This window comes from Albimonas marina (genome assembly GCF_029223255.1).
GTDB lineage: Bacteria > Pseudomonadota > Alphaproteobacteria > Rhodobacterales > Rhodobacteraceae > Albimonas.
In genome coordinates, this window is sequence record NZ_JARHUC010000002.1 from 54,971 (window position 1) to 168,081 (window position 113,111).

Consider the following 113,111-nt stretch of genomic DNA (forward strand, 5'->3'; position numbering starts at 1 on the left):
GCACGGACCTGTCGCTGATCCGCACCCGCCGCCGCGACGGGCGCGGGAGCGAGATCCTCGACGGCGTGCTGGCGGGGCCGGACGGGGCGCGCCGGGCGATCGACGGGCGCGGGCTGTCCCTGACGCCCACGGCGCGCTGGCAGGCGCCCGGAGGCGGGCGGACCTACGCGCTCGGCTACCGGATCGAGGGGTCGGGGCTGGCGCTGGAGGTCTCGCCCGTGCTCGAAGACCAGCGGCGGGATTTCGCGCAGCCGGTCTGGACGGGGCTGGTGCGCGTGAGGGGAACGAACGGGGGCGTGGCGGTCGAGGGGCTCGGCAGCCTCGCGACCGAGGGAGAGGAGAGCCGGTGAACGCGCGCAGGAACCGCACGGGCCGTCTCGTCGCGCTGGCCGCGGCCGCGCTGCTGGGCGGCTGCGACGACGACCAGGGAGGCGAGGCGCAGGGCCGCTATCGCTCGCCGCTCGGCGACGTGACGGCGGCCGAGCAGCCGCCGGGCGACCCCGCGGCGGGGTACCGGGCGCTGGTGAACGCGCCCTACGTCTCCTGCGGGATCCCCTACGATGCCTGGCGCCGGCTGGCGCCCGCCGTCGATCCCGCGGACACGATCCCGGGGCGGGAGGGGCGCAACGCCGAGCTGCCCTACGACCTGACCGCCCATGTGAACGCCGACGGGGTGGAGGTCGTCTCCTCCAACTGCCTGACCTGCCATGCGCAGCGCATCGACGGCGAGGTGGTCGTGGGGCTGGGGAACGCCTTCGCCGACTTCACCCGCGACCCCCGCCGCCTGGTCCTGCAGGCCGGCGCCTACGTGCAGGGCGAGGCCGAGACCCGCGCCTGGGCGCATTGGGCCGAGCGGATCGAGGGCATCGCCCCCTACATCCGCACCCGCACCATCGGCGCGAACCCGGCCACCAACCTGACCTGGGCGCTGATGGCGCATCGCGATCCCGAGACGCTCGCCTGGTCCGAGACGCCCCTGATCGAGCCCCCGCAGGAGGAGCCGCTGCCGATCAGCGTGCCGCCCTGGTGGGGGATGAAGAAGAAGGGCGCGATGTTCTACACCACCATCGGGCGGGGGGATCACTCGCGCTTCATGCTGCTCGCCTCGATGCTGTGCATCGACGACCGGGAGGAGCTGGAGGGGGTGATGGACTACGCCGCCGACGTGCGCGCCTGGATCGCCTCGCTCGACGCGCCGGCCTGGCCGTGGGAGATCGACGCGGCGAAGGCGGAGACGGGGCGCGAGGTCTACGGGCGCGAATGCCGGCGCTGCCACGGGGACGAGGAGAGCTATCCCGACCGGGTCTACGGGCTGGACGAGGTGGGGACGGACCCCGCCTATGCACGGGCGGCGACGGACGGCTCGCGCGACCGGTTCTATGAATGGCTCGCCCGTTCGCCCTACGGCGACGCCGACAGCGCGGGGCCGGCGCCGGGCTACGTGGCGCCCCCGCTCGACGGGGTGTGGGCGACGGCGCCCTACCTGCACAACGGCTCGGTCCCCACGCTGGCGGCCCTTCTCGACAGCGGCGCGCGCCCGGCCTTCTGGCGGATCGAGACCGACCCGCCGCGCTACGACCGCGAGGCGGTGGGCTGGGCCTACGAGAGGCTGGAGGCGGGACAGGAGGCCGAGACCGACCCCGACGCCCGCAGCCGGATCTACGACGCCACCCTGCCCGGCTACGGCGCGGGCGGCCACGCCTATGGCGACGCGCTGGGCGAGGCGGAGCGGGCGGCCCTGCTGGAGTATCTCAAGACGCTCTAGGCGCTTGCGGCGCCGGACCGGGAGAGGGGGTGGCGCCGGATCGGGGTTCCGGCGCATGCTCGCCCCCACGATGCCGGAGCAACCGGCCCGATCCGAGGAAACGCCATGGCCCAGACCTACGAACACCTCTCCGTCGAGCGGAGCGGGCGCGTCGCGACCGTCACCATTTCCAATCCGCCGATCAACCTCATCACGCTGGCGCTGATGGCGGAGCTGGACGCGCTCTCGAAGGAGCTCGCCGCCGATCCGGACCTGCTGGTGGTGGTGCTGCGCAGCGCGGACCCGGAGTTCTTCCTCGCCCATTTCGACGTCGCCGCGATCCTCGAGCGGCCGACCGCGGGGCCCGCGCGCCGCGTCTCCCAGACCAAGCCGTTCCACGTGATCTGCGAGCGGTTCCGGCACATGGACAAGGCCACCATCGCCCAGATCGAGGGGCGCGTGGGCGGCGGGGGCGCCGAGCTCGCGGCCGCCTGCGACATGCGCTTCGGGGTGCGCGGGCGCACGAAGATCAACCAGATGGAGGTGCCGCTGGGCATCCTGCCGGGCGGTGGCGGCACCCAGCGCCTGCCCCGGATGATCGGGCGCGGCCGGGCGCTGGAGCTGATCCTGTCGGGCGACGACCTCGACGCCGCGACGGCCGAGCGCTGGGGCTGGCTGAACCGCCTCTACGAGGCCGAGGAGATCGGCCCGGCGGTGGACCGGCTGGCCGCGCGCATCGCCTCCTTCCCGCCGGACGCGGTGCGGCTGGCGAAGGAGAGCGTGGACGCCGCCCAGATGCCCCTGCTCGAAGGGCTCGCCGAGGAGGCCTACCTGTTCGAGCGGCTGCTGCGCACCGAGGGCGCGAAGACCAACATGGCGAAGTTCCTCGAGATCGGCGGCCAGACCCGCGAGGGGGAGCTGCGCATGGGCGAGCTCGCCGCGGAGCTGGGCCAGGACTGAGGCCCCCCGCCCGGCCCCGCCCGGCCCTGCGCGGGTCGGGCGGCGCTCGGGCCGCGCGTCAGCCGGCGGTCGGCGGCAGGGGCGCGCCGCTGGACAGCGAGCGGCGGGTGAACTCGGCGTAGTGGTCCGAGAGCCATCCCGCCCCGTGCTCCCCCCACAACGCGGTCAGGCGGGGCAGCATCAGGGGGGCGCTGACGATCCAGCTGACCGCGGCGCTGGCGTCCTCGACCTCGATGCTGCCGTCCTCGACCCCCGCCTTCACCAGCCGGATCAGCCGGCGGCCGAAGCGGCGCTGGCGGGCGCGCACCTCGTCGAGGTCGTCGGGATGAAGCGAGGTCAGGTCGGTCAGCACCGCGCAGGCGCCGAGGTCCGAGGTGATCCCCTGCACGTAGAGCCGTGTGAAGGAGACCACGCGCTCCAGCGCCGATCCCGCCTCCGCTTCCGCCTGCTCCAGCGCGGTCTCGGCGAGCTCGAAGCCGATCTCCACGCAGCTGCGCAGCACGTGGTTCTTGTCGCGGAAGTAGTAGTAGAAGACCGTCTTGGTGATCCCCAGGCGCGCCGCCACCTCGTCGAGCGAGACGTTGTGATAGCCGCGGTCGTTGAAGGCCTGGGCGGCCTCGCGCAGGATCAGGCGCCGCTTCTCGGCGTGCTGCTCCTCGGGCGCGGCGAACTTGCCGTTCCACTTGGCGCGCGGTTTGGCGGTTCGGCTCATCGTCGTCGCCCTTCGCGGGGGCCGCATCCTCCGCAAGGGCGGTCGGCGGACAGGTGGGGTCGAGAGCTACCGGGCGGGGGGCGGCGTGTCCAGTTCGGCGCCCCGCCGCCCGGCGGCGGCAGGCTCAGGCGGGGTCCATCAGGGCCACGACCTGGCCTTCCTCCACCAGGTCGTCGACGGCCACCTTCAGCTCGCGCAGGCGGCCGGCGCGGGGGGCGGCGACGGCGATCTCCATCTTCATCGACTCGAGCACCACGATCGGGTCGTCCTCGGCCAGCGCCTGGCCGGGGGTCGCGGCGATCTCGAGCACGCGGCCGGCGATCTCGCTTTTCGCTTCCATGGGGCGGGTCCTTCCGGGGTCAGAGGCTGGTGGGCCAGGTCGACAGGCGATGGGCGCCGATCTCGCCCGTGGGGCGGCGGCGCATGATCGCGAGCATCCGCGAGAGCCAGGCCCGCGTCTCTCCGGGCCGGATCACGGCGTGGGCGGCGAACATGCCCGCGAGCTCCCACGGCGAGTTCGACACCACCATGTCCTGCATCAGCGCGCCGTAGTCCTCGCCGTCGCCCGGCCGGCGGTTGTGCACGACCGAGACGGCGACCGCGGGATCGACGAAGCCGACCTCGCCCGTCGTCATCACCGCCAGCGCGTCGGCGATCCCGCCGCCCATGTTGAGATAGGCCTGCCCGTAGCTCTTGCGCACCACGACCGCGAGCTTGGGGACGGTGGCGAGCGTCACCGCGCGGATGTTGTTCATGATCTCGCCCGCCACCCCGGCGCGCTCGGCCTCCAGCCCCACCAGGAAGCCCGGCGTGTCGGCGAGCAGGATCAGGGGGATGTTGAAGCTGTCGCAGAGCACCGTGAACTCGGTCATCTTGCGGCAGGAGGGGCCGTCGATCGCGCCGCCCTTGCGCATCGGGTTCGAGGCGACCAGCCCCACCACCTGGCCGTCGATCCGCGCCAGCGCGGTCTCCAGCGTGCGCCCGAAGCGGGGCCGGAAGGACATGACCGAGCCGTCGTCGGCCAGCAGCTCCACCAGCTTGCGCCCGTCATAGATCTTCTGGCGCTGGGGCGGGATCAGCGCCTCGACCGCCTCGGGCGCGCCGCCGGGGCGGGACTCGGCGCGCGGCGGCGCCTCGGCGGCGTTGGAGGGGAGGTAGGACAGGAAGCGGCGCAGGGCCGCGATCGCCTCCTCGTCGGTGTCGGTCACCAGGTCGACCTGGCCGGTGGTCTCGGCATGAAGGTCCGATCCGCCCAGCTCCTGGGGCGTCACCTCCTGGCTCATCGCGACCGAGGTGACCTTGGGGCTGGAGACGGAGAAGGTCGCGTCCTTCCGCATCACCGCGAAATCCGACATCACCGCGTACCAGGTGCCCATGCCGTAGCAGGGGCCGAGCACGGCGGAGACCCAGGGCGTGTCCCGCTCGCGCGACATCGACGACAGCTGGCCGATCCGCCCCATCCCCACCGCGCCCTGGATGTCGGGCATCCGGGCGCCGGCGCTCTCGATCAGGAAGGCGCAGGGGATGCCGGCGGCGGAGGCGCGCTTCTTGAGGAAGTCGAGCTTGCGGATGTTGGTGACGGAGGACGAGGCGCCCAGCACCGTGAGGTCGAAGGAGGCGACGGCGACCTCGCGCCCCTCGACCTGGCCGAAGCCGGTGACGATGCCTTCGGCGGCGGTGCGGTGGCGGTCCTCCTCCCGCGCCGACCAGGCGAATTCGCCGATCTCGAGGAAGGTGCCGGGATCGCAGAGCAGGTCGATCCGCTCGCGCGCGTTGAGGATGCCCGCCTCGCGGCGCGCGGCGAGCTTCGCCTCGCCCCCCATGGCGTGGACCTGGGCGCGGCGGGCCTCGAACTCCTCGGCGGAGACGGCGAAGGAGGGGGGGCGCGGGCGGGCGTCGTCTTTCATGGAGCCTCCGGTCGCCCGGAGGGCCGGGCGGGGACTGCGGATGGGATGGGGGCCGGCCCGCGGTCGCGCGCGGGCCGGACGGGGTCAGGAGCCGGTGGGTACCAGCTTCTCGCGCTTGAGGACGATGCCGGCCTTCTCCCGGTCCCACGTGTCGGGGGTGACGCCCTCGGCCCGCAGCAGGTGCTTCTGCACCTTTTCGGTGGGCGTGCGCGGCAGATCGCCGACGATGCGGAAGAAGCGCGGGACCATGAAATGCGCGAGGCGCGGGCGCAGGAACTCGACCAGCTCCGGCAGGTCGATGGTCCGGCCGGGGGCTGCGCTCATCACCGCCATCACCTCGTCCTCGGAATGCTCCGAGGGGACGGCGACCACGGCGCAGTCGCGCACGGCGGGGTGGGCGGCGACCTCCTTCTCCACCTCGAAGGAGGAGATGTTCTCGCCCCGCCTTCGGATCGCGTCCTTCATGCGGTCGACGAAGTAGAAGTTGCCGTCGGCGTCCATGCGGAAGCCGTCGCCGGTGTGGAACCAGCCGTTGCGCCAGGCCTTCGCGGTGGCCTCGGGGTTCTTGTGATAGCCGCCGTTCAGCGCGAAGGGCATGTCGGCGCGCACGATCAGCTCGCCGATCTCGCCGGGGGGCAGCTCGCAGTCGTTCTCGTCGACCACGCGGCATTCCACCCCCGGACGCGGCCGGCCCGCCGTGCCCCGCGCGGCGGGCGCGGGGCCCACGAAGAGGGGCGAGGACGTCTCGGTCATGTTGAAGGAGGTGTAGACCTCCACCCCGAAGCGCTCGGTGAACTCGGCGTGCTGGTCCGAGAGCGGGATCATCGAGACGCGGCGCAGCGGGTGGTCGCGGTCGCCGGGGCCCGGCGGCTCCTTCAGCAGGAACGGGGTCATCGCGCCCAGCAGGATGGTGTGCTGGACCCCGAAGCGGCGCACCACGTCCCAGAACTCGGAGGTGCGGAAGCTCTCGACCAGCGCGAAGGAGCCGCCGCGCATCAGCGTGGCCCAGATCGGCCCCGCGCCCCCGACATGGAACATCGGCAGGTTCACCAGGCCCCGCTGCTCCATGCGGGTGGTGTCGTTGGGAATGAAGGTCGCCCACATCTGAAGCTGGGAGATCAGCACCCCCTTCGACGGCCCCGTGGTGCCCGAGGTGTAGATGATCGAGAAGGCGTCCCAGGGCTCGATCGGCCGCTCGGGCTCCGGCAGCGCGTCCGCGTCGCCGTCGAGCGCGGCGGCCGGCAGCAGGGTCAGCCCCGGGACCGGGGCCGCCTCGCCGCCCAGCACGACCACCTCGCGCAGCTCGGCCACGTTCGCGCCGGCGAGGCGTTCGACCAGCGGCGCCTGGGCGATCATCAGGCGCGCGCCGGCGTTGTCGATCACATGCTCCATCAACCCGCCGCGGTAGCCGGTGTTGATGGGCACGTAGACCGCGCCCAGGTAGTTCAGCGCCAGCATCACCCGCAGGCAGTCCTTGCCGTTGGGCAGCCAGACCAGCACGAAGTCGCCCTGCCCCACGCCCAGCCGGCTCAACCCCTCGGCGCAGCCCCGCACCTTCCGGCGCAGGGCTTCGTAGGTCCATTCCTCGCCGTCGTCGAAGACGGCGAAGACCTTGTCGGGCTGGCCGGCCGCGTGGCGGTCGATCACCTCGCGGATCACGCAGTCCTCGCGCGGCGGCATCCTGGGGTCCAGCATCGCGGTTCCTCCTGCCATCGCCTCAGCTCGTCGCCGGGGCGACATGCTCGTAGCGGGGCCGCCCGAGCAGGTTGGGCCGCCAGCCGGTGAAGCGGTCGGAGACGCCGACGATGTAGACCTCGAACAGGAGCGGCACGAACACCGCCTGCTCCAGCGCGATGCGCTGCACCTGGCTCAGCGCCTGCTTGCGCGCCTCCTGCGTGGTCCCCACGCGGGAGGCGGCGATGGCGTCGTCCATGCCCGGGATCGCCTGGCGCCCGCCGTTGTAGGAGCTGTCCTTGCCGAAGATGATGTTGGGCACCATCGAGGGGTCGGGCCGCGCGGTGATCGCGGCGAAGAAGCTGTTCACCGACTTCTCGAAGAAGAACTTCTGCGAGCCTTCGGCGACGGTCGTGGTGGTCACCTTCGCCTTGATCCCCACCTTGTCCCACATCGACATCAGCACCTCGCGCCGCTGGATCGCGGCCTGGTCCTGGTAGGCGACGGCGGTGAACTCGACCTCGCTGACGCCGGTCTCCTTGATCAGGGCGCGGGCGCGGTCGGGATCGTAGGCGAGGATGTCCTCGAGCCCCTCGTCATGGGCCCAGTAGGCCTTGGGGTAGAGCGTGGTCGAGGGCTCCCCCAGCCCGCCCATCGCGGCCTTCACGAAGGTCTCGCGGTCGATGGCGAGGTTCATCGCCCGCCGCACCCGGACGTCGTCGAAGGGGGGCTTCGAGAAGTCCATGTAGATCATGTGGAGGTAGAGCGAGGGCTCGGCGTAGACCGTCACGTCGGGCGCGCGGTCGAGCAGGACCTTCTGCACCGGGGGCACGGTCACCACGACGTCGTTCTGCCCCGCCATGACCGAGCGCACGCCCGTCGTCACCTCGGGGATGATCGACATGGTCATGCGGTCGACCTTGGGCAGGCCCTCCTCCCAGAAGTCCTCGAACCGCTCGTAGGCGACGACCTGCATGTCCTGCCATTCGACGTACTTGAACGCGCCCGCCCCCACGGGCCTGCGGTCGACCGAGCCGCCGTTGGCCTCGACCGCGGTGGGCGAGACGACCATGCCCGCGCGGTCCGTCAGGATCAGCGGCAGGGAGCGGTCGGCCGCGGCGAGCTTCAGCGTCACCGTGGTCGCGTCCGTCGCCTCGACCTCGACGACCGAGGAGAGGTCGACCTTGATGTTGGAGGTCTCGGCCGAGCGGGCGCGGTCGAGATGCGCCTTCACCGCGGCCGCGTCCAGCGGCGTGCCGTCGTGGAAGGTCAGCCCCTCGCGCAGCTCCAGCACCAGGGTCAGGTCGTCGGGATAGGACCAGGCCTTGGCGAGGCCGGGGATCGGCTCCAGCGTCTCGGGCTTCCAGCGCACGAGCGTGTCGTAGAGCGGGTAGAGGAACTGGTGGTCGCCGCCGCTGCGCCCGGTCACGGGATCGAGCGTCGAGGGGTTCACGTTGGCCGCGACCCGCAGCTCCGTCCCCTCCTGGGCGTGCGCGCCGCGCAGGCCTGCGGTCATCGCCAGCCCCCCGGCCGCGAGGCCGGCGGCCAGCAGGTGGCGGCGGTGGATTTCAAGCGCCTTGCCGTCGAGCTTCATCTTCTCTCTCCTCCCCGGGGCCGGCTTTTCGCGTCCGGTTTCCCCTTGTTTCCAACCGGCCGCAGGGCCGGTCGGCGATGCGCGGACCCGCGGCTCTCAGATCGGCGAGATGTCGCGATGCTTGGGCGGGCGGGCGCGGCCCTGCCGGCGCGAGGCGAGACGCGAGAGCGCCTCGACCAGCACCGGGCGGGTGTCGCGCGGGTCGATCAGGTCGTCGACGCCGAAGCCCTCGGCGGCCTCCAGCGGGCCGACGCGCGCGCGGAAGCCGGCGATCAGCTCGGCGCGGCGGGCGTCGGGGTCGGGGGCGGCGGCGATCTCGCGCCCGTAGGCCACTTCGGTGGCGCCCTCGATCGACATCGCGCAGATCTCGGCGCCGGGCCAGGCGACGGTCAGGTCGGCGCCGAAGCTACGCCCGCCGTTCATGGCGATGAAGCCGAGCCCGTAGCCCTTGCGCAGCACCACCGACAGGCGCGGCACGGTGGCCTTGCCGAGTTCATGGATGATGCGGGCCGAGCGGCGCACCAGCGCCGAGCGCTCGGCCGGGCTGCCCACCAGGAAGCCGGGGATGTCGACGAAGAACACCAGCGGCAGGCCGAAGGCGTCGCAGAGCGCGATGAAATGCGCGGTCTTCTCGCAGGCCGGCGCGTCGAGCGTGCCGGCGAGGTGCAGGGGCTGGTTCGCCACGATCCCCACCGGCCGCCCGCCCAGCCGCGCGAGCGTGGTGACCACGTTGCGCGCGTAGCCGGGCTTCAGCTCGAAGAGGCTGCCCTGGTCGGCCACCGCCGCCAGCACCTTGCGCACGTCGTAGGCGCGGCGCGTGTTGGCGGGGACCAGATCCAGCAGCGCCTCCTCCCGCCGGTCGGCGGGGTCGTCGCAGGGCAGGACCGGCGCGGGCTCGCCTGCGTTCGAGGGGAAGTAGGACAGGAACCGGCGGATCGCGTCGAGGGCCGCGGCGTCGTCCTCGACCGCGAGGTCGGCGATGCCGTTGCGGTCGGCCTGGGTCGCGGCGCCGCCCAGCGTCTCCTTGTCGACGTCCTCGCCGGTGGCGGCCTTCACCAGAGCGGGCCCGGCGATGCCCATGGTGGCGCCCTTCACCATCACCACGAAATCCGCCAGCGCCGACATGTTGGAGGGCCCTGCGAAGCCCGAGCCCATCATCGCCGCGCAGATCGGCGCCCAGCCCGAGAGGTCCACGAGCTGCTGGAAGTTGGTGGAGACGGCGGCGAAGTGGCGGCTGTCGAGCCCCTCCTGGATCCGGTGGCCGCCGCCGTCGAGCAGGGAGACGTAGGGGATGCCGTGATCGAGCGAGAGCTGGGTCTGGCGCAGGGTCTTCCGCGCCCCCGCCTCGCCGCTGGAGCCGCCCATCACCGAGAAGTCGTTGGCCACGATCGAGACGGGCCGGCCGTCGATGCGCCCCGTGCCCACCACCACGCCGTCGCCCGGCGCGTCCGGCTGGTCGCGGGGGCGCACGAGGCCGCCGGCCTCGACGAAGCTGCCCGCGTCGGCCAGCGCCGCCACCCGCTCGCGCGCCGTCATCTTGCCGCGGGCGCGCTGGCGGGCCAGCGCCTCGGCCCGCGCCTCGTCGCCGACGGCGCGGTGGGCGGCCTGCATCGTCGCGAGGCGGGCGCGCAGGTCGTCGCCCTGCCCGGCCGGCGCCGCGGGACGGGCGCACGGATCGAGGGCGGCGTCGGTCATGCCGGGGCCCCGTCGGAGCAAGGGGCGCGCGCGGCTGGAACGGCGCGCGGGGCGCGCTGCGATGGCGTCATGTCGGTTCCTCCCGGCGGCGCCCTTTCGCGGGCGCTCTGCACGTCGCCGACAGGTTTTATACGCCGGCGTAAGTTTTGTGACGCCAATGTATCGAGCCGCCTTCGGCTGTCAATCCGCTTCGCGTCCGGCGCGAGAGAAACTGCTCCGCCCGGCGGCGCCGGCCCCCTGCGGACCGCGGACGGGAGGGGGCCGCCCAAACGAAAACGGCCGGCGTCGCGATGGGCGACGCCGGCCGGGGATTCGCAAGGGAGGGAGGGCGGCGGCGCGCCCCGCGGCTCAGGGAGCGACGAGGGCGGCGTAGGTCAGCGCCCGCATCTCCTTGCGCAGCGGCCAGGTCGAGGAGGGGACGAGCTGGGTGAGGAAGATCGTGGTCATCTCGCGCTTCGGATCCACCCAGAACACGGTCGAGGCCATGCCGCCCCAGCCGTAGTCCCCCACGTTCCCAGCGGTCTTCGCCAGCCCCGGGTCCAGCGTCACCGACACGCCCAGCCCGAAGCCGATGCCGTCGTAGGAGACCTCGGAGAACACCGGTTGGCCGTTCGCCGCCAGGTCCCCGCGCAGGGCGTTGGTGGTCATCAGGTCCACGGTCGTGGGCGCCAGCAGGCGCACGTCGCCCAGCGCGCCGCGCCCGCGCAGCATCTCGGCGAAGCGCAGGTAGTCGTCGATGGTCGAGACCAGCCCGCCCCCGCCCGAGGCCTGCCGCACGCCCCCCTCGGCATAGGCGGTCTCCGCCCCGCGCTCGAGCAGCTTCATGTCCAGCTCGGGGGTCTTCACGTAGCAGCTCGCCATGCGGTCGAGCCTGTCCTTCGGCACGGCGAAGAAGGTGTCGTCCATGCCCAGCGGCTCGAAGATCCGCTCGCGGAAGAACTGCGCGAGGGGGACGCCGGAGACGACCTCCACCACCCGGCCCAGCACGTCGGTCGACACGCCGTAGTTCCAGCGCGCGCCGGGATCAAAGTTCAGCGGCAGCTCGGCGAGACGGCGCACGGTCGTCTCCAGCGCCTCCTCCTTGGCGGAGAAGTCGAGCTTGCGGTCGCGCATCGCCTCGGCCACCGGCCCCTCGTTGAAGCCGTAGGTGAGGCCGGAGGTGTGGGTCAGCAGGTGGTGGACGGTCAGGCGCGCGGCCGGGGCCTGCACCTCGTCCAGCGCCGTGGCGCCGGGGGCGAGGACGCGCACGTCCCGGAACTCGGGCAGGATCTCGTCGAGCGGCGTGTCGAGATGAACCTTCGCCTCCTCGAACAGCATCAGGAAGGCGACCGAGGTGACGGGCTTAGTCATCGAGTAGATGCGCACCAGCGTGTCGCGGGTCCAGGGGACGCCGCCCTCGACGTCGCGCAGCCCGGCGAGGGCGTGGTGCACGACGCGGCCGCGGCGCGCGATCAGCACCTGGGCGCCCGGCAGGCGGCCGCTGTCGACCCAACCCTGCATCCATGGCTGGAACCGCGCCAGCCGCGCCGGATCGAAGCCCAGCGTCTGCGGGTCGCTCGCCTGGTCGAACATCGTGCTCTCCTCCCCTTCCTTGCCCGGTCCCGGGGCCGCGGGGCGACTCGCGGGCCGGCGCGCCGACCGTGCGGGATCGGCGCGCGCTCCGCAATCGGCGGGCGCGCGCCCATGCGGCAGGAGCGCCGTTGCCCTCGCCCCGGCTTCGGGGGAGGGTGGGCCGGACGACGGGACGAAGGGGGGACGAGGGGCGACGATGAGCAAATGTTTCGTGGAGCGGTTCGAGCTGGCCGGCGCGGCGGAGGGGCCGCTCGCCGGGCTGAGCTTCGCGGCCAAGGACCTGTTCGACGTGGCGGGGCGCGTCACCGGCGCCGGCAATCCCGACTGGGCCGCCAGCCACCCGCCCGCCGAGGCGAACGCCGCCGCGATCCAGCGCCTGCTCGACGCCGGCGCGCGGCTGGTGGGCAAGACCATCACCGACGAGATCTCTCTGGGCCTGCTGGGGATCAACGCCTTCGACGGCACGCCCCTCAACCCGCGCGCGCCGGACCGGGTGCCGGGGGGCTCCTCCTCCGGCTCCGCCTCCGCCGTGGCGCAGGGGCTGTGCGACGCGGCGCTGGGGACCGACACCGGCGGCAGCGTGCGGGTGCCGTCGAGCTTCTGCGGCCTCTTCGGGATGCGGCCCACCCATGGGCGGGTCCCGACGGCCGGGATGCTGCCCCAGGCGCCGGGCTCGGACACCGCGGGCTGGTTCGCGCGCGAGGGCGAGGTCTTCGCGCGCGTCGGCGCCGTGCTGATCGACGAGGCGCCCGCGGCGCCGCCCGCCTCCCTGACCGTCGCCGCCGACGCCTTCGCCTTCGCGGGTCCGGGCGTGGCCGAGGCGCTGGCCCCGGCGCTCGCGCGGCTGGAGGCGATGACGGCGCCCGGGCGGGAGGATCTGCTGGCCCCGCCGGGCTTCGCGACCTGGGCGAAGGCGCAGCGCACGCTGCAGCTCGCCGAGGCCTGGGCGACCTTCGGGCCCTGGGTCGAGGCGCAGGTGCCGCGCTTCTCCTACCTGGTGGCGCGCACGCTGATGGCGGGGGCGGCGACGCCGGCCGCCGACCTGCCCCCCGCGCGCCTGGTGCGCGACGAGGCGCGGGGGCGGCTGGCGCATCTGACCCGCGGGGGCGGCTGCATCGCCCTGCCCGCCACCCCGGACCCCGCGCCGCCGCGCGACCTGCCGCTGGCGGAGATGGACCGGGCGCGGGACCGCATCAACGCGATCTGCGCCCTGGGCGGGCTGACCGGCCATCCGGTCCTGGTCCTGCCCGCGGGCGAGGTGGAGGGCGCGCCGGTGGGGCTCGCCGTGATCGGGGCGCGGGGGGCGGACGCCTCGCTGCTCGCGCTCGCCAGGGACTGGGAGACCGCATGACCGACCGAACGCCGAACATCCCCGAGGTGGTCGAGGAGATCCGCGAGCTGTTCGAGCGCTACGAGACGGCGCTGGAGACCAAGGACGTGGACGTGCTGGACGCCACCTTCTGGCGCTCTCCCCACACGATCCGCTACGCGCTGCACGAGAACGGCTACGGATTCGACGAGATCCACGCCCACCGCGTCCGCCGCCCCCCGGGGCCCGGCATCAAGGAGAAGCGGATCCGGCTCGAGATCCTGACGCTCGGCCGCGACTTCGCCACCACGAACCTGGAGTTCAAGGTGCGCGGCAAGGACCTGATCGGCCGCCAGAGCCAGACTTTCGTGCGCTTCGACGACGTCGGCTGGAAGGTGGTGGCGGCCCATGTCTCGACGGTGAACGCCGAGCCGCTGTGGTGAGCGGCCCCCGCGGGCGCGGCCGCCGGGCGGCGTCCGCGGGGCGGCTCATGTCCGCGCTGGGCATCGGCGGCGGGGCGGCGTAGGCTCCGGCTTCTCCTGGGACAGCTTGCCGTCGGGATGCGTCATGGACCTGCTCAGCCTCGAGAACCCCGTCTTCGTCGTCTACGTCGTCGCCGCCGCGCTGACGGTGCTCAAGGTCATGGGCCAGGGCTGGATGACGGTGCACCGGATGGTCAAGACCAACGCGGGGCTGGTCAGTCCCGAAGATCTGCTGCCCGGGCCGCTGAACAAGGCCCCCGACCCGAGCCAGCTCGCGGTGGACGAATACGTCGACCGCTCGCGCCGGATGCATCGCAACGACCTCGAGAACATCCCCGCCTTCTGGGCGGCGGGGCTCTTGTTCGTGGCGGTCGATCCTCCGCTGTGGCTGGCGCAGGGGCTGATGGGGGGCTTCGTCCTGGCGCGGGCGGCGCATTTCTGGGCCTACGCGACGAAGCGGCGGCACGAGGTGCGGGCGACCTTCTACACGATCGGCTCCCTGATCGTGATCTACATGGCCGTCCACGCCCTGTGGGTCGCGCTGGGCTGAGGCGCCCTCAGCCCTTCAGCGTCGGCCCCGCCTCGTCCACCACCGCCCGGCGGTAGAGCCGCCAGGTCGCGTGGCCCAGCACCGGCAGCACCGCGATCAGGCCGATCATCAGCGTGGCGAAGCCGAGCGCGAGGCCCACGGCCACGATCAGCCCCCAGGTCGCCACCACCCGCGGATTGCGCTGCGTGACGCGCAGCGAGGTGACCACCGCCGTCGGCAGCCCCACCGAGCGGTCGAGCAGCATCGGGAAGGACACCACGCTGACCGCCAGCGCCAGCGCGGCGAAGACGAAGCCCACCCCGCAGCCCAGCACGATCATCGCCCAGCCGCCGGGCGTGGTCAGGACCTGCTGGGCGAAGACGAGGGCCGAGTCCGGCGTCTCGGGCCCCATGGTCAGCGCGTGGATCGTGCGGGCGGCGACCAGCCACACGAAGAACAGCCCCAGCAGCGCCAGCCCCAGCGCCAGGATCGCGCCGAAGGACGGGGCGCGGATCACGCCGAAGGCGGTCGCCCAGCCGACGCGGGCGCCGGCCTCGCGCCTGCGGCTCATCTCGTAGACGCCCACGGCCGCCACCGGGCCCAGCAGGGCGAAGCCGGCCATCATCGGGAAGATCAGCGGGATCAGCCCGTTGCCGAAGGCGAACCAGGCCATGACGAAGCCCAGCACGGGCCACAGAACGCACAACGCCGCCACGTCGGTGCGGCAGGCGCGGAAATCCGCGTAGCCCATGCGCAGCGCGTCGCGCAGGTCGTCCTGCGTGAGGGTGCGGATGCGGTAGTGCCGCGCCTCGTCGAGGCTGCCGCGGCCGCCGACGGTCGATATCGCGTCGCCCAGGTGATGGGACACCTCGACCGAGGTCTCCACCGCCCACTGGGCCGGGTTCCGGATGGTCTGCGTCATGGACGCCTCCCTGCGCTCGAGCCTGCGGGGCGCGGTCGTGAGGGGGGCGTCCGGGAGCCGGTGGGGCGAGACGCCGTGAGTCGACCGTCGCCACGCCCCCACTCTAGCGCAAAATGTCGCAGGCGCTCGCGGAATATCTGCGCCCCCGCTTCACGATCCGGGGACCGCGGAGCGCGCGGCGGGCGGTCCGGTCAGCCCATCGAGGTGTCGCCCGTCGAGTGGCGCCGCTTGGCGGGATCGAGCCGCCAGGTGATCGCGCAGGCCGAGACCCAGGCGGCGACGTAGACCACGCCGCCGAAGATCATCACCTCGCCCGGCACCGGCCCCACCGCGGCGCGCGCCCAGATGTCGGCCAGCGCCGTGGGCGGCTCGGGATGGACCACGATCTTGCCGGCGTAGGCGGCCGACTGGATCAGCAGGATCCAGATGTAGTTGCGCCGCATCCGCCGACCCACCGCGATCCACAGCGCCACGTGGTAGCGCGGGCGCCAGTAGTCGTTGGCCAGCACCTCCTGCCAGCCGGTCTCGGTGTGCAGGTCGCCCTCGTGCAGCATCGGGGCGTAGAAATGCGTCTCCATCCACCGCGCCCGGGCCCGCCAGACGTTGAAGTAGCGGTAGCGCCGCGCTTCGAGCATCAGGAAGAACAGGACCAGCACCCCCACCAGCACCAGCGGCAGGGGCGAGGCCTGGGTGGAGGAGAAAGTGATCGACAGCGCCACCCCCAGCGTCACCACCGACCAGTTGGTGGTGGTGTCGAGCCGGGTACGCCAGACGGTCGAGCGGTAGACCTCCCCGCGGTAGAGATGCGCGAGCGCGCCGATCTCGGCGGCGCTGAAGGCGCGGGTCGGGCCTTCCTCGGGCCCCTTCGTGCCGGACATGGCGACTCCCCCCTTGGCCGTTTCGTCTCGTTTTTCCGCAGCCTACACGAAATGCCGGGCCGCCGCCCGCCCTGCCTCGCGGGGATCGGGCTCGGCCGCGGAAAACGGAGCAGATCCACGACGAACTGGAATTCTTCGGAGGTCCGCTGTAGTTTGTTAACCAATTCCGGGGAGGCGCACGCATGATGCGCGCTGCATGTCTGCTGGCCGCAGGGCTGGCGTGGGGCCTGATGGTCGGCTCGTCTTCGGCGTTCGCGGGGGAGGCGCCGGCGATGGACCTGATCGTGCTGGACCCTGCCGTCTCCGGCCGTCCCGCGACCGCGGCGGCCGACGTGGCCGACCCTGCCCTGCGGGCCTTCGTCGAGGCGCTGAGCGAACGGCTGGCCCGGCGGCTCGAGGCGCGCGGCGCGCGGCCCGGCGCCTCCCGGCTGACCGTGCTTCGCATCCCCCTCGTCACCTCCGGCGACGCCCCCTTCCCCCTGCCGCCCGCGCCGGCCGAGGCCGGGGAGGCCGACTGCCGCGCGGTCTCGCCCTGGGCGGAGGCCGCGGTGCGCCGCGACGGCTCCGGCCCGGCGGTGGAGCTGTTCGCGACGTGGAACGAACGGCGGATCCTGCGCGACCAGGCCGAGGCCGCCGCGATGGATGCGGGCGCCGCGCCCCTGCCGCCCGCGCCCGAGCCCCTGCTTCCGCTGAGCCGCACCGCCTTCGCGGACCTCGCCGACGCCTATGCGCGCGAGGTCCTGATGGGCGAGGCCCCCGCCGCCGGCGACCCGCCGCTGGCCGAGCGCCTGCCCCCCGACCTCGCCTGGCTGTTCGAGCGCGCGCCGCAATCCACGCGCGGCCCGTTCGACCTGGGCGCGGAAGCCGACCTGGCGGAGCGCCTGCCGCGTTTCGCCGACGACTACGCCGCGCTGATCGACGCCCTGGTCGACCGCTGTCTCGCCCCCGGCGGGACCGGCGGCCGGTTCGACGGCCTGCGCGACGCAAGGGCCCTTGCGGGCCCGGAGTTCGCGACCCCCGACCGGTAGCCGGGCGCGGGGCCTCGAACTCGATACGCGCGCCCGATCAACGGGCCGCAAGTGGGGAGAGAAACGATGGCCTTTGCATCCATCAAGAACAAGACGACGTTCACCGGCTTCAGCGCCGCGGACAAGACCAAGATCCTCGACGCGATGAAGACGGGCTACGACGGCTCGGCCACCGCGAAAAAGATGTTCGACGACTGGATTGCGGCGGGCAAGGACATCGACGTCGTCTTCGCCGCCGGCAAGTTCCAGGCCCGCGTCAACGCCGGCAAGATCGAGATCGACCTCGCCTATCTCGACAAGGCCAACTACATCGACAACAACGGCAAGGCGGTGATCGACACGCCCGTCACCGCGATCCTGCACGAATTCGTCCACGCCCTGACCGGCAAGCGCGACAACTGGGACGGCGTCACCGAGTATCGCGGCGACACCGTCAAGATGTCGAACAAGATGTACAAGGAGCTCGGGATCCCCGAGCAGAACTCCTACATCGCCTACGACAGCTCCGGGAACATCCTGACGCGGGATCGGGAGTACACCGCGGGCGCCGAGATCGACCGCTCCGAGTCCGGCAACCGCGACTGGAACTCCTCGGCCGCCGGCGTCTCGAAGGACCTGCTGATCGGCGGCGCGGGCGCCAACAACCTGCAGTCGGGCCGCGGCGCGGACGTGCTGTTCGGCGCGGGCGGCGACGACCAGCTCAACGGCGGCGACGGCGACGACGTGGCCCTGCTGACCGGCAAGCCCACCGACTACGACGTGCGGGTGAACCCCGACGGCACCTGGACCTCGCGCCACGTGCGCGGCGACGCGAACGAGGGGACGGACACCTTCTCCAACATCGAGAAGGTGCGCTTCACCGGGGACGAGACCTTCAGCCTGTCGAAGGGCGGCCTGACCTTCCAGACCGACTTCGCCTTCGTGGTCGACACCACCGGCTCGATGTCCGACGACATCGGCGCGGTGCAGGCGGCGGCGACGGGCGTGATCGACGCGCTGTTCAACGACGATTCCATCGACGCGCGGGTGGGCGTCGTCTCCTACAAGGACAACGACAACGGCGAGCCGACGCAGGTCCTGCTGCAGTTCACCGACGACGACGACTTCGCCGCGCGCAAGGCGGCGGCGCAGGCGGCGATCAACTCGCTGTCGGCGAGCGGCGGGGGCGACTTCCCCGAGTCCGCCTTCGACGGCCTGCTCAAGGCGCTCGACGGGTCGATGGGCGACTGGCGCGCCGGCGCGGGGACCAAGCGCATCGCGCTGTTCACCGACGCCACCGCCAACGACGCGCACCTGCTGCCGGCGGTTCTGAGCTTCGCGCTGAACATCGGGGCGGTGATCTCCTCGCGCAGCACGACCGAGCTCAGCTCCTTCGCCACGGTCGACACGTTCGAGTTCAGCTTCGGCGACGGGCTCGCCGGGCGCGATCCGGGCTCGGAAGGGGACAAGTTCCCCGCCTTCGTGCCCACGGACGATCCCGTCGCGCCGCTGTCGGGCACCGCCTCGGTCCAGATCACCACGATCCAGATCGGCGATCCCTCCTCGGTCGACGCGGACCTGCTGGACGCGGTCGACCAGACCGGGGGCGCGGTGGTGGGCGCGGCCGATCCCGCCGCGGTGGTCGAGCAGCTGCTGACCCTGATCAACACGCCCAACTACTCGATCGCCGCCGACCTCTCGACCGTCGAGGAAGGCGACGAGGGATCGACCCGCGTGACCTTCACCATCTCCCGCGACCGGGCCGACAACGCCGCGGTGGTGACGCTGGGCACGACCGGCGACGCGGGCCCCGAGGACGTGACGGGCGTGAACGGCAGCGTGGCGCTCGACGTCGGCGAGACCTCGGTCAGCTTCAAGGTCCGGGTGATCGGCGACCTGGAGAACGAGGGCGACGAGACCTTCGGCATGACCATCGACTCGATCGACGAGACCGCGACCGTGGGCATCGCCGAGGCCGGCTTCACCATCCTCGACGACGACGCCACGCAGATCGGCACCGGCGACGACGACGTGCTGCTGGGCACCAACCGGCAGGACCGCCTCGAGGGCCGGGGCGGCGACGACCTGATGCGCGGATTCAAGGCGGCGGACGTGCTGCTGGGCGGCGGCGGCGACGACCGCGGCTTCGCCGGCAAGGGCGGCGACGTGCTGCGGGGCAACCGCGGCGACGACCTGCTGCAGGGGCGCCAGGGAGGCGACAAGGTCCACGGCGGCTTCGGCAAGGACGTGGTGCGCGGCGGCGCGGGCGACGACGTGATCGACGGCGGCCGCGGCATCGACAAGCTGGTGGGCGGCTCCGAGGCCGACGTCTTCGTGCTGGTCGCCGGCGTGCGCGCCTTCGACCGGGTGAAGGACTTCGAGGACGGGATCGACAGCTTCCGGGTGCTGGGGGCGGACGGGCTCGGCGCCGACGACCTCGTGTTCCGGGCCGGCGACGGCCGCGCCCGGGTGTTCCTGGGCGACGACCTGCTGGCGGTGGTGCAGGGGGATTTCGCGGCGCTCGACCCCACCGACTTCGCCTTCGCCTGACGGCGTCGCGCGGGGGCGGCCCGGACGGCCGCCCCCGCGCCCGCGCGCCCCTCAGGGCGTGAGGTCCATCGCCTCGACGACGCGGTCGTAGGGCAGGCCCGCGGCGTCGTTCAGCGCGCGGACCCGGTCGGCCGAGTCGCTCTCGAACAGGCACATGCAGCGGCCGTCGCTGGGGGCGAAGGTGCTGCGGATGTAGCGGATCTCCTCCCCCCGGCCGCGCATGTCGCCGGCGGCGGCGATGGCCGCGCTCTGGGCGGCGGCGAGATCCTCCATGCTGATGCCCTTCAGGCTGCGCTCGACCATGTAGACCGACATCTCGGACCCTCCCTTCTTCGGTGACGAGGCCCCGATGACAGCACGGGTTTCCCTTGCGGAATACGGGCCCGGCGTCATCGTTCGATAACGCCGGGTTGGGATCGGTTCGCGCTATCATCGGACCCGCGCAGCAGAAGGCTTCAGGGGGAGGACTCGCGATGGAGATGGCCCAGGTCCGCTACGTGCTCGCCGCCGCGCGACGGCTGAACTTCACCCGCGCGGCCGAGGACTGCGGCGTCTCGCAGCCCGCGCTGACCAAGGGCGTGAAGGCGCTGGAGGCGGAGCTGGGCGCGCCGATCTTCCTGCGCGAGGGGCGGCGGATCCTGCTGACCGACTTCGGCCGCTCGATGCTCTCCCATCTCCAGCAGATCGCCGACGAGGCCGAGGCCGCGCGACGCCTGGCCAGCAGCTTCCGCCTGCTGGAGCGCGCGCCGGTGCGGCTGGGGGTAATGTCGACGGTGGGGCACGTGCGCCTCGCGCGGTTCCTCGCCCACTTCGAGCAGCGCCATCCCGGCGTCGAGCTCTCGGTCGAGGAGGCCTCGGTCCCCGAGCTGGCCGAGCGGCTGGCCGACGCGCAGCTCGACGTGGCGGTGGCGACCCGCACCGAGGCGCTGACCGAAAGCTTCCGGGCGATGGAGCTCTACGCCGAGCGCTACGTGGTCGCCCTGCCCCCGGACCACCGGCTGCGCGAGGTCAACGCCGTGCCGCTGTCGGAGCTCGCGGGGGAGCCCTACGTCGACCGCCTGTCGTGCGAGATGCGCGAAATGGTGATGGGCGCCTGCCGCAAGGGGGGCGTCGAGCTCTACGCCCGCTTCCGCTCGACGCGGGAGGACTGGGTGCAGGCGATGGTGCTGGCGGGGATCGGCTTCGCCTTCATGCCGGAATACTCCGTCACCCTGCCCGGCCTGATGCAGCGCCCGCTGATCGAGCCGGCGGTGGAGCGGCGGATCTGCGCCTTCACCGCCCCGGGGCGGAAGCATTCGCCTGGCGTCGAGGCGCTGATGCGCGCCGCGCGCGGCTTCGCCTGGCCGGGCTGAGCGGCGGCGGCGGCGGGCGAAGCCGCTTCCATCATCGCACCGGGATGTATAAGGATGACGTAACGTGATGGCATTCAGGAGCGCCGCATGACCCCTGTCGCGACGCTCGCCGCCGCCATCGCCGCCGTCTGCGCCCTCGCCGCGCCCGCCCGGGCGCTGATCGTCATGTACGACGACAAGGCCGCCTTCGACGCCGCCGCGCGCACGCTGGTGCTGACCGACTTCGAGGGACTGGTCGGCGATCGCGAGCATCTGCTGCCCCTGGACGAGCCGCTGGTCGTCGACGGCTTCAGGTACGGCCCCCGCCTCAACGCGATGGTCTGCGGCGCGCTGCGCTGCGACGGGCAGCCCTTCGACTCGGCGGTCCTGACCAAGGCCTCGATCAGCGACGGGCCGTCCTCCGACCCCAACTACGCCTATGGCGGTCTGGCCATCGAGCTGTGGAGCGGGTCGCTCGGCCAGCCCGTCACCGCCTTCGGCGGGACCTTCGGCCACCTGGTGACCGGTCCCACCGCCGGCGTCATCCAGGTGTTCACCGGCGACGGAGGCCAGACCCTCTACGACGTGGTCGTCTCGGGCATGGGCGCCGGCGTTCCGAAGACCTTCTTCGGCTTCACCGTGGACGAGGGCGAGAGCCTCGTGCGGGTCAGCCTTGTGATCCCCTTCTCGCTTCCGGCCATGGACGACCTGCAGATCGGCGTCGTGAAGACCCCCGCGCCCGCCCCCGCCGCGCTGCTGGCCGCGGGGATCGCCGCGCTGGGGCTGGGCGGCCTGCGGCGGCGACGCGCGGGCTGAGGCGAGCGGGCGGCGCAGGCGGTCCGACGCCCGGGCGGCGTCCCGGCGACGGCGCCGGCCTGCCGGGCGGTTTGGATCAACATCGGGTCGGATCGCCTTGAGGGGACGTGATTTTCCACCCCAGGGCGACGGTGCGCCGCGTGCGGCGCCCAGTTCTCCGGCGCCGGGTGACGCCGGGACGGCTGTTGACAGTGCACGTAAGCGAAGGGAGGTTGCGGCTCAGCCGGTTGCACGTCCTGCCTGCGGCTCGCTCCTGGGGAGAGGGGCGGCGGGGCCGCGCAACCGGTCGAACAGGTCGCGCACAACGACCGAAACAGGGAACCATTCCAATGAATCTCATCGCCAAGGCGGCCGCCGCCATCTTCGCCGCGAGCCTCGCCGCAGGGGCGGCCCAGGCCAAGACCCTCGTCTACTGCTCCGAGGGCTCGCCCGAGGGCTTCGACCCGGCGCTCTACACCGCCGGCACCACCTTCGACGCCTCCTCCCATCCGGTCTACAACCAGCTGGTCGAGTTCGTGACGGGCTCGACCGAGATCCAGCCCGGCCTGGCCGAGCGCTGGGAGGTCTCCGAGGACGGGCTGGAGTACACCTTCCACCTGCGCCAGGGCGTCAAGTTCCACTCGAACGACCAGTTCACGCCGACCCGCGACTTCAACGCCGACGACGTGATCTTCACGTTCGAGCGGCAGTGGAAGGCCGAGAACCCGATGCACACCGCCTCGGGCGGCACCTGGGAGTACTTCCAGGGCATGTCGATGCCCGACCTGCTGAAGTCGATCGAGAAGGTCGACGACTACACGGTCAAGTTCGTGCTCAACCGGCCCGAGGCGCCGATGATCGCGAACCTGGCGATGGACTTCGCCTCGATCGTCTCGAAGGAATACGCCGACGCCATGCTCGCGGCCGGCACGCCCGAGATGCTCAACCAGGCGCCCATCGGCACCGGCCCGTTCAAGTTCGTGGGCTACCAGAAGGACGCGGTGATCCGCTACACGGCCAACGCCGAGTACTGGAACACGCCCGCGGCCATCGACAACCTGGTCTTCGCCATCACCCCCGACGCTTCGGTGCGCTACCAGAAGCTGAAGGCGGGCGAGTGCCACGTGATGCCCTATCCGAACCCCGCCGACATCGAGGCGATGAAGTCGGACGCGGACGTCAACCTGCTCAGCCAGCAGGGCCTGAACGTGGGCTACCTCGCCTACTCGACCCAGGTCGCGCCCTTCGACAACCCGAAGGTGCGTAAAGCGCTGAACATGGCGATGGACAAGCAAGCCATCATCGACGTCGTGTTCCAGGGCGCGGGCGAGATCGCCAAGAACCCGATCCCGCCGACCATCTGGTCCTACAACGACGCCGTCGTGGACGACGCCTACGATCCCGAGGCGGCGAAGAAGATGCTCGAGGAAGCGGGCGTCACCGACCTGTCCATGAAGATCTGGGCGATGCCGGTGCAGCGTCCCTACAACCCCAACGCCCGCCGCATGGCCGAGCTGATCCAGGCGGACTTCGCCAAGGTCGGCGTCAACGTCGAGATCGTCTCCTACGAGTGGGGCGAGTACCTGCAGCGCTCCAAGGAAGTGGATCGCGACGGCGCGGTGCTGCTGGGCTGGACCGGCGACAACGGCGACCCGGACAACTTCCTGGCGGTGCTGCTGGGCTGCGACGGCGTCGGCGGCTCGAACCGCGCGCAGTGGTGCGACCAGGAGTTCGAGGCCCTGATCCAGAAGGCCAAGGTCGTCTCCGACCCGGCCGAGCGCACCCGCCTCTACGAGGAGGCGCAGGTCCGCTTCAAGGACCAGGCCCCCTGGGCGACCATCGCGCACTCGACCGTGTTCATGCCGGTGCGTCCCGAGGTCCAGGGCTACAAGGTCCACCCGCTGGGCGGCCACATCTTCTACGGCGTCGACCTCGCCGAGTGATCCGACACGGGCGGGCGGCGGACGTCGCCGCCCGCTCCGCACGGCCCGCGACCGGATGACCTCCGCTCGCGGGCCGGTTGCATTCCGGGCCGCCCGAGGGTAGGGGCTCGCCCCGGTTTACGCGCGCGTCGGGTCTGGGCCCGGCCGCGCCCCCCGCCGCGCGAGCGGCCGTTCGCCCGAGCCGACGCCAGAAGCGAGCCGACATGACCCTGGACCTCTCCGAGCTTCGCGCCCTCGCGCGCGCCCTCGACGTCGACGCCGTGGCCCTGGTGCCCGGCCCCAACTTCTCCCGCTCGATCGGCGGGAATTTCCACACCTCTGAACGCCCGACCGTCGTGCTGGTGCCGCCCCGCGGCGCGCCGGCGGCGATCGTGCCGAACCTGGAACTGGGCAGCTTCGCGCAGCTGGGCTTCGAGGGCGCGGTCCACGACTGGCGCGACCAGGACGGCTACATGGGCGCGTTCGAGGCGCTGGCCGACGCGATGCCCCTGCGCCGCATCGCGGTCGAGGGCCAGGTGATGCGCGTCTTCGTGCACCACGCCTTCCGCACCGCCTGCCCCCAGATCGAGATCCGCGACGCCGAGCGCGAGATCTCGGCCCTGCGCCTGTGCAAGACCGAGGGCGAGATCGCCGCGCTGGAGGAGGCGATCCGCATCTCGGAGGCGGCGCTGGGCGAGGTGCTGGACGGCGTGCGCCCCGGCCAGACCGAGAAGGAGGTCGAGCGTCGGCTGATCGCCGCCCTCTTCGCCCACGGGGCCGAGGGGCTGGCCTTCGGGCCCATCGTGGCCGCCGGCGCCAACGCGGCCCTGCCCCACGCCCATGCCGGCGATCACGAGATCCGGCCCGGCGAGGCGCTGCTGTTCGACTTCGGCGCCGTCTGGGGCGGCCTGAACGCCGACGTGACCCGCACGGTCTTCGTGGGCCACGCCTCGGACGAGGACGCGGCGATCTACGAGACCGTCCTGGCGGCGAACGAGGCGGCGCTGGCCGCCACCCGCCCCGGCGCCACCGCGCATGACGTCGACGACGCCGCGACCTCAGTGCTCGAGGCCTCTCCCTACGCCGAGTTCATCCTCACCAAGACCGGCCACGGGCTGGGGCGGGAGGTGCACGAGGCGCCCTACATCCTGCGCGGCTCCGACCAGGTCCTGGCGCCGGGCATGGTGTTCACCGACGAGCCGGGGCTCTACCTGCCCGGGCGGCTCGGCGTGCGGATCGAGGACGACGTGCTGGTGACGCAGACCGGCCACCGCGTCCTGACCGCCTTCCCGAAAACCCTGACGGTGGTCGGCTGATGCTGAAGTTCCTTCTCTCCCGCCTGGTCACCTTCCTGCCGACCTTCTTCGGCGTGACCCTGATCTCCTTCGCCTTCATCCGCGCCCTGCCCGGCGACCCGATCATCGTGATGGCCGGCGAGCGCGGCATCACCGAGGAGCGCCACGCCGAGCTGGTCAAGCAGTTCGGCTTCGACCGCCCGATCTGGGAGCAGTACCTCGACTATCTGTGGGGCGTGCTGCACGGCGACCTGGGCCAGAGCTTCGTGACCAAGAAGCCGGTCTGGGACGAGTTCTTCGCCCTGTTCCCCGCGACGCTCGAGCTGTCGATCTGCGCGATGATCTTCGCCGTCGCGCTGGGCTTGCCCGCGGGCGTGATCGCGGCCGTGAACCGCGGCAAGTTCTTCGACCGGGCGCTGATGTCCACGGCGCTGGTCGGCTACTCGATGCCGATCTTCTGGTGGGCGCTGCTGCTGATCATCGTGGTCTCGGGCTGGCTGCAGTGGACGCCGGTCTCGGGGCGCATCAGCCTGATGTTCTTCTTCCCCCAGCCCACCGGCTTCATGCTGATCGACAGCCTGCTTTCGGGGGAGAAGGGGGCCTTCGGCTCGGCCGTCTCCCACCTGGTGCTGCCGACCATCGTGCTGGGCACCATCCCGCTGGCGGTGATCGCGCGCCAGACCCGCTCGGCCATGCTCGAGGTGCTGTCGGAGGACTACATCCGCACCGCCCGCGCCAAGGGGCTGAGCCCGCTGGGCGTGAACGGGCTGCACGCGCTGCGCAACGCGCTGATCCCGGTGGTCACCGTCATCGGCCTGTCGGTCGGCACGCTTCTGGCGGGCGCGATCCTGACCGAGACGATCTTCTCCTGGCCCGGCATCGGCAAGTGGATGGTCGACAGCATCTTCCGGCGCGACTACCCGGCCGTGCAGGGGGGCCTGCTGATGATCGCCGTGATCGTGATGATCGTGAACCTGACCGTGGACGTGCTCTACGGCTTCATCAACCCGCGCATCCGGAAGGGCTGAGGACATGGTCGACGCCTCCAACCTCCCCGTCTCCGCCGCCCAGAAGCGCCCCGGCCAGCTCGCCGAGTTCTGGCGCTATTTCAAGGAGAACCGCGGCGCCGTCATCGGCCTGTGGGTCTTCGCGGCCTTCGTGCTGGTCGCGGCGCTGGCCGACGTGATCGCGCCGCACGACCCGATCCTGCAGTACCGCGACCACCTCCTCCAGCCGCCCTTCTGGATGGAGGGCGGCAGCCTCGAGTTCCCGCTGGGCACCGACGCGGTGGGGCGCGACATGCTCTCGCGCCTGCTGCATGGCGCGCGGTTCTCGTTCTACGTGGGCGTCGTCGTGGTCGTCGTCGCCGCCTCGGGCGGGATCGTGATCGGCCTGCTGGCGGGCTTCGCGCCCCGGTGGGTCGACACGCTGATCATGCGGGTGATGGACATCATCCTCGCCTTCCCCTCGCTGCTGCTGGCGCTGGTGCTGGTGGCGATCCTGGGGCCGAGCCTGACCAACGCGATGATCGCCATCGCCATCGTGCTGCAACCCCATTACGTGCGCCTGACCCGCGCCTCGGCCCTGTCGGAACGCTCGAAGGACTACGTCACCGCCGCGCGGGTGGCGGGCGCCTCGAAGGCCCGGCTGATGTTCATCACGGTGCTGCCGAACTGCCTGTCGCCGATCATCGTGCAGGCGGCGCTGTCCTTCTCGACCGCGATCCTCGACGCCGCCGCGCTGGGCTTCCTCGGGATGGGCGCGCAGCCGCCGACGCCGGAGTGGGGCACCATGCTGGCCGAGGCGCGGGAGTTCATCCTGCGCGCCTGGTGGGTGGTCACCTTCCCCGGCCTCGCGATCCTGGTGACGGTGCTGGCGATCAACCTGATGGGCGACGGGCTGCGCGACGCGCTGGACCCGAAGCTGAAGCGGAGCTGAGACCATGGCGCTTCTCGAAATCCGCAACCTGAGCGTCGAGTTCGCCACCGCCGGCGGCGCCTTCCGGGCCGTGGACGGGGTGGACGTGACGGTCGACCAGGGCGAGCTGCTGGCCATCGTGGGCGAGAGCGGCTCGGGCAAGTCGGTCTCGATGCTCGCGATGATGGGCCTTCTGCCCTGGACCGCGAAGATCACCGCCGAGGCGATGCGCTTCGACGGGCACGACCTGCTGGGCATGTCCGCCAAGGCGCGCCGGCGGATCATCGGCCGCGACATGTCGATGATCTTCCAGGAGCCGATGAGCTCGCTGAACCCCTGCTTCACCGCGGGCTTCCAGATCAAGGAGGCGCTGCGCCTGCACACCGGCCTCGACCGCAAGGCGCGGCACCGGCGGGCGGTGGAGCTCTTCGATCTCGTCGGCATCCCCGACCCCGAGGCGCGGCTGCGCGCCTTCCCCCACCAGCTTTCGGGCGGCATGAGCCAGCGGGTGATGATCGCCATGGCGCTCGCCTGCGACCCCAAGCTGCTGATCGCCGACGAGCCGACCACCGCGCTCGACGTCACCATCCAGGCCCAGATCCTCGAGCTGCTGACCAGCCTGCAGCGGGAGAAGGGGATGGGCCTGATCCTGATCACCCACGACATGGGCGTGGTGGCCGAGACGGCGGAGCGGGTGCAGGTGCAGTATGCGGGCCAGAAGGTGGAGGAGCAGGCGGCGATCCCCCTCTTCACCACCCCGCGCCACCCCTACACCGCGGCCCTGCTAGCCGCCCTGCCCGAGCGCGCGACCGAGCGGCGCCTGCCCACCATCCCCGGCGTGGTCCCCGGCCAGTTCGACCGGCCCGACGGGTGCCTCTTCGCGCCGCGCTGCCGCTTCGCGGACGAGCGCTGCCGCACCGTGCCGCCCGTCCCCGCCTCGGCGGAGCTGGGCTGCGCGCGCTGCCACTATCCCCTGACCCAGACCGCGGAGGTCGAGGCATGAGCGTCCAGTCCCAGGCCCAGGCCCAGGCCCCGGCCGCAGTCGAGGCCGTCCCCGCGCTCGTCGCGCGCAACCTCTCGCGCTGGTACGAGGTGAAGGGCGGCTTCCTGGGCAAGCCGCGCACGGTGAAGGCGCTGTCCGAGGCCTCCTTCACCCTCCACGCCGGCGAGACGCTGGCGGTGGTGGGCGAGAGCGGCTGCGGCAAGTCCACCCTCGCGCGCCTTGTCGCGATGATCGAGCCGCCCACCGGCGGCGAGTTCGAGATCGGCGGCGTGAAGGCCGAGGGCGCGGCGCTCAAGCGCCTGCGCACCGACGTGCAGATCGTCTTCCAGGACCCCTACGGCTCGCTCAACCCGCGCCAGCGCATCGGCTCGATCCTCGAGGAGCCGCTGCTGATCAACCGCCCCGACATGCCCAAGGCCGAGCGGGAGCGGCGCGCGCGCGAGGTGCTGGCCCTGACCGGCCTGCGCCCGGAGCACTACGACCGCTATCCGCACATGTTCTCCGGCGGCCAGCGCCAGCGCATCGCGGTGGCCCGCGCGCTGATGCTGGATCCGAAGGTGCTGGTGCTGGACGAGCCGGTCTCGGCCCTCGACCTCTCGGTGCAGAGCCAGATCCTCAACCTGCTGATCGACCTGCAGGAGCGGCTGGACCTCGCCTACCTGTTCATCAGCCACGACCTGTCGGTGGTGAAGCACATGGCCGACAAGGTGGCGGTGATGTACCTGGGCCGGCCGGTGGAGATCGGGACGCGGGACGACGTCTTCGCCGCCCCGCGCCACCCCTACACCCGCGCCCTGCTGTCCGCCACGCCCAAGGCCGACCCGCGCGAGAAGCGCAACCGGATCAAGCTGGAGGGGGAGCTGCCCTCGCCGCTCGCGGTCCCCGACGGCTGCCCCTTCGCGCCGCGCTGCTGGAAGGTGCAGGACATCTGCCGGAAGGAGCGGCCGGAACTTTCCGGCGCCCCCACCCACGCCGCCTGCCACTTCCCCGAGGCCTGAGGGGGGCGGCGCCTCGCCCGCCCGCGGCGCACCTCGGGCTCGACCCGGGGGCTTGCCCGCCCGCGGCGCCCCGGGCCTGACCCGGGGCCTCGCGCGGCCCGCCCTCGCCCCGCCGGGCGCCGCTTCCGGGCGCGCCCGGCGGCCTGCGCCGGTCCGGCCAGGCCCCCCTTCGCCGCGTTTGACACCCGGCGGGAAAAAGTGATCCCTGTCCCTTATCAAGGCGGCCCCCCGAGAGGCCGCCCGACACGGGAGGAGATCATGCTCAAGGCAACAGGGCGCCGCACGGCCGGCCGCCTGGCGATGCGCGCCCGGACCGCGGAGGGCGCGCGATGAGCGTCGAAGACCCCGCCGCCCTGCTCGACCTGCTGACCCGCGACGGGGAGATCATCCTCGACAAGCTCGACCAGGCGGCCGCGGCTCATCCCGACAAGGTGTTCCTCCACTACGGCGAGGACGGCACGCAGGTGACCTACGGCGAGGCCGCGCGGCGCGCCTCGCGCATGGCCGCGGGGCTCGCCCACGCGGGCGTGCGGCCCGGCGACCGGGTGGCGGTGCTGACGCGCAACGCGCTGGTCACCGCGCTCTCGATGTTCGCGATCTGGCGGGCGGGGGCGATCTTCGCGCCGGTGAACTTCAACCTCACGGGCGCGCTCCTCTCCTACCAGCTGACCGACGCCGACCCCCGCCTCCTGATCACCGACGCGAGCTTCCTCGAGACGCTGGAGGCGATCGCGGGCGACTGGCGGGCGGAGCGGACGGTGCTGCACATCCCCGGCCCCGGCGCCCATGGCGAGATCGAGGGCCAGGCGGAGACGGTCGCCCGCCTCGCCCCGGCCGACGCCATCCGCCTCGACGCGCTGGAGCGGGACGAGGCGCCGCCGCAGGTCGAGCGCGGCCCGCACGATCCCTGCTCGATCATCTACACCTCGGGCACCACGGGGCCGGCGAAGGGGGTGCTGCAGACCTATCGCTGGATCAACCAGTACACCCAGATGTTCCGCGGCTTCGACGCGCCCGAGGACGTGATCTACTGCGACCTGCCGCTCTATCATGTGGGCGGGGCCTATTTCATGCTCGGCCGGGCGGTGTGGAACGGCAACACCGTGGGCCTGTGGGACCGCTTCAGCCCCGCCCGCTTCTGGGACCGGGTGCACGAGGTGGGGGCGACCGCGGGCATCCTGCTCGACGTCATGGTGCCGCGCCTGATGGCCCAGCCGCCCACGGACGACGACCGCGCCCACACCCTGCGCAAGATCCACATCCAGCCCTACAGCGCCCAGCACCACGCCTTCGCCGAGCGCTTCGGGATCGACTTCATGACCGTGGGCTTCGGCCAGACCGAGGCGGGGCACGTGTTCTCGGCCCTGATCGACGAGTTTCCCGACGCGGAGGCGAAGCCCGAGGAATGGCGCCGGGGCCTGACGAAGGCCGAGGTCCGCGCCCGGGCGGCCGAGACGGGGCGCATCCTCTACGACGGGCGCGAGGATCTGCCCAAGGGGATCATGGGCAGTCCCTCCCCCCTCTACGAGGTCGCGGTGCTGGACGAGGACGACCGGCCGGTGGCGGCGGGCCAGGTGGGGCAGCTGTGCCTGCGCCCGAAGGTTCCGGGGATCCTGCCGGTGGGCTACCTCAACAAGCCCGAGGCGACGCTGAAGGTGCTGAAGAACTGCTGGTTCCACACCGGCGACGCGGTGAAGCTGGTGGACCCGGCGCGCAACGGGCACGTCTTCATCGACCGGATGGGCGGCTTCTTCCGGGTGCGGGGGGAGAACGTGTCGTCCTTCGAGGTCGAGACCTCGATGGCCCGCCACCCCGAGGTTCGTGCTTGCGCGGCGGTGCCGATCCCCGCGCAGGAGGGCGACGAGGACGACATCGCCGTCTTCATCGAGCCCCATGACGGCGCCCGTCCCGACGAGGCGAGCCTGCGCGCGCACGCCGAGGCGGTGATGCCCCGCTACATGCGCCCGCGCCACATCCGCATCGTCGAGGCGCTGCCCGTCACCCCCACCAGCAAGGTCGAGAAATACAAGCTCAAGACCGCGCTGCTGGCGGAGCTGGCCGAGGGGGCGGGCTGATCCGCCCCCGGCCGCGGGGCCGCATCCCCGCGGCCAAGCCCCGGTCGATTAACGCGAATCCGGGCCAGACCGTCCGTGACCCCTCCGCCTCGCGGCGCTACGCTGACCCAAGGTAAGCGTCTTTGGGGGAGGGGGCGGCGTCCAGGCGTCCGGCCCGGAGAGCATGGTCGAACCGTCAGCAGCAGCCCGCGCCGATCCGCGCCCGGTGATCGAACCGGTCGCCCCCGACGACCGCGCCGCGCTGGAGGCGAGCGCGCGGTGCCTGGCCGAGGCGTTCTCGAGCGGCCTGTGGCGCAGCGCGCCGATGCCGCTGGGAACGGCGGACGATCCCCACTCCGCCCGCGGCGTGGTGGCGGGGCTGGGCCCGGGGATCGTGGCGCTGGCCGCGCGGGAGGGGGACGGCGGCCCGGTGCTGGGCTGCGTCGTCGGCGCGGCGCTGGATGCGGGCATGATCGAGGGCTACGGCCTCGCGACCCACGGGGCGCAGGCGGGCGACGGGCTGCTGGCCTACATCGGCATCGTGCCGCGCGCGCAGGGGCTGCGGCTGGCCTGCGGGGCGGGGCCGCGGGCCTCGCTGGCGCGGCGGCTGGTGGAGGACTGGCTCGCCCTGCCCGCCATCGCGGCCTGCCCCGCCGTCTACGTGCGCACGCGCCGCCGCATCGGCCCGGTCCTGCACCTGGGCCGGACCCTGGGGTTCGAGCGGGTGGGCGAGTTCGGGCTGGAGTTCCGGGGCGAGCCTCAGCACCGCATCGTCCTGCGCCGCCCGGGCCGGGGCGCGGAGGGTCCGGCGCGATGAGCGCGGCCCTCGTGCGCAATCCCGCCCATGTCGTCGTGACCACCCGCGACGCGGTGCTCTTCGCCGCCCCCGACGCGCCGCTCCGCACGATCCGGACCGAGGCGCCGGAGGCCTGGTCCGCCTGGCTCCAGCGCCTCTGCGCCCCGACGCCCGCCGCGGGCCTCGCGGACGCGTCCGACGCGCCGCCCGAGCTCGACGCCGCGATGGTCGAGCGGCTGGTCGCCGAGGGCCACCTGCTGCGCGCGGACGCGGCGGCGCTGGAGCGGCGCCTCTGCGAGACGATGGAGCGGAGCCCCGCCTTCAGCTTCGCGCCCCGCGCCCGCGCCTGCGAGGGGCTGCTGGTGGGCTGCTGCGGCAGCGTGGTGGCGGGGCTGGTCCCCCAGACCCTGCTCAGCCTGCGCTACGCGGGGTTCCAGGGGCGGCTCGACGCGATCCTGACCGCCTCGGCCCGGCGCTTCCTCGCCCCCGACCTGCTGGAGGCCTACGGCATCCGCACCTTCACCGACGCCTTCGAGCGGCGCGACGAGATTCGCGTGCCCCACGTGGACCTGCCCCGCGGGGCGGACGCGATCGTGGTGCTGCCGGCGACCGCGAACGCGATGGCGCGCATCGCGCAGGGCGCCTGCTCGGACCTGCTGTCGCTGTGCGTGGCGGCGGCCTCGGCCCCCACGCTGCTGATCCCGGCGATGAACCAGACGATGTGGGAGGATCCCGCGATCCGGCGCAACGCCGCCCGCCTGCGCGCCGACGGCCGCGCGATCGTGGAGCCGACCTTCATCTTCGGCGCCGCCGACTTCGCCCGCGGCGCGCCGCGCATGTACGGCGGCCACGGCACCTTGTGGAGCGGCCCGCGCGGCGTGATGGCGGCCGTCGAGGCGGTGCTGGCCCGCCTGCGCCCGGCCCGGTCCCCGGCCTGAAGCGCGACGCTGCGGAAGCTTTGCGCGCTCCGAACGCCCCTCCCGCGGCCGAAGGCTACGGGGGATGAACGGCCTGTGCGCAGCCGCCGGAAGTTCATTGACGAAACCGCACGCGCCGGGCGAAGCTGACGATCGTCAGGACGCGCCGCAAGCGAGTTCCGGCCCGGGCCCGCGAAACCGCGGGTCCGCGATCGAACGACAAGATGGCGGCCCTCGAAGGTCGTCCAGGGAGGAGATAACGTCATGAACCGCCTCGCGCCCCGCGCAGGCGCCGCCACGCTGCTGGCGGCCGCCGCCCTTCTCGCCTTCGGCGCGCCCGCGTCGTCCCAGGACTACGAATGGCCCCGCCTGCTGGTGATCGGCACGCCCGGCACCTCGAGCGGCAGCTTCGCCTCGACCAACGGCTGGGCGCCGATCCTGCAGAAGGAGAAGGGCCCCACCGTGCGCGTGGTGCCCGAGGACAACGAGCCGATGCGCTACCGCCGGCTGACCGACCGCAAGGACATCGCGATCACCTCGGTCTCGGCCGCGGAGATGCGCTTCCAGATCCAGGGGATCGGCGGCTACGCGGCCACGCCCCCGGCCGCCCAGCGGCTGCTGTGGCACCACAACGACACGCCCTGGGGCTACGTCACCGCGGGGGATTCCTCGATCCAGAGCCTCGCCGACCTCAAGAAGGGCGGCGTGCGGGTGACCGAGGGCATGTTCTCGCCCCCGATGTCGCTGACCGTGACCAAGGCCCTGCCCGCCTTCCTGGGCATGTCGCCCGAGGAGGCGGCGGAGACGATCTCCTTCGTGCCCGCCTCGAGCTACGCCGAGAACTGCCGCTCGGTGGTCGAGGGCAAGTCGGACGTGGCCTATTGCGCGCCGATCTCCTCGGTCCTGTCGGAGATGGAGGGGGCGCCCGGTTCGATCCGCTGGCTGCCGATGCCGCTCGACGACAAGGAGGGCTGGGCCGGCTACCTCGCGCATCGCCCGATGCTGGTGCCGTCCAAGATCACCATGGGGGTGAAGACCGCCCACGGGATTGACGGCGTGACCTCGAACTTCGTCTACTCGGTGGCGGCGGACGCGGATGCGGACTTCGTCTACAACATGGCGAAGTTCTTCCATGAATCCTTCGACGCCTATTCCGGCACGCACCCGCTGGCGGCGCGCATGTCGCTGGAGCTGTTCCGCGGCTACCTCGACCGCTCGCCCCTGCCCGTGCACGAGGGGACGGTGCGCTACCTGCGCGAGATTGGCCAGTGGACCGACGCCGACGACGTCTGGAACCAGGCCGCCGCCGAGAAGATGGACGCCTGGATCGCGGCCCGGAAGGCCGCCATGGCCGAGGCGCAGGAGAAGGGAATCCGGGCCGATTTCCAGGACGAGGCCTTCCTGGGGATCATCGAGAAGCACACCGAGGGGCTCGAGGGCTTCCGCTCGCGGCTCTGAGGCCGGCCGGTCCGGGCGGACGGCCGCGCGCCGCCGCCCGGGCCTCCGCGCCCTCCCGCCGCGCCGCCTGCGGCGCGTCCGCGCCGCAGGTTTCCCCTGCGCCTTCCCCTTCGACCGGACCCTCGCCATGACCGACGCCGCCGCCGTTCCTCCGCCCGAGGAGTCGCTGCCCCCTTCCGAGATCACGCGCCTGGGCGAGCTGTTCTCGCCCGTCTCCATCCTCTTCGTGGTCCTGTGCCTCGCGGGGCTGGGGACGGGGCTCGCCTACGTCTTCGGCATCCCCATCGCCGGGGGGCGGCTGCTGGAGGGGCAGTACTACTGGATCTTCATCGGCCTGTTCACCGCCGCGGCCTTCGTGGCCCTGCCCGCGCACGCGGGCCAGAAGAAGATGCCGATTTACGACATGGTCGCGGCCGTCGCGGCCCTCGCCGTCAGCTTCTGGTTCGCGACCCACGCCTGGGACATCCTGCAGGCGGGCTGGACCAACATCCCTGCGGGCGTGGTGATGTGGCTGCTGATGCTCGAGGTCGCGCGCCGCTCGGGCGGGCTGCCGTTCCTGGCGGTGGTGGTGCTGCTGGGCCTCTACCCGCTGGTCGCCGACCGCTTCCCGGGCCTGCTGATGGGCATCCCCTACAGCTTCGAGCGGATGATCGAGGCGCATGTCTTCCGCGCCGAGGGCATGATGGGGATCACCACCAAGATCGTGGCCGAGATCATCCTAGGCTTCCTGGTCTTCGCGGGCGTGCTGCTGGCCACCGGAGCGGGACAGTTCTTCATCGACCTCGCCAACGCCGGCTTCGGGCGCTTCCGGGGCGGGCCCGCCAAGGTCTCGATCGTGGCCTCGGGCTTCTTCGGCTCGCTCTCGGGCTCGATCTTCTCGAACATTGCGGGCACCGGGTCGATCACCATCCCCACGATGAAGAAGGTGGGCTATCCCGCCCATTACGCCGCCGCGATCGAGGCCTGCGCCTCCACCGGCGGCGTGGTGATGCCCCCCGTCATGGGGGCCATCGCCTTCGTCATGGCGATCACCATCGGGGTGGACTACGCGACCGTGATGATCGCGGCGATCCTGCCCTCGCTGCTGTTCTACTTCGGTCTGATGCTGCAGGTGGACGCCTACGCCGCGCGCACGGGCATGAAGGGCGAGGCGGTCAACCGCGGCCCCGCCCTGCGCCAGGTCCTGGTGCGGGGGTGGCCGTACCTGTCGGTGCTGGCCTTCCTGATCTGGGGCCTGCTCTACATGCGGTGGGAGTATTACGCGCCCTGGTACGCCTGCGTGCTGATGATCGCGCTGTCGTTCCTCAACCGCGAGACGATGATGACCCCGCGCCGCCTGTTCGAGACGGCGCGCCAGATCGGCGTCCTGGTCACCCAGACCGCGGCGATCATCCTGCCCATCGCCTTCGTGGTCTCGGCGCTGACGATCACCGGGGTGACGGGCTCGCTGACCTCCGGCCTCGTGGCGATGGGGGGCGGCAACATCTACATGATCGTCTTCTTCGGGGTGCTGGCCTGCTTCGTGATGGGCATGGCGGGCCTTGCGATCGTGGCCTACATCTTCCTCGCCGTGACGCTCGCGCCCGCGATCATCGAGGTGGGCGGGCTCGACCGGATCGCGGTGCATTTCTTCATCGTCTACTACGCCATGCTCTCGGTCATCACGCCGCCGGTGGGGGCCGCGGCGTTCCTTGCTGCGACCATCGCGGGGGCGAAGCCGATGAAGACCTCCTTCACCGCGATGCGGCTGGGGGTGGTGATCTACTTCGTGCCGCTGTTCTTCCTGTTCCAGCCGGCGCTGGTGCTGCAGGGGGACCTGACGCCGCTGATCTGGGTGCTGCCCTCGATCATCGTGGGCATCATCGTGCTGTCGGGCGGGCTCGAGGGCTGGCTGCTGGGCGTGGGCCGGGTGAGGCCCGTGCTGCGGCTGCCGCTGGCGGCGGCGGGCTTCGCCTTCTGCTTCCCGGGCCTGGCCACCACGCTGGCGGGGGGCGCGGTCTCGATCGCGCTCGCCGCCTGGATCTGGCACGACAACCGACGCGTGCGGCTCGCCGCCTCCTGACCGGCTGGCCGATGCGCCCCGGGCCGCCGCACCCCACGCGGCGGCCCGGTTTTCCCCGCCCGCAGGCGCGGTCGGGAGCGGAGGGGATGGGATGCGCGCGCTCAGGCGCCATGCCGAGCTGGAGGGCAAGGACTTCCTGGTCTGCGTGGGGGCGATGCGCGCGGGCACCAGCTGGCTCTACGCCCAGCTGCGCGAGGCGCCGCAGGTCGCGGTCTCGCCCCTCAAGGAAGTGCACTTCTTCGACGCTCGTTTCCCGGCGCAGGCGATCATGGACGTGGACGAGCTGGCGCTGCGCCGGCTCGCCTGGCATCTCGACCAGCCGGGCGACCCGGTCGAGAACCTGCGCCGCCGCCCGGCCTTCCGCGCCAGCCTGGACCGGGCGCGGATGGTCTACGACGACGACGCCTATTTCGCGCATTTCGCGGCCCTCGTGCGGCCCGGGACCCGGGCGCTGGCCGACCTGACGCCCGCCTACGCCGCCATCGGCGCCGCGGGCTTCGCCGAGATCCGCCGCTTCTGCGAGAGCCAGGGCCTGCGCCCGCGCCTGCTGTTCGTGATGCGCGATCCGGTGGAGCGGCTGTGGTCGCACCTGCGCCTGCTGCCGCAGCTGGGGCGGGACGTCGATCCGCGCGTCGACTGGCCGTCGCTGCTGGAGGAACCCGCGGTGATGGCGCGCGCCGACTACCGCGGCGTGATCGAGGCGCTGGAGGAGGTCTTCGCGCCCGAGGACCGCCTGCTCCTGTTCCATGAGACGCTGACCGGCGAGGGCGTCGCGCGGCTGTTCCGGTGGCTGGAGATCCCCTCGCCCGCGATCGACGCGCAGACGCGCTGGAACGAGGCGAAGCTGAAGGCCCCCCTGCCCGAGGCCGCGGCCCGGGCCTTCCGCCGGGCGCTGGCCGGGCAATACGCGTACTGCGAGGCGCGGTTCGGCGCGGAGCTGCCCGCCGCCTGGCGGCGCTGGGACGCGCTCGCCTGAAATCTTCCCGCCCCGCCGGCCGGCGGGACGGGCGAAGCCGGCCGCGGCGGCCGGCGCGAGGTCGTCTCAGAACAGGCCGTCGTCGTCCCCGCGGACGTCGTAGCCGAAGTCGTCCGGGGGCGAGTCGCCGCCGTCGTCCGACGGGGCGGACCGCGACCGTCCGATCCCAAGCTGCGAGATCGTCACCTGCACGGCGTCGTCGATGTCGCCGCCGGAGTCGAGCGCCCTCTGGACCGCCGTCTTGATGTAGAACCCCGGCCTGAGTTCCTCGCTCATCACGCACCCTCCCAACACACGCCCATCCCGTCGATGGGCCCGGTCAGGATGCGCCCTCGCCGCAGGGTGCGTCAACGTAAAGTGACCTTGCGTCAGCTTGATGAACAGGGAGCCGCCGGGGGGCCTGCGGGGTTCACGCGAAGCGCTTCGCGCCCGCCACGCACAGGACCACCGCGCCGGTCACCGCCCAGATGCCGGGGCCGACCGGCTCGCCCAGCAGGGCCGCGGCGAGCATCAGGCCGAAGAAGGGCTGCAGGAGCTGGAGCTGCCCCACCCCCGCGATCCCTCCGCGGGCGAGGCCGCGATACCAGAACACGAAGCCCACCAGCATGCTGAACACCGAGACGTAGGCGAGGCCCAGCCACTGCGGCCCCTCGACCTGCGCGAAGCCCGCGGGCCAGGCGGCGAGCATCACCGCCGCCATCGCCGGGGCCGAGAGCGCCAGCGCCCAGGAGATCACCTGCCAGCCCCCCAGCCGCCGCGACAGCCGCGCGCCCTCGGCATAGCCCAGGCCGCAGACCGCGACGGCGGCGAGCATCAGGAGGTCCCCCACGGCGCCCCCCGGCGCGCTGCGCATCCAGGCGAAACCCGCCACCGTCGCGGCCCCCGCGCCCGAGAACAGCCAGAACACGGGCGAGGGCCGCTCCCCGCCCCGGAACACGGCGAAGAGCGCGGTCGCCAGCGGCAGCAGCCCGATGAACACGATGGAGCGCGCCGAGGTCATGTGCTGGAGCGCCAGCGCGGTCAGCAGCGGGAAGCCCACCACCACGCCCCCCGCCACGATCGCGAGCGGCCCCAGGTCCGCGCGCGCCGGCCGCGCCTGGCGCAGCGCCGCCAGCAGCAGCGCCCCCAGCGCCGCCGCGATCACCGCGCGCGCCGAGGTGAGGAACAGGGGCGAGAAGCCCCCCACCGCCACCCGCGTCGCCGGCAGCGAGCCGGAGAAGATCAGCACCCCGACCAGCCCGCTGCCCCATCCCTCGCCCATCCGCATCGCCTGCCGCTCCCGTCCCGTCGCCACGCTCGGTTCTCAGCGGCCGGCATAGCCCTCGCCCTCTGGCGCGCACAGGGACGGAGCGGTACGATCGCACCGAACTGTATGGGTGCGCAGAGGGGTACGGATCGAGATGGCGGGCGGCGCGCGCACCACCGAGGCGATGCAGGCGATCCGCCGTCGGATCGACAGCCGCGCCCTCGCCCCGGGGGAGCGCCTGCCCTCGATCCGGCGTTTCGCGCAGAGCATGGGCCTGTCGCCCTCGACGGTGGTCGAGGCCTACGACCGGCTGGCGGCCGAGGGGCTGATCCGCTCGCGCCCCGGTTCGGGCTTCTACGTCTGCGGGACCGCCCCCTCGCTCGACCTGCGCGCGCCCGAGCCGCCGCGGATGCGGGAGCTGGACCCGTTCTGGGTCTCGCGCCAGTCGCTCGACGCGGGGCCGGAGGCGGCCAAGCCCGGCTGCGGCTGGCTGCCGGCGGACTGGATGCCCCAGGCTTCCCTGCGCCGCGCGCTGCGCGAGCTGGCGCGGGGCCCCGACGCGCTGCTGGCCGACTACGGCGCCGCCGCCGGCCCGGTGGAGCTGCGCCGGATGCTGGCGCGGCAGGCGGCGGAGGAGGGGCTGGACGTGGGGCCGGAGGCCTTCGTGCTGACCGCCTCGGGCTCGCAGTCGCTGGATCTCGTGTGCCGCTGCCTGCTGCGCCCGGGCGACGCGGTGCTGGTGGACGATCCGTGCTACTTCAACTTCCAGGCGTTGCTGCGGGTCTGCCGGGCGCGGGTCGTCTCGGTCCCGATGACGCCGACCGGGCCGGACCTGGCCGCCTTCGCCGCGGCGCTGGAGGCGCATCGCCCGCGCCTCTACCTGACCAACGCGGCGCTGCACAATCCGACCGGCGCGACCCTCTCCCCCCAGGCCGCGCACCGGGTGCTGACGCTCGCCGCCGCCCATGACCTGACCATCGTCGAGGACGAGACCTTCGCGGCGCTGGAGCCCGACCCCTCCCCCCGTCTCGCCGCGCTCGACGGGCTGGAGCGGGTGATCCGGGTGGGCACCTTCTCCAAGACCCTGACCGCGGCGGCGCGGGTGGGCTACGTGGCGGGCGGGGCGGATCTGGTCGCGGCGCTGACCGACCTGCAGGTGGCCACGAACTTCGGCGGGCCGAGCCCGATCTCGGCCGAGCTGGTGCGCGGCGCGCTGGCCGACGGCAGCTATCGCAAGCATCTCGACGGGCTGCGCCGGCGCCTGTCGCGCGCCCGCAAGGAGGTGACGGCGCGGCTGGCGGACATGGGCATCGCGCCCTGGCTCGCCCCCCGCGGCGGGTTCCTGCTGTGGTGCGTCCTGCCCGAGGGTATCGACTCCGCCGACCTCGCCCGCGCGGCGCTGCGCGAGGGCGTGGTGCTGGCGCCCGGCGACATCTTCAGCCCCGCGAAGACCGCCGCCGGCTTCATGCGGGTCAACGTCGCCCAGATGACGCCCCCCGCCTGGGCGGCGCTGGAGCGGGCGATGGCGGAGGTGCGGGAGGCGTGAGCGCGCCCTGACCGCCCCCCGCGCGCCTTGCATCGCGGCGTGATCCCGGGGAGGACGGGGGAGGACGGACGGCGCGGGCGGAGAGCGGCATGGGGCCTGACGAGGCGGACGACGGGTTGCGCTATCGCGCCATCGGCCTGCGGATGCCGCAGCGCCGCCGCGGGCGGGAGCGGTTCGACGCCCTGCTCGACGCCGCCCGAGACCTGCTGGCCGAGGACGACGGGCGCGAGATCAGCCTCGCCGACGTCGCCCAGGCGGCGGGGGCGCCGCTGCCCTCGCTCTACCACTTCTTCACCAACCGCAACGCCCTGCTGGTGGCGCTGGCGCGCCGGCGCCTGGAGGCGTTGGCCGAGCTCGCCGCCCGGTCGCTCGATCCCCCGCCCGAGACCTGGCAGGACCTGGTGCGCCGCCGGCAGCGGGTGGGGGCGGGCCATCTCAACCGCCACCCGGACGCGCTGCGCCTGTTCATGGGGGCCGGCGTCTCGGCCGAGGTGCGGATGATGGACCTGCGCGGCAACGTTGCCGCCGGCGCCCGCCGCGCCCGCGAGATGCGCGCCGCCTTCCGCTGCGGGGAGCTCGAGGGGCTGGAGCGGTGGATGGCCTACGCGATCTCGATCGGGGACGGGGTCTGGGCGCTGTCCTGGGCCGAGCACCGCCGCATCACCGAGGCCGCGCTGGAGGAAAGCTGCGCGGCCGCGGTCGCCTACCTGCGCGGCTACCTGCCCGAACATCTGCCGAGACGATTCGAGGACGGGTCGCGGAGTTAGTCGAAGGTTCCACTGCCAGAGGCCGCCCCGAGACCGCTCGCAAGCCCCCGCTCAGCCGGCCGGGCAAGCCCGAGACGCGCCCGTCGCGCGGCGCTCAAAGGCCCGCCGGGCGCTTTCGCCCGCCGGCGTGCGTCGCCGAGGATGGCGGCGCTACTGGACAGGGGCTCACGAAGAAAAGCGGCTGGAATTTATTCGGCCAGGCCGTAGCGTCGGGGGCGACGGGCATCCGAAGGAAGCGACGACGTGACCACCCCCTCCGCGACGATGGATCGGGACCTGCGCGACCGGGCGGCGCGCGTGATCCCCAACGGCATGTACGGCCACATGGCCACGACCCTCTCGCCCCCGGGCGCGCCGCAGTTCTACGCCCGTGCGCAGGGCACGCGGCTGTGGGACGTGGACGGGCGCGAGTACGTCGACCTGCTCTCGGCCTACGGCCCGAACCTGCTGGGCTACGGCGAGCCGCGGGTGCTGGCGGCGGCGAAGGCGCAGATGGACCTGTGCGACGCGAGCACCGGCCCCACCGCCCTGCTCGTGGAGCTGGCCGAGGCGATGGTCGCCCAGGTCGCCGCGGCCGACTGGGCGATGTTCTGCAAGAACGGCTCGGACGCCACCGGCATGGCGGTGATGATGGCCCGCGCCCACACCGGGCGGCGGCGGATCCTGACCGCGCGCAACACCTACCACGGCGCCCAGCCCTGGTGCACGCCGCGACCCGCGGGCGTGCTGCCCGAGGATCGCGCCCACGTCCGCCACTTCGACTACAACGACCCCGAGAGCCTCGAGGCCGCGGTGCAGGAGGCGGGCGACGACCTGGCCGCGATCATGGTCACGCCCCACCGGCACGAGACCTTCCAGGACCAGCACGACGCCGAGGCCGCCTTCGCCCGCCGCCTGCGGGAGCTGGCCGACGAGGCCGGCGCGCTGCTGATCATGGACGAGGTGCGCACCGGCTTCCGCCTCGCCGCCGGCGGCTCGTGGGAGGGGCTGGGGGTCGCCCCCGACATCGCCTGCTGGGGCAAGGTGCTGGGCAACGGCCAGCCGATCTCGGCCGTGACGGGGGCGGAGCGGGTGCGCGAGGCCGCCGGCTCGATCTACGTCACCGGCTCGTTCTGGTTCGCGGGCGCGCCGATGGCCGCGGCGATCGAGACGCTGCGCCAGATCGCCGAGGGCGGCTACCTGGCGCGGATGCGCGCCGCCGGCGCCCGCCTGCGCGAGGGGCTGGGCGAGCAGGCCGACCGCCATGGATTCGGGCTGGTGCAGAGCGGCCCGACGGTGATGCCCCTGTTCCGCTTCGAGGAGGACGCCGAGCTGCGCCGCATCTACCGCTTCTGCGACGTGGCCATCGCCAACGGCGCCCTGCTGAGCCCCTACCACAACATGTTCACCAACGCCGCGATGACCGAGGCCGACGTCGACCGCGTGCTGGAGGCGACCGAGGCCGCCTTCCTCGACCTGCGCGCGCGCAACGCCGACCTGCCCCCCGTGCCCGCCCCGGTGGCCGCGCGGCTCGCCGCCGCCGCGTCCGCCCCGCGAGGCTGAACCGACCGGGCCGGGCGCGTCGGCGCCCGGTCCCTGCCCTCTCGGGCCGCTGAAGGAGCCTCCGTCTTGGCGACACCGACCTCCGACGCCGACATCGGCCACGCCTCCGCCCACGAACTGCGCGCGCTCTACGACGCGGGCGCGCTTGCGCCCAGCGAGGCGGTCGCCGCCGTCCTGCGCCGCATCGCCGAGGCGAACCCCGCGCTGAACGCCTTCAGCGTGGTGATGGAGGCCGAGGCGATGGCGGCGGCGCGCGAGAGCGACGCGCGCCTCGCCCGCGGCGAGGCCCGGCCGCTGGAGGGGGTGCCCGTCACCGTGAAGGACTTCTACGACGTCGCGGGACAGGAGACCGAGACCGGCTCCTTCGCCCTGCGCAAGGGCGTGGCCGCGGCCGACAACCCGGTGGTGACGCGCCTGCGCGAGGCGGGCGCGGTGGTGATCGGCAAGACCACGATGTCCGAGCTCGCCTGGTCGGGGATCAGCCGCAACCCGGTGAACGGCGTCACCCACAACCCCTGGGGACGGGGGCTGAACGCCGGCGCCTCCTCGGCCGGGGCGGCGGTGGCGGCGGCGGCGGGGTTCGGGCCGCTGCACCTGGGGTCCGACGGGGCGGGCTCGATCCGCATGCCCGCGCATTTCTGCGGGATCTTCGGGCACAAGCCCACCTACGGGCGGGTGCCGCACATTCCCGTCAGCCAGAACGACTACGCCACCTACATCGGGCCGATGACCCGCACGGTGGCCGACGCGGCCCTGATGCTGCGCGTCATGGCCGGGCCCCATCACCTCGACCACACCTCCGCCGAGGCGCCGCCCGCCGACTATCCCGCCCGGCTCGACGCGCCCCTGAAGGGCAAGCGCATCGCCTGGTCCCCCGACTACGGCCACGCCCGCGTCGACCCGGAGGTGGCCGAGGTCGTGGCCGCCGCCGTCCGCCGGTTCGAGGATCTCGGCGCCGAGGTCGAGGAGATCTCGCCCGCCTGGGGCCCGAAGGGGCCGGAGATCGGGCGCTTCTTCTGGGCCGTGCTCTGGGGCCGGCGCGCCGGGGTGCTGGAGGAATTCGAGGACCGCATGGACTCCGACCTCGTGGCCTGCATCCGCGAGGGCGCCCACTACACCGCCTCCGACTACCTCGCCTGGCGGGAGCGCAAGTACGCCTACGTGGCCGAGATCGCGGAGACGCTGAACCGCTACGACTTCCTCGTCTCCCCCGCCGCCTCGGTCGCGGCCTTCCCGGTGGAGCGGGTGCGGCCGGCCCACTGGCCGGAGCACGCGTGGGACTGGCTCGCCTGGGCCGAGTTCTCCTACCCGTTCGACATGTCGGGGGATCCGGCCTGCTCGGTGCCTTGCGGGTTCACCCCCGCCGGCCTGCCGGTGGGCATGCAGATCGTCGGGCGGCGCTTCGACGACCTGGGCGTGCTGCAGGCCGCCCATGCGTTCGAGCAGGCGGCGGGCCTGAGCGGTCTGCGCCCGCCGGTCTGACACGTCCCTCTCCGTTCCTCCTCCCTGCCCTCATCCAAGGACATCCGATGCCCCGACCCCTCGCGCCCGCCGACCCCGCCCCCGTCCTGGTGACCGGCGGCACACATGGCATCGGGGCGGCCTGCGTCCGGCTGATGGCGGAGGAGGGCTGGCCGGTCCTGTTCTGCGGGCGCGACGCGCAGGCCGGCGCGGCGCTGGCGGCCGAGATCCCCGGCGCGACCTATTTCGAGGCGGACCTCGGCTCCGCCGCCGGCATCCACGCGGCCGCGGACCGGGCGCTGGCGCTCTCGGGCGGGCGGCTCTCGGGGCTGGTGAACAACGCGGGCGTGGGGGTGCGGGCGCAGTTCGCGGCCACCGACGACGCGATCTACGACCGGGTGATGGACCTCAACCTGCGCGCGCCCGTGATGCTGACCGCCCGGCTGCTGCCGGCGCTGGAGGCGGGGGCGGGCTCGGTGGTGATGATCGCCTCGGTGGCGGGTAAGGCGGGGGAGAAGGGGCTCGCGCTCTACACCGCCTCGAAGGCCGCGCTGATCGGGCTGACCAAGAGCCTGGCGCTGGAGATCGGGCCGCGCGTGCGCATCAACGCCGTCTGCCCCGGCCAGATCGAGACGCGGATGATGGGCCGCACCCTGTCCCTGCCGGGGCGGCGGGAGCTTTTGACCGCCCGCATCCCGCTCGCGCGGCTCGGGCAGGCCGAGGACGTGGCCGAGGCGGTGGCCTGGCTGGTCTCGCCCCGCTCGGGCTACGTCTCGGGCGACGTGGTGACGGTGGACGGGGGCGAGACCGCCGGGCTGATGGTCTCGGAAGACTGAGGGGAAACGAGATGTCGATCGAAACCTGGACCCGCGCGCTGACCGAGGCGATCGCCGCGCGCGACGCGGACGCGGCCGCGGCGCTGTTCGTCGAGGACGGCTTCTGGCGCGATTTCGTCGCCGCCGGCTGGACGCTGCAGACGCTCGAGGGCGCGGCGGCCGTGGGCGCCTTCGCCGCCGGTCCCGCCGCCGACGCGGGCCTGCGGATCGCGCCCGAGGCGCCGCCCCTCCAGCCCGGGACCGATCCCGCGCAGGAGGGCTTCGTCGCCTTCGAGACCGCCCATGGCCACGGCCGCGGCTACGTCCGCCTGGCCGGGGACCGCGCCCGCACGCTGATGCTGACGCTCGAAGGCCTGAAGGGCCATGAGGAGCCGCTGCGCGGGCGCCGCCGCTCGGGCCTCGTCTCCGACCCCGAGGGGCGCAACTGGAAGGAGCTGCTGGCGGCCAAGACCGACGGCTTCGGCGAGACGCGCGAGCCCTACGTGCTGATCGTGGGCGGCGGCCAGGCGGGGCTGGCGCTGGCCGCGCGGCTCGAGATGCAGGGCGTGCCCTACCTGGTGGTCGACCGCCACCCCAAGGTCGGGGACCAGTGGCGCTCGCGCTACAAGGCGCTGACCCTGCATGACCCGGTCTGGTACGACCACATGCCCTACATGCCCTTCCCCGAGTTCTGGCCGGTGTTCACGCCCAAGGACAAGATGGGCGACTGGCTGGAGAGCTACGCCCATGCGCTGGAGCTGGCGGTGTGGACGGGGACCGAGTGCCTGGGCGCCCAGCGCGCGCCCTCGGGCGAGGGCTGGCGGGTGACCCTGAAGCGCGGGGACGAGACGCTGACCCTCTCGCCCACGCACCTGGTGATGGCGGTGGGCAACGCCGGCTTCCCGCGCCTGCCCGAGATCCCCGGCCAGGCGGAGTTCGCGGGCGTGCAGATGCATTCCTCCCAGTTCGCCAGCGGCGAGGGGCTGGAGGGGCGGCGCGTGGTGGTGATCGGGGCCAACAACAGCGCCCATGACATCGCCGCCGACCTGGTGGCCCATGGCGCGAAACCGGTGATGATCCAGCGCTCCTCGACCCTGGTGATCCAGCAGCGCACGGTGACCGACGTGCTGATCGGCGCGCTGTTCTCCCAGGCGGCGGTGGACCGCGGCGTCACCACCGACCGGGCGGACCTGCTGCTCGCCTCCAGCCCCTTCCGGGTGCAGGAGGAGAACAGCCGCCGCCTGTGGACGAAGATCCGCGAGGACGAGGCGCCGTTCTACGACGCGCTGGAGGCCGTGGGCTTCAAGGTGGACTTCGGCGAGGACGGGACGGGCCTGCTGAAATACCCCCGCACCGCGTCCGGCTATTATTTCGACGTGGGCGCCTGCGCGATGGTGATCGACGGGCGCATCGGCCTGCGCTCGGGCGCGGGCGTGGCGCGGCTGACGGCGGAGGGGGTGGAACTCGACACGGGCGAGTTGCTGCCCGCAGACATGATCGTCTACGCCACCGGCTTCGGCGCGATGGAGGAATGGGTCGCCCGCCTGATCGACCCCGCCACCGCCGAGCGGGTGGGCCGCTGCTGGGGCTACGGCTCGGGCGTGCGCGGCGATCCGGGGCCGTGGGAGGGGGAGCTTCGCAACATGTGGAAGCCCACCGCCGAGCCGGGCCTGTGGTTCATGGGCGGCAACCTCGCGCAGTCGCGCTTCTACTCGGGCCTGCTGGGCCTCCAGCTCAAGGCCCGCCATATCGGCTTGATCCCCGAGGATTGATCGCGGCGGCCTGATCCCACGGGGCCGAGACGGAGCGACCCGCCGGAGGGCCCGGCGGGTCGCGATCGTTCATCCGTCCGGCGACGCGGTCGGCCGGCGGTCGGCGCGCGCCCCTCTCAGGCGAGCACGCCCTCCCGCCGCAGGTCCGCGATCTCTCCGTCGCCGAGGTCGAGCAGGTCGCGCAGCACCGCCTCGGTGTGCTCGCCCAGCGTCGGCGCGGGGGAGCGGATCGGGGTGCGCTGGCCGTCCAGCGTCCAGGGAGTCAGCGGGTGGGGCTTCACCCCCACATGCGCCCGCTCGACCTGGGCCCAGAAGCCGCGGGCGTTGAGCAGTTCGTCCTCCAGCAGGTCCGCCGAGCGGATCACCGGGGCCACGGCGACGCCGGCGGCGCGCAGGGCCTGGGCGGCCTCGGGCGGCGTGCGCTGCGCGGTGAACGTCGCCAGCGCCGCCTCGATCTCGTCCTCGATCGCGCGTCGACCCTCGGGCGTGGTGAGGGCGGGGTCGCCCGCCCAGTCCTCCCGCCCCAGCAGGCGGGCGAGCGCGGGCCAGGCCTCGTCCACCGTCACCGCGGCGGCGACCCAGGTGTCCTCCGCCGTGCAGGGGAAGACGCCGTGGGGGACGTGCAGCGGGTGGCGGCGGCCCAGGCGCTCGGGCGGGGCGCCGGTCATCGACTGGGTGATTGGGCCGTGGATGCCGAACTGCATCAGCCCCTCGACCTGGGCGAGGTCCAGCCGCTGGCCCTCGCCGGTGCGGCGGCGGTGGAACAGCGCGGTCAGCAGCATCGCCGCCGCATGCATCCCCCCTGCGGCGTCGCCGTAGGCGATGTGGCACATGGCCGGCGGATCCTCCGGCCGTCCGGTCAGGTGCGGCAGGCCCGAGGACTGCTCGACCGTCGAGCCGTAGGCGCGGTAGGCCGACCACGGCCCCTCCGCCCCGAAGCCGGGCATCGAGAGCATGATGATCGACGGGTTCACGGCCTTGAGGTCCTCGTAGGTCAGGCCGAGCTTGGCCATCACCCCGGTCGCCTGGTTCTCGATCGCCGCGTCGCAGGTCTCGGCCAGGCGCAGGGCCAGTGCGCGGCCCTCGGGGCGGGTCAGGTCGATGGCCACGCCCCGCTTGTTGCGGTTGTTGTAGTTGAAGTTGGGCGACTTCTCGTGGGTCATGGCGGCGTCGGCCTTGCCGCCCAGGTCCCAGCCGCGCCACCAGTCGAAATGGCCCGGGCCCTCGATCTTGATGACCTCGGCCCCCTCGTCGGCGAGGTAGCGCGCGCCCAGCGGGCCGGCCCAGCCCATGGTCAGGTCGAGGATGCGGACGCCGCGAAGGGCGAGAGGACGCGGGTTCATGCCACCAGCTCCGGCGCGTGCAGGACGCCCTGCGCGATCAGCGCGTCGATGTCGGAAGAGGACAGGCCCAGCCGCTCGGACAGGACCTCGCGCCCGTGTTCGCCCAGGCGCGGGGCGCGCCCGCCGCGGGCGGGCGGGGTGCCGGACATCTTCCAGGGGATCGCCGGCGCCTCGAAGGCGGGGGCGTCGGGATGCTCGAACCGCCCGAAGGCCTCCCGCGCGCGCAGGTGATCGAGGGTCGAGAGATCCTCCATCGTCGGGACCAGCGCGGTGGGGATGCGGGCCTTCTGCCCCTCGTGGAACCAGTAGGCGGCAGGCTTGGTCTTCAGGCGCGGAACCAGCTCGGCATAGAGCGCCTCGATGTTGTCGAAGCGCGAGAAGGAGGCGGCGAAACGCGGATCGTCGGCGAGCTCCGGCGCGCCGACCAGCGTGCACATGGCGCGCCACTGCATCGGCGTCACACAGGTGACCCCCACCCAGCCGTCGGCGCAGGGGAAGATGGTCTGCGGCGCGATGGGCGGGAACAGGTTCACGCCCTTGCGGTTGCGCGGCGGCACGCCGTCGTAGGCGAAGCGCACCGCGCCGGATTCCGCGTAGGCCGCCTGCGCCTCGGCGAGCGACAGGTCCACCCGCGCGCCGCCGTCGCCGGCCTCGCGCGCCATCAGCGCGGTCATCGCGGCGACGTAGCCGACAAGGCCCCCGTTGATCTGGGACTGGTGGCCGCCGGGGACCAGCGGCGGACCCTCCTCCGGCCCGATGGGATAGAGGAAGGCGCCCGCGGCCATGGCGACCGCGTCGGTGCCGCGCCAGTCGCGCCCCGGCCCCTCGCGCCCGAACCAGCTGAGCGAGAGGTGCACCGCGTCGGGGGCGGCGGCGGGCAGGTCCAGCGCCTCGGCCCGCTCGGGCGGCAGCGCCTCGATCACGAGGTCTGCGTCGCGGGCGAGCGCGCGCACGATCTCGGCCCCGCGCGGGGCGGAATGGTCGAGCGCCAGGCTGCGCTTGCCGGCGTCGAGGAACATCTGCATGCCCGAGCCTTCGGGGCGCGCCACGCCCTCGGCGAAGGGCGGCAGGCGGCGCACGACGTCGCCCGCGGGCGGCTCGATGCGCAGCACGTCGGCGCCGTTGGCGGCGAAGAGGGCGGCGCAGTAGGCGGCCGCCACCTCCCCGCCCAGGTCGAGCACCCGAACGCCCGCCAGCGCGCCCGCCTGCGACTGAGATCCCTGCTGCGCCATGGCTCAGACCTCGCGCGGCCGCAGGGGCGGCGGGGACGAGACGCAGACGGGATCGCGGCGCGACGGATGGTTCACGGAAAGGCCCCTCCCAGGGATCGCCGGCGCGCGGATCGCGCGCCGCGTCGTTCACGGGCGCGGTCGCCGCGGCCTGCGCGACGTCCGCCCGTCTCTTGCCTGACGATTGTCAGGAAGCCTGACGCTATGAGCGGCGCCCGGGGCTGTCAAGGCGCCGGGCAACCGGCCGGCCGGCTGGGAGAGCGGAGCGAAGCGGGCGCCCTGCCCGCCCGCGGGCCCGGTCGCCGCGGCGACCGGGGAGCGGCGGCGCGTCCGAGGCGCCGCCGCGCCGGGGGTCAGGTCATGGGCAGGCTCATCGGCGTGATCTCGTCGGCGGTGCGGCCCAGGTAGTCGCGGCCGGGGACCTTCTCCATCATCCGGGCCTGCGCCTCGGTCAGGCGCGCGCAGGCGTCGGCGTGGTCCAGCGTCAGCACCTTGCCGTCGCCCACCACCTGCCGCCCGTCGATGTAGACGTCGCGCACCGCGCGGTCGGCGGCGTGGAACACCAGGCTGCGCAGCGGATCGCGGGCGGGCTGCATCCAGGGGTTCGACAGGTCCACCAGCACCACGTCCGCCTTCATCCCCGGCGCCAGGCGCCCGATGTCGTCGCGCATCAGCGCCTTGGCCCCGCCCACGGTCGCGGCATGGAACAGCATGTCGACCGAGGTCGCCTCGACGTCGCGCCCCGCGATGCGCGCGAAGGTCGAGGCCTTGCGGATCTCCTCGATCATGTTGTGGGGGGCGCAGTCGGTGCCGATGCCCATGGTCACCCCGGCGCGCACGTAGTCGCCGAAGTTCTCCATGATGTGGCCGTAGCGGGCGAAGGGCGTGGGACAGTGCGCGACCGCCGTGCCGGTGTCGGCCAGCAGGCCGAGGTCGGTCTTGGTCCACCAGTTGATCCAGGAATGCTGGTCCAGGAAGATCGCGTGCCCCAGCACCGTGCCGGGCGCGAGGATCCCCAGCGAGTGCGCCCACTGCACCGGCGTCAGCCCGTGGCGGCGGATCATCTCCTGCACCTCGAGCACGCCCTGCGCGACGTGCAGCGTGTAGGGCAGCCCCCGCTCCTGCGCCGCGGCCCAGCTGTCGCGCAGCAGCTCGCCCGAGCAGTTCTCGATCTGCATGGGCGAGACGACGCCGGTCAGCATCCCGGTGTCGTCCTTGGCCAGGTCGTCGAGGTAGGCCAGCGCCTCCGCGAACTGGGCCTTTCCGCGGGCCTCGTCCCAGTCGAAGCCGAGGGAGTGGTCGTTCTCGATCTTCCAGCGGCTGGTGGCGAAGCGGGGGGCGAGGAAGCCGCGCAGGCCGCTTTTCAGGAACAGCTCCCGCCAGCGGGGGAAGATCGCGCCGATGTCGCACAGGGTCGTCGTGCCCGACAGCAGCAGCTCGCAGGCCGCGGCCTCGAAGCTCGCCTCGATGGCCGCGTCGTCCACGGGACCGTAGGCCTGGGAGCGTTCGTAGAGCCCGGTCATGTACTGGTTGCGCAGCCCGTGCTCCTCGCGGATGCCGCGGTAGGAGGGTTCGTGCTGGGGGTGGGAGTGGATGTCGACCAGCCCGGGCATCACCATCACGCCCCGCCCGTCGACCACCGCGTCGGCCTCGCCGTGATAGCCGGGGCCCACGTGGACGATGCGGTCGTCGGCGAAGGCGAGGTCGACGTCGCGGGCGTAGACGTGGCGGGCCTGGGCGGCGTCCCAGACGATGGCCCAGGCGGCGTTGCGGATCACGGTGGTCGTCATGGGGGGCCCTCTTCGGTCGGGGAGATGCGGTCGCGCGGCGGCGCGTGCGCCGCAACGTTAGGGGCGCTTCGCGGCGGCGGGCAAGCCTCGCGGCGCCCCTCGCGCCGCTTTGGGGGATGGACGCGCGCCCCCGCGCGCAGGCATTCATGCGCACGCATATCAACAGGGAGAGTCGCGATGGGCGAGCCGTGGAAGGTCGGGATCGTCGGCCTGGGGATCATGGGCCGGCGGATGCTGGAGCATATGGGCCGCCACCCGAAGTTCGAGGTCGTGGCGATGTGGGACCCCTCGGCCGAGGCCTGCGCCAGGGCCGCGGCGCTCGCCCCCGGCGCCACCGTCGCGCCCTCGGCGGAGGCGGTGATCGAGGCGGCGCAGGTGGTCTACCTCGCCTGCCCCCCGGTCCCCCGCAAGGCCTACGCCCTGCACGCGGCGGGCGCCGGCAAGGCGGTGTTCCTCGAGAAGCCCTTCGGGGTGGACGTGGCCGAGGCGCGGGATCTCGCCCGGCGGCTCGAGGCCTCGGGGGTGCCGGCGGCGGTGAACTTCACCCAGGCCGCGGGCGCGGCGCTGACCACGGTGGTCGCGGATAAGACCATGGGCGCGCCGCGGGGCGTCGACATCGTGGTGACCTACGGCCAGTGGCCCCGCGCCTGGCAGGTCGAGGCCGACTGGCTGCGCTTCGCGGCCGAGGGCGGCTATGTGCGCGAGGTGATCTCGCACTTCCTGTTCTTCTCGGCCCGGGTGCTGGGACCGCTGAGCCTCGTGTGGTCGCGCCCCACCTACCCCGCCGATCCGGCGCTGTGCGAGACCCACATCGGCGCCCGGCTGGAGACCGCGCAGGGCGTGCCCGTCTCGGTGCTCGGCTCGGTGGGCGGGGTGCAGCCGGACCGGCAGGAGGTGACGGTGACCGGGACGGCGAAGAGCTGGCGGATCTCGGACTTCTACCGGCTCGCGGTCTCCGACGGCGGCCCGTTCGAGCCGGTGGGCGAGGAGCCCGCGGACCCGAGAGCCGAGAGCCTGCGCGCGCAGCTCGACGACCTCGACCGGATGATGCGCGGCGAGCTCCATCGCCTCGCCACCGTCGCCGAGGCGCTGGCGGTTCAGGAGCTGGTCGAGGCGATGCTGGCCCGCGACGGAGCCTGACGACCGGGCGGGCGCGGGCGCGGAGCGCGCCCTGCGCGACGCCCCGGGCCGAGCCCCGGGCCGCCTTGCGCCGGTTGCAGCCGGGGCTCGCGTGGTTCGCGGCCGGGGGGCGTCCCGGGTCGCCTCGCGGCGAGGGCCTGAGAGGCGACCCGTGACCCCGGCGTATCAGCGCTCGCCGGCGATGCGCGCGGCGCGGGCGCCGGGGGGGCTGGCGAGATAGGCCTTCGTCTCCGGCCGCTCCTGCAGCCAGCCGGCCCAGCGGCGCATGACGCCGGCCATGCGCGGGGGCTCGACGCCGAGCTGGGCCATGGCGACGCCGCCGTTGACGGATTCGAAATACTCCGCCACCAGCTCCCCGCGCAGGACGAAGCGGGACATGCCGTCGATCACCACTTTCTTCCCAGCATATTCCGGCACCGTAGAGGTGAAGCTCGACAGCGACCAAGCGTAGCCCATATCGCCCCGCCGCAGACCGTCGAACATCTCCCACCGGTAGTCGTCGGCGTCGCGGTGGAACATGTGCTCCATCATGTGCGCGATCGAGGCGCGCCCGGTGTGGGGGCCGTAGATGTAGTCGTGGTAGACCGCATCCTCGGTGAAGCAGGCGGCGAAGCGCTCGCCGTCGCCGGATTCGGCGGCGGCGGTGAAACGGGCCAGCAGGCGGTCGAAGTCTTCGTCGCGGTCGAGCGCGGTCATCGCGGGTCCTCCCCATTTTTCTGGTTGCCGCGATCCAACGGCGCCGGGGCCGCCCGGGGCAAGCCCGGATCGACAGGACCGCCGCGGGCTTGTAGCGTCGCGCGAACGCCGCCGGTCGACCGGCCGGCAGGTCCGATCTGGGAGGATCCTCGATGTCGCTTCGCCTGCTCTCGCCCGTCCAGGTGGGGCCGTACCGGCTCGCCAACCGCATGGTGATGGCGCCGCTGACCCGTTCGCGCTCCACGTCGGACGGGGTGCCCACGGCGCTGAACGTCGAGCACTACCGCCAGCGCGCCTCGGCGGGGCTGATCGTCTCCGAGGCGACGCTGATCGCCCCGCAGGGCCGCGGCACGCCGGACACGCCCGGCCTGTGGTCCGACGCGCAGGTGGAGGCTTGGAAGGCGGTGACCGCCGCGGTGCACGAGGCCGGCGGGCGGATCTTCGCGCAGCTGTGGCACGTGGGCCGCCAGTCCCACCCCGCCCTGCAGCCGGCGGGCGAGGCGCCGGTCGCCCCCTCCGCCATCCAGGCGACGGGCCAGTGCCGCACGCCCGAGGGCGTGGTGGACTTCGGCGCGCCGCGGGCGCTGGAGCTCGACGAGATCCCGGGCGTGGTCGAGGCCTACGGCCGCGCCGCCGAGCGCGCGATCGAGGCGGGGTTCGACGGGGTCGAGATGCACGCCGCCAACGGCTACCTGATCGACCAGTTCCTGCAGGACGGCGCCAACGCGCGGACCGACGCCTACGGCGGCCCGCTCGAGAACCGCTCCCGCTTCCTGTTCGAGACGCTGGAGGCCGCGGTCGCCGCCGTGGGGGCCGAGCGGGTGGGCATCCGCCTCTCGCCCCATAACGTGCACGGCGGCATCTCCGACAGCGACCCCTGGGCGCTGCACGAGCACGTGGTGCAGGGGCTCGCGGGGCGGGGCCTGGCCTATCTGCACGTGATCGAGCCGCGCACCCTGCCCGGCGGCCGCCACCGGGAGGGCGAGGCCGCCAACGCCGCGCCGCGCCTGCGCCCGCTGTTCGACGGGCCCTACATCGCCGCCGGCGGCTTCGGGCGCGACGGGGCCGAGGAGATCCTGGCCCAGGGCCATGCGGACATGGTGGCCTTCGGGCGGTGGTTCATCTCGAATCCCGACCTGCCGCGGCGCTTCGCCGAGGACCTGCCGCTGAACCCCTACGACCGCAAGACCTTCTACACGCCCGGCCCCGGCGGCTACACCGACTACCCGACCTGGGAGGAGGCCGGCGCCGCCGCCGGCTGACCCGGGCCCGCCGGCGAGCGCCCGCCCTGGCGGCGGGCGTTTCGACGGCGGGTTGCGCGCCGAGAACTCATGAGGCGGGAGCCGTCGCGACCGCCGCCCTGTCCCCTCCCCTCGCGAGCAGGTCGCCTCGTATTCCATGAATAACGGGACGCTCGCGGCGTGCGCCTCTACAGGCGGCGGCGAGCGAAATGGCGGCGCGCTCGGAGCCGCAGCCTCCCCCGGGGCCAATTCTCAGCGAGATATCGCGGGGGCGAAGCGAACCGCCGGTCGCCGATCCCGCCGCGCCTCCTCGCGCTCGCATCGGTTGATTTCGGTCAAGGCGGCGCGTCCGCCTTCCGTATATTCACGCATCATGATGACCAGCGACATCCTCGATCTCCTGGGCGACGGGCCGACGGCCGCCGTGCTGGGACTGCTGACGGGCCTCGTCTTCGGGGTGACCGCGCAACGCTCCGCCTTCTGCCTGCGCGCCGCGACCGTCGAGTTCGCCCGCGGCCGGATGGGGGAGCGGGTGACGGTCTGGCTGCTGACCTTCTCCACCGCGCTGGTCTGGGTGCAGGCCGCGCGGCTCGCCGGCCTGTTCCGACCGGAGGACGCCCGCATCATGGCCGTGCCCGGAAGCTGGTCGGGGGCGGCCATCGGGGGACTGCTGTTCGGGATCGGCATGGTGCTGGCGCGGGGCTGCTCGGGCCGGCTGCTGGTGCTGGCGGCCACGGGCAACCTGCGGGCGGTGATCTCGGGCCTGATCTTCGCGGTCGTGGCGCAGATGTCCCTGCACGGCTGGCTCGCGCCCGCGCGCGACGCGCTGGCGCGCCTGGCCGTCACGCCGGGGGGGCGCAACCTGGACCTGCTCGCGGCCCTCGGCCTGCCGGAGGCGACGGGGCTGGTCCTGGGGCTGGGCTTCGCCGCGCTGGCGCTGGCGCTCGCGCGGCGCAACCGCGTGGGGCCGAAGATCCTTGTCTTCGGGGCGGGCGTCGGCTTCTCGGTCGCGCTGGGCTGGGTGGCGACCTGGTCTCTGGCGCAGATGGCCTTCGACCCGGTCTCGGTCACCTCGGTCACCTTCTCGGGCCCGTCGGCCAACACCTTGATGTTCTTCCTCGAACCCGCGCCGGAACTGGGCTTCGACATCGGCCTGGTGCCGGGCGTGTTCCTGGGCGCCTTCTGCGCCGCCTGGGCGACGGGAGAGCTGCGCTTCCAGGGCTTCCACGCCGAAAGCCAGCTCCAGCGCTCGATGATCGGCGCGGTGCTCATGGGCTTCGGGGCGATGCTCGCCGGCGGCTGCGCCATCGGCAACGGGGTCACCGGCGGGTCGGTCTTCGCGGCCACCTCCTGGCTGGCGCTGGCCGCGATGTGGCTGGGCGCGATGACGACCGACGCCATCGTCGGCCCGCCCCACGCCCGGCTTCACGCAGGCGCGAACCGGTAGCCCTCGCCCTCCGCGACCGCGGTCCCGATGCCGCCGTCGGGCAGGTGGAAGCCGATCAGCGCCTGCCCCGAGGCCGCGAGCTCCGCCACCAGCTTCGCCCGCGTCTCCGCCGCCTGCGCCGGCGCCTGGTCCGAGCCGACCTCGAGCCCGGGCTGCGAGAAGGCGACGTGGCCGTTGCCCACGGCGTCCCCCACCAGCAGCGCCTGCCCGAGGTCGAATACCAGGTGCCCGGGCGTGTGGCCGGGGGTCAGGCGCGCGGTCACGCCGGGAAGCGGCGCGTCCCCGTCCTCGATCCGCTCCACCAGGTCCGCCACGGCGTCGAGCCGGCGCTGCGCGCCCGCGAAGAAGGCGAGCCGCGCCTCCCCGATGGTCTCGGCGGTGGCGGGGTCGGTCCAGTAGTCGAACTCGACGCCCCCCATCCACAGCTTCGCCTCCGGGAACACCGGCTCGTCGAACTCGTCCAGCAGGCCCCACAGGTGGTCGGGGTGGCCATGGGTGAAGATCACGTCGGTGATCTCCTCCGGCGCGACGCCGAGCGCGTCGAGCGCGGCGGGAAGCTCCCCCGCGGTGGGCTGGAAGTCGGGGCCGGCGCCCACGTCGAACAGGACCGTGCGGTCGCCCGTGCGCAGCAGCGTGACGTTGCAGGGCGCGATCAGAGGGCCGTCGGCCGACAGGCCATGGCGGGCGAAGATCGCGGCCGTCTCCGCCTCCGGCACGCCGGCGAAGATGAAGCTGGGCGGCAGCTCCAGCCGCCCGTCGGAGAGGGTGTCGAGCCGCATCCCCCCGCCCTCCAGCGTCGTCGCCGTCCAGGCGCGGCGGGGGGCGAGCGCCGGCGCCGCGAGGGCGGCGGCCGAGAGCGACAGGAGGCGGCGGCGGGTCAGGCGCATGGCGGGCTCCGGCAGGCGAGAGGACGGCGGGGTCAGCCGAAGACTTCGGCGGTGAGGTCGGCGTACCAGGCGAAGGCGTCGTCCCAGTTGGCGCGCCGCGTTCGCGGGTCCTCGCCGGTCTGGGAGATGGCGTGCTCGACGGCCGCGAGCCGCCCGTCGGGGCCGGGGGCGTAGGCGCCCTCCTCGGCGACCGCGTCCTGCGCGGCGATCGAGGACCAGCAGGCCGAGCGGTAGAGCGCCGCGCGCTCGGGCGCGAGGTCGAGCGCGTGGAGGATCGCGGCGGCCGCCGCCTCCCCCTCCGAGGCCGCGGCGGAGGCGGCCTTGGGGATCGCGCCGGTCGAGGCCGCGTCGCCCACGACGTGGATATCGGGCTGGAGGGTCGAGGCCATGCCCGTCGCCTCGACCGGCGCCCAGCCCGTGTCGTCGGTCACCCCGGCCGCGACGCAGATGTCGGCGGCGCGCTGGGGCGGGATCACGTTGCAGGCGTCGACGTCCTCGGGCGCGCCGTCCACGATCACCTGCATCTCGCCGGGGCGGATCTCGATGTTGTCGGCGCCGAAGTCGGGGCCGAGGCGGTCGATCATGCCGGTGTAATGGGCCTGCCACCCCTCCTCGAACAGGGCCTGGGAGGCGTAGCGGGGCTTGGGATCCACGATCAGGATCTTGGCGCTCGGGTTATGCGTCTTCAGCAGGTGCGCGACCATCGAGACCCGCTCGTAGGGCGCGGGCGGGCAGCGCGAGGGATCGGGCGGCGCCACCAGGCACCAGGTCCCGCCCTCGGGCATCGCCAGCACCTGGTCGCGGATCGCGCGCGGGTCGCCGCCGGTGACGTAGGCCGAGGGGATCACGGCCTCGTCCGCGGGGCTCCATCCCGGCAGCGCCTCGTCGCGATAGGCGATGCCGGGGGCGAGGACCAGCCGGTCGTAGGGCAGCGTCACGCCGCCCTCCAGCGTCACGGTCCGCGCGGCCGGGTCCACGCCCAGCGCGCGCAGGGGCGCGAGGGTCACGCCTGTCGCGCGCACGCCCTCGTAGCCGTGGGCGAGCGCCTCGAAGGGCAGGAAGCCGCCGATGGCGAGGTTTGAGAAGAAGCAGGAGCGGTAGACCGGGTTCGGCTCGACCAGCGTTACGTCGCACAGCGAAGCCATCCGGCGCGCGGCGATCGCGCCGCCGGGGCCGCCGCCGATCACCACCACCTTCGGGCGCGCCTGCGCGAGCGCGGGCGCGAAAACCGCGGGGGCGAACAACGCCGCCCCCGCGGCCGGGAGGAGCCCCAACGCCCGGCGCCTGCTCAGGCTGGGCGCGGGCCCGGGACGTCGTGGACGACGACGCCCCATCCGCTCAGTTCCCCAGGCTCTGCAGGTAGGCGATCATCGCCGCCCGCTCGTCTTCCTTCTTCAGCCCGGCGAAGCTCATCTTGGTCTTGGGGACGAACTTCTTGGGGTTGGCGAGGAAGGCGTCGAGCGTCTCGGGCGTCCAGACCAGGCCGCCCTCGGCCGCCTCCTGCAGGGCCTTCGAGTACTTGAAGCCGTCCACGTGGGTCGCCTTCGCGCCGACCACGCCGTTCAGGATCGGGCCGGTGCGGTTCTTGGCGCCCTCGCCGACCTGGTGGCAGGCCTTGCACTTCTTGAACAGGTCCTCGCCCTCGGCGACCAACGCCGGGTCGGGGCCGGCGGGGGCCTCGGCCTTCGCCGGTTCGGCCGCGGGCGCGGCAGGCTCGGCCTTGGCGGTCTCGACCGGGGCCTCGGCCGCGCTCTCCTCCGCTGCCGCCTCGCCCTCGTCGTCGGGCGTGACGTCGATGACGGTGGCGTGTTTGGTGACCTTCACCTCGGTCTTGCAGCCGCTCATGCACGGGTCCTTGGAGAACTCGGCCACCTCCACCTCGTCGCGGTCGTCGAGGAAGAAGCCGTCGGCGTTGGGCATCTCGACCTCGAGGAAGGTCTCCTTCGAGAGCTCGAAGTCCTCGTCCACCAGGTCGTTGAGATAGAGCAGGTAGGCGGTGATCGCGTAGGTCTCGTCCGCGCTCAGGCTGCGCCCCTCGGTGAAGGGCATGGCGCGGTGGACGTAGTCCCAGACCGTCGAGAGATAGGGCCAGTAGCTGCCCACGGTCTTCACCGGGTCCTTGCGGTCCAGCGTGCCCTCGCCCCCCGCGAGCACCGGCCAGCGGCCGACGGCCTCGCCGAAGTCGCCGTGGCAGACGGCGCATTTCTCGACGTAGAGCGGCTCGCCCGTCATCACGTCGCCGGAGCCTTCGGGCAGGCCCAGCCCGTCGGGGCGCACGTCGATGTCCCAGGCCGCGACCTCCTCGGGCGTGGCCGTGCGGCCCAGCCCCATCTTGGCGGCGGCGGGAGAGGCGACCAGCGTCGCGGCGAGCGCCGCGGCGGCGAGGGCGGGGACGAGCTCAGGAAATCTCGACATTCTCAACCTTTCCGTCCGGCGTCACGAGCCAGGTCTGGATGCCGTTGTTGTGGTAGATCGAGTTCTCGCCCCGGAAGGCGCGGAGCTGATCCTTGGTGGGCTGCACGTAGCCGGTGCTATCGATCGCGCGGGACTGCAGGATCATCTCGCCGCCGTCCCAGTCGTGGTCGAAGTGGAACCGGTGCAGGGCCTTGTCGTGGGAGGGGCCCGAGAGGCGCGCCTCCTTCCAGGTGATCCCGCCGTCGGTGGTCACGTCGACCCGCGCGATGGTCCCCCTGCCCGACCAGGCGAGCCCGGTGATCACCAGCGGACCCTTGCCGTGGACGATGGGCATCTGCGGGCTGGGCGAGGTGATGACGGACTTCGCGTCCATCACCCAGGTCCACTTGCGCGCCGAGCCGTCCTCCATCACGTCGGTGTACTTGGAGGTTTCTTCGCGCTGCTCCCAGGGCTGGTCGCCCACCTCGAGACGGCGCAGCCACTTCACCCACATGTTGCCTTCCCAGCCGGGAACGACCAGGCGGGCGGGATAGCCATGCTCCTTGCGCAGCGCCTCGCCGTTGGCCTTGAAGGCCACCAGGCAGTCGTCGAGCATCTTCTCGAGCGGGATCGAGCGGGTCATGCCGGCGGCGTCGGCGCCCTCGGCCAGCACCCACTTGCCCTCGGGCTTCACGCCCGCCTCTTCCAGCAGCAGGCGCACGGGGACGCCCACGTATTCCATGTTGTGGATCATGCCCTGGGTGAACTGGCAGCCGTTGAGCTGTGCGCCCGCCCATTCCATGCCCGAGTTCGCGGCGCATTCCATGAAGTAGACATGGCTCTCGCGCGGGAAGCGCTCGAGGTCGGCGTAGGTGAAGACCATCTCGCGGTCCACCAGGCCGTTGATCATCAGCCTGTAGTCCGGCTTCGACAGCTCGATCGCGCCGGCGTGGTGACGCTCGAACGCGCAGCCCTGCGGGGTGATCGTGCCCTCGAGCGCGTGGATCGGCGTGAAGTTGACCGAGCTGATCGGATCGGCCGTCAGCCAGGGCACGTCGCGGCGCACCACGTCGCTCTCGAAGCGGATGGGCATCCCGTAGGGGGTGGCGTCGACGCCGTCGCCCAGGATCTGGTTCCAGGGCTGCACTTCGGTGATCAGCGGGTCCGAGGCGGCGCGGGCCGCCCCCGCCCCTCCGGCTGCGAGCGCGCCGCCCGCGGCCATGGCGCCGAGGAAGCCCCGGCGCGAGGGTCCCTTGTCGCTGGTGTCGCTCATGCGGTCAGGTCCTCCGTAGAAAAGGGGGTCAGGCGCCGACGACCGTGACGGTCTCGGACGGGGCTTGGTTCACGGTCCCGAGCTTGCGGACATGGGCCTCGATCACGTCCCAGATCTGGGGACCTTCGGTGCCTTCGTTCACGCTCGCCCAGCCGGCGACGGTGTAGGATTTCGCGGCCTCGATCGTCTCGCCCGTGTCGGTCAGCGTCAGCTGCGAGATGCGCGAGCCCATCGGCGCGGAGACGTCGATGCGGTAGCTCATGCCGCCCACGCGCACCATGTCGCCGCCCTGCTGGTAGTAGGGGTCGGTGTTGAAGATGTTGTCGGCCACGTCCTCCATGACCGTCTTCAGCGTCTCGCCGGTCATCTCGGTGCGGTAGACCTGGCCGTAGGTCATCGAGGTGACGTTGTGGATGTCCTCGCGGGTGATCGGATCGCCCGGCAGCAGGGTCGGGCCCCAGCGCACGCCCGGAGACAGCGCGATCTGGGCGTCCCGCTCGGAGCGAATGGCGTCGCAGATCAGGTCGTCCCAGGTGCCGTTGAAGTTGCCGCGCCGGTAGAGCAGGCTCTCGGTCCGGCCGATCTCCTCGCTCAGCTGCGCCTCGTAGGGGGCGCGGTGGCCGTCGATCACCGCGGCCATCTCGGCGTCGGGCGCGATCACGTCCGAAAAGATCGGGATCAGCTTGTGCCTGAACCCCATCATCCGCCCGTCGCGCACGTCGAGGTCGACGCGGGAGACGAACTTGCCGTTGGAGCCGGAGGCGATGATGATCGTCTCGCCCACCAGCACCGGCTCGGGGATCGCGTCATGGGTGTGGCCCGAGAGGATCACGTCGATCCCCTGCACCTGCCCCGCCATCTTGTGATCCACGTCGAAGCCGTTGTGCGACAGGCACACGACCAGCTCCGCGCCCTCGGCCCGCGCCTCCTCGACCACCGCCTGCATCCGCTCCTGCCGGATGCCGAAGGAGTATTCGGGGAACATCCACTTGGGGTTGGCGATGGGCATGTAGGGGAAGGCCTGCCCGATCACCGCGATCTTGGCGCCGCCGCGCTCGAACATCGCGTAGGGCTCGAAGGCGGGCTCGTCCCACTCGACGTCGAAGATGTTGGCGCCCAGGAACGGGAACGGCAGCGCCTCGACCAGCTCCTTCACGCGCTCGGAGCCGAAGGTCCATTCCCAGTGCGAGGTCATCGCCTCGACGCCCAGCTGGTTCATCGCGTCGACCATGTCCTGCCCGCGCGTGGCGAGCGAGACCATCGAGCCGTGCCAGGTGTCGCCGCCGTCGAGCAGCAGCGCCTCGGGGCGCGCGGCGCGGATGCCCTTGACGATGGTCGCCACCCGGTCGAGCCCGCCCATCCGCCCGTAGCCCCGCGCGATCGAGGCGAAATCCTCGGAGGTCAGCGCATAGGCCTCGGCCGAGCCGGGCTGGATGCCGAAGGTCTTGAGGAACTCGGACCCGGTGACGTGGGGCGGGCGGCCCTTGGCCTCGCCCACGCCCAGGTTCACCGAGGGCTCGCGGAACCAGATCGGCTTGGTCTGCGCGTGGATGTCGGTGATGTGGACCAGGGTCACGTTGCCGAAGTCGTCGAACTGCAGGAGCTGGTCCTGGGTCAGCGACTGCTGGGCCGCCAGCCGCGCCCAGCCGCCGAAGCCCGAAGCCCCCACGATGGCCGAGGCCGCCATGCCCGCCTGCAGGAATTCGCGGCGTGAGATCATCGCAATGGGGCTCCTGTCTGGGACCGCGAGGTCCGGGACCGCCAGGGCGCACGCATCGAGCGGGCCGGATACGGTCCTTCGTTGAAAGGTCGTTGGCGGCGGCCCGGGCTAGGGGACCCGGGCCGCGCCGAGGGGTCGAAAGGGATCGGTCAGGTCACGGCCGGACGGCCACGCCCTCTACCGACAGGCCCTCGCCGCGGGAGGCGACGTAGAGCTCCAGCGCCCGGAACTCGTCCGAGCCGGGATTGAAGGTCTCCGCCCGCGTGTCGCGGATGCAGCCCTTGAAGCGGTTGTGCATCGAGACCAGCCCCGCCGTCTTCAGGCGGTAGGTCGGGAAGCCCGACGTGTGCCCCTGGGAGAGATGGTCGGCGCGGATCATGTTGCCCCAGTTCTGCTCGTGGCAGTTGGCGCAACTCAGCTCGAGCTGACCGTAGCGCGTGTAGTACATCTCCTTGCCCTGCTCGTAGTAGGGCGCGGCGGGGCCGTCGATGGCGACCTGCATCGGCATCCCGCGCGACTGCACGGAGAGGGCCGCGGTCATGTTCTTCATCGGGTCCGAGTCCCAGCCCCAGGCCTCGGCGCCCATGCGCGCGGTGCGGCAGTCGTTGACGAAATCCTCCATCGACCACAGCTTGCCGGCGGCGTTGATCTTGGGGGTCGTGGCGCGCACGCCCTTCATCGAGGCGATGTCGCCGTGGCACGAGGCGCAGGACTTGCCGGCCGAGCCTTCGACGGCGTTCCAGCTGTCCAGACCCTGGTCGACGAAGACCATGGCGGGGTTGTCGAAATCGTCCATCTGCATGTCCCGGGTCGCCTCGTCCCGGAACAGCCAGCCCGAGTAGAGCTCGGGCAGCGCGCCGTCGAGATGCGCGGGCGCCTCGGCGCGGATCACGATCTCGGTGTCGCCGTTGATGACCAGCTCCGCATCCTCGGACGGATCGGCGCCGGAGGGGCCGGCGAGGCCCATCGCGAGCAGCGCGACGATGGCCGTGGCGGTCTTCTTCATTCTGGTGTCCTCCCTGCGGTCGGACCGCCCCTGCGCCCCCTCCCAGGGCCCGCGGGGGCGGTCCGGTTGGGTCACGCGACCGAGATCGGCTTCACGTCCTCGTAGACGGAGCCGTCGTCGTCGTACCAGGTGAACTTGAACTCGCCCGAGGCGTCGACCTTGGCTTCGAACTCGAAATACGGGTTCGTGGACACGCCGGGCTCCATCGTCACGTCCACGACCATCTGACCGTTCAGCTCGCAGGTGAAGCGGTTGATGATCTGGCGCGGGATGACGTTGCCGTCCTTGTCCTTGCGCTGGCCGGACTCCATTGGGTGGGAGATCAGGGTCTTGATGGTCACCACCTCGCCGGCCGAAGCGGACTTGGGGGTCTTCACGCGGGGTTTCACGCCGTCCATGTCGTCTCTCCTGCCTGTCCGCTCAGCCGCCGCAGCCGCCGATGGTGACCTTCACGGTCGCCTGGGCCTTCACGAAGCTGCCGTCCGCCATCTTCGCCACCGCCACCACGTCCTGGGTCTTGGCCAGGCGGATGCGGGTCGAGGCGGTCTGCGAGCCGGCCGCGGGGCCGAACTTGAAGGTGGCGACGTCGGGCGAGGGGTTGCCCGCCGCCCAGATCGCGATCTCGACCGCGCCGGGGGCCGAGACGGTCACGGGGACCGTGTTGCCGTTCTCGGCGATCTCGGGGGCGGTCAGGGTCAGGCGGCCCTCGCCGGTCGAAGCGCCGCCGGTGAAGGCCGACATGGCCTCGTCCAGGGTCTTCGCCATCAGGCGGAAGGGCATGGCCGCCGCGGCCAGCCCGCCGGCGCCGAACGCCAGGATGGCGCGTCTGGTGATCTTCATCGTCCGTCCTCCCGGGCGCTGAGCGCCCCTCATCATCCAACCGGCGCGCGAAGCGCCCATGTCATGCGGCCGGGCGCGGGGCGCCCGTCACTCCTTCAGCGTCATCAGGAAGGCCACCACGTCCTCGACCTGAGCAGCGGTGAGGATCGGGGGCAGCTCCCCCTTCGCGGCCTTTCCGGTGTAGGCGTCGCCGGGCCGGATGTAGGGCCCGGTCTTGTAGAAGGACGGCATCACCGTGCCTTCGAACGTGTGCTTGGCGTCGGCGACCAGCCCGCGCAGCTCCGCCTCCGACCAGCGGTCCGCGGCCCCGTCGAGCGAGGGGCCGACGTCGCCCTGGAAGTCCGCCTTCAGCGCCGAGACCTGGTGGCAGGCCACGCAGTTCCCCTCGGAGCGGGTGGACATCACCTTCGCGCCCACCGCCGCGTCTCCCGGCGCGCCGGTCAGCGACTCGGCGATGCCGCCGGTCTCGTCGAACTTCACCGCAGACGGCGCGGTCTCGGCCCAGGCCGTGCCCACGGCTGCGGCGGCGAGCGCGGCCGCGAGCGGCCATGCGATGCGATTCATGCGATCCTCCCTGATCATCGTCTTGCAGTTTAGCGCCTCGCGCGTATCGATACAATGTTATCTTCATATTTTTGCATTTTACGCGGGTGCAGCACGGCGGCCTCAGTCCGCCGCGCGCATCTTCCGGGTCAGGTACTCCTGGAACAGCTCGCCGGAGTCGTAGCCATGGTCGACGACCCACTGGAACAACGCGCGGGTGGTGCCCTTCTCGAAGGCGCCGGGCATGGTGACCACCGCGGCCTGGGCGGCGGTCTCCCCCTCCGGAACCTCCTCGGGCAGGAAGATCAGCGTGGGCGTGAAAACCACGCCCCAGCGGCGCACGGCCTCCTTCTCGGTCAGCGCCTCGCCGTCGAAGTCGGTGATCTCGGAGCCGCCGAACATGTTGATCTGGACGACGAAATAATGCTCGCGGATCAGCGCGTCGATCTCGGGGACCGGGTAGACCTCCTCATGCATCTTCGCGCAGTAGAGGCAGCCGCGCTGCTCGATCATCAGCAGCAGGCGCTTGCCCTCGGCGTTGGCCTCTGCGAGGTCCTCGGACAGGTCCTTGAACGTGTCCTGCAGCCAGTCGGGCTTGTGCAGCCCGTCGTCGCCCACCGGCGAGGCGAGGGCCGCGGGACCGGCCAGGAGCGCCAGCGCGAAGGCCGGGGCGGCGAGGATGGCGAGGCGTCTGAGCATGGTCTCCTCCCCGACGCTCACGAGAGCGTCGCGCTCCAGTCGAAGTGATCCAGAAGAAAGGCGGCGATCCCGTTGACCGAGTCGGTCGCGATCAACGCGGCGAACACCAGCAGCATCGCGCCCATCGCCTTCTCGACCGTGCCCAGCCAGCGCCGGTTGCGCGCGACCCAGCCCAGGAACGGGCGGGCGAACAGCGCGGCGATCACGAAGGGCAGCGTCATGCCCAGCCCGTAGACCAGCAGCAGCAGGCCCCCGCGCCACAGCTCCTGCATCCCCGAGGCGACCATCAGGATGGCGGCCAGCGCCGGGCCCACGCAGGGGGTCCAGCCGAAGCCGAAGGCGAGGCCCATCACGTAGGCCCCCACCACGCCCGAGGGATCCGCCTGGCTGTGCACCCGCGCCTCGCGGTAGAGGAACGGGACCTTCAGCACGCCCAGGAAATGCAGCCCGAAGACTGCGAGGATGCCGGCGGCGAGGTAGGAGAGCGGCTGCTTCCATTCGATGAACAGCCGCCCCGCCGCGGTTGCGCCCAGGCCCAGCAGCACGAAGATCGTGGTGACGCCCAGCGCGAAGGCGACGGCCGAGCCCATCAGACGGCGCTGCGCGCCCGGCGCAACCAGCCCGTCGCCCCGCAGCTCCTGCATCGAGAGCCCGGCCATGTAGCTGAGATAAAAAGGCGTCATCGGCAGAATGCACGGCGACAGGAAGGACAGCAGCCCCGCCAGCGCCGCGCCGCCGAAACTGATCTGGAGCATTCGCCGGACCCCTCCCATGGTCCTGCTTGCCCGCCGACCGGCAGCGTCCTACTGTATATCTCGATATCCATATGAGTCGTCAATGCACAAGTCACGCCTGTGGAAACACGCCTCTGAGGCGAACCTCTCGCGCCGCGCAAGCCTCTCGCTTGCGCTGGGCGGCGCCGTGGCCTGCGCGGGCCTCGGCGGCGGTGCGGCGCGCGCCTCGACCGAACCCGCCGCGCTCTCGCTGGTGATGTTCGAGAAGGACGGCTGCATCTGGTGCCGCCGCTGGCTCGAGGAAATCGGGCCGATCTATCCGAAGACCGAGGCCGGGCGGACCGCGCCCCTGCGCCGCCTCGACATCCACGACCCGCTGCCCGACGGTTTGAGCCTCGAGCGGCCGGCGGTCTTCACCCCGACCTTCGTGCTGACGCGCGACGGGGTCGAGACCGGCCGGATCGAGGGCTACGGGGGCGAGGCTTTCTTCTGGGGCCTGCTCGAACAGATGCTGACGGAGGCGACACGTTGACCGACGCGACCTTCCCGCGCCCTGGCGCGATCTTCGGGCGGAGCGGCCAGGACGCAGCGGAGGCCGACGCCCGCGTCGCCGCGCCCGCGCCCTCGGTCCGCGACGTGGTCGCCTGCGCCGACGCGGCCGCCCAGCTCCTCAAGACGCTGGGACACGAGGGCCGGCTTCAGATACTGTGCCACCTGATCGGCGGCGAAAAGAGCGTGACCGAGCTCGAGGCCCTGCTCGAGACCCGCCAGGCGGCGGTGAGCCAGCAGCTCGCGCGCCTGCGGCTCGAGGGCCTGGTGCAGGCCCGGCGGGAAGGCCAGGCCATCTACTACTCGATCCTCGACCCGAAGGCGGCCGAGATCGTCACGCTTCTGAACCGACTGTACCGTCGACCTGACGAAGAGGGCTGAGACCCTCCGCAGGGGAGGAGACCATGGGGTACGAGACGCTGGCGGCCCTCGCGGGCCTGCTGGGCGGCGTGGCGCTCGGCCTCGCCGCGCGGCTGGGGAATTTCTGCACCCTGGGCGCGATCGAGCACGCGATGTTCGGCCGGGACCGCCGGCGCCTGCGCATGTGGGGCGTGACGCTGGGCGTCGCGGTGCTCTCGGTGCAGGGGCTGGCCGCGACGGGGCTGATCGACCTGTCGCTGAGCTTCCATCACGCGCTCGCCTGGAACCCGCTCGCCTCGGTGCTGGGCGGGCTGACCTTCGGCTACGGCATGGCGCTGGCGGGCAACTGCGGGTTCAGCGCGCTGGCGCGCGTGGGCGGGGGCGACGTGCGGGCGCTGGTGGTGGTGGCGGTGATGGGGGTGGCGGGCTACGCGACGCTGGCGGGCCCCCTCGCCCCCCTGCGGGTGCTGCTGTTCCCGCAAGAAGACGCCGCCGGCCCCCAGGACATCGCCGGCGCGCTCGAGGCCGCGACGGGCCTCCCGGGCCTGCTGACCGCGGCGGCGATCGGCGTCGCCCTGCTGGCCTGGGGGCTGAGCCACGCGCCGCTGCGCGCCTCCCCCGCCCAGGTCGGCTGGGCGGCGGTCGCGGGGCTGGCGGTCGCCTGGGGCTTCGCCGCCACCACGCTGCTGTCGCAGGCCTCCTTCGGGGCGGTGACGGTCGAGGGCCCCTCGTTCACCGCGCCGGTGGGGCGCACGATCCTGTGGCTGATGACCTCGACGGGGGGCGAGATCTCGTTCTCCGTCGGCTCGGTGCTGGGGGTGGTTCTGGGCGCGCTCGTCGGATCGCTCCGGCGCGGCGGCTTCCGGTGGGAGGCCTGCGAGGACCCGCGCGAGCTGGGCCGCCAGCTGGGCGGCGCGGCGCTGATGGGCGTGGGCGGCGTGGTGGCGATGGGCTGCGCCATCGGCCAGGGCCTGTCGGGCTTCGCGACCCTCGCCTGGTCGGGGCCGGTGACGCTGGCGGCCATCTCGGTCGGCGCGACGCTGGGCCTGCACCAGATGATCGCGGGCTACCAGCCCGACTGACCCTCGCGCGACGGGGCCCGGGGGCCGGGCCCCCTGCCCCGCGCTCCCTGCCTCGTGCCGGGCCTCAGCCCTCCACCGGCTCCACCCCGCACCATTCAGCGACGAACAGCGCCATGGCCTTGGTGCAGCGGCGCACGGACTCGAGGTTCGCCCGCTCGTCCACCCCGTGGATGCCGTCGCCCGCGGGCCCGTAGCACAGCGTCGTCATCCGGTCGTAGAGCGCGTAGACGCGCGCATCGAGATAGGCGGGCGTCACCTCGGTGCGCAGCGGCTCTCCGAAGACGCTCTCGTGCGCGGCGGCGAGGATCGCCTCTGCCTCGGTCCCCGGCTCCTGCACGAAGCCCTCGGTGTGGAAGCCGTTGACCACGATCTGCGGCGGGTTGTTCGAGAGGAACTTGTCCGAGCGCGACAGCGCCTCGACGCAGGCCCGGATCTCGGCCTCCGCCTCGTCCGCGCCCTTGCCCGGCAGGTAGGAGATGCGGCAGTCGACCGTGCACCAGGCCGGCACGGAGGAGGCCCAGTCCCCGCCCGCGATCTTGCCGATGTTGAGGTTCAGCGGGTGGTCGAGCGCGCCGAAATAGGGATCGGACTTCGCCGCCTCGTTCCACTGCGCCTCGAGCTCGCGCAGCGCGCCCACCACGCGCCAGGCGGCGTCGATGGCGTTCGAGCCCGCGCCCATCTCGCGCACATGCACGGGGATGCCGCGGACCTGGACCTGGAACCACATCACGCCCACGCCGGCGCGCACCAGGATCTCCTGCATCGACTCGGGGATCAGGGCGGCGTCGGCCTGGTAGCCGCGCAGGTGGGCGGCGAGCGCGCCGTTGCCGGTGCTCTCCTCCTCCACCACCGACTGCACGTAGACGGTGGCGGCGGGCTGCAGGCCGATGGACTTCAGCGCGTCGAGGATCGCGATCATCGAGACATGGCCCGACTTCATGTCGATCGACCCGCGCCCGTGCAGCCAGCCGTCCTCGACCTCCGCCGAGAACGGCGGGCGGGCCCACATGTCGACAGGGCCGGTGGGCACCACGTCGAGATGGCCCTGCAGGATCAAGGAGCGGCCGGTCTCGGCCTTCGGACGGTGGATGCCGACCACGATGGGCGCGCGCGAATGGGTGTCGGAGAAGGCGCTGCCGCCGGGATGACGGCCGATGGCGTCCTCGTCCATCTCGAACCGCTCCATCGCCAGGCCCCGGTCGCGATACTGGCGGAACACCCAGTCCTGCGCGGCATGCTCGTTCCCCCGGGTGGTGTCGTAGGAGACGAGCTTGCGGGTCAACTCGACCTGGGCGTCGAAGCCCGCGTCCACGGCGTCGAGGATGCGCTGGGAGAGGGCGGGGTCGAGGGGCATGTCGGGGTCCTTGAAAGGGAGGGGGCAAGACGCGGGGGCGGAGGCGCCCTGCGGGCGGGCTTGGGCTTGGGGCGGGCGGAGCGCCTGGAAATGGTCGGGCCGGAGCCTCCGGCGGGCTCCTGACTCACCAAAGAACAGGGCCGCGCCTGTCATTCGGATCCGTCTCTCGCAGACGATGCCTGAGCGACTCGTCCCGCCGGGTCAAGGACAAGCCCCGCTTCGCGGGGTCGCTGCGCGATCCCTGACCCGTCGGGCCGAGTCGCTCTGATCGGCATCTGCGAGAGACGGCTCCGAAGAACAGGCGCTTCGCGTCCCCGGTCGGGCGTCGCGCCCGGGCGCCCGGATCCGCGGGCGTCCGGCGGTGGGGGTCATTCCGCGGCGGCTTTGGCGACGGCGAGTGCGTCCAGGAAGGCGAGGATCTCGGCCTCGTCCACCACGTCGGCGTACTTGGCGTTCATGTCGAAGAGGTTCGCCTCGTGCGGGCCGGGGTGGCGGTCGCCGCAGGCGTCGGAGACGACGGTCGTGATGAAGCCGTGGGACATGGAGTCGACGCAACTCGCGCGCACGCAGCCCGAGGTGGTCAGGCCGGTCAGGATCACCTGGTCGATGCCCGCCGCCGTCAGCGTCGAGGCGAGCGAAGTGCCGAAGAAGGCCGAGGGATACTGCTTGGAGATCACCAGCTCGTCCGCTTCGGGCGCCAGGCCCTCGGCGAAGGCGGCCGTCGCCCGGCCCTGGATGAAGGCGTCCAGCGGCTTGGCCTTCTGCAGGAAGCGGCCGCCGTCGAGACCCGAGGGGTGCAGGCTCACCTCGGTCAGGATCACCGGCACGCCGACCTCGCGGCAGCGCGCCCGGATGCGCAGCGCCGAGGCGAGCGCGTCGATGCAGCCCTGGCCGCCGTAGAGCGGGCAGTCTGGGTCGTAATAGGCATGGGCGAAGTCGACCATCACCAGCGCGGGGCGCTTTCCGAAGCCCGCCTTCTTGCCGTAGGCGCGGGCGTAGTTGTCGCCGAGATCCTCGGCCATGGCGGTCCCTCCTCGATGCGGCGCCCGGGCGCGGGACGCCCGGGCGAAGGCCGGCGCTCGGCGTCCGGGCGGGGCGCAGCCGCCCGCCGGACGCCGGCGCGGATCAGGCGATTTCGGGGAACTTCTTCTCGAACTCCCAGACGTCCTCGAAGCCGATCAGCTTGTTGAACTCGCCGAAGTCGTAGAGGTCCACGGCCCCGGTCGTCTCGCCATGCGCCTTCAGGTCGCCGTAGGCCTTGGTCAGCGCCTGGCCCACCGCGAGGAAGCCCACCGCGGGGTGGATGGCGATGGAGTAGCCGAGCTCCTTGAGCCGGGTCTCGGACAGCAGCGGCGTGCGCCCGCCGTTGACCATGTTGGCGAAGAGCGGCGCGTCGATCTCGTCGGCGACCCGCTTCATCTCGTCCTCGGACTCCGGGCTCTCGACGAAGACCACGTCGGCGCCGGCGGCGGCGTAGGCCTTGCCGCGCTTGATCGCCTCGTCCAGCCCCAGCGAGGTGCGGCTGTCGGTGCGCGCGATGATCAGGAAGTCGTCCGAGCGGCGGCTGTCCACGGCCACCTCGATCTTCTTGACCATCTCCTCGATCGGCACCACGCGCCGGCCCAGCGTATGGCCGCAGCGCTTGGGGAACTCCTGGTCCTCCATCTGCATCGCGGTGACGCCGGCGGCCTCGTAGCCCTGCACCGTGTGGCGCACGTTCAGCAGGCCGCCGTAGCCGGTGTCGGCGTCGGCGATCACCGGGGTCGAGGTGCGCGCGCACATCTGGCCGATGCGCTCGACCATGTCGCGGTAGGTGGCGATGCCGGCGTCGGGCAGCCCGAGGTAGGAGGCGACCGTTCCGTAGCCGGTGACGTAGAGCGCCTTGAACCCGGCGCGGTCGGCGACGAGCGCCGAAATCAGGTCGAAGATCCCGGGCGCGAGGATGAATTCCCCATTCTTCAGCGCCGCTTTGAGGGCGGGATCGGCCATGCGTGTTTCCTCCGGTGGTTGATCCGCGCTCAGGCGCCGGCCAGCAGGCGGCCGGCGCCGGGGACGCGGTCGTGGATGCCGACCGCGCGCAGCATCGCCCACAGCGTGGCCTGGTTGGACGTCACCACGGGGACGCCCAGCTCGGCCTCGAGCGGGTCGATCAGCGACAGGGTCGGGAAGTCGGTGCAGGTGATCAGCAGCGCGTCCGAGCCCGGAACGAAGCAGGCGCGGGCGTGGGCCGCGACCTGCTCGAGCGGGGTCTGCGCGATGCGGATGAATTCGTGGGGGCCGCCCTCGCCGATGCCCAGCCCCTCGATCCGGGCCACCTCGAAGCCGCAGTCCGCGAGGAAATGCGTCTCGTGCTCGTTGACCCGGCGGGCGTAGGGGGTGGCGACCGAAAGCCGTTTCGCGCCCAGGGACTTCAGGGCCGCGACGATGGCGGCCGAGGTGGTCAGGCAGGCGACGTCGTTGCGCGCCGAAAGCTCCTGCTCCAGCCGCTCGGGCGGGGAGATCATCGAGCCGGCGGTGCAGGCGTAGGCGACCGCGTCCACCCCGCAGGGCGTCAGCATGGCGATCGCGGCGTCGAGATCGGCGTGCAGATGCGCCAGCCCCTCGGGGGTGGCCGCGTCATGCAGGCGCATGCGATGGGTGTGGAAGGTGACGCCGGCGGGGACCATGCGCGCCCATTCCGCCTCGTTCACCGTATTCGTGGGCGGAACGATCAGCCCCAGGCGCGCCCTTGGTCCGTAAGCGGAAAAGTGGCGCGGCGAAACCGAAGCGGCATCCGTCGGGGTGGCGGGGTGTGCAGAGGTCAGGTCCATGGCGCCGTCGATCGGATACGGTTGCGGCGGGTTTGTCCAGACCTTTTATCGCTCGACATGCGCCCTGAGGTTGCGCGAAGCTGGTTCAGGCGCCATTACGCGACGCCCGGCCCGGAGATTTGACCGCCGACAGCCGCCAGGGAGACGACTTGATCATGAATCAGCCGGCCAGCAAGACCGCCGGGGCCTCCGACGCCCCCGTCGACACGGCCGAGGAGTCCGGACCTCGGCACGCGCGAATCCGCAAGGTGCTCGAGCAGAGGGTGCGCGACGGCGTGTATCCCGTCGGCTCGCTGATGCCCACCGAGATCGAGCTGGCAGCGGAATTCGACGCCTCCCGCTTCACGGTGCGCGAGGCGCTGCGCCACCTGACCGAAAACGGCTATGTCGAGCGTCGGCAGGGCGTGGGCACGCGGGTGATCGCCGCCCGCCCGCAGGCCACCTACACCCAGAGCTTCGACCACCTGCACGAGCTGTTCCAGGTCGCCGTCGACACGTTCTACGTGGTGATGGACGTCCAGGACGTGGTGCTGGACGCGACGCTGGCCGAGCAGCTGGGCGCCCTGCCCGGCGAGACCTGGATCCGCGTCGACGGCGTGCGCTGGACCGAGCCCGGCGGCAAGCCGCTGTGCTACATCCAGAGCTACGTGCCCGAGCGCTTCCGCGAGCTGGTCCCCCGCTTCCGCGGCCTTCAGGGCCCGTTCTTCGCCCTGCTCGAGCAGCACTCCGAACATCCCATCGACGAATGCGTGCAGGAGATCCGCGCCGCCCCCATGCCCGAGGCCTTCCAGCGCCAGCTGGGCCAGGCGCCGGGAAGCTGGGCGCTGCTGCTGCTGCGCCGCTACGTGACGGCCGGGGGCACGCTGATCGCCTCGTTCAACTGGCACCCGGCCGAGCACATGACCTACGTGATGCGCATCCACCGCTCGAAGCTGGGCGGCCCTGCGTGAGCCCCGCCTGGCGCGGCCGGCTGCTGCGCGCAGGCCTGGCCGTGGTAAGCGCGGCGCTGGTCGCGCTGTCGGTCGTGCTGCTGGCGCCGGCGGTTCCCAGCCACGCGCCGCCGGTGCGCGAGACGCTGGCGACGCATCCCTACTGGCTGGCCGTCGCGCCCTTCGCGGTCGCCGTGGCGCTGTCCCGCGTATCCGGCCGCGCCTGGCCGGTCGCGGCCCTGCTGGGCTTCGCGGTCGGCGTCTTCGGCTTCCAGGAGATGCTCGAGCTGGCGATCCTGAACTCGACCTTCGAGTGAGGCGGCCGCCTCACATGATCGCGGGCTTCTCGACGTGGGGAGAGGCGGCGCCTTCGGCGGCTTCGGCCGCGGGCAGGCTCTCGTCCCACAGGCGGGCGATGTAGCGCCGGCCGGTGACGCCGTCGGAGCCGGGGCCGCAGAGCCAGCCGACCGCCCGGCGCATGATCGCGGCCGGCAGCAGGTTGCCGTCGGCGCCCTTCTTGTTCGCGGACGGCGGCAGCAGGTCGGTGTCCGCGGCGCCGCCGGGAAGGTAGACGTTCACCGTCACGCCCGTCCCCTCCAGGTCCTGCGCCCAGACGCGGCTGGCCGCCTCGAGCCCCGCCTTCGACGGGCCGTAGGGCGAATAGCCCCGGCGCACCATGGTCTGGTCGGAGGTGGAGACGTTGATCACCTTGCCCGCGCCCCGCGCGACCATCCCCGGCACGACCGCGCGGGCCATGTTGAAGGCGCCGGTCAGGTTCGCCTGCACGATGCGGGCCCAGGCCTCGGGGTCGGCCTCCCAGAACTTGGTGGGGACGGTGTTGAACGTCTCCGAGATCGCGCGCATGCCGATGCCGGCGTTGTTGATCAGCACGTCGATGGGGCCCAGCTCGGCCTCGACCTTCGCGACCAGCGCCTCGCAGGCGGCGTAGTCGGCGACGTCGCAGGCCGCGGCCAGCGCGGGGACGCCGAGAGCCGCGCAATCGGCGGCGGTGGCGGCGAGCGCGGGCGATGCGCCCGCCCCCGTCACGCAGACCGAGGCGCCCTGCCCCGCAAGCTCCAGCGCCATCTCGCGCCCCAGCCCGCGGGAGCCTCCGGTGACGACGACGACGCGGCCCGACAGCGCCCCGCTCATGCCCCCATCCCCCGCACCAGCGCGTTGGGCTTGGTGGAGATGATGTGGCTCATCATCGCCGCCGAGGCCCATTCGGCGTCCCGCCGCTCGAGGGCCGTGACGATGTCGCGATGCTGGGCGTTGGATCGGCGCACGTTGATCTCCTGTTCGCAGACGAAGCGCTTGATGGTGACCAGCGGCAGGGCGAAGGCCTGCGCGGTCAGCGCGCGGAGCTGGGACGAGCGGGTGGCGCGGATGATCACGTCGTGGAAGCGGCCGTTGAGCTCGAAGAACCGCTCCGGCTCGCCCTCGCCCGAGGCGTCGCCCAGCGCGTCGATCCGCGCGACCACGGCCTTCAGGGCGTCGATCTCCTCGACCGTGATGCGGGTGGCGGCGAGCGAGGCCGCGTAGCTTTCCAGTCGGGCGCGCAGCTCGAAGATCACCGCCACCTCGTGGACCGAGAAGTCGGCCACGTAGCGGTGCCGGTTCTCGGCCAGCGCCAGCCCCTCGGCCGTCAGGCGGTGGAGGGCCTCGCGCACCGGGGTGCGCGAGGTCCCGGTCATCCGCGCGAGGCTTTCCTCGCGCAGATGGGTCCCGGCGGCGAGCTCGCCCGAGAGGATCGCGGCGCGGATCGTCTCGTAGGCGCGCTCGGCCGGCTTCTGACCGGCCTCGGTCCCCGTCTCGGTCGGTTCGATCTGGATGTCGGGGTGGTCGAGGCTCATCGGTGGGTCCTCAGTAGTGGGACAGGAGCGAGCCGTAGCCCTGGATCTTGTCCTGGATGCCGTTCATGCGCAGCGCGTGCCAGTAGGTGGCGGTGTTGATCGCGATCACCGGCTTGTCCAGCCAGAACTCGGCGATGCCCCCCACCCGCGCCATGGCCAGGTTGGTGCCCGCCTGCACGATCGCCTCGACCGAGGGGTCGTTCACCTCGTTGATCGCGTCGCGCAGGGTCTTCTCGGTCTCGTGCGCGATCAGCATCGGCGACTTGCACTTCAGCCCCTTCACCGTGACCACGTCGAAGCCGCAGTCGGTGAAGTAGCGGCGCACCTGCTCGTCGCCGATGGGCATGTAGGGTGTGATGACGGCGATGCGCTTGATGTCGCCGAAGCACTTCAGCGCGTTCATGCACGCGTCCGAGCCCATGGCGACGGGCATGCCCGCGCGCTCGACGATCTCGGCCTGGAGCTTGTCGGCCCGCTCCTTGCCGTCCCAGAAGGTCTCGGCCGACATGCCCATGATCATCGCGCCGGGCGAGCAGGTCTTGACCGCGTCGATCGCGTCCATGGTCGCGGCCCGGATCTCCATGACGAGGTTGTTGAAGTCCTCGTCCGAGTTCACCGGGTTGTCGGGGATGATGATGCGCGAGAAGTGGTTGGTCACGCCGACCGGGCGCATGTCGTCGAACTCGGGCTGGACCGAGGTGTTGGTCGAGGGCGCGATCACGCCGAACTTCATGCGATATCCGAGGGAGTCGGTCATGGCTGGGATCCTGTCGGGGTCTGGGTCGCGGGGGGCGATCTCGGGGGTTGCGGGTCGGGCCGGCCGGGTCAGGCCACGTCTTCCAGGTCGCGCAGCGACTGGATCATCGACGAGCCCATCACGAAGGCCTTGTGGCGCACGGGGTCCGCGGCGGTGTCGCGCATCTCCTGGTGGAAGGCCTCGCGGGCGGCGGGGTCCGTCTCGGCCATCATCTTGCGGTTGCGGATCGACTGGGCCTGCACGGTGTCCACGCAGGCCTTGCGGCGCTGGCGGGTGTACTGGCTGAAGATCGAGGCGTCCGCCTCGCCCTTCCACACCTTCGCCAGCTTCTCGCACAGGTTCACCGCGTCGTGGACGCCGCCGTTCATGCCCATGCCGCCCAGCGGGTTGTTGAGATGGGCCGAGTCGCCCGCCAGGAACACCCGCCCCTTGTCGTAGGTCGCGGCCACCCGCTGGTGGACGCGGTAGGCGGTGGCGTGGACCACGTCGTAGGGCCCCTCCTTGGGGCACAGCGCCTGGAGGCGCTTCTCCATCAGCACCGGGTCCTTGATCTGCTCGTCCGTCATGCCCGGGTCGGTCGGCAGCAGGATGCGCCACAGGGTCGGCGTGCGCAGCAGGACCGCCCATTCCCGGGGATCGGTGACGTAGGCGATGGGGGCCAGGTCCTCGATCGCCTCGGCGAAGTCGAATGTGGTGGACATCGAGAAGAAGGTCTCGGGGATGGTCATCCCCTCGAACTCGATCTCCAGCATCTCGCGGATGCGCGAATGCGCGCCGTCGCAGGCGATCAGGTAGCGGCCGCGCAGCTGCTCCTCGTCGCCGTCGGAGTTGCGCACCGTCAGGGTCACCCCGTGGTCGTCCTGCACCACGCCGGTGGCGGTGGCGTCGTAGACGATGTCGGCCAGGTCCCAGCCGTCGATCATGTCGCGCAGCTTCTCGGTCAGCTTCCACTGCTCGCACTGCAGGCGGTAGGGGTGGTTGGTCTCCCCCTTCAGCAGGCCGAGGTCGAAGGTCGCGACCACGCCCTTCTCCCGGTCGCGGAACTGCCAGTGGGGGCAGATCAGGCCGCGCTCGATCAGGTTGTCCATCACGCCGAAGCGGTCGAGCATGTCCATGGTCGGGGGATGGAAGGTCGAGGCGCGCAGATCCTTGGGAAGCTCCCGGCTGCGTTCGACCACCGTGACGGGGATGCCGTCCATCGCCAGGCTGCATGCGGCGACCAGGCCCACAGGCCCCGCCCCGACAACCAGAACGCGCTCGTTCTCACCGCTCATGGACGATCCTTCGCCTCCTGCAACATTTCCTTGACAGCCCGTGGGGCGGCTCCCAATGTGTACAAGTTGTCAGGACATATCAATCCGCTTTTTCACTGAATGTCCGGTGGAAGCGAGGCGATCGCCCGGCGACGGAGTCTGTCGGCGCGCCGGCGGCGTCGGAGCGGCCGCGGCCCTCCTGCCGGACGTGCGGAGCAAAGGAAGGAACGAGCAGCCGTGACGCCTCCCGGCGGATCGATTGGGCCCCTCGGCGACGCCGCGCAGCCGGCGCGCGCCCCCGGGGACGTCCCGTCCGCCCGGCCGCGCGACACGGCGGGGACCTCGGCTTCTTCTTCCGGCGCCGACCTTGTTTTGTATACATGACTTCGGGGCGGGTCGGGGGCTGGAGACCCCTGCCCGCTCCGCCTGCGACCGCCCCGCGCCAGAAGGGCGGCGACGACGCTCCCAACAGGAAAGGATCCAGCCCATGCGCCCGACCTCCCGCCAGACGCGACCCGCGTCCTCCCTTCTCGCCGCCGCCGCCGCGCTTCTCGCGGGCGCCGTCGCGGCCGCGCCGGCCCAGGCCCAGACGGTCGCCATCGGCACCACCCAGGGCGGCGCGACCAACCAGCTCGCCATCGCCATCGCCAACGCCGTCTCCGAGGACGGCGCGGTGCAGATGCGCCCGCAGATCATGGCCAACACCTCGCAGTACATCCCGCTGGTGAACGCCGGCCAGATCGAGTTCGGCGTCGCGAACTATCCGCAGACCTGGTACGCGATCGCGGGCACGGGCATGTCGACCGAGCCGAACCCGAACCTCGCGATGGTCGCCAACCTGTTTCCCTTCAAGGCCGGGATCGTGACGCCGGAGTCGGCGGGCATCAAGACCTTCGCCGACGTGAAGGGCAAGGGCGTGCCCCGCTTCCCCGACAATTCGCTGGGCGAGTTCGTGATCCGCATGGCGCTGGCCGCCGGCGGGCTGACCTACGCCGACGTGACCGAGGTCCCCGTCTCCAACTTCCCGCGCATGTACGAGGCGCTGAAGGCCGGCCAGACCGTGATCTCGATCTCGGCCGTCGGCTCGCGTCCCGCCTATGACCTCGAGGCCTCTCTCGGCGACATCCAGTTCCTCTCGATGACCGAGGAGAACCTGCCGATGATGAAGGAGCTGATGCCCGGCATCTTCCTGTTCCCGCTCGAGGCCTCCGAGGAGATCCCGGGCCTGGACGAGCCGGCCACGATCTTCGCCTACAACTACCTGATGTGGGCCAACAAGGACGTGCCGGACGAGACGGTCGCCGCTGTGGTGAAGTCGATCCACGCCCACGCGACCGACCTCAAGGAGTCCTCGCCGATGTGGAACGAGTTCGACCCCTCGAAGCTGTGCAGCGACGTCGAGCTCGAGTTCCACCCCGGCGCGCTGGCGGCGTGCAAGGAGTTGGGGATCAACTGATCCCCTCCCCATCCTTCCCTGACGGCTGACGACGAAAGGCGACCATGAACGGGCGCATCCTCATTCCGATCCAGTGGACCCTGTGCCTCCTGGTCGCCCTTCTCCCCGTCGCCTGGGCGCTGAACGCGCCGCTCTGGCTCGGCCTCCTGCTCTACCCCGAGCAGGTGGCCGGGCTGATGCTGGGCCTCTCGGCCTGCACGGTCTACCTGCGCTCGGCGCCCGAGCGCGACGGGCCGCTGCTCTACGTCGACCTCGCGCTCGCGGCCGCGAGCCTGTGGGTCGGCATCCACATCCTGCTGCGCTTCCCGGTCCTGTCCGAGGGCGCGTTCTTCCACCCCGAGGAGAGCCTCGCGCTGGGCGTGGGCATCGCCGTAGTCTCGCTGGAGGGCCTGCGCCGCCTGGGCGCGTGGAGCCTGATCGCGATCCTGGGCGCGCTGGTCCTCTACGCGCTCTTCTCCGACATGGTGCCGGGCAAGCTCCAGGGCCGCCCGATCCCGGCCGCCGACATCGTGCGCTTCATCGGCGTGGACTCGGCCGCCACCCTGGGCTCGGCCCTCCAGGTCGCGGCCTTCGTGGTGGTGCTGTTCATCGTCTTCGGCCGGCTGCTGGTGATCACCGGCGGCGCGGGCGTGCTGACCGACGCGGCCCGCGCGCTGGCGGGCGAGAAGCGCGGCGCGACGGCGAAGATGGCGGTGATCGCCTCTGCCTTCATGGGGTCGATCTCGGGCTCCGCCGTCTCCAACGTGATGTCCACGGGCGTGGTCACCATCCCGGCGATGAAGAAGGCGGGCTTCAAGCCCAAGACCGCCGGCGCGATCGAGGCGGTGGCCTCGACCGGCGGCCAGATCCTGCCGCCCGTGATGGGCGCGGCCGCCTTCCTGATGTCCGAATTCCTGCAGATGCCCTACCGGGACATCATCATCGCGGCCCTGATCCCCGCGCTCCTCTACTTCTACGCCGTCTACGTGCAGATCACGCTGCTGGCCGACAAGCACGAGCTGGGCGCGGGCGAGCAGGAGGCCGCCAAGCCCGCCGCCGAGATCCTGCGCCACGCGATGGTGGTGATCGTGCCCATCGGGGCGCTGCTGACCGGCATGTTCGCCTTCAACATGGAGGCGGAGCGCGCGGTGGTCTGGGCCTCGATCGCGCTGCTGGCGATCGGGCTCCTGAACCTCGCCAACCTGCACCGCATCAGCCTGGGCGACGTGGCGCGCGCGGTCTACGACGCCGGGCGCGACGCGGCCGAGATCCTGCTGATCTGCGCGGTCGCTGGCATGATCATCGGGCTGCTCAGCTCCTCGGGCCTGTCGTTCGGGCTGTCCTTCGTGCTGCTGCAGCTCGGCCAAGACTCGCTGCTGCTGCTCCTGCTGCTGACGGCGGCGGTGTCGATCATCCTCGGGATGGGGCTGCCGACCTCGGGCGTCTACCTGCTGCTCGCGACCCTCTCGGCGCCGCCGCTGGTGCAGCTCGGCATCGGCAAGCTCGAGGCGCATTTCTTCGTCTTCTACTTCGGCCTGCTCTCGATGATCTCGCCCCCCGTGGCGCTGGCGAGCTTCGCGGCCGCCTCGATGGCCGGGGCCAAGGCGATGGCGACGGCGTGGGAGAGCGTGCGCCTGGGCTGGATCGCCTTCGTGCTGCCCTTCGTCTTCGTCTATCACCCGGGCCTGCTGATGCAGGGCACGGCGTGGGAGATCGCGGCGGCCACGGTCACCACCGTGGTGGCGGTGCCGATGGTCACCGCGGCGCTGCTGGGCTTCGGCCGGCGCCGCCTGAACCCGGTCGAGCGGCTGGTCGCGATCGGCCTCGGCGCCCTGTGCCTGCTGCCGCCGGGCGAGGTGATGTGGATGACGGCGGCCACCTGGATCGCCACCGCCGCCTCGATCGCGGTGCTGGTCCTCCACACGCGCCGCAACGCGCTGCCCGGCGGGGCGACGGGCCGGGCCTGACGCCCCCGCGCCCCCTTGCGAGTTTGCGATCCGCGCCGCCCGGCCCCCGCCGGGCGGCGTCCGCGTCTTCGCAGGCGCCGCACGCGACGCGGCGCCGCGACCTGAACGGGCCGCATCCGAAAATTCATTTGTGGACACGCGCTATCGATATTTGCACGCTTGCCCCCGGAGGCGGGATTCCCCGCCCCGGATAATCATGGGCGCGGCCTCGACGCCGCCCCGAACCCGCCGCGCCTGACCGGCGCGGCGAGCAACAGCGGAGGGTCACATGAAATTCCTGGGCAGACGATCCCTGGGTCGGCTGGCGACGGTGGGAGTCGCCGCGGCGCTGATGGCGAGCGTGGCGGCAGGGCCCCTGCGCGCCGCCCCGCCCGCCGACACCTTCGTCATGGCGAAGGACATCTCCGACATCATCACCCTCGACCCGGCCGAGGTGTTCGAGTTCTCGGGCGGCGAGATCATCGCCCAGATCTACGACCGCCTGATGTGGTTCGAGCCGGACAACATGTCCAAGCTCGTCTGCGGCGTATGCGAGAGCTACGAGGTCTCGGAAGACGGCAAGACCATCACCTTCACCATGCGCGAGGGCATGACCTTCGAGAGCGGCAACCCGGTCACCGCCGAGGACGTCGTCTACTCGCTGCGCCGGGTGGTGAAGCTCAACAAGACCCCGTCCTTCATCGTCACCCAGTTCGGCTGGACGCCGGAGAACGTGGACGAGCTGGTCTCGGTCGTCGACGGCAAGCCGGTGGTCAAGATCACCGAGGAGTTCTCGCCCGCGCTGGTGCTGAACGCGCTGTCGGCCGGCGTCGCCTCGATCGTCGACATGAAGACCGTCGAGGAGCACGCGACCGACGGCGACATGGGCTACGCCTGGCTGAAGAACAACTCCGCCGGCTCGGGCCCGTTCAAGCTGCAGACCTGGAAGGCCAACGAGCTCGTCTCGATGACCGCCAACGAGAGCTTCCGCTCCGGCGCGCCGGGCGTGAAGCGCGCCATCGTGCGCCACGTGGCCGAGCCCGCGGCCCAGCGGCTGATGATCGAGAAGGGCGACATCGACCTCGCCCGCGACCTGACGCCGGACATGGTCGCGGCGCTCGAGGGCGACGCCTCGGTCAAGGTGCAGACCGACGCCAAGGCGGCCCTGATCTACATGGCCGGCAACCAGGACCACGAGATTCTGGGCAATCCCAAGGTGATGGAGGCGATCCGCTACCTCGTCGACTACAAGGGCATGGCCGACAGCTTCCTGAAGGGCCAGTTCAAGGTCCACCAGGCCGCCTGGCCCGAGGGGATGTGGGCCGGCTACAACGAGACGCCCTACCACCTCGACGTCGAGAAGGCGAAGGCCCTGCTGGCCGAGGCCGGCTATCCCGACGGGTTCGAGATCCAGATGGATACGCTGAACCAGTCGCCCTACCCCGAAATCGCGCAGGCGGTTCAGGCGACGCTCGCGCAGGCCGGCATCAAGGCCTCGATCACCACGGCCGAGGGCAAGACGCTGTGGCCGATGTACCGGGCGCGCAAGCACGCCCTGATCCTCGCCCAGTGGTCGCCGGACTACGTCGACCCCCACTCGAACCTCGACGCCTTCGCCCACAACCCGGACAACTCCCCGGAGGCGAAGCTGACCGGCGTGCTCGCGTGGCGCAACGCCTGGATGGACCCGACCATGAACGAGATGGTCGTCTCCGCCCGCAACGAGATCGACGTGGACAAGCGCGAGCAGGAGTACTTCGACATCCAGGAGAAGCTGATGCACGAAGGCCCCTACGCGATCCTGTTCCAGCAGACCGAGCAGGCGGTGATGCGGGCCGACGTGGAGGGCTTCGTCTCGGGCCCGACCTTCGACCTGATCTACTACCGCACCGTCACGAAGTGAGGGCCCTCGCTTGACGGATCGGACGAGCGCGGCGGCGTCGGGAGGTTTCCCGGCGGCGCCGCGCGCCCTCAAGGCCACGGCGGGCGCGGTCCTGTCGCTGGTCCTCACCTTCCTCGGCCTCACCGCGATCACCTTCGTGATCGGGCGCGTGATGCCCGCGGACCCGGTGCTGGCGGTCGTGGGCGACCGCGCCTCGGAGGAGGCCTACCAGCGCGTGTTCCTCGAGATGGGCTTGGACAAGCCCCTCTACGAGCAATACCTGCGCTACCTGGGCCAGATCCTGACCGGGGATTTCGGCACCTCGATCATGACCACGCGCCCGGTGACCGAGGACATCCTGCGCTTCTTCCCCGCGACGCTGGAGCTGGCGACGCTGGCGACGCTGGTCGGCTGCCTGCTGGGCATCCCCATGGGCGTCTGGGCCGCGGTCAACCAGGGCCGCTGGATAGACCACGCGGTGCGCGTGCTGGGCCTCGCGGGCTATTCCGTGCCGGTGTTCTGGCTGGGCATGGTCGGGCTGCTGGTCTTCTACGGCAATCTCGGCTGGGTCGCGGGACCGGGCCGGATCGACATCTATTACGACGGCGTCGTCGACAGCGTGACCGGGGTGATCCTGTTCGACAGCGCCCTGCAGGGCGAGTGGGACATCTTCTGGAACGCGGTCAGCCACCTGGTCCTTCCGGCCTCGGTGCTGGGGCTCTACGCGCTGGCCTACATCGCGCGCATGACCCGCAGCTTCATGCTCGACCAGCTGGGGCAGGAATACATCCTCGCCGCGCGCATCAAGGGCGCCTCCGAGGCCGCGGTGATCTGGAAGCACGCCTTCCGAAACGTGCTGGTGCAGCTGATCACCATCATCGGCCTGACCTACGCCTCGCTGCTGGAGGGCTCGGTGCTGACCGAGACCGTCTTCGCCTGGCCCGGCATCGGCCAGTACATCACCACCTCGCTGTTCAACGCCGACATGAACGCGGTTCTGGGCGGAACGGTCGTGGTGGGCATCTGCTTCGTGGGGATCAACATGCTCTCCGACCTGCTCTACAAGCTGGCCGACCCGAGGGCCCGGGCATGAGGGGGGCGCGCGCATGACCCTGGCCACGCAACCCCGCGCCGCGGGGCTCCGCGCCTGGCTGCTGGATCCCTCGCCCGCCTCCACCTGGCAAGCGCGGGCGCAGCGGGGATACCTCGGCTGGGTGAACTTCCGCGCCAATCCGATCGCGATGGCGGGGTTCTTCATCGTCGTCTCGCTGCTGCTGGCGGCGGCCTTCGCGCCCTGGATCACCTCCAGCGACGGGCTCTCGCCCAACCTCGGCGCGCGCCTGCTGCCGCCCTCCTCCGAGCACTGGCTGGGCACCGACCAGCTGGGCCGGGACATCTTCGACCGGATCATCTGGGGATCGCGGATCACCCTCTACATCGTCATCCTGGTCTCGATCATCGTGGCGCCCATCGGCCTCGCGGTGGGGACCCTCGCGGGCTACGCGGGGGGCTGGGTCGACGCGGTCCTGATGCGCATCGTCGACATCTTCCTCGCCTTCCCCCGCCTGATCCTGGCGCTGGCCTTCGTCGCCGCGCTCGGCGCGGGGATCGAGAACGCGGTGCTCGCCATCGCGCTCACCACCTGGTCCCCTTACGCCCGCATCGCGCGGGCCGAGGTGCTGACCATCCGAAAGTCCGACTTCATCGTGGCGGCGGAGGCTCAGGGCGCCTCCACCTTCCGCATCATCCGCCGGCATGTCGTGCCGCTGTGCCTCGCCTCGGTCATCGTGCGGCTGACGCTCGACATGGCGGGCATCATCCTGACCGCGGCGGGTCTGGGGTTCCTCGGCCTCGGCGCGCAGCCGCCGCTGCCGGAATGGGGGGCGATGATCTCCACCGGCCGGCAGTTCCTGCTCGACCAGTGGTGGGTGCCCACCGCGCCCGGCTTCGCCATCTTCCTCGTCTCGCTCGGCTTCTGCCTGCTGGGCGACGGGCTGCGCGACGTCCTCGATCCCAAGAGCGCCTCGGCATGAGCATGGAAAAGCCCCTGGTCGAGGTCGAGGACCTCCACGTCTCCTTCCGCACGCCCCACGGCATGGTCGAGGCCGTGCGCGGCGTCTCCTTCACCCTGGGGCGGGAGCGGCTGGGCATCGTGGGCGAGAGCGGCTCGGGCAAGTCGCAGACCGGCCGCGCCATCCTGGGCCTGACGGCGCGCAACGGGCGGATCGACGCCAAAAAGATGACGTTCGACGGGATCGACCTGCTGAACGCCTCCCGCCGCACGCTGCGCAGGATCCGCGGGGCGCGGATCTCGATGATCATGCAGGATCCGCGCTTCTCCCTGAACCCGGTGGTGAAGGTGGGCGAGCAGATCGCCGAGGCCTACGCGATCCACGCCAAGGTCGGCGCCCGGGTGGCGCGCCGGCGGGCGCTGGAGATGCTGGAGACCGTGCAGATCCGCGAGCCGGAGAAGGTCTTCAACCTCTACCCCCACCAGGTCTCGGGCGGCATGGGCCAGCGGGTGATGATCGCGATGATGCTGATCCCCGAACCCGACGTGCTGATCGCGGACGAGCCGACCTCGGCCCTCGACGTCACCGTGCAGATGCAGGTGCTCGCCCTGCTCGACGACATGGTGCGGGAGCGGGGGATGGGGCTGGTGCTGATCTCCCACGATCTGCACCTCGTCGCCAGCTTCTGCGACCGGGTGATCGTGATGTACGGCGGCCGGATCATGGAGGTGCTGGAGGCCGGGCGCCTGCACGAGGCGCAGCATCCCTACACCCGCGGCCTGCTGAACTGCCTGCCCAGCCTCGAACACCGCCAGGAGATGCTGCCCGTGCTCGACCGCGACCCCGCCTGGCTGACCGAGACGGTCGTGGGGGCCGCGCGATGAGCGCCCCGATGATCGAGATCGAGGACCTCTCGATCCACTTCGGCGCAGGCCCCAGCCGGGTGCAGGCGGTGCGCAACGTCTCCTTCGCGGTCGCCGAGGGCGAAAGCTACGGGCTGGTGGGCGAGAGCGGATCGGGCAAGTCCACGATCCTGCGCGCCATCGCGCGGATCAACCCGCACTGGACCGGCGCGATCCGGGTGAACGGGCGGGAGCTGACGGCCCGACGCTCGAAGGCCGAGGCGCGGGCGATGCAGATGGTCTTCCAGGACCCCTACGGCGCCCTGCACCCCCGCCACACCGTCGACGCCATCCTGCGCGAGCCGCTGGAGATCCACGGCCTGGACGACCGCGACCGCCGGATCCTGGGCGCGCTGCGCGACGTGGGCCTGGGCCCCGAGTTCCGCTTCCGCTACCCCCACCAGATCTCCGGCGGCCAGCGCCAGCGCATCGCGGTGGCCCGCGCCCTGATCCTGGAGCCCGAGATCCTGCTGCTGGACGAGCCGACCTCCGCGCTCGACGTCTCGGTGCAGGCGGAGATCCTGAACCTGCTGAAACGGCTCCAGCAGGAGCGGGGGCTGACCTACCTGATGGTCTCCCACAACCTCGCGGTGGTGGCGCACCTGTGCGGGCGCGTGGCGGTGATGAACCGCGGCCGCATGGTCGAGGAGCTGACCGAGGAGACGCTGCGCGCCCACGCCCCGACCCAGCCCTACACCGCCCAGCTGATGTCCGCGACCGAGGGCTACGACCGCGAGGCCGTGCGCGGCTACCGCACCTTCGACTGAACGCCCCCGCCCGAGGGAACCGAAAGGCCGCGCGATCCGAAGGGGTTGCGCGGCCTTCTTCATGCGCGCGCCCTGCCCGGCCGCGCCGTTCCGCGCCCGGGCGCGCGGCGCGATCCCGGCCGGCGGCAGGTTAATAGAGCGTCGCATTAAAATGTTGCTTTGAAAAATCCGCGAGCCTAGCGTCGGCCCGTCGACGCCCCCGACTCAACAGAGGGGCGCGGCGCTGGGAGGATGGGAATGCCGGCGATCGGTCTCGCCGCGCGCAGCGGCGCGCGCAAACGCTTCGCGGTCACTCAGGAACAGGTCGTGATCCTCGTCACGCTGGCGGCGCTGGCGGCGTTCTCGCTGACGCTCGACGGCTTCGCGACGGTGGGCAACATGGTCTCGCTGGCGCGCAACGTGGCGATCCTGGGGATCATGGCGCTGGCCATGGGCATCGTGGTGATCGGGCGGGGCCTGGACCTGTCGGTGGTGGCGATCATGGTGGCGAGTTCGGGCGTCGTGCTCGAGGCGCTGAACGCCGGCTGGGGCCTCGCGCCGGCGCTGGCGGCCGGCCTCGCGGTCGCGGTGCTGATCGGGCTGATCAACGGCTACGTCATCGCCTTCCTCGAGGTCTCCCCCCTCTTCGCGACGCTGGCGATGACCTTCGTCATCTCGGGTTCGACCCGCTATCTGATGGGCAAGCTGGTGGCCTACCCGCCCGCCGACGCGGACGCGTTCCTGGCCCTCGGCCAGGGCAAGGCGCTGGGCCTGCCCGCGCCGATCATCGGCTTCCTGGTGATGGCGCTGCTGGTCCACCTGTTCCTGTCGCGCACCGTGCCCGGCCGCTTCATCTACGCCTTCGGCGACAACGCCGAGGCCGCGCGTCTGGCGGGCGTCGGCACCCGTCCGCTGATCCTCTTCATGTACATGCTCTCGGCCGCCATCGCCTTCGTGGCCGGCATCGCGCTGACCGCCTCCACCGCCGGCCTGAACCTGCGCTACGTCGAGAGCACGGCGATCTTCGACGTGGTCCTGGTGGTCGTTCTGGGCGGCATCAGCCTGGTCGGCGGGCGCGGCGGCGTGCTCAGCGTCATCGCCGGCACCGCCCTGATCGGCACGCTGCTCAACGGGCTGACGATCCTCGATTTCTCGAACCTCACGCAGGACATCGTGAAGGGCCTGGTCCTGCTGGGGGCCATCATCATCGACAACCGGCTGCACCCCCGCGACGAGGAGACCGCCAAGCAGGGGGACTGACCGGGTTCAGGCGGACCCGGCGATCAGAAACCCGGGCCGCCCCAATGGGGAGAGACCGACCTATGAAGACCATCGCGAAAGCCGCCCTCGCCGGCGCCCTCGCCCTCTCGATCCCGCTGGGCGCGGGCGCGCAGCAGATGTCGGGCGCCAATTCCGACGCCGAGCTGCTGAAGGCCTACGAGGACGCGCTGGTGGGCAAGACCATCGCCTACGTGCCCCAGATCCTCGCGAGCCCGCTCGCGACCCAGTGGGGCCGCGTGATCGAGGCCGAGGCCGCCGAGGAGGGCATGACCTACATCGTGCGCGATCCCAACTGGAACGCTGCCGCGCAGCTCCAGGTGGTCAGCGCGCTGATCGACGAGAAGCCCGACGTGCTGGTGGTGCAGAACCCCAACGTCACCTTCCTCGCCAAGGAGCTCAAGCGCGCCGAGGAGGCGGGGATCTACGTCATCCAGATCAACATGGCCTCCAATTACAAGACCGACGTCTTCGTGGGGGCCGACTGGATCAAGTACGGGCAGATGATGGCCGAGGAGGTCATCAAGCAGTGCGGCAAGGACACCGACACGTCCCACAAGGTGCAGATCGTGATGGGCGAGGCGACGGCGGGCGCGAGCCTGATCCAGACCCGCTCCTTGCTCGAGGCGCTGAAGGCCGACGACTCGATCGAAGTGGTCTCCAACCAGGCCGCCGACTGGGACGCCTCGAAGGCCTATGCGCTGACCACCACGGTGATCCAGCAGCACCCGGACCTCTGCGCCTCGGTCGGCATGTGGGGCGTCATGCAGCTCGGCGCCGCGCAGGCGATCAAGGAGGCCGGCAAGCTCGACCAGGTGACGGTGCTGGCCTCGGGCGAGGGCGTGCGCTCGGACTGCGACGCGCTCCAGCAGGGGCTGTTCGACCGCTACATAAACTACGACGCCCGCCTGCAGGGCCATGACGTGATGCGCGCGGCGAAGTTCCTGCTCCAGTCCGGCCAGCCCGCGGGCAGCTTCCGGATGGCCGATTTCTCCTACTCCGTCTGGCAGGACAAGGAGACCGGCGTGGGCGCGGCCTGCTTCGACCTCTGAGCCCCCGAGCTGCGCGGACCCGATCCCTGAGGGTCCGCGCGCGGCGCGCGCGGTTCCTCACCCCAACCGCGCGCGCCCCTTTCCCCCATCCCGACCCGACCTGAGCGAGGGCGCATGAGCACCCAGACCGCCGCCGGACCCGCCCCCGCCGCGCCGAAACGGCCCGGCGCGCTCGCCCGGCTCCGCCACCGCTTCTCCTTCAAGCTCTGGCTGTCGGAGCTGCTGTCCAAGACCTGGATGGAGCCGGCGATCCCCTTCGCCCTGCTGCTGGCCATGGTGCTGTGGTTCATGGCGACGGTGCCGAACTACGCCAGCTGGTCGAACGCGCAGTCGCTCCTCTCCCAGTTCCCGGAATTCGCTTTCGTGTGCATGGCGATGGGGCTGGTGATCATCTCGGGCGGCATCGACCTGAGCGTGGGCGCGATCTTCGCCATGGCGGACCTGACCGCGCTGGTGCTGTTCAAGCTCGCGGGCCTGCCCATCGGGCTGGTGTTCCTGGGCACCGTCGCCGTGGGGGCGGCGCTGGGGGCGGTGAACGGCATCCTGGTCGGCTACGTGAAGACCCGGCCGTTCCTGACCACGCTCGTCTCGCTGATCGTGCTGCGCGCGGCCTACAACATCATCAGCCAGGACTACGCCTTCGACCTCGCGCTCGCGATGGTCGAGAGCCCGACCTGGACCTTCATGGGCGACGGGCGGGTGCTGGGCATCCCCACCAACGCGCTGGCGCTGATCGCGGCGCTGATCGTGGGCCACATCTACCTCGCCCGCTCCCGCCCCGGCATCCAGCTCACCGCCGTGGGCGCCGGCCGCAAGGCCGCCCGCCACGCCGGCATCCGGGTCGAGCGGACGCTGTTCTCGGCCTACGTGCTCTCGGGCGCGCTGTGCGGGATCGGCGGCTTCTTCTTCGCCGCAAGGCAGGAGAGCGCCGACGCCACCACCGGCCTCGCGTGGGAGATGCAGGCGCTCACGGCCGCGGTGATCGGCGGCATCTCGCTCGCGGGGGGCAAGGGCACCTTCTGGCGGGCGCTGATCGGGGCGGGGATCGTCTTCCTGCTGATCAACGGCCTGGTGCGCCAGGGCGTGGTCGGCGACGTGACGCTGGTGCTGCTGGGGGCGATCCTGCTCGCTGCCGTCGCCATCGACGCCAAATGGGCCAAGCACCGGGGCAAGTTCGTCGCCCGTATCTACGTGAACCCCACCTACGTCGCCTACGACCCGCCCCCCGCGCTCGCGCGCGACTGCGGCACGGCCTATGCCGAGAACGACGGCCTCTCGGGCGCCCAGGCCATCGGCGAGGGCAAGGTCGAAGGCCCCGAGGACGTGATCATCGCCCGCGACGGCTCCCTCTTCTGCGGCACGCGCGAGGGCTGGATCCACCGCTTCTGGGGCGAGAACTTCGAGCATCACGAGATCCATGCCCGCATCGGCGGCCGCCCGCTGGGCTTCGCGCAGGACCGGGACGAGAACCTGATCGTCTGCGTGGGCGGCATGGGCGTCTACGGCATCCGCCCGAACCGCGAGGTCTTCAAGGTCACCGACACCACCAACCGCACCTGGTCGAAGCTGAACGACGACCGGCGGCTGCGGCTGGCCGACGACCTCGACATCGCGCCCGACGGCTCGATCTACTTCTCCGAGGCCACGATCCGCTACGAGATGACGTCCTGGGACCTCGACGGGCTGGAGGGGCGCGGCAACGGCCGGCTGATCCGCCACGACCCCAAGACCGGCGTCACCCGCACGATCCTCAAGAACCTGCCGTTCCCCAACGGGATCTGCATGGCGCACGACGGGCGCAGCTTCCTCTTCGCCTCGTCCTGGCTGTGCAAGATCTACCGCTACTGGATCGAGGGGCCCAGGGCCGGCACGCACGAGGTCTTCATCGACAACCTCCCCGGCAACCCGGACAACATCAACCGCTCCTCCGACGGGGGCTACTGGATCGCCATGGTGGGCATCCGCACGCCGACCATCGACCTCGCCATGGCCGACCCCGACTTCCGCCGCCGCATGATCCGCGAGATCCCCCGCGACGAGTGGCTGTTCCCCGGCCTGAACAACGGCTGCGTGGTGAAATACGACGACGCCGGGAACGCCGTGCAGTCGCTGTGGGATCCGGGCGGGCGCAGCCATTCCACCATCACCTCGATGCGCGAGCACAAGGGCTGGCTCTACCTCGGCGGGCTCGAGAACAACCGCATCGGGCGCGTGAAGCTCGACGGCGCCGACCCGACCTGGACCGGCTGGGACAGCTACTGGGGCGACCGCGCGGGCGTGGCCGCCGGGATGCGGGAGGCCGCGGAATGAGCTTCGCACGCCGCCTGAAACGGGACGTGGACCAGATCCTGTTCCCCAACCGCGACCGCCACGCCATCCCCTCGATGGACGGCGCGATGAGCCCCAACGACCGGCTGGACCGCGCCCATCCGGTGGGCGACCCCCTGCCCGGCGCCGACGGCCTGTGCCCGGCGCCCGAGAGCTTCGGCGGCGGGGTGCTGGTCTCCGCCGGCCGGCAGGTTCTGCGCCTCTCGGGGCCCGGCTACGAGACGCGGGAGCTCTTCGCCGAGCTCGACGGCCCCGTCGGCGCGCTGGCGCTGCACCCCGACGGGCGGGTGCTGGCCTGCGTGCAGGGCGTGGGGCTGATGGCGCTCGCCCCCGACGGCGGCCGCGCGACGCTGGCCGAGGCCGAGGGCGCGCCGCTGCCCAACCTCACCGACGTGGCGGCGGCGCCCGACGGCTCGATCCTGCTGGCGCAGGGCTCGCGCGATCATGCGCCCGACGACTTCATCCAGGACCTGATGGCGCTCGGCCGCTCCGGCCTGATCGCCCGCGCGGCGGCGGACCTGGGCTCCGCCAGGGTGCTGGCGGGCGGCCTGCAATACCCCGCCGGCGTCGCCGTCCAGGGCGACCTCGTCCGCTTCACCGAGGCCTGGACCCACCGCCTGCTGACCCTGCCCCTCGCGGGCGGTGCGACCAAGACGGTGGTCCCCAACATGCCCGGCTACCCCGGCCGCCTGTCGAAGGCCTCCTCCGGGGGCTGGTGGCTGACCCTCTTCGCCATGCGCACCCACCTGACCGAGCTGGTGCTGCGCGAGGACGACTTCCGCGCGAAGATGACCGCCACCATCCCGCCCGAGCACTGGATCGGACCCGCCCTGCGCACCACCGGCAGCTATTACGAGCCCCTGCAGGCCGGCAACGTGAAGAAGCTGGGCGTGGTGAAGCCCTGGGCCCCGCCGCGCAGCTACGGCCTCGCCATCCGCATCGACGACGCCGGAGAGCCGCTGGAATCCCTCCACTCCCGCGTCGGCGGCCAATGGCACGGGATCACCGCGACGCTCGAGCGGCCCGAGGGGCTGCTGCTGGTCTCCAAGGGCCAGGGCCAGGTCCTGCTCGCCGGCAAGGAGGCCGCATGATGTCCGACGCCCCCGCCGCCCCCATCGTCGCCGTCGAGAACGGCTCCAAGCTCTACGGCGGCATCCACGCCATCGAGGGCGTGAGCTTCGACATCCGCGCCGGGGAGGTCCACGCGCTGGTCGGCGAGAACGGCGCCGGCAAGTCCACGCTGTGCAAGGCCATCGCCGGGGCCATCCAGCTCACCTCCGGCTCGCTGAAGATCGACGGGACCGAGCGCACGCTCGCCCGCCCCGCCGACGCTTTGGACGCGGGCATCGCCATGGTCTACCAGGAGACCTCGCTGGTCCCCACGATGACGGTGGCCCAGAACATCGAGCTCGGCTCCGAGCGGCTTTTCGACACCGCCGCCGCGCGCAACATCCGCGCCCAGCAGCTGCTGCAATCGCTGAATTTCCAGGTGGAGCCGGACCAGCCCGTGGCCGCGCTGGGCGCCGCCAAGCGCCAGATGGTCGAGATCGCGCGCGCCATCTTCCTCAAGGCCCGCGTCATCATCTTCGACGAGCCGACGGCCACCCTGACGCCCGAGGAGATCGTCCACTTCTTCCACCTGATCCGCGACCTGCGCGAGCGCGGCGTGGGGGTGATCTTCATCTCCCACGCGCTGGAGGAATCCCTGCGCATCGCCGACCGCATCACCGTGCTGCGCGACGGCAGGCACGTGGTCACCGAGAGGGCCGAGAACCTGACCCGCGAGGCGATCGTGCGCCACATGGTCGGGCGCGAGGTCGCCTCCGGCCGCCAGGTCCGCGCCGCCCCCCGCAAGCGCGGCGAGAAGGTGATGTCGGTCGAGAACGTCACCATGGGCGCCATGGTGCGCAACATGAGTTTTTCCATCTACGCCGGCGAAGTGGTCGGGATCGCGGGCCTGATCGGCTCCGGCCGCACCGAGATCGCGCGGGTCATCGCAGGCGCCCTGAAGCGCGACTTCTTCAACGGCGGCATGATCTACCTGCGCGGCAAGCCGGTGCGCTACCGCGTGCCCGCCCAGGCCGTGCGCGACGGCATCGCCTACGTCACCGAGGACCGCAAGATCGACGGCTTCTTCGAGACGATGGACATCGGCGACAACATCTACCTCGGCCAGCTCGCCGCCGGGCGCGGCGGCCGCTTCCGCTTCTCCGGCAAGGGCCGCGAGAGCGTGGCGAGCCGCTGGATCAAGGCGCTCAACATCCGCGCCCTGTCCAAGGACAGCCGGGTGGTGGAGCTCTCGGGCGGCAACCAGCAGAAGGTCGTGATCGGCAAGTCCATGGCCCAGGACCCCCAGATCGTGATCTTCGACGAACCCACCCGCGGCGTCGACGTCGGCGCCATCGCCGAGATCCACCAGATCATCCGGGACCTTGCGGACGAGGGCCGCGCCGTGGTGGTGATATCGTCCTACCTGCCCGAGGTGCTGGCCATCTCGGACCGGATCCTCGTCGCCCGCGCCGGCCGGATGGTCGCCGAGTTCGACCCCGAGGACGCGACCGAGGACAAGATCATGTACGCGGCCATCCACTGAGCCGCGTCCAGAAAACCCCAAGGAGGAAGCATGCCCACCAACCAGCCCCCCTACGACCACCGCTCCCGCTCCATCGCCGGCTGCATCGCGCTGATCACCGGCGCGGCCTCGGGCATGGGCCGGGCCACCGCCCACCTGTTCGCGCGGGAGGGCGCGAAGGTCGCCCTCACCGACCTGACCAAGGAAGGCGTCGACGCGGTGGCCGAGGAGATCGCCGAGGCCCGCGCCTCCGACCCCTCGATCGGCGAGACCTTCACGCTGGCGATGGACGTCTCGAAGCTCGACGCCATCCAGTCGGGGATCAAGGCCGTGACCGACCACTTCGGGGGCCTCGACATCCTGGTCAACAACGCCGGCTTCTCGGCCTGGGCGCCCATCGACGACGCGGACGAGTACGAGCGCCAGTGGGGCCGCTCGATCGACGCGATGCTGACCGCGCACCAGCGCACCATCCGCACCTCGCTGCCGTTCCTGCGCAAATCCTCGAACCCGCGGATCATCAACATCGCCTCGACCGAGGGCCTGGGCGCCACGCCCGGCAACACCGCCTACGTGGCGGCCAAGCACGGCGTCATCGGCATCACCCGCGGCTTCGCCTGCGACCTGGGCCCCGAGGGGATCACGGTCAACTGCATCTGCCCCGGCGCCATCCGCACCGGCATCACCGAGCGGATCTCGGAGGAGCACAAGACCATCTTCGCCAAGCGTCGGGTGGCGCTGAAGAAATACGGCCACCCCGAGGACATCGCCAACGGCGTGCTGTCCTTCGCGCTGCCGTCGGCCTCCTACATCACCGGCACGGCGCTGCCGGTCGACGGCGGGCTGACGATCCGCAACGCCTGAGCGGGACCCGGGCGGCCGTTGCGCCGCCCGCCTGCCGCCGGTAAGCGTTCCCCGGCCCCTCCCGCGAGGGGCCGGACCGGCGGGGCTCGCCCCGCCCTTTTCTCGGCGGAGGACATCCCCTGGCCCCGGCCCGCGACGACATCGAGGACGCCCCCGACGACGCCCCCGAGCCGGGCGGCAAGGGCGAGCGCACCCGCCGCCGGATCAAGTCCGCGGCGATGAAGCTGTTCGCCGAGAAGGGCCTGAACGGCGTTTCGGTGCGCGAGATCAACCAGGCCTCCGGCCAGAAGAACGCCGGATCGATCAACTACCACTTCTCCTCGCGCGACGACCTGATCGGGGAGCTGATCCGCGACTGCGCCCGCGCGCTCGACGCGGTGATGGACGCGCGGCTGGCGGCGCTCGAGGCCGCGCCCGAGCCCCCCACCATCCGCGACATCGCCGAGATCCTCGCCCGCCCCGTGACGGCGGAGGAGGAGCAGGCCCGCGACCCGGCGCTCGACTTCTCCCGCCGCTTCCTCGCGCAGGCCCTGATCTCCCATCGCGACGTGATGTTCGACGCCATGCATGGCGAGGACCAGGCGATCCGCCGGGCCTTCGACCATGTCCGCCGCCTGGCGCCCGAGCTGCCGGGACCCCTGCTCCAGCAACGGCTTCGGCTGGCCTTGCTCTACTTCACCGCCGTCGCCTCGGCCCGCGAGGCCGCGCGCATGGGCGTGAACCGGCATGAGCCGCTGTGGTCACACCCCGCCATCGACGCCAACATCGCCGACACGGTCGAGGGGCTGATCACCGCCCCCGTCTCCGCCCAGACCCGCGCGGCGCTGGAGGGCTAGGAGGCGACGGGCGAGGCCTCGGCCCGCGCCTCGGCGAAGCTCCAGAAACGCTCGGCCAGCGGGCGGGGGGCGCGGGGGCGGCGGATCATCACCAGGTCCGTCGAGACGCCCCCGCCCTCGATCCCCACGGTCGCCAGCGACGGGCCCACCGCGGGGCGCGCCATGTCGAACCAGCCGATGTCGACCGCCGCCACCCCGGTGCGCAAAGCCAGCCGCATCAAGGAGATGGCGTCCGCCTCGCCGGCGCGCACCGTCTCCGCCCCCACCTCCGCCAGCCAGCGCCCGACGCCCGAGGCGAGCGGCCCGCCATGCACCCGCCCCACCACCGCGACGCGCACGCCCTTCAGCTCCGCCTCCGCCACCCTGGCCCTTCCGAAGAACGGATGGCCGGGGGGCGCCAGCAGACCCACGCGGCGGGTCGCCAGCACGCGGGCCTCGAACTCCGCCCCCCGCACCGCGTTGATCGGCGAAAGCTCGTCGCGCGCCGACGGCTCCAGCGTCAGCGCCAGGTCCGCCTCGTCCGTGCGCACCGCGTCGTAGAGGCGCGAAGGGCTGAGCGCGAGGACGTCGATGCGGGCCTTCGGATGGCGGGCGGCGAAGGCCTCGGTCAGGGCCGCGCGCTCGGCGATCAGCGTGGAGTCCAGGGGCGCCGCGACGCGCAAGTCATTGGAACGGATCTCTCTTGCCCTTTGCAGCGCCCAGTCATGCTCCAGCACCACGCGCTTGGCGTTGGTGATCAGGCCCCGTCCCTCCCGGGTCAGCGAGACCCGGCGGGAGGTGCGGTCGAACAGGCGGAAGCCGAGCCGGCGCTCCATCTCCTTGATCATCGCCGAGAGCGCGGGCTGGGAGATGTTCAGCTCCGCCGCCGCCCGCGTGAAGCTTTCATGCTCGGCCACCTTCACGAAGGCGCGGAACGGGGTGGCTTCGAGGTCCATGTCGGCTCCGATCCATAAGCGATTCCGAATGATCGCCGAAGAATCCGTTATTGGAAAGCGCGGCCGCGCTGCGCGACCCTCCGCGCAACCAAAGACCGGAGGACAAGCCCATGTGGTCGTTCGAGACCGACCCCGAATTCCAGAAGGAGCTCGACTGGATCCGCGATTTCGTGCGCGAGAACGTCGAGCCCCTCGACCACATCCTGCCCAGCCAGTGGAACATCCATGACGAGGGCTTCAAGCGCCTCGTCCGTCCGCTGCAGGCCAAGGTGAAGGAGCGGGGCCTGTGGGCCTGCCACCTGGGCCCGCACCTGGGCGGCAAGGGTTACGGGCAGCTGAAGCTCGCGCTGATGAACGAGCAGCTCGGCCGCTCCCGCTTCGGCCCGATCACCTTCGGGACCCAGGCGCCGGACACCGGCAACTCCGAGATCCTAGCCCACTACGGCACGCCGGAGCAGAAGAAGAAGTGGCTGGAACCCCTTCTGAACAATGAGATCGTCAGCTGCTACGCGATGACCGAGCCGCAGGGCGGCGCGGACCCGCTGATGATCGAGACCACAGCCGAGCAGGACGGCGACGGCTGGGTGATCAACGGCGAGAAGTGGTTCTCCTCGAACGCCAAGTTCGCGGCCTTCTACATCATCATGGTGAAGACCGAGCCCGAGGCGAACGACCCCTACCGCCGCCAGTCGATGTTCATCGTAGACGCCAAGAGCCCCGGGATCGAGATCATCCGCGACTACGGCTACCACGGCCAGGCGGAGCCCGAGCACGCCCATGTCCGTTGGACCAACGTCCGAGTTCCGCCCGAGAACCTGTTGGGATCGCGGGGAGATGGCTTCGCCGTCGCCCAGACCCGCCTCGGCGGCGGACGCCTGCACCACGCGATGCGCGCGATCGCCGAGAGCCAGAAGTGCCTCGACATGACCTGCGAGCGCGTGGTCTCCCGCAAGACCAAGGGCGAGCCGCTGTGGAAGCAGCAGATGGTGCAGGAGCGGATCGCCGACGCCTGGATCCAGCTTCGCCAGTTCCGCCTTCTGGTGCTCGAGACCGCGTGGCTCGCGGACCAGGGGCATGACTGGAAGGATCTGCGCCAGCAGGTCTCGGCCGTGAAAGTCATGATGACCAAGGTGTTGCACGACATTTCTTCGATGGCGCTTCACCTTCACGGCTCGCTCGGCATCACCACCGACGTGCCGTTCTCGGACCACCTGATGAACAGCTTCATGATCGGCCTCGCCGACGGTCCGACCGAGGTGCACAAGTCCGTGGTCGCCCGGCAGCTGCTGAAGCAGTACCAGCCCAACCCCGAGATGTTCCCCGATTACGTGCGCTGGAAAGCGCAGGAGAAACAGGCGCAGCGCCTGCAGGAGGCCGGCTGATGGCGTTCGAGAACCACGACACCGACTTCTCCGGCAAGCGCGTCCTGGTGGTGGGCGGCTCGGCCGGCATCGGCAACGCGGTCGCGCAGGGTTTTCTGAAGAGAGGCGCGGAAGTCCATGTCTGGGCGCGGAAACCCTCGGCCAAGGACTACGAGGGCGTGCCCGAGTCCGACCTCGAGGGGATCCACTATCACCAGATGAACGTCGCCGACTTCGAGGCGGTCGAAAACTGGCAGGCGCCCTTCGACAGCCTCGACGTGGTGGTCTGCGCCCAGGGTCACGTGATCTATAAGCGCGGCGAGTTCAAGTGGAAGGGATTCCAGGAGGTTACGGACGTCAACCTCACCGCCAACATGGTCATCATCGACAAGTTCCTGCCGATGCTGGAGAAAACCAAGGGCTCGGCCATCGTGGTCAGCTCGACGGCGGCCTATCACGCCACCGTCGGGAACCCGGCCTACAACGCCTCGAAGGCCGGCGCGGTGGCGCTGGTGCGCACGCTGGGGGCGGCCTACGCGCGCTCCGGCGTGCGGGTGAACGGGCTCGCGCCCGGCTTCGTGCCGACGCGCATGACCGAGGTCACCACGGCGCGCGAGGACCGGGCGGACGCCATGCGCTCGCGCATCCCGATGGGGCGCTTCGGCAAACCGGAGGACATGGCGGGCGTCTGCCTGTTCCTCGCCTCGCCGCTGGCGGCCTATGTCACGGGGCAGACCATCGCCTGCGACGGCGGGTTGGTTCTGTGAGCCAACGCCCTGACATGGCGGAAGAAACCACGGGACGGGAGGTCGGCGGCGTCGACCTCGACCGCCTCGCCGCCTGGATGGACGGCGAGGGGTTGGGCGAGGGGCCGATCGAGGCCGCCCGCCCCCTCTCGGGCGGCACGCAGAACGTGCTTCTGCGGTTCCGACGGGCCGGGCGGGACTATGTCCTGCGCCGGCCGCCGCCGGTTCCGCGGCAGGGCTCGAACCGCACGATGGAGCGCGAGGCGCGGGTGCTGGCGGCCATCGCCGGCTCCGACGTGCCCCATCCGCGCCTGATCGCCGCCTGCGCGGACCCCGAGCCGCTGGGCGTCGCCTTCTACCTGATGGAGCCGGTGGAGGGGTTCAACGCGGTCACCGGCCTGCCGGAGCTGCATCGCACAGACCCCGCCGTGCGCCGGCGCATGGGCTTTGCGCTGGTGGAGGGCATCGCCGCCCTTCACAACGTCGACCATCTCGCCGCGGGGCTTGAGGATTTCGGCAAGCCGGAGGGCTATCTCGCCCGCCAGGCGGATCGCTGGCTGGCGCAGCTGGTGGACTACGAGCGCCACGCCGAATGGCCCGGCCGCGCGGGCCTGCCCGGCGTCGACCGCATCGCCGACTGGCTGCGCGAGAACCTGCCGCCCGAGCAGGCGCCCGGCATCCTGCATGGCGACTATCAATTCGGAAACGTGATGTATCGCCCGGACTCGGGCGACCTCGCCGCCATCGTGGACTGGGAGCTCGCGACCATCGGCGATCCGCTGGTGGACCTGGGCTGGATCGTCGCCTGCTACCCCGGCTCCGGCGGGCCGGAGCTGCCGGTCCTCAAGATCGAGCCGTGGGACGGCTTCCCCACCGCCGAGGAGCTGATCGCGCGATATGGCGAGCTGTCGAGCCGGCGATTGAATCATATCGACTGGTTCATCGTGCTCGCCTGCTTCCGCCTGGGCATCATCCTCGAGGGCACCCATGCGCGGGCCTGCGCGGGGCGGGCGCCGAAGGCCACCGGCGATCTTCTGCACGCGACCGCGGTCGCGCTGATGGGGCGCGCGCTGCACCGCATCGGCTAGGCCGCCCGACACCTGGCGCAGGAGGGGCCGGCGCGCCCCCGCGCCCCGACGGCCCCGGCGAGGGGCGACGCGAGCGCCCGGCAAGAGGCGCCCAACCGGGAGAGAAACGCATGCTGCTGCCCCCCATGACCGACTACTGGGAGACGGTGCGGAGCTACAGCCGCCCGCCCCTGCCCGAGACCTTCAACTTCGCCGACGTGGTCGACGGCCACGCGCAGGACCCCGGGCGCCAGGCCCTGATCTGGACCAACGCCGAGGGCGACTGGAAGCGCTTCACCTTCGCCGAGATCGCCGAGCGCTCGAAGCGCATGGCGTCCGTGCTGCGCGACCAGGGCGTGGGGCGGGGCGACCGGGTGATCGTGATGGTGCCGCGCATCCCTGAGTGGCAGATCGCGATCACGGCGCTGGCGCGGCTGGGGGCGGTGGCGGTGCCCTGCCTGACCATGCTGACGCCCAAGGACCTCGAATATCGCATCGAGGCGACCGAGCCCAAGGCGATCCTGACCGTGCGCGGCGAGACGCCGAAGTTCGAGGGCCGCGTGCCCGCGAACTGCGCGAAGCTCGCCGTGCCCTACGGGCCGGGGGAGATGCCCGACGACTGGACCGACCTGCGCGCGGCGATGCGCGGCGCCTCGGCCGAGATCGGGAGCGAGCGGATGCGGCGGGAGGATCCGGGCTACATCTACTTCACCTCCGGCTCGACGGGGACGCCCAAGGGGGTGACCCATACCTCGATGTTCGTGCTGGGGTTCCACGAGATCGCGGCCTACTGGTTCGACATGAACGACCAGTCGCCCGACGACATCTGCTGGGGCACGGCGGACACGGCCTGGGGGTTCAACGCGACCTCGACGTTGATGGGGCCGTGGCTGGCGGGGGTCTGCGCCTTCGTCCACGACGGGCCCTTCGATCCGCGCAAGCGGCTGGAGTTGATCGAGACCTGGGGGGTGACGATCTACGCGGCCGCGGCCTCGGAATACCGCTGGATGCTGGGGGAGGACGTGGCGTCGTTCGACCTCTCGAAGCTGCGGCTCTCGATCACGGCGGGCGAGAGCCTGGACGCGCCGACGGCGGAGCGGTGGATGCGGCTGTCGGGGACCAAGTTCCTGGAGAGCTACGGGCAGACCGAGAGCTTCATGTCCATCGCCAACTTCCCCTGCGCCGAGATCCGCCCCGGCTCGATGGGCCTGCCGATGCCGGGCTTCCCGGTGGACGTGATCCACGAGGAGACCTGCGAGCCGCTGGGGCCGGGCGAGACCGGGGCGGTGGCGCTGAAGTGCCCGTTCGACGGGCTGATGCTGGGCTACTGGCGCGACCCGGAGCGGACGGAGGCCTGCTTCAGGACCGCCGCCGACGGGACGAAGTGGTTCATCACCGGCGATCTCGCGCGCAAGGATGCGGACGGGTATTTCTGGTACGAGGGGCGCGCGGACGACGTGATCAACGCGGCCGGCTACCGGATCGGCCCGGCGGAGGTCGAGGGGGCGGTGATGTCCCACGACGCGGTGCGCGAATGCGCCTGCGTGGCGAGCCCGGACGAGAAGCGCGGCGTGGTGGTGAAGGCCTTCGTGGTGCTGCACGACGGGCACGCGGCCGACGAGGCGATGGCCAAGGCGTTGCAGGACCACGTGAAGGCCCAGACCGCGCCCTACAAGTACCCCCGCAAGATCGAGTTCCTGGACGAGCTGCCCAAGACCGTCTCGGGCAAGGTCCAGCGCCGGGTGCTGCGCGACCTGGAATACCAGCGCGCCCGCGAGCGGGTGGCCTGAGGGGAGGCGCCCACCCCCTCGCCGCCCTCGCCCGGCGCGTCTTGCCGGAGGCGCCGCGTCGGGCCGCGCGCCCTGCCCCGCGCCTTCGCCCGCGGCGCGCGGCCGGCGGGGCGTCAGGCCCCCCGGCCGACCGTGAGAGACGGAGCGGCCGGGCACGAGGGTCGCCGCGCGCCGCGGGCGCAGCGCGGGGACCCGCGCGACGCTGGCCGCGGCGCTCCCAGACCGCGCCTCAGGGCGCGAGCCCCGACCAATCCGCAGGGCGCGAGCCCCGACCAAACCACAGGGCGCGAGCCCTGGCGGGGCCTCAGGGCGCGAGGCGCCAGCGCATCACGATGTTGGAGGATCTCCAAAGGGGGCCGGGGTCGGTGAAGCGGCCGGCCTCCTCGCCGCCCTGCGCGCGGTAGAAGGCGCGGGCGGGGGCGTTCTCCTCGACGACCGAGAGGGCCGCGGCCGCGTGGCCCGCCTCGCGCAGGCGGGCGAAGGCGGCGGCGAGAAGCCGGGCGCCGAGGCCGCTCCCCCGGGCTACGCGGCGCACGTAGAGGTGCTTGATCTCCGCCGCCCCGCCCATCGCGGGATGGGTCGAGGGGGCGAAGGCGACCACGCCGACGGGGACCTCGCCCCGCACCGCGACCAGGGCGCCGGTCGAGGAATCGGCGGAGGCGAGCGTCGCCTCCCAGACCGGCAGGCGGCGGGCCTCGTCGAGGCGGGCCAGCGCCTCGGGCGGGGCGAGGTCGGCGTAGGTCTGCCGCCAGACCTCCACATGCAGGCGGGCGAGCGCCGGGGCGTCGGCGGGAAGTCCCGCCCGCAGCAGCAGGCCGGGGGCGGCCGGGGCCGCGGCGCTCACGGACGCCCCCCGGCCTGGCGCATCATTTCGGCGAGGGCGGGGTGGCCGGGGTTGGCGGAGAGCGCCTCGGCCAGGACCGCCTGCGCGGCCTCCGCGCCCTCGGTCGCCGCGGCGATGCGGGCGCGCATCACCCAGGCGTCGACCAGCTGGGGGTCGAGCTCGGTGGCCTCGGCGAAGGCGGCCGCGGCGCCGGGAAAGCGGCGCGTGGTCAGGGCGAGCCCGGCGAGCTGGAGATGCGTCTCGGGGAAGTCGAGGCGGCTCGCCATCGCCGCCTGCCATTCGCCCATCGCCGTGCGCAGGTCGGTGGCGATGCGCGGGGGCATGTAGGCGACCGGCGCCCCCAGCATCGCCCGCGCCGCCGCCTGGCGCACCAGGCGCACGGGATCGCGCAGCAGCGTCGTCAGCTGGGCGAAGCTCTCCTGCGCCGGCAGGGCGCGCAGGGCGCCGGGGGCGCCGGCGCGCACCAGGGGATCGGGGTCCGACAGCAGCGGCAGCACCCGGCGCGCGGCCTGCGGGTCCTGCGCCCCTTCCATCAGCCACAGGGCGGTGGCGCGGGCGATGCCGGGCTGGGAGGGGTCGAGCGCGAGGTCCGCCAGCGCCTGCGCCGCGCCGGCCGCGTCGGCCCGGCCGCGGGCGAGGGTGACCCCGAACTGGGGGCGGGCGGCGGCGGCGGGGAAGCGCGCCGCGATCTCGGCCGCGGCCCAGGCGGGGTCGCGGTCGGCGTGGCAGCCGGTGCAGGCGTCGGGCGCGCCGGTGGCCTGGGCCAGGTCCGGGCGCGGGATGCGGAAGGAGTGGTCGCGCCGCCCGTCGATGCGCATGTAGTCGCGCGAGACCATGTGGCAGCTGACGCAGCGCGCGCCCTCGCTCTCCGGCGGGTGGAAGTGGTGCTCGGCGCTGGCGAAGTCCGCCTGCGGCAGGGAGGGGAAGCGCGGGTTCCCGGCGGGCGAGTGGCACTGGGCGCAGAGCGCGTCGCCCTCGATCTTCACCTGGGCGGCGTGGGGATCGTGGCAGTCCATGCAGCCCACGCCGCGCGCGTACATCTTCGACTGCAGGAAGGAGCCGTAGACGTAGACCTCGTCCAGGATCTGCCCGTCGGCGTGGTAGAGGCCCGGGCGCAGCAGCGCGAGCGAATAGGCGTCGGCGTAGGGGGTTCCGGGCGGCGGGGAGCCCGGCAGGAACGCCTCGCGCCGCGAATGGCAGCCGGCGCATTGCTGCATCGTCGCCTCGACGTCCGCCACGTCAACCGCGAAGCCGGGATCCGCGCCCTGCCCGCCCTGCGCCCAGGCGGCGTGGGCGGCGCCGGGGCCGTGGCAGGCCTCGCAGCCCACGCCGATCTCGGCCTGGGTCGAGGCGTAGCGGCGGCTCGCCGGGTCGTAGCCCTTGTCGTAGGCGGTGGCGTGGCACTCGGCGCAGCGGGCGTTCCAGGTCTTGTAGGGGCCGGTCCAGTGCAGGCCGTCGCCCGGCGGCAGGTCCTGGTCGGGGTAGAGGTGGTACCAGGTCCCGCGCTCGGCGTCCCAGGCGAGGTCGAAGCTCTGCAGGCGGCCAGGCTCGGTCTCGAGCACGTATTGCTGGAGGGGGGCGATGCCGACCACGCCGCGCACCGGGTAGGCGCGGCGCACGCCGTCGGATTCGGCGACGGTGATGCGCGGGTCGCCGTCGGGATCGGTGGTGAAGCGGGCGCCGAGGCCGTTGTCGGAGAACTCGGCGTCGTCGAAATCGCCCAGCACGTGGGGTTCGTCCGGCCGGGTCCAGGCGAGGTCGTGGTGGGAGCCGGTCCAGGCCTCCGCCTCCGCCGCATGGCAGCCGGCGCAGGCCTCGGAGCCCACGTATCCCGCCTGCGGCCCGTCCTGCGCCAAGGCGGGGACGGCCAGGGCCGCGAGAATCGGCAGGATCAGGAACGCGAGGCGACGCATGGGCGGGCTCCGAAACCGGGCGCCGCCGCCGGGAGGGCGGGCGGCGGGGCGGACCGCGCCCTGCGCCCGAGGCTAGACCGGGGCGACGTGTCGGGGCAACGGTCGCCGGCGCCGGACGGCGGGTTCAGAACAGGAAGTCGGAGGCGTCGAGGTCCGAGGCCTCGACGTCGCGCAGGGTGAGGACGACGTCCTTGAAGGAGACGACGGCGTCGTCGCCCTTCTGCGCGACGTCGAGCTGGCCGAAGCGGCCGGCGCCCTTGAGGATCTCGATCCGGTCCTGTCCGTCGCGGAAATCGGCGATCTGGTCCTTGCCGTCGCCCTTGCCCACCGCGAAGACGTCGGCGCCGCCGCCGCCCGACATCCGGTCGTTCCCCTTGCCGCCGTCGATCCAATCGTCGCCGGCCGAGCCCCAGAGCTTGTCGCGCCCGCCGTCGCCCGACAGGCGGTCGTCGCCCGCGTCGCCGCGGATGCGGTCGTCGCCGCCCTGCCCCTTCAGCGCGTCGTCGCCGCCGCGGCCGCGGGCCTTGTCGTCGCCGCCGCGCAGCAGCAGGTCGTCGTCGCCCGAGGTGCCGCGGATCACGTCGGCCTTGTTGGTGGGAAGCTCCGAGGCGACGTCGACCACCGCGGGGGTCAAGGAGACGGCCGCGACCCGCTCCTCCGTCTCCAGGGTGCGGGCGGCGGTGAGGCGGAGGCCGACCTGCTCGGGCCCCTCCAGCACGTCGTCGCGGGCGAGCGTGACGGTGACCAGCGCGATGTCGCCCCCGGTCGTGGAGAAGTTGACCGAGCCGGAGAGCGGGCCCTTGAAGTCCTCGGGCCCGGTCAGGACGTTGGTCGCCACCTCCCAGTTCACCTCGTAGATGCCGTCGTCGATCGCGTGGCGCTGCACGGCGAAGGTGTAGCTCTGCCCCTCCCGGATCTCGGCGCGGGCGCCGGCGGAGACGGTGAACCAGGCGTCGAGCCGGGCGAGGGAGGCGGGGTCCACGCCGTCGAGCCCATTCGAGAGCACGTCGCCGCGCGTGGAGCTCTGCGTCGCGCCGTTCGCGCCCGTGTCGCCCGACGGCCAGCGGAACACCGCCTTGCCCCCCAGCCCGCCCGCGCCGCCGGAGCCGCCGGGCGCGCTCGACTTGCCCGCGGTCTGGTCGGTGGCGCGGGTCTCGTCGCCGACGATCGCGAGCCCCTCGACCGTGCCGCCCTGGTTCAGCACGCCATAGGCGCCGTCGCCGTGGAAGCCCTGGAAGCCGCCCGGACCGCCGGTTCCGCCCTTGCCGCCCTTGCCGGGATCATAGGGGAAGCTGAAGTCGCCGCCCTCGCCGCCGGTTCCGCCCTTGCCCCCGGCGCCGCCGCGCCCGCCGGTTCCGGCGACGGCGGCGTTGCTGTCGGCGAAGACGGCGGCGTCGAGGACGAGCGCGCCCGTGTTGAGCACGATGGCCGCGTCGCCGCCCGGGCCGCCCGTGCCGCCCCGTCCGCCGGTTCCGCCGGTGGCGCCGGTGGTGGCGCCGGGCGCCTTGCCGGGCGTCGAGCCCGTGGCGCCGGTCGAGCCGGTGGCGCCGTCGCCGGCATAGGCCTCGTTGTCCTCGAACCGCACGTGGACCAGCGACAGCGCGCCCTCGTTGAGGATCGAGCCGACCGCGTCGCCGCCGGTTCCGGCCTTGGCGTAGCCCTCGACGAACTCGATCCCCTCGAGGGTCGCGGTCGACTGGGCGGAGACGCTCAGGTGGCGCACGGCGCCCTGCCCCGAGATCGCGACGTCCGGCAGGTGGTCGCCGTCGCGGTCGCCCATCAGGATCACCGCGTCGGGATCGTCGATGCTCAGCGCGGCGTGGAGCTCGATGCGCGTCACGTCGGCGGCGAAGCGGATCACGTCGCGGCCCGCGGACTCGGCGGCGGCGGCGAGCGCCCCGCGCAGGGTCAGCGCATCGGGATCCTCCGCGTCCTCGAGCCCCGAGGCGCCGCTGGTGACGATGAACCTGGCCATGACGCATCCCTCGCTATGGCCCGGCGGCCGCCGACGGCCGCGCCCCGACCTCTCGGCCGCGGCCGGCGCGCGCGGATCGTCGGACGCGGACCCTTCCCCCGACCCCACGCTTAACGGTGGGGCGACGTTGGGGCAAGCGAAGGACGGGTCGATCGGGAGGAATGCGCTTGGTCGGAGGTTTCCGCTATGTTAACCACGCGGACCGCGACGGGGGACGCGTTTCGGTTCAGGACCGTTTGAATTTCTGGGGGGCCGTCCGCCATGTGGGATTTCGTCAAGAAGGTCGGCTCGGCCATCGGCACGGCTGTGAAGACCATCGTCGACACCGTGCGCGACACGGTCTCGGACGCCGCCGAGGCGATCGAGAACGGGGCCAGGAAGGTCTCCCAGGCGGTCAAGGACGCCGCCGACAAGGCCCAGCAGTTCGCCGCCGACGCCGTGGGCGTGGCCGAGAAGGCGGTCGACTTCGTGGTGGGCGTCGCCAAGGACGCCGCCGAAAGCACCGCCGAGGCGATCAAGACCGGCGTGGAGGCGGTGGGCGACGCGCTGGGCGATGCGATCGCGCTGGGCAAAGCGGGGCTGGAGGCGGTCTGGGACAAGGCGGTCGAGCTGGTGGACGCCGCCCGCGACGCGGCCTCGGACGCGCTGCAGGCCGCGCGCGACGCGGCCGCCGACGCGCTGGTGGACTTCAAGGAGGCCGCCGAGGCCGCCATCGACGCCGCGGTCGAGACCGTGAAGTCCATCGTGCGCAAGGCCGGCGTCGTCATCGAGGGCGACGGCGGCGACAACACGCTGACCGGCAACATCGGCCTGGCGAGCTTCATCTACGCCAAGGGCGGCGACGACAAGATCTCGAACCTGGGCGGCTACGTCGAGGCCTACGGCGACAAGGGCGACGATCAGATCTCGGTGGTGGGCATCACGGCCAAGCTGTTCGGGGGCGACGGAAACGACCGGATCGACAGCGACGCCGGCGTCTCGGAGGTCTCGGGCGGCGAGGGGCGCGACCGGATCAAGGGCTTCGGCGCGGTCAACCTGCTGAAGGGCGAGGACGACAACGACACGCTGATCGCCACCGGCGGCGACAACAGGGTCTACGGCGGCGACGGCGGTGACGACCTGATCGGGCGCGGCGGGCGCAACCTGATGCGCGGCGAGGACGGCCGGGACCTGATCAAGGCCTACGGCGCGTGGAACGACGCCGACGGCGGCGCGGACGACGACGTGCTGCGGGGCTTCGGCGCCTACAACAACCTCAAGGGCGGGGACGGCGACGACAACATCTTCGGCCTCGGCGCCGAGAACGCGCTGGTGGGCGGCGCGGGCGACGACAGGATCACCGCGGCGGGCGCGGTCTCGGCCGCCTGGGGCGGCTCGGGCGACGACCGGATCTTCGCCGTGGGCGGCGTGAACGACCTGCGCGGCGAGGGCGGCGACGACGTCCTGATCGGCAAGGGCGGCGTGAACATCGTCGACGGCGGCGACGGCGACGACGTGCTGAAGGCGACCGGCGGCTGGAACCGGATGTGGGGCCGCGACGGCGACGACCTGCTGGTGGCCATGGGCTCGGTCAACGAGCAGTACGGCGGCGACGGCGACGACCTGATGGGCGCCTACGGCCAGGCCAACATCCAGCTGGGCGGCGCGGGCGACGACCTGATGGCGGTGGCCGGCACCACGCTCAACTTCCAGAACGGCGAGGCGGGGAACGACCTGCTGTTCGCCGCCGGGCGGCTGAACATCCAGCTGGGCGCGGCGGGCGACGACGTGCTGGTGGCGGTGGGCGGCGTCAACATCCAGCATGGCGGCGACGGCGACGACGTGCTGGCCGCCGTGGGCGGCGCCAACGTGCAGATCGGCGCGGACGGCGACGACTTCCTGATCGGCGGCGGCCTGGGCACGGCGCAGTTCGGCGACCACCTGTGGTCCTCGATCCCCGACGACGCCCAGGTCGGCGACGCGAAGTTCGGCGAGGAGCGCAAGAAGCTCGACGCCAAGGTCGACTACGCCGGCGGCGGCGACAACGTGATGATCGGCGGCGGCAAGGCCAACTTCCAGTTCGGCGGCGATCGCGACGACGTGCTGCTGGGCGGCGGCAAGGCCAACCTGCAGTTCGCGGGCGCGGGCGACGACGCGATGGTCGGCTACGGCATCGGCCAGGTGCAGAGCGGCGCGGACGGCGACGACCTGATGGCGGGCCTGGGCATGGTCGGGCTGCAGATGGGCGGCGCGGGCGACGACGTGATGTTCGGCGTGGCGCGCGGCAAGAAGGCGGGCGCGCAGGTGCAGTGGGGCGGCGAGGGCGACGACCTCGTGATCGGCTTCGGCCTGCTGGCGGGCAAGAACCCGATCCAGAAGTTCAAGGACTACATGTCCGACGCCAAGAAGCTGCGCAAGATCGTCGACAAGAAGTTCGGCGGCGACATCGACGGCGACAAGAAGGCGGCCGAGCTGGCCTCGGACTTCGGCAAGGAGAAGCTGAAGAAGGGCCTGCTGAAGGCGATCCCGTCCGTGAACGTGCAGATCGCCGACGACGGGAACGACGTGCTGGTGGCCGGCGGCGAGCTGGGCGTGCAGTCGGGCGGCCTGGGCGAGGACATCTTCCTGGGCGGGGGCGCCTACAACCTGTCGATGGGCGGGCTGGGCGCGGACCTGATGCTGACCGACGCGGCCGGTCTGAACATCTACCACGGCGGCGACCAGAACGACTGGATCGTGGACACCTCGATCTTCGTCGACTTCATCGCCGGCTCGTTCCTGCCGGTGAAGAAGATCGCCGCGGTGGCGCGCTGGATCGACGAGGCGCTCGACCCGCTGGAGGCGGTGGTCGACACGATCTCGGACATCCAGGACGTGCTGGAGCGGTTCGACCCGCTGAAATACGTCGAGGGGGCGCTGGCCCCGACGCTCGCCAAGCTGAAGTCGGCCTTCGACATCGAGACCAACCAGTTCCTGGGCGGGAACGGCGACGACGTGATCGGGGCGGGCGACACCGGGGGCGACCTGGTGGGCGGCGCGGGGAACGACACCTACCTCTTCACCTTCGGCACACGGGGCGAGCACGACATCGACGAGGCCGGCTTCGACGCCGCGCGCGACTGGGCGGGGCGCACCCGCTCGGACGACGCGAAGGCGGAGGCGGACGCGAGCGCGAAGGACGCCGGTCCCGGCGGCGAGGACGTGATCGAGCTGCGCGGCTTCGGCGGGCTGGTCGACATCTCGGCCGACAACCTCCGCTTCGCCACCCTGGGCGGCAAGGACCTGGTGATCGGCCTGCGCACCGCGGGGGGGACCGACCTGGACTTCGCCGGCCATATCCGGGTGAAGAACATGGACGACGCCGCCACCCAGGTGGAGACGCTGCGCATCGTCACCTCCACCGGCTCGGTCGAATACGACATCGGGCGGGCCTGGGACGAGGGCAAGCTCAACCAGACCACCTGGAACGACCGGACGGCCAAGGGCTGGAAGCAGCTTCTGGACGGGGAGTGGCCGAACGCCTGGACGGACGAGTCGGTGGATCTTGCGCCCTACCTGGTGGCCTCGGGCGCCTCGCGCGGGACGCAGGACATCTTCGACGCGCGGTTCGAGGGCTGGCTGGACCAGATCGAGACCGCCTTCGCCCATATCCCCGGCGCCAAGGGCGCCTTCCGCCATGCCCACGAGATGGCGGGCGACATCGTCAAGCTGGCGTCCGAGGTCCCGGACATGCCCGACCTCGCCTGAGCGCGGGACGCCCCGGGGCCGAATGGGGGCGGAACGAAAACGGCCGGACGTCCGCGGGGACCTCCGGCCGTTCGCATCTGCGACGCCGCGCCGGGTCAGGCCCCGGCGCGCGCGGTCCTCACTGGGCGAGGCCCACGTAGGTCAGCGAGAACATCTCGATCGCCAGCGAGGCGCCCACGCCGTCGGAGGTCGAGACCGAGATCGGCTGCAGGGCGAAGGACTTGTCGAAGCCCCCCAGCAGCGCGTTCGCGCCCACGCCCTTACCGGCGGCGATGTCCGCGCCGACGCCGATGTAGTCGCCCTCCATCGCCGAGACCTCGGCGTCGATCGAGGGGGCCAGAACGGCCCATTTCAGCGTCTCGTCGGCCTTGATGGTCAGGTCGGCGCCCAGCTTGCCCATCTCGGCGGTCAGCTCCTCGGGCGGGCGCTCGTCGGCGTGTTCGAAGACGCAGGCGAACTTGGTCGAGGAGACGATGATCAGGTTGGTCTTGTCGGACAGGGTGCAGGTCAGCATGCCGAACTCGACCCGGACCTCCTTGTCCTGCGCCGAGGCGGGCGCGGGCCCGAGCGCGGCGAGCAGGCCGAGCGCGAGGGGCGCGGCCAGGAACGGGGCGGCGAGTCGCTTGAACGGGGGCATCAGGGTCTCCCTTCGGGGTCGCGGAGAAATGTCCGCGGGCCCGAGACGCCGGCCGGGCCTGCCCCGCGCCGCTCGCCCCGGTCCCTGCGGCAGGGCTACGCCCGGCGAGGTGAAGCGAAAGTGAACGAAGCCGCGGCGGCCGGCGCGCGCGACGGCCCCCCGATCACGAGGCCGCGCGTCGCCCCCCGGCGGCGCGTCCGCCCGCCGCCGGCGCGTGTCCGGGCGCGACGGGGCCGAGGGCGGCGGCGATGTCGGCGGCGATCTCGGCGCGCATCGGGGCGGGGCCCACGTCGAACCACAGGTGCGCCTCGCTCGCGCCCAGCGCGCGCAGTTCTCCGCCCGGCGCGAGGGCCGCGGCCGCGTCGTCGAGCGCGCGCACCGCGACGGCCCGCCGCCGCCCGCCCGGGCCCCGCGCCGTGGCCACGCAGACCGCGGGCAAGGCGGGCGCCCGCTCCCCGACCTCGTAGCACACGGTCACGTATGCGTTTCCGGACCGACCGGACCAGATGCTGCTCGTGGGCATGTACGCCTCCGCTCCCCGACACGACGCTTGGATCACCCTCCCCGGAAAATCCATTTTCGAGCGGCCGCGCGCAAGCGCGAAGCCCTTAGAATTGAAGCGGTCCCGCCGCGCGGCCGGGGCCGCGACGCCCTGCCGATTGCCGGCCGCGGCGGCCCGTGCCACGGTCAGGCGAGAGTCGCCCGAGGGGGGAGCCGAGATGGACGACCGCAGGAACCTGCGCGGCTGGTGGGACGGCGCGCCGCCGCCGCCCTGGCCCGAGGGGCGGTCGCTGGCGGTATCGGTGGTGGTGAACGTCGAGGAAGGGGCCGAGTTCTCGGTCGCCGACGGCGATGCGGTGAACGAGCGTCTGCCCGAGGCCAACCAGCGGGTGGAGGGCCTCCCCGACCCCTGCATGGAGAGCCAGTTCGCCTATGGCGCGCGGGCGGGCTTCCGCCGGGTGCTGGACGCGCTGGCGGCCCACGCGATCCCCGCCACCTTTTCCACCTGCGGCCGCGCGGCGGAGCGCACGCCGTGGCTGCTGCAGGCGGCGGTCGCGGCGGGTCACGAGGTCTCGTGCCACGGCTGGCGCTGGGAATCCCATGCCGGCATGGCGGAGGCGGCGGAGCGCGAGGCGATCGCGCGGACCTACGCCGCGATCCTGGCCGCGACCGGGGAGGCGCCGGTGGGCTGGCACACGCGCTCGGCCTCCTCGCCCAACACCCGGCGGCTGCTGGGGGAGCATGGCGGCTTCCTCTACGATTCCGACGCCTACGACGACGACCTGCCCTACGTGGTGGAGGGACCGCGCGGCCCCCACGTGGTCCTGCCCTACGGGTTCGACGCCAACGACATGCGCTTCGAGCCGGGGGGCGGCTTCATCCACGGGCGGGACTTCGCCGACTATTGCCTGGCCGCCGTCGACCGCCTGGTCGTCGAGGGCGCGCGCGAGGCCCGGATGCTCTCGATCGGCCTGCACCCCCGCCTGATCGGGCGGCCCGCGCGCATCGGCGGGCTGGAGACGACGCTGGCCGAGATCGCGCGCCTGCGCGACGCCGGCCGGGTCTGGCCCGCGCGGCGGCGCGACATCGCCCGGGTCTGGCGCGCGGCGCTGGGCCTGGCCCCCTGGCCCCCCTCGCAGGAGCCCGCCCCATGAAGATCCTTCTCGTGAACCCCAACATGACGCAGGCGATGACCGACCGGCTGACCGAGGTCGCCCGCCGCGCCGTCGCGCCGGGGACCGAGATCCTGCCGCTGACCGCGCCGCGGGGCTTTCCCTACATCTCCTCGCGGGCCGAGGCGCAGATCGCCGGCGCCGTGGCGCTGGAGATGATCGCGCCCCATGCGAAGACCGTCGACGCGGTGGTGATCGCGGCCTTCGGCGACCCGGGGCTCGACGCCGCGCGGGAGCTCTTCGACCTGCCGGTGACGGGGATGGCGGAGGCCTCGATGCTGGCCGCCTGCCAGCTCGGCCGCCGCTTCGGGGTGGTGACCTTCGCGCCCTGGCTGAAGCCCTGGTACCACGCCTCGGTGCGCGACCTCGGGTTGGAGGCGCGCTTCGCGGGCCTGCGCTCAGCCGAGGACATCGACGGGCCGGTGACGGACGTGGCCGCGAACATGCGCGGGATCCTCAAGACGCTGGCGGAGAAGGTGGCGCGGGAGGACGAGGCCGACGCGGTGATCTTCGGCGGCGCGCCGCTCGCGGGCCTCGCCGCCGAGCTCGCGCTCGAGCTGCCCTGCGTGCCGATCGACCCGATCTCCGCCGCGGTGACCCAGGCCGAGGCGCTGGTCCGCCTCTCCCCGCGCGGCGCCGACCGGGGCGCCTACGCCCGCCCGCCCGCGAAACCGTCCCAGGGCCTCGACCCCACGCTCGCCGCCTGGATCGCCCGCGAGACCTGAGCGCCGACGCCCGCGGCCTCCCCCGCAGCCCTCGGGAAGCGCCTGTTCTCCGGAGCCGTCTCTCGCGGATGCCGAAAAGAGCGACTCGTCCGCCCCGGTCAAGGATCGCGGAGCGACCCCGCGAAGCGGGGCTTGTCCTTGACCGGGGCGGGCGAGTCGCTCAGGCATCCATCAGCGAGAGACGGCTCCGGAGAATAGGCGCGGGCTTGTTCTTTGGTGGGTCAGGAGCCCGCCGGAGGCTCCCCCCTCTGAGATCCAGGCGCGCCCCCAGCCGCAGGCCCAAGCCCGCCCGCAGGGCGCCCGTAGACCGCTCCCGCGTCACTCCGGCAGGTCGAGCGCGATCAGCGCCTGCTTCCCCGCCCCCAGCGCATCCAGCGCCCGTTCCACCACCCCCGGCAGGGCCGAGAGCTCGGCGCAGCCTTCGGCGTGGGCGCCATGGGCCTTCGCCAGCATCACGTGGTCGATGGAGGGGGAGAGGTCGGCCATGAACATCCCGTCCGCCGCCGCCGCCGCCCCCTGCCCGTACATGGCGAGGGTGGAGTTGCGCACCGCCCCCCAGCGCTTGTTGTTGAAGATCACCGAGAGGATCGGCAGCCCGTGCGCCTCGGCCGCCCAGTGGCAGGCGGAGGGGTTGTTGAACATGTAGGCGCCGTCGCCCATCATGCAGACCACCGGTCCGGGCACGCCCGCGTTGCGCATCCCGAGCGCCGCGCCGAAGCCCCAGCCGAGGCCGCCTGCGGGGCTCGCGCCGAAGAACTGGCCGGGGCGGGAGAAGCGGGCCTGGTTCACCCGGAAGGAATATTCGTTCACCACCGTCGCGTCGTGGGGAAGCAGGGCTGCGAGCGCCTTGCTGGCGGAGGCGGCGGTCAGCCGCTCGCCCGCCGCCTCGGCGTCGAGGGTCGCGCGCATCCGCCCGTGCGCCTCGGTCGCCCGCCGGCGGCGGGCCTCGACGCGGGGGCCGGTGTCGCCGACGGGGCCGAGCGCCTCGAGCAGGGCCGCGAGGGCGAGCGCGGGTTCGGTGGCGATGGCGCCTTCGCCCGCGAAGCTGCGCATCGGGTAGCGGGCGTGGAGCGGGTCGATCCCGATCTCCCACAGCGCGCCCGTGAAGGCGGGGCGGGTGACCGAGGGCACCCAGGGCACGTCGCAGGCGATGTTGATCGCGAGGTCCACGTCCCCCATCGCGCGGCCCGTGTCGAAGCCCAGGTGCATGGGGTGGTCGTGGGGCAGGTTCACCACGCGGGGATTGAACTCGATCACCGGGATCGCCCAGAGGTCGGCCAGCGTCTCGACCAGCGAGGCCGCCGCGGCGCTGCGGCCGAGGTTGGCGGTGACGATCATCGGGTTCTCGGCCTTGCGCAGGGCGGAGGCGAGGCGGTCGATCGCGTCGAGGTCGGGCGCAAGGCGGGCCGAGGCGGTGGGCGCGCGGGCGGGTCGGTCGGGGTGGACCTCCTCGGCCAGCATCTCGCGCGGGAGCGACAGGTAGACCGGGCCCGGCGGCGGGGCGGAGGCGACCTCGAGCGCCCTCGCCAGCCCCTCTTCGACCTGCTCGCCGCGGCGGATCTCGTAGTCCCATTTCACCGCCTCGCGGAGCGTCGAGGCCTGGTCGAACATCTCCTGCGCCCAGTGGATGAAGCGGGTGCGCGTGCCGTGGGGGGTGACCGGCCCGTCGCCGTCGGTGACCGGCGTGCGCCCGGCCGAGAGCAGCATGGGGACGTTGTCGCGGGCCGCG

At 72.2% G+C, this 113,111-nt stretch carries 100 protein-coding genes (2 of these 100 running past the window's edge); 57 read left to right on the top strand and 43 right to left on the bottom strand.

The window, feature by feature from the left end:
- From P2H44_RS04065 to P2H44_RS04075, 3 genes are all read left to right on the top strand, one after another.
- A protein-coding gene (locus P2H44_RS04065) for a lipocalin-like domain-containing protein (protein WP_275762159.1) crosses the window boundary here: on the top strand, positions 1–350 show its final stretch. The gene continues 793 nt to the left of window position 1, outside the view; the window shows 350 of its 1,143 coding nt (coding positions 794–1,143); its start codon lies beyond the left edge, outside the window; it ends in the stop codon at positions 348–350.
- Positions 347–1,765, top strand: a complete 1,419-nt coding sequence (locus tag P2H44_RS04070; RefSeq protein WP_275762160.1) for a c-type cytochrome — start codon at positions 347–349, stop codon at positions 1,763–1,765. The genes P2H44_RS04065 and P2H44_RS04070 overlap by 4 nt, the downstream gene beginning before the upstream one ends.
- Positions 1,766–1,870: 105 nt before the next feature.
- Positions 1,871–2,704 carry an enoyl-CoA hydratase/isomerase family protein gene (locus tag P2H44_RS04075; protein ID WP_275762161.1) on the top strand — a complete coding sequence of 278 codons (834 nt, stop codon included), beginning with the start codon at positions 1,871–1,873 and terminating at the stop codon, positions 2,702–2,704.
- Between the two features lie 58 nt (positions 2,705–2,762).
- Here the strand turns inward: P2H44_RS04075 and P2H44_RS04080 are convergent, their stop codons facing one another.
- The 7 genes from P2H44_RS04080 to P2H44_RS04110 all read right to left on the bottom strand — a co-directional run bounded on the left by P2H44_RS04080 (position 2,763) and on the right by P2H44_RS04110 (position 11,858).
- Positions 2,763–3,416, bottom strand: coding sequence for a TetR/AcrR family transcriptional regulator (locus tag P2H44_RS04080; RefSeq protein ID WP_275762162.1), 654 nt, complete (start codon positions 3,414–3,416; stop codon positions 2,763–2,765).
- Between the two features lie 124 nt (positions 3,417–3,540).
- Positions 3,541–3,756: an acyl-CoA carboxylase biotin carboxyl carrier protein subunit gene (locus P2H44_RS04085; protein WP_275762163.1), complete on the bottom strand. Its 216-nt coding sequence runs from the start codon at positions 3,754–3,756 to the stop codon at positions 3,541–3,543.
- Positions 3,757–3,775: 19 nt separating this feature from the next.
- Positions 3,776–5,323 (bottom strand): acyl-CoA carboxylase subunit beta, encoded by a 1,548-nt coding sequence (locus P2H44_RS04090; RefSeq protein ID WP_275762164.1) that lies wholly within the window; start codon positions 5,321–5,323, stop codon positions 3,776–3,778.
- A gap of 84 nt (positions 5,324–5,407) precedes the next feature.
- On the bottom strand, positions 5,408–7,018 hold the full coding sequence (locus tag P2H44_RS04095) for an AMP-binding protein (protein WP_275762165.1): 1,611 nt from the start codon (positions 7,016–7,018) through the stop codon (positions 5,408–5,410).
- Positions 7,019–7,040: 22 nt separating this feature from the next.
- Complete coding sequence (locus P2H44_RS04100) at positions 7,041–8,591, bottom strand: ABC transporter substrate-binding protein (RefSeq protein ID WP_275762166.1); 1,551 nt, start codon at positions 8,589–8,591, stop codon at positions 7,041–7,043.
- Between the two features lie 96 nt (positions 8,592–8,687).
- Positions 8,688–10,286, bottom strand: coding sequence for an acyl-CoA carboxylase subunit beta (locus tag P2H44_RS04105; RefSeq protein WP_275762167.1), 1,599 nt, complete (start codon positions 10,284–10,286; stop codon positions 8,688–8,690).
- Between the two features lie 348 nt (positions 10,287–10,634).
- Positions 10,635–11,858 (bottom strand): serine hydrolase domain-containing protein, encoded by a 1,224-nt coding sequence (locus P2H44_RS04110; RefSeq protein ID WP_275762168.1) that lies wholly within the window; start codon positions 11,856–11,858, stop codon positions 10,635–10,637.
- A gap of 196 nt (positions 11,859–12,054) precedes the next feature.
- Between P2H44_RS04110 and P2H44_RS04115 the strand changes: the two genes are divergently transcribed.
- The 3 genes from P2H44_RS04115 to P2H44_RS04125 all read left to right on the top strand — a co-directional run bounded on the left by P2H44_RS04115 (position 12,055) and on the right by P2H44_RS04125 (position 14,199).
- Positions 12,055–13,209: an amidase gene (locus P2H44_RS04115; protein WP_275762169.1), complete on the top strand. Its 1,155-nt coding sequence runs from the start codon at positions 12,055–12,057 to the stop codon at positions 13,207–13,209.
- Complete coding sequence (locus P2H44_RS04120; protein ID WP_275762170.1) at positions 13,206–13,610, top strand: AtzH-like domain-containing protein; 405 nt, start codon at positions 13,206–13,208, stop codon at positions 13,608–13,610. Before P2H44_RS04115 ends, P2H44_RS04120 begins: the two co-directional genes overlap by 4 nt.
- 124 nt (positions 13,611–13,734) lie before the next feature.
- Positions 13,735–14,199 (top strand): MAPEG family protein, encoded by a 465-nt coding sequence (locus P2H44_RS04125; RefSeq protein WP_275762171.1) that lies wholly within the window; start codon positions 13,735–13,737, stop codon positions 14,197–14,199.
- Positions 14,200–14,206: 7 nt separating this feature from the next.
- Here P2H44_RS04125 and P2H44_RS04130 read toward each other — a convergent pair whose 3' ends face one another.
- On the bottom strand, positions 14,207–15,100 hold the full coding sequence (locus tag P2H44_RS04130; RefSeq protein ID WP_275762172.1) for a DUF2189 domain-containing protein: 894 nt from the start codon (positions 15,098–15,100) through the stop codon (positions 14,207–14,209).
- Positions 15,101–15,291: 191 nt separating this feature from the next.
- Positions 15,292–15,978 carry a DUF2270 domain-containing protein gene (locus P2H44_RS04135; RefSeq protein ID WP_275762173.1) on the bottom strand — a complete coding sequence of 229 codons (687 nt, stop codon included), beginning with the start codon at positions 15,976–15,978 and terminating at the stop codon, positions 15,292–15,294.
- A 182-nt stretch (positions 15,979–16,160) separates the two neighbouring features.
- Between P2H44_RS04135 and P2H44_RS04140 the strand changes: the two genes are divergently transcribed.
- Entirely contained in the window at positions 16,161–17,006 is an 846-nt protein-coding gene (locus P2H44_RS04140) for a hypothetical protein (RefSeq protein ID WP_275762174.1), read from the top strand.
- A 66-nt stretch (positions 17,007–17,072) separates the two neighbouring features.
- Entirely contained in the window at positions 17,073–19,535 is a 2,463-nt protein-coding gene (locus P2H44_RS04145; RefSeq protein ID WP_275762175.1) for a VWA domain-containing protein, read from the top strand.
- Between the two features lie 51 nt (positions 19,536–19,586).
- Here the strand turns inward: P2H44_RS04145 and P2H44_RS04150 are convergent, their stop codons facing one another.
- Entirely contained in the window at positions 19,587–19,850 is a 264-nt protein-coding gene (locus tag P2H44_RS04150; protein ID WP_275762176.1) for a DUF4242 domain-containing protein, read from the bottom strand.
- A 158-nt stretch (positions 19,851–20,008) separates the two neighbouring features.
- On the opposite strand from P2H44_RS04150, the gene P2H44_RS04155 reads away from it, so the two are divergent.
- The 14 genes from P2H44_RS04155 to P2H44_RS04220 all read left to right on the top strand — a co-directional run bounded on the left by P2H44_RS04155 (position 20,009) and on the right by P2H44_RS04220 (position 37,059).
- Entirely contained in the window at positions 20,009–20,887 is an 879-nt protein-coding gene (locus tag P2H44_RS04155) for a LysR family transcriptional regulator (RefSeq protein ID WP_275762178.1), read from the top strand.
- Between the two features lie 87 nt (positions 20,888–20,974).
- On the top strand, positions 20,975–21,682 hold the full coding sequence (locus P2H44_RS04160) for a hypothetical protein (protein ID WP_275762179.1): 708 nt from the start codon (positions 20,975–20,977) through the stop codon (positions 21,680–21,682).
- 329 nt (positions 21,683–22,011) lie between these two features.
- Positions 22,012–23,604, top strand: coding sequence for an ABC transporter substrate-binding protein (locus P2H44_RS04165; RefSeq protein ID WP_275762180.1), 1,593 nt, complete (start codon positions 22,012–22,014; stop codon positions 23,602–23,604).
- Between the two features lie 203 nt (positions 23,605–23,807).
- Positions 23,808–24,899: a M24 family metallopeptidase gene (locus P2H44_RS04170; RefSeq protein ID WP_275762181.1), complete on the top strand. Its 1,092-nt coding sequence runs from the start codon at positions 23,808–23,810 to the stop codon at positions 24,897–24,899.
- Entirely contained in the window at positions 24,899–25,906 is a 1,008-nt protein-coding gene (locus P2H44_RS04175; protein ID WP_275762182.1) for an ABC transporter permease subunit, read from the top strand. Before P2H44_RS04170 ends, P2H44_RS04175 begins: the two co-directional genes overlap by 1 nt.
- Before the next feature lie 4 nt (positions 25,907–25,910).
- The gene (locus tag P2H44_RS04180) at positions 25,911–26,816 is read left to right on the top strand and encodes an ABC transporter permease subunit (RefSeq protein ID WP_275762183.1); all 906 of its coding nucleotides are present in this window, start codon (positions 25,911–25,913) and stop codon (positions 26,814–26,816) included.
- Positions 26,817–26,820: 4 nt separating this feature from the next.
- A complete protein-coding gene (locus P2H44_RS04185; protein ID WP_275762184.1) occupies positions 26,821–27,798 on the top strand; it encodes an ABC transporter ATP-binding protein in 978 nt (325 codons plus the stop codon).
- Positions 27,795–28,796 (top strand): ABC transporter ATP-binding protein, encoded by a 1,002-nt coding sequence (locus P2H44_RS04190; protein ID WP_275762185.1) that lies wholly within the window; start codon positions 27,795–27,797, stop codon positions 28,794–28,796. Before P2H44_RS04185 ends, P2H44_RS04190 begins: the two co-directional genes overlap by 4 nt.
- A 329-nt stretch (positions 28,797–29,125) precedes the next feature.
- Positions 29,126–30,871, top strand: coding sequence for an AMP-binding protein (locus P2H44_RS04195; protein ID WP_275762186.1), 1,746 nt, complete (start codon positions 29,126–29,128; stop codon positions 30,869–30,871).
- Between the two features lie 163 nt (positions 30,872–31,034).
- Positions 31,035–31,667 carry a hypothetical protein gene (locus P2H44_RS04200; protein ID WP_275762187.1) on the top strand — a complete coding sequence of 211 codons (633 nt, stop codon included), beginning with the start codon at positions 31,035–31,037 and terminating at the stop codon, positions 31,665–31,667.
- On the top strand, positions 31,664–32,584 hold the full coding sequence (locus tag P2H44_RS04205; RefSeq protein ID WP_275762188.1) for a flavoprotein: 921 nt from the start codon (positions 31,664–31,666) through the stop codon (positions 32,582–32,584). Before P2H44_RS04200 ends, P2H44_RS04205 begins: the two co-directional genes overlap by 4 nt.
- A 243-nt stretch (positions 32,585–32,827) precedes the next feature.
- Positions 32,828–34,021 (top strand): TAXI family TRAP transporter solute-binding subunit, encoded by a 1,194-nt coding sequence (locus tag P2H44_RS04210; RefSeq protein ID WP_275762189.1) that lies wholly within the window; start codon positions 32,828–32,830, stop codon positions 34,019–34,021.
- Positions 34,022–34,148: 127 nt separating this feature from the next.
- The gene (locus tag P2H44_RS04215) at positions 34,149–36,083 is read left to right on the top strand and encodes a TRAP transporter permease (RefSeq protein ID WP_275762190.1); all 1,935 of its coding nucleotides are present in this window, start codon (positions 34,149–34,151) and stop codon (positions 36,081–36,083) included.
- Between the two features lie 91 nt (positions 36,084–36,174).
- Positions 36,175–37,059 (top strand): sulfotransferase, encoded by an 885-nt coding sequence (locus P2H44_RS04220; protein WP_275762191.1) that lies wholly within the window; start codon positions 36,175–36,177, stop codon positions 37,057–37,059.
- Between the two features lie 66 nt (positions 37,060–37,125).
- Here P2H44_RS04220 and P2H44_RS04225 read toward each other — a convergent pair whose 3' ends face one another.
- Positions 37,126–37,335, bottom strand: coding sequence for a hypothetical protein (locus P2H44_RS04225; RefSeq protein WP_275762192.1), 210 nt, complete (start codon positions 37,333–37,335; stop codon positions 37,126–37,128).
- 133 nt (positions 37,336–37,468) lie between these two features.
- Entirely contained in the window at positions 37,469–38,320 is an 852-nt protein-coding gene (locus tag P2H44_RS04230; RefSeq protein ID WP_275762193.1) for a DMT family transporter, read from the bottom strand.
- Positions 38,321–38,435: 115 nt separating this feature from the next.
- On the opposite strand from P2H44_RS04230, the gene P2H44_RS04235 reads away from it, so the two are divergent.
- The 6 genes from P2H44_RS04235 to P2H44_RS04260 all read left to right on the top strand — a co-directional run bounded on the left by P2H44_RS04235 (position 38,436) and on the right by P2H44_RS04260 (position 46,208).
- Entirely contained in the window at positions 38,436–39,851 is a 1,416-nt protein-coding gene (locus tag P2H44_RS04235) for an aminotransferase-like domain-containing protein (protein WP_275762194.1), read from the top strand.
- Positions 39,852–39,940: 89 nt separating this feature from the next.
- A complete protein-coding gene (locus P2H44_RS04240; RefSeq protein WP_275762195.1) occupies positions 39,941–40,618 on the top strand; it encodes a TetR/AcrR family transcriptional regulator in 678 nt (225 codons plus the stop codon).
- 243 nt (positions 40,619–40,861) lie between these two features.
- Positions 40,862–42,160 (top strand): aminotransferase class III-fold pyridoxal phosphate-dependent enzyme, encoded by a 1,299-nt coding sequence (locus P2H44_RS04245; RefSeq protein WP_275762196.1) that lies wholly within the window; start codon positions 40,862–40,864, stop codon positions 42,158–42,160.
- Between the two features lie 66 nt (positions 42,161–42,226).
- A complete protein-coding gene (locus tag P2H44_RS04250; protein ID WP_275762197.1) occupies positions 42,227–43,642 on the top strand; it encodes an amidase in 1,416 nt (471 codons plus the stop codon).
- Positions 43,643–43,689: 47 nt separating this feature from the next.
- A complete protein-coding gene (locus P2H44_RS04255; protein WP_275762198.1) occupies positions 43,690–44,457 on the top strand; it encodes an SDR family NAD(P)-dependent oxidoreductase in 768 nt (255 codons plus the stop codon).
- 11 nt (positions 44,458–44,468) lie between these two features.
- A complete protein-coding gene (locus P2H44_RS04260) occupies positions 44,469–46,208 on the top strand; it encodes a flavin-containing monooxygenase (RefSeq protein ID WP_275762199.1) in 1,740 nt (579 codons plus the stop codon).
- Positions 46,209–46,324: 116 nt separating this feature from the next.
- Here P2H44_RS04260 and P2H44_RS04265 read toward each other — a convergent pair whose 3' ends face one another.
- The 3 genes from P2H44_RS04265 to P2H44_RS04275 all read right to left on the bottom strand — a co-directional run bounded on the left by P2H44_RS04265 (position 46,325) and on the right by P2H44_RS04275 (position 50,570).
- Positions 46,325–47,551 carry a CaiB/BaiF CoA transferase family protein gene (locus P2H44_RS04265; protein WP_275762200.1) on the bottom strand — a complete coding sequence of 409 codons (1,227 nt, stop codon included), beginning with the start codon at positions 47,549–47,551 and terminating at the stop codon, positions 46,325–46,327.
- Positions 47,548–48,783 carry a CaiB/BaiF CoA transferase family protein gene (locus P2H44_RS04270; RefSeq protein ID WP_275762201.1) on the bottom strand — a complete coding sequence of 412 codons (1,236 nt, stop codon included), beginning with the start codon at positions 48,781–48,783 and terminating at the stop codon, positions 47,548–47,550. Before P2H44_RS04270 ends, P2H44_RS04265 begins: the two co-directional genes overlap by 4 nt.
- 350 nt (positions 48,784–49,133) lie before the next feature.
- Complete coding sequence (locus P2H44_RS04275; protein ID WP_275762203.1) at positions 49,134–50,570, bottom strand: amidohydrolase family protein; 1,437 nt, start codon at positions 50,568–50,570, stop codon at positions 49,134–49,136.
- Positions 50,571–50,747: 177 nt separating this feature from the next.
- Here P2H44_RS04275 and P2H44_RS04280 point away from each other — a divergent pair, with 177 nt between their 5' ends.
- Positions 50,748–51,710: a Gfo/Idh/MocA family protein gene (locus P2H44_RS04280; RefSeq protein ID WP_275762204.1), complete on the top strand. Its 963-nt coding sequence runs from the start codon at positions 50,748–50,750 to the stop codon at positions 51,708–51,710.
- Between the two features lie 165 nt (positions 51,711–51,875).
- Here P2H44_RS04280 and P2H44_RS04285 read toward each other — a convergent pair whose 3' ends face one another.
- Positions 51,876–52,406 carry a nuclear transport factor 2 family protein gene (locus P2H44_RS04285; RefSeq protein WP_275762205.1) on the bottom strand — a complete coding sequence of 177 codons (531 nt, stop codon included), beginning with the start codon at positions 52,404–52,406 and terminating at the stop codon, positions 51,876–51,878.
- A 152-nt stretch (positions 52,407–52,558) separates the two neighbouring features.
- Between P2H44_RS04285 and P2H44_RS04290 the strand changes: the two genes are divergently transcribed.
- Positions 52,559–53,668 carry an alkene reductase gene (locus P2H44_RS04290; protein WP_275762206.1) on the top strand — a complete coding sequence of 370 codons (1,110 nt, stop codon included), beginning with the start codon at positions 52,559–52,561 and terminating at the stop codon, positions 53,666–53,668.
- A gap of 231 nt (positions 53,669–53,899) precedes the next feature.
- Here the strand turns inward: P2H44_RS04290 and P2H44_RS04295 are convergent, their stop codons facing one another.
- Positions 53,900–54,037: a hypothetical protein gene (locus P2H44_RS04295; protein WP_275762207.1), complete on the bottom strand. Its 138-nt coding sequence runs from the start codon at positions 54,035–54,037 to the stop codon at positions 53,900–53,902.
- Between P2H44_RS04295 and P2H44_RS04300 the strand changes: the two genes are divergently transcribed.
- Positions 54,021–55,094, top strand: a complete 1,074-nt coding sequence (locus P2H44_RS04300) for a YeeE/YedE family protein (protein WP_275762208.1) — start codon at positions 54,021–54,023, stop codon at positions 55,092–55,094. The two genes, P2H44_RS04295 and P2H44_RS04300, sit on opposite strands and share 17 nt — an antisense overlap.
- Here P2H44_RS04300 and P2H44_RS04305 read toward each other — a convergent pair.
- The 11 genes from P2H44_RS04305 to P2H44_RS04355 form a co-directional block, all read right to left on the bottom strand.
- Positions 55,073–55,981 carry an MBL fold metallo-hydrolase gene (locus tag P2H44_RS04305; RefSeq protein WP_275762209.1) on the bottom strand — a complete coding sequence of 303 codons (909 nt, stop codon included), beginning with the start codon at positions 55,979–55,981 and terminating at the stop codon, positions 55,073–55,075. The two genes, P2H44_RS04300 and P2H44_RS04305, sit on opposite strands and share 22 nt — an antisense overlap.
- 32 nt (positions 55,982–56,013) lie before the next feature.
- Positions 56,014–57,225 carry an FAD-dependent oxidoreductase gene (locus P2H44_RS04310; protein WP_275762210.1) on the bottom strand — a complete coding sequence of 404 codons (1,212 nt, stop codon included), beginning with the start codon at positions 57,223–57,225 and terminating at the stop codon, positions 56,014–56,016.
- Between the two features lie 94 nt (positions 57,226–57,319).
- Positions 57,320–58,396, bottom strand: a complete 1,077-nt coding sequence (locus tag P2H44_RS04315; protein WP_275762211.1) for a c-type cytochrome — start codon at positions 58,394–58,396, stop codon at positions 57,320–57,322.
- Positions 58,380–59,648 carry a sulfite dehydrogenase gene (soxC, locus tag P2H44_RS04320; RefSeq protein ID WP_275762212.1) on the bottom strand — a complete coding sequence of 423 codons (1,269 nt, stop codon included), beginning with the start codon at positions 59,646–59,648 and terminating at the stop codon, positions 58,380–58,382. Before soxC ends, P2H44_RS04315 begins: the two co-directional genes overlap by 17 nt.
- A 28-nt stretch (positions 59,649–59,676) precedes the next feature.
- A complete protein-coding gene (gene soxB / locus P2H44_RS04325; RefSeq protein ID WP_275762213.1) occupies positions 59,677–61,368 on the bottom strand; it encodes a thiosulfohydrolase SoxB in 1,692 nt (563 codons plus the stop codon).
- A 154-nt stretch (positions 61,369–61,522) separates the two neighbouring features.
- Positions 61,523–62,374 carry a sulfur oxidation c-type cytochrome SoxA gene (gene soxA, locus P2H44_RS04330; RefSeq protein WP_275762214.1) on the bottom strand — a complete coding sequence of 284 codons (852 nt, stop codon included), beginning with the start codon at positions 62,372–62,374 and terminating at the stop codon, positions 61,523–61,525.
- A 71-nt stretch (positions 62,375–62,445) separates the two neighbouring features.
- Positions 62,446–62,772, bottom strand: a complete 327-nt coding sequence (gene soxZ / locus P2H44_RS04335) for a thiosulfate oxidation carrier complex protein SoxZ (protein ID WP_275762215.1) — start codon at positions 62,770–62,772, stop codon at positions 62,446–62,448.
- Between the two features lie 22 nt (positions 62,773–62,794).
- Positions 62,795–63,214: a thiosulfate oxidation carrier protein SoxY gene (gene soxY, locus P2H44_RS04340; RefSeq protein WP_275762216.1), complete on the bottom strand. Its 420-nt coding sequence runs from the start codon at positions 63,212–63,214 to the stop codon at positions 62,795–62,797.
- Between the two features lie 87 nt (positions 63,215–63,301).
- Positions 63,302–63,778: a sulfur oxidation c-type cytochrome SoxX gene (gene soxX / locus P2H44_RS04345; protein ID WP_275762217.1), complete on the bottom strand. Its 477-nt coding sequence runs from the start codon at positions 63,776–63,778 to the stop codon at positions 63,302–63,304.
- Positions 63,779–63,880: 102 nt separating this feature from the next.
- On the bottom strand, positions 63,881–64,456 hold the full coding sequence (locus P2H44_RS04350; RefSeq protein ID WP_275762218.1) for a thioredoxin family protein: 576 nt from the start codon (positions 64,454–64,456) through the stop codon (positions 63,881–63,883).
- Positions 64,457–64,473: 17 nt separating this feature from the next.
- Complete coding sequence (locus P2H44_RS04355) at positions 64,474–65,211, bottom strand: cytochrome c biogenesis CcdA family protein (protein ID WP_275762219.1); 738 nt, start codon at positions 65,209–65,211, stop codon at positions 64,474–64,476.
- 82 nt (positions 65,212–65,293) lie between these two features.
- Between P2H44_RS04355 and P2H44_RS04360 the strand changes: the two genes are divergently transcribed.
- The 3 genes from P2H44_RS04360 to P2H44_RS04370 all read left to right on the top strand — a co-directional run bounded on the left by P2H44_RS04360 (position 65,294) and on the right by P2H44_RS04370 (position 67,181).
- Positions 65,294–65,722, top strand: a complete 429-nt coding sequence (locus P2H44_RS04360) for a hypothetical protein (RefSeq protein ID WP_275762220.1) — start codon at positions 65,294–65,296, stop codon at positions 65,720–65,722.
- A 104-nt stretch (positions 65,723–65,826) separates the two neighbouring features.
- Complete coding sequence (locus tag P2H44_RS04365) at positions 65,827–66,120, top strand: ArsR/SmtB family transcription factor (protein ID WP_275762878.1); 294 nt, start codon at positions 65,827–65,829, stop codon at positions 66,118–66,120.
- A 23-nt stretch (positions 66,121–66,143) separates the two neighbouring features.
- Positions 66,144–67,181 (top strand): YeeE/YedE family protein, encoded by a 1,038-nt coding sequence (locus P2H44_RS04370; RefSeq protein WP_275762221.1) that lies wholly within the window; start codon positions 66,144–66,146, stop codon positions 67,179–67,181.
- 64 nt (positions 67,182–67,245) lie between these two features.
- Here P2H44_RS04370 and P2H44_RS04375 read toward each other — a convergent pair whose 3' ends face one another.
- The 4 genes from P2H44_RS04375 to P2H44_RS04390 form a co-directional block, all read right to left on the bottom strand.
- On the bottom strand, positions 67,246–68,535 hold the full coding sequence (locus P2H44_RS04375) for an ArgE/DapE family deacylase (RefSeq protein WP_275762222.1): 1,290 nt from the start codon (positions 68,533–68,535) through the stop codon (positions 67,246–67,248).
- A gap of 368 nt (positions 68,536–68,903) precedes the next feature.
- On the bottom strand, positions 68,904–69,557 hold the full coding sequence (locus P2H44_RS04380; RefSeq protein WP_275762223.1) for an isochorismatase family protein: 654 nt from the start codon (positions 69,555–69,557) through the stop codon (positions 68,904–68,906).
- Between the two features lie 103 nt (positions 69,558–69,660).
- Complete coding sequence (locus P2H44_RS04385) at positions 69,661–70,524, bottom strand: isocitrate lyase/PEP mutase family protein (RefSeq protein ID WP_275762224.1); 864 nt, start codon at positions 70,522–70,524, stop codon at positions 69,661–69,663.
- Positions 70,525–70,553: 29 nt separating this feature from the next.
- On the bottom strand, positions 70,554–71,345 hold the full coding sequence (locus P2H44_RS04390) for a maleate cis-trans isomerase family protein (protein ID WP_462976257.1): 792 nt from the start codon (positions 71,343–71,345) through the stop codon (positions 70,554–70,556).
- Positions 71,346–71,500: 155 nt separating this feature from the next.
- Between P2H44_RS04390 and P2H44_RS04395 the strand changes: the two genes are divergently transcribed.
- Entirely contained in the window at positions 71,501–72,295 is a 795-nt protein-coding gene (locus P2H44_RS04395) for a GntR family transcriptional regulator (RefSeq protein ID WP_275762226.1), read from the top strand.
- Positions 72,292–72,591 (top strand): hypothetical protein, encoded by a 300-nt coding sequence (locus tag P2H44_RS04400; protein WP_275762227.1) that lies wholly within the window; start codon positions 72,292–72,294, stop codon positions 72,589–72,591. The genes P2H44_RS04395 and P2H44_RS04400 overlap by 4 nt, the downstream gene beginning before the upstream one ends.
- Positions 72,592–72,601: 10 nt before the next feature.
- On the opposite strand, the gene P2H44_RS04405 is transcribed toward P2H44_RS04400, so the two are convergent.
- The 4 genes from P2H44_RS04405 to P2H44_RS04420 form a co-directional block, all read right to left on the bottom strand.
- Complete coding sequence (locus P2H44_RS04405) at positions 72,602–73,426, bottom strand: SDR family NAD(P)-dependent oxidoreductase (RefSeq protein ID WP_275762228.1); 825 nt, start codon at positions 73,424–73,426, stop codon at positions 72,602–72,604.
- Complete coding sequence (locus P2H44_RS04410) at positions 73,423–74,127, bottom strand: GntR family transcriptional regulator (protein ID WP_275762229.1); 705 nt, start codon at positions 74,125–74,127, stop codon at positions 73,423–73,425. The genes P2H44_RS04405 and P2H44_RS04410 overlap by 4 nt, the downstream gene beginning before the upstream one ends.
- 10 nt (positions 74,128–74,137) lie before the next feature.
- A complete protein-coding gene (locus P2H44_RS04415) occupies positions 74,138–74,884 on the bottom strand; it encodes a maleate cis-trans isomerase family protein (protein WP_275762230.1) in 747 nt (248 codons plus the stop codon).
- A 68-nt stretch (positions 74,885–74,952) separates the two neighbouring features.
- Positions 74,953–76,158, bottom strand: coding sequence for an FAD-dependent oxidoreductase (locus P2H44_RS04420; RefSeq protein WP_275762231.1), 1,206 nt, complete (start codon positions 76,156–76,158; stop codon positions 74,953–74,955).
- A 466-nt stretch (positions 76,159–76,624) separates the two neighbouring features.
- Between P2H44_RS04420 and P2H44_RS04425 the strand changes: the two genes are divergently transcribed.
- The 14 genes from P2H44_RS04425 (at position 76,625) to P2H44_RS04490 (ending at position 93,990) form a co-directional block, all read left to right on the top strand.
- Positions 76,625–77,593, top strand: a complete 969-nt coding sequence (locus P2H44_RS04425) for a TAXI family TRAP transporter solute-binding subunit (protein ID WP_275762232.1) — start codon at positions 76,625–76,627, stop codon at positions 77,591–77,593.
- 44 nt (positions 77,594–77,637) lie between these two features.
- Positions 77,638–79,539, top strand: a complete 1,902-nt coding sequence (locus P2H44_RS04430) for a TRAP transporter permease (RefSeq protein ID WP_275762234.1) — start codon at positions 77,638–77,640, stop codon at positions 79,537–79,539.
- Positions 79,540–79,807: 268 nt separating this feature from the next.
- On the top strand, positions 79,808–81,421 hold the full coding sequence (locus P2H44_RS04435; RefSeq protein WP_275762235.1) for an ABC transporter substrate-binding protein: 1,614 nt from the start codon (positions 79,808–79,810) through the stop codon (positions 81,419–81,421).
- A gap of 10 nt (positions 81,422–81,431) precedes the next feature.
- A complete protein-coding gene (locus P2H44_RS04440) occupies positions 81,432–82,493 on the top strand; it encodes an ABC transporter permease (RefSeq protein ID WP_462976258.1) in 1,062 nt (353 codons plus the stop codon).
- A gap of 13 nt (positions 82,494–82,506) precedes the next feature.
- On the top strand, positions 82,507–83,433 hold the full coding sequence (gene nikC, locus P2H44_RS04445) for a nickel transporter permease (RefSeq protein ID WP_275762236.1): 927 nt from the start codon (positions 82,507–82,509) through the stop codon (positions 83,431–83,433).
- A complete protein-coding gene (locus P2H44_RS04450) occupies positions 83,430–84,296 on the top strand; it encodes an ABC transporter ATP-binding protein (RefSeq protein WP_275762237.1) in 867 nt (288 codons plus the stop codon). The genes nikC and P2H44_RS04450 overlap by 4 nt, the downstream gene beginning before the upstream one ends.
- Positions 84,293–85,081 (top strand): ABC transporter ATP-binding protein, encoded by a 789-nt coding sequence (locus P2H44_RS04455; protein WP_462976259.1) that lies wholly within the window; start codon positions 84,293–84,295, stop codon positions 85,079–85,081. Before P2H44_RS04450 ends, P2H44_RS04455 begins: the two co-directional genes overlap by 4 nt.
- 237 nt (positions 85,082–85,318) lie before the next feature.
- The gene (locus P2H44_RS04460; RefSeq protein WP_275762238.1) at positions 85,319–86,320 is read left to right on the top strand and encodes an ABC transporter permease; all 1,002 of its coding nucleotides are present in this window, start codon (positions 85,319–85,321) and stop codon (positions 86,318–86,320) included.
- A 62-nt stretch (positions 86,321–86,382) separates the two neighbouring features.
- The gene (locus tag P2H44_RS04465; protein WP_275762239.1) at positions 86,383–87,390 is read left to right on the top strand and encodes a sugar ABC transporter substrate-binding protein; all 1,008 of its coding nucleotides are present in this window, start codon (positions 86,383–86,385) and stop codon (positions 87,388–87,390) included.
- A 114-nt stretch (positions 87,391–87,504) separates the two neighbouring features.
- Positions 87,505–89,700, top strand: coding sequence for an ABC transporter permease (locus P2H44_RS04470; protein ID WP_275762240.1), 2,196 nt, complete (start codon positions 87,505–87,507; stop codon positions 89,698–89,700).
- Positions 89,697–90,809, top strand: a complete 1,113-nt coding sequence (locus tag P2H44_RS04475) for an SMP-30/gluconolactonase/LRE family protein (RefSeq protein WP_275762241.1) — start codon at positions 89,697–89,699, stop codon at positions 90,807–90,809. The genes P2H44_RS04470 and P2H44_RS04475 overlap by 4 nt, the downstream gene beginning before the upstream one ends.
- Positions 90,809–92,311: a sugar ABC transporter ATP-binding protein gene (locus P2H44_RS04480; RefSeq protein ID WP_275762242.1), complete on the top strand. Its 1,503-nt coding sequence runs from the start codon at positions 90,809–90,811 to the stop codon at positions 92,309–92,311. Before P2H44_RS04475 ends, P2H44_RS04480 begins: the two co-directional genes overlap by 1 nt.
- 30 nt (positions 92,312–92,341) lie before the next feature.
- On the top strand, positions 92,342–93,154 hold the full coding sequence (locus P2H44_RS04485; protein ID WP_275762243.1) for an SDR family NAD(P)-dependent oxidoreductase: 813 nt from the start codon (positions 92,342–92,344) through the stop codon (positions 93,152–93,154).
- Between the two features lie 218 nt (positions 93,155–93,372).
- Complete coding sequence (locus P2H44_RS04490) at positions 93,373–93,990, top strand: helix-turn-helix domain-containing protein (RefSeq protein WP_275762244.1); 618 nt, start codon at positions 93,373–93,375, stop codon at positions 93,988–93,990.
- On the opposite strand, the gene P2H44_RS04495 is transcribed toward P2H44_RS04490, so the two are convergent.
- Positions 93,987–94,925, bottom strand: a complete 939-nt coding sequence (locus P2H44_RS04495) for a LysR family transcriptional regulator (RefSeq protein ID WP_275762245.1) — start codon at positions 94,923–94,925, stop codon at positions 93,987–93,989. The two genes, P2H44_RS04490 and P2H44_RS04495, sit on opposite strands and share 4 nt — an antisense overlap.
- 110 nt (positions 94,926–95,035) lie before the next feature.
- Here P2H44_RS04495 and P2H44_RS04500 point away from each other — a divergent pair, with 110 nt between their 5' ends.
- The 4 genes from P2H44_RS04500 (at position 95,036) to P2H44_RS04515 (ending at position 99,889) form a co-directional block, all read left to right on the top strand.
- Positions 95,036–96,307, top strand: a complete 1,272-nt coding sequence (locus P2H44_RS04500) for an acyl-CoA dehydrogenase family protein (protein WP_275762246.1) — start codon at positions 95,036–95,038, stop codon at positions 96,305–96,307.
- On the top strand, positions 96,307–97,053 hold the full coding sequence (locus tag P2H44_RS04505) for an SDR family NAD(P)-dependent oxidoreductase (protein ID WP_275762247.1): 747 nt from the start codon (positions 96,307–96,309) through the stop codon (positions 97,051–97,053). The genes P2H44_RS04500 and P2H44_RS04505 overlap by 1 nt, the downstream gene beginning before the upstream one ends.
- 14 nt (positions 97,054–97,067) lie before the next feature.
- Positions 97,068–98,120, top strand: coding sequence for a phosphotransferase family protein (locus P2H44_RS04510; RefSeq protein ID WP_275762248.1), 1,053 nt, complete (start codon positions 97,068–97,070; stop codon positions 98,118–98,120).
- Positions 98,121–98,230: 110 nt separating this feature from the next.
- The gene (locus P2H44_RS04515; protein ID WP_275762249.1) at positions 98,231–99,889 is read left to right on the top strand and encodes an acyl-CoA synthetase; all 1,659 of its coding nucleotides are present in this window, start codon (positions 98,231–98,233) and stop codon (positions 99,887–99,889) included.
- A 304-nt stretch (positions 99,890–100,193) separates the two neighbouring features.
- Here P2H44_RS04515 and P2H44_RS04520 read toward each other — a convergent pair whose 3' ends face one another.
- The 3 genes from P2H44_RS04520 to P2H44_RS04530 all read right to left on the bottom strand — a co-directional run bounded on the left by P2H44_RS04520 (position 100,194) and on the right by P2H44_RS04530 (position 104,621).
- Positions 100,194–100,733 carry a GNAT family N-acetyltransferase gene (locus P2H44_RS04520; protein ID WP_275762250.1) on the bottom strand — a complete coding sequence of 180 codons (540 nt, stop codon included), beginning with the start codon at positions 100,731–100,733 and terminating at the stop codon, positions 100,194–100,196.
- Positions 100,730–102,646 (bottom strand): multiheme c-type cytochrome, encoded by a 1,917-nt coding sequence (locus P2H44_RS04525; protein WP_275762251.1) that lies wholly within the window; start codon positions 102,644–102,646, stop codon positions 100,730–100,732. The genes P2H44_RS04520 and P2H44_RS04525 overlap by 4 nt, the downstream gene beginning before the upstream one ends.
- A gap of 124 nt (positions 102,647–102,770) precedes the next feature.
- The gene (locus P2H44_RS04530) at positions 102,771–104,621 is read right to left on the bottom strand and encodes a calcium-binding protein (protein WP_275762253.1); all 1,851 of its coding nucleotides are present in this window, start codon (positions 104,619–104,621) and stop codon (positions 102,771–102,773) included.
- Between the two features lie 261 nt (positions 104,622–104,882).
- Between P2H44_RS04530 and P2H44_RS04535 the strand changes: the two genes are divergently transcribed.
- Positions 104,883–108,347 (top strand): calcium-binding protein, encoded by a 3,465-nt coding sequence (locus P2H44_RS04535; protein ID WP_275762254.1) that lies wholly within the window; start codon positions 104,883–104,885, stop codon positions 108,345–108,347.
- Between the two features lie 118 nt (positions 108,348–108,465).
- Here P2H44_RS04535 and P2H44_RS04540 read toward each other — a convergent pair whose 3' ends face one another.
- A complete protein-coding gene (locus P2H44_RS04540; protein ID WP_275762255.1) occupies positions 108,466–108,984 on the bottom strand; it encodes a DUF992 domain-containing protein in 519 nt (172 codons plus the stop codon).
- A gap of 163 nt (positions 108,985–109,147) precedes the next feature.
- Positions 109,148–109,507 (bottom strand): hypothetical protein, encoded by a 360-nt coding sequence (locus P2H44_RS04545; protein WP_275762256.1) that lies wholly within the window; start codon positions 109,505–109,507, stop codon positions 109,148–109,150.
- 196 nt (positions 109,508–109,703) lie between these two features.
- Here P2H44_RS04545 and P2H44_RS04550 point away from each other — a divergent pair, with 196 nt between their 5' ends.
- Positions 109,704–110,639, top strand: a complete 936-nt coding sequence (locus P2H44_RS04550) for a polysaccharide deacetylase family protein (RefSeq protein ID WP_275762257.1) — start codon at positions 109,704–109,706, stop codon at positions 110,637–110,639.
- On the top strand, positions 110,636–111,382 hold the full coding sequence (locus P2H44_RS04555) for an aspartate/glutamate racemase family protein (protein WP_275762258.1): 747 nt from the start codon (positions 110,636–110,638) through the stop codon (positions 111,380–111,382). Before P2H44_RS04550 ends, P2H44_RS04555 begins: the two co-directional genes overlap by 4 nt.
- A 318-nt stretch (positions 111,383–111,700) precedes the next feature.
- Here P2H44_RS04555 and P2H44_RS04560 read toward each other — a convergent pair whose 3' ends face one another.
- Positions 111,701–113,111, bottom strand: the 3' portion of a protein-coding gene (locus P2H44_RS04560; protein WP_275762259.1) for a thiamine pyrophosphate-requiring protein. It continues 287 nt past the right edge of the window; the window shows 1,411 of its 1,698 coding nt (coding positions 288–1,698); the start codon falls outside the window, past its right edge — the gene reads right to left on this strand; its stop codon occupies positions 111,701–111,703.

Coding starts and splice junctions, on each gene's coding strand:
- P2H44_RS04075 (WP_275762161.1), top strand. CDS start 1,871: ATGGCCCAGACCTACGAACACCTCTCCGTCGAGCGGAGCGGGCGCGTC.
- P2H44_RS04080 (WP_275762162.1), bottom strand. CDS start 3,416: ATGAGCCGAACCGCCAAACCGCGCGCCAAGTGGAACGGCAAGTTCGCC.
- P2H44_RS04085 (WP_275762163.1), bottom strand. CDS start 3,756: ATGGAAGCGAAAAGCGAGATCGCCGGCCGCGTGCTCGAGATCGCCGCG.
- P2H44_RS04090 (WP_275762164.1), bottom strand. CDS start 5,323: ATGAAAGACGACGCCCGCCCGCGCCCCCCCTCCTTCGCCGTCTCCGCC.
- P2H44_RS04095 (WP_275762165.1), bottom strand. CDS start 7,018: ATGCTGGACCCCAGGATGCCGCCGCGCGAGGACTGCGTGATCCGCGAG.
- P2H44_RS04100 (WP_275762166.1), bottom strand. CDS start 8,591: ATGAAGCTCGACGGCAAGGCGCTTGAAATCCACCGCCGCCACCTGCTG.
- P2H44_RS04105 (WP_275762167.1), bottom strand. CDS start 10,286: ATGACCGACGCCGCCCTCGATCCGTGCGCCCGTCCCGCGGCGCCGGCC.
- P2H44_RS04110 (WP_275762168.1), bottom strand. CDS start 11,858: ATGTTCGACCAGGCGAGCGACCCGCAGACGCTGGGCTTCGATCCGGCG.
- P2H44_RS04115 (WP_275762169.1), top strand. CDS start 12,055: ATGAGCAAATGTTTCGTGGAGCGGTTCGAGCTGGCCGGCGCGGCGGAG.
- P2H44_RS04120 (WP_275762170.1), top strand. CDS start 13,206: ATGACCGACCGAACGCCGAACATCCCCGAGGTGGTCGAGGAGATCCGC.
- P2H44_RS04125 (WP_275762171.1), top strand. CDS start 13,735: ATGGACCTGCTCAGCCTCGAGAACCCCGTCTTCGTCGTCTACGTCGTC.
- P2H44_RS04130 (WP_275762172.1), bottom strand. CDS start 15,100: ATGACGCAGACCATCCGGAACCCGGCCCAGTGGGCGGTGGAGACCTCG.
- P2H44_RS04135 (WP_275762173.1), bottom strand. CDS start 15,978: ATGTCCGGCACGAAGGGGCCCGAGGAAGGCCCGACCCGCGCCTTCAGC.
- P2H44_RS04140 (WP_275762174.1), top strand. CDS start 16,161: ATGATGCGCGCTGCATGTCTGCTGGCCGCAGGGCTGGCGTGGGGCCTG.
- P2H44_RS04145 (WP_275762175.1), top strand. CDS start 17,073: ATGGCCTTTGCATCCATCAAGAACAAGACGACGTTCACCGGCTTCAGC.
- P2H44_RS04150 (WP_275762176.1), bottom strand. CDS start 19,850: ATGTCGGTCTACATGGTCGAGCGCAGCCTGAAGGGCATCAGCATGGAG.
- P2H44_RS04155 (WP_275762178.1), top strand. CDS start 20,009: ATGGAGATGGCCCAGGTCCGCTACGTGCTCGCCGCCGCGCGACGGCTG.
- P2H44_RS04160 (WP_275762179.1), top strand. CDS start 20,975: ATGACCCCTGTCGCGACGCTCGCCGCCGCCATCGCCGCCGTCTGCGCC.
- P2H44_RS04165 (WP_275762180.1), top strand. CDS start 22,012: ATGAATCTCATCGCCAAGGCGGCCGCCGCCATCTTCGCCGCGAGCCTC.
- P2H44_RS04170 (WP_275762181.1), top strand. CDS start 23,808: ATGACCCTGGACCTCTCCGAGCTTCGCGCCCTCGCGCGCGCCCTCGAC.
- P2H44_RS04175 (WP_275762182.1), top strand. CDS start 24,899: ATGCTGAAGTTCCTTCTCTCCCGCCTGGTCACCTTCCTGCCGACCTTC.
- P2H44_RS04180 (WP_275762183.1), top strand. CDS start 25,911: ATGGTCGACGCCTCCAACCTCCCCGTCTCCGCCGCCCAGAAGCGCCCC.
- P2H44_RS04185 (WP_275762184.1), top strand. CDS start 26,821: ATGGCGCTTCTCGAAATCCGCAACCTGAGCGTCGAGTTCGCCACCGCC.
- P2H44_RS04190 (WP_275762185.1), top strand. CDS start 27,795: ATGAGCGTCCAGTCCCAGGCCCAGGCCCAGGCCCCGGCCGCAGTCGAG.
- P2H44_RS04195 (WP_275762186.1), top strand. CDS start 29,126: ATGAGCGTCGAAGACCCCGCCGCCCTGCTCGACCTGCTGACCCGCGAC.
- P2H44_RS04200 (WP_275762187.1), top strand. CDS start 31,035: ATGGTCGAACCGTCAGCAGCAGCCCGCGCCGATCCGCGCCCGGTGATC.
- P2H44_RS04205 (WP_275762188.1), top strand. CDS start 31,664: ATGAGCGCGGCCCTCGTGCGCAATCCCGCCCATGTCGTCGTGACCACC.
- P2H44_RS04210 (WP_275762189.1), top strand. CDS start 32,828: ATGAACCGCCTCGCGCCCCGCGCAGGCGCCGCCACGCTGCTGGCGGCC.
- P2H44_RS04215 (WP_275762190.1), top strand. CDS start 34,149: ATGACCGACGCCGCCGCCGTTCCTCCGCCCGAGGAGTCGCTGCCCCCT.
- P2H44_RS04220 (WP_275762191.1), top strand. CDS start 36,175: ATGCGCGCGCTCAGGCGCCATGCCGAGCTGGAGGGCAAGGACTTCCTG.
- P2H44_RS04225 (WP_275762192.1), bottom strand. CDS start 37,335: ATGAGCGAGGAACTCAGGCCGGGGTTCTACATCAAGACGGCGGTCCAG.
- P2H44_RS04230 (WP_275762193.1), bottom strand. CDS start 38,320: ATGGGCGAGGGATGGGGCAGCGGGCTGGTCGGGGTGCTGATCTTCTCC.
- P2H44_RS04240 (WP_275762195.1), top strand. CDS start 39,941: ATGGGGCCTGACGAGGCGGACGACGGGTTGCGCTATCGCGCCATCGGC.
- P2H44_RS04255 (WP_275762198.1), top strand. CDS start 43,690: ATGCCCCGACCCCTCGCGCCCGCCGACCCCGCCCCCGTCCTGGTGACC.
- P2H44_RS04260 (WP_275762199.1), top strand. CDS start 44,469: ATGTCGATCGAAACCTGGACCCGCGCGCTGACCGAGGCGATCGCCGCG.
- P2H44_RS04265 (WP_275762200.1), bottom strand. CDS start 47,551: ATGAACCCGCGTCCTCTCGCCCTTCGCGGCGTCCGCATCCTCGACCTG.
- P2H44_RS04270 (WP_275762201.1), bottom strand. CDS start 48,783: ATGGCGCAGCAGGGATCTCAGTCGCAGGCGGGCGCGCTGGCGGGCGTT.
- P2H44_RS04275 (WP_275762203.1), bottom strand. CDS start 50,570: ATGACGACCACCGTGATCCGCAACGCCGCCTGGGCCATCGTCTGGGAC.
- P2H44_RS04280 (WP_275762204.1), top strand. CDS start 50,748: ATGGGCGAGCCGTGGAAGGTCGGGATCGTCGGCCTGGGGATCATGGGC.
- P2H44_RS04285 (WP_275762205.1), bottom strand. CDS start 52,406: ATGACCGCGCTCGACCGCGACGAAGACTTCGACCGCCTGCTGGCCCGT.
- P2H44_RS04290 (WP_275762206.1), top strand. CDS start 52,559: ATGTCGCTTCGCCTGCTCTCGCCCGTCCAGGTGGGGCCGTACCGGCTC.
- P2H44_RS04300 (WP_275762208.1), top strand. CDS start 54,021: ATGATGACCAGCGACATCCTCGATCTCCTGGGCGACGGGCCGACGGCC.
- P2H44_RS04295 (WP_275762207.1), bottom strand. CDS start 54,037: ATGTCGCTGGTCATCATGATGCGTGAATATACGGAAGGCGGACGCGCC.
- P2H44_RS04305 (WP_275762209.1), bottom strand. CDS start 55,981: ATGCGCCTGACCCGCCGCCGCCTCCTGTCGCTCTCGGCCGCCGCCCTC.
- P2H44_RS04315 (WP_275762211.1), bottom strand. CDS start 58,396: ATGTCGAGATTTCCTGAGCTCGTCCCCGCCCTCGCCGCCGCGGCGCTC.
- soxC (WP_275762212.1), bottom strand. CDS start 59,648: ATGAGCGACACCAGCGACAAGGGACCCTCGCGCCGGGGCTTCCTCGGC.
- soxB (WP_275762213.1), bottom strand. CDS start 61,368: ATGATCTCACGCCGCGAATTCCTGCAGGCGGGCATGGCGGCCTCGGCC.
- soxA (WP_275762214.1), bottom strand. CDS start 62,374: ATGAAGAAGACCGCCACGGCCATCGTCGCGCTGCTCGCGATGGGCCTC.
- soxZ (WP_275762215.1), bottom strand. CDS start 62,772: ATGGACGGCGTGAAACCCCGCGTGAAGACCCCCAAGTCCGCTTCGGCC.
- soxY (WP_275762216.1), bottom strand. CDS start 63,214: ATGAAGATCACCAGACGCGCCATCCTGGCGTTCGGCGCCGGCGGGCTG.
- soxX (WP_275762217.1), bottom strand. CDS start 63,778: ATGAATCGCATCGCATGGCCGCTCGCGGCCGCGCTCGCCGCCGCAGCC.
- P2H44_RS04350 (WP_275762218.1), bottom strand. CDS start 64,456: ATGCTCAGACGCCTCGCCATCCTCGCCGCCCCGGCCTTCGCGCTGGCG.
- P2H44_RS04355 (WP_275762219.1), bottom strand. CDS start 65,211: ATGCTCCAGATCAGTTTCGGCGGCGCGGCGCTGGCGGGGCTGCTGTCC.
- P2H44_RS04360 (WP_275762220.1), top strand. CDS start 65,294: ATGCACAAGTCACGCCTGTGGAAACACGCCTCTGAGGCGAACCTCTCG.
- P2H44_RS04370 (WP_275762221.1), top strand. CDS start 66,144: ATGGGGTACGAGACGCTGGCGGCCCTCGCGGGCCTGCTGGGCGGCGTG.
- P2H44_RS04375 (WP_275762222.1), bottom strand. CDS start 68,535: ATGCCCCTCGACCCCGCCCTCTCCCAGCGCATCCTCGACGCCGTGGAC.
- P2H44_RS04380 (WP_275762223.1), bottom strand. CDS start 69,557: ATGGCCGAGGATCTCGGCGACAACTACGCCCGCGCCTACGGCAAGAAG.
- P2H44_RS04385 (WP_275762224.1), bottom strand. CDS start 70,524: ATGGCCGATCCCGCCCTCAAAGCGGCGCTGAAGAATGGGGAATTCATC.
- P2H44_RS04390 (WP_462976257.1), bottom strand. CDS start 71,345: ATGGACCTGACCTCTGCACACCCCGCCACCCCGACGGATGCCGCTTCG.
- P2H44_RS04395 (WP_275762226.1), top strand. CDS start 71,501: ATGAATCAGCCGGCCAGCAAGACCGCCGGGGCCTCCGACGCCCCCGTC.
- P2H44_RS04405 (WP_275762228.1), bottom strand. CDS start 73,426: ATGAGCGGGGCGCTGTCGGGCCGCGTCGTCGTCGTCACCGGAGGCTCC.
- P2H44_RS04410 (WP_275762229.1), bottom strand. CDS start 74,127: ATGAGCCTCGACCACCCCGACATCCAGATCGAACCGACCGAGACGGGG.
- P2H44_RS04415 (WP_275762230.1), bottom strand. CDS start 74,884: ATGACCGACTCCCTCGGATATCGCATGAAGTTCGGCGTGATCGCGCCC.
- P2H44_RS04420 (WP_275762231.1), bottom strand. CDS start 76,158: ATGAGCGGTGAGAACGAGCGCGTTCTGGTTGTCGGGGCGGGGCCTGTG.
- P2H44_RS04425 (WP_275762232.1), top strand. CDS start 76,625: ATGCGCCCGACCTCCCGCCAGACGCGACCCGCGTCCTCCCTTCTCGCC.
- P2H44_RS04430 (WP_275762234.1), top strand. CDS start 77,638: ATGAACGGGCGCATCCTCATTCCGATCCAGTGGACCCTGTGCCTCCTG.
- P2H44_RS04435 (WP_275762235.1), top strand. CDS start 79,808: ATGAAATTCCTGGGCAGACGATCCCTGGGTCGGCTGGCGACGGTGGGA.
- nikC (WP_275762236.1), top strand. CDS start 82,507: ATGACCCTGGCCACGCAACCCCGCGCCGCGGGGCTCCGCGCCTGGCTG.
- P2H44_RS04450 (WP_275762237.1), top strand. CDS start 83,430: ATGAGCATGGAAAAGCCCCTGGTCGAGGTCGAGGACCTCCACGTCTCC.
- P2H44_RS04455 (WP_462976259.1), top strand. CDS start 84,293: ATGAGCGCCCCGATGATCGAGATCGAGGACCTCTCGATCCACTTCGGC.
- P2H44_RS04460 (WP_275762238.1), top strand. CDS start 85,319: ATGCCGGCGATCGGTCTCGCCGCGCGCAGCGGCGCGCGCAAACGCTTC.
- P2H44_RS04465 (WP_275762239.1), top strand. CDS start 86,383: ATGAAGACCATCGCGAAAGCCGCCCTCGCCGGCGCCCTCGCCCTCTCG.
- P2H44_RS04470 (WP_275762240.1), top strand. CDS start 87,505: ATGAGCACCCAGACCGCCGCCGGACCCGCCCCCGCCGCGCCGAAACGG.
- P2H44_RS04475 (WP_275762241.1), top strand. CDS start 89,697: ATGAGCTTCGCACGCCGCCTGAAACGGGACGTGGACCAGATCCTGTTC.
- P2H44_RS04480 (WP_275762242.1), top strand. CDS start 90,809: ATGTCCGACGCCCCCGCCGCCCCCATCGTCGCCGTCGAGAACGGCTCC.
- P2H44_RS04485 (WP_275762243.1), top strand. CDS start 92,342: ATGCCCACCAACCAGCCCCCCTACGACCACCGCTCCCGCTCCATCGCC.
- P2H44_RS04490 (WP_275762244.1), top strand. CDS start 93,373: ATGAAGCTGTTCGCCGAGAAGGGCCTGAACGGCGTTTCGGTGCGCGAG.
- P2H44_RS04495 (WP_275762245.1), bottom strand. CDS start 94,925: ATGGACCTCGAAGCCACCCCGTTCCGCGCCTTCGTGAAGGTGGCCGAG.
- P2H44_RS04500 (WP_275762246.1), top strand. CDS start 95,036: ATGTGGTCGTTCGAGACCGACCCCGAATTCCAGAAGGAGCTCGACTGG.
- P2H44_RS04505 (WP_275762247.1), top strand. CDS start 96,307: ATGGCGTTCGAGAACCACGACACCGACTTCTCCGGCAAGCGCGTCCTG.
- P2H44_RS04510 (WP_275762248.1), top strand. CDS start 97,068: ATGGCGGAAGAAACCACGGGACGGGAGGTCGGCGGCGTCGACCTCGAC.
- P2H44_RS04515 (WP_275762249.1), top strand. CDS start 98,231: ATGCTGCTGCCCCCCATGACCGACTACTGGGAGACGGTGCGGAGCTAC.
- P2H44_RS04525 (WP_275762251.1), bottom strand. CDS start 102,646: ATGCGTCGCCTCGCGTTCCTGATCCTGCCGATTCTCGCGGCCCTGGCC.
- P2H44_RS04530 (WP_275762253.1), bottom strand. CDS start 104,621: ATGGCCAGGTTCATCGTCACCAGCGGCGCCTCGGGGCTCGAGGACGCG.
- P2H44_RS04535 (WP_275762254.1), top strand. CDS start 104,883: ATGTGGGATTTCGTCAAGAAGGTCGGCTCGGCCATCGGCACGGCTGTG.
- P2H44_RS04540 (WP_275762255.1), bottom strand. CDS start 108,984: ATGCCCCCGTTCAAGCGACTCGCCGCCCCGTTCCTGGCCGCGCCCCTC.
- P2H44_RS04545 (WP_275762256.1), bottom strand. CDS start 109,507: ATGCCCACGAGCAGCATCTGGTCCGGTCGGTCCGGAAACGCATACGTG.
- P2H44_RS04550 (WP_275762257.1), top strand. CDS start 109,704: ATGGACGACCGCAGGAACCTGCGCGGCTGGTGGGACGGCGCGCCGCCG.
- P2H44_RS04555 (WP_275762258.1), top strand. CDS start 110,636: ATGAAGATCCTTCTCGTGAACCCCAACATGACGCAGGCGATGACCGAC.